Origin of the sequence: Chelatococcus reniformis, from assembly GCF_014640075.1 — a bacterium.
Classification (GTDB): domain Bacteria; phylum Pseudomonadota; class Alphaproteobacteria; order Rhizobiales; family Beijerinckiaceae; genus Camelimonas; species Camelimonas reniformis.
Genome location: NZ_BMGG01000001.1, coordinates 227,941 through 341,592, shown reverse-complemented (window position 1 = coordinate 341,592; position 113,652 = coordinate 227,941). Strand labels below are relative to the sequence as shown.

The following is a 113,652-nucleotide window of genomic DNA, read 5'->3' as shown; positions in this document are numbered from 1 at the left end:
GATGACGAGCCGCACCATCGGATACTGGAGGTAGACGGCCTCGCCGGACGATTTGACTGCGGTGACGAAGGGCAGCTCGATCGGGCCGACGAGCGCGGCCGGCGTCTGAATCTGGTAGAAATTGCCGCCGAACGCCCAGAGCATCAGGTCGGCGAATACGATCGACAGCCCGATCGTCACCATGGTCTGGCGCAACTCCTGCCCCTCGATCCGGCGGAAGACGAGGATCTGCATGGCGGCGCCGATCAGCGCGACGACGATGAATGCGCAAAGAAAGCTCAGCAGCCAGGATCCGGTCGCGACGCTCACCGCGTAGCCGATGTATCCGCCGAACAGATAGAGCGAGCCGTGTGTCAGGTTGACGTTGCGCATCAGCCCGAAGATCAGCGTGAAGCCGCTCGCCACCAGAAAATACAGGCCGCCGAGGGTGACGCCGTTGAACACGGCGCTGAGGAACACCTTCTTGCGGCCGAAGGCTTCCTCCAGGCCCGGCGGCCAGGTCGCGAAGATCAACCAGAGCGCTGCCGCAACCGCAATCAGAATGGCGAGAGCCCGGCCCGGATAGCGCTCGACAAATCTGCTCATGTGCGCGCTCCGCATCCCGGACCGGCAGCTGCGCGGGCACGCGCTTGGGCGGCGTCGCCCGCCGGTGGCATCCTACCGGCCGGCGCGGATCGCCCTTGATCGTCGGTCCGCTTTTGCGTGCCCGGTTCGCCGGTCAGGGCCGCAGGACCTTGGCAGCGCGCCGGTAGTCGCCGGGCGCCATGCCCACATTGCCGGCAAAGAAGTGCGTGAACGCGCTCTGCGAGGAAAAGCCGAGGTCGCAGCCGATGTCGACGATCGGAGCTTCGCTCGACACCAGCGCGTCCAGCGCTTTCTCCATCACCAGCGTGTTGCGATAAAGCTGTGGCGTCACGCCGGTCTGACTGCGGAACAGCTTGTAGAAGTGCGGGCGCGAGAGGCCGGCCTCGCGGGCGACCGCATCGAGCTGCATCTCGGCGCCCTTCGATCGGGCCAGGAGCCGGATCGACTTGCGCACCCGAAAATCGGTCACGGAAGCAACGGCGCAGCTCTTGGCTCGCGCGTCCGCCTGGCGCCAGCTTTCCTCGTGGCAGGAGGCGATCAGCCCCCTCAATTCGCCATCGAGGCTCCTGAGCGACGGCGCGCCGCAGATCATCGCCGCCGCCTCCCGGACATCGCGGTCCAGCATCGCGGTGCGCTCGAACGTCGTGCACCCGAAGCGCAGCCCGCGCACGCCGGCGAACCACTCGGCGTTGACGTAGAGCACCAGGAAGATCGCTCCGTCCGCCAGATCCTTCGGCACAAAATTGTGCGGTTCCCAGGGATTGACCGCCAGGACCGTATCCCCGCGCGCCGGCCTCGGCTCGTCGAGCACCTCCACGTATGCCGGCGTGCCGCCGATGTGAAAGATCAGATGTCCTTCGCGGTGCGCATGCAAGTTGAAGGGACGATTGAGCTGATAGACCGTGGCGCGGCCGAAATGGCCGTGAAAGACGGCAAGAGCCCGGCTCATGCACTCCTCCCGCGGATCGTGTTTTCTTGTTTTCCATGAGCTTGATCATCCGCGACGAGAATGCAAGGGCGCGTTCGGGCGGGCGGTGCACGCTGAGATCCGGGCGATGGACGGGCAGCACCGACGGCGCCGCCCGTCCGGCCGTTCTCAATACTTCTTGCACTCGGGGACCGTGCGGCTCGGCAAGCCTATCTTGGCGAACACGGCCGGGTCGTAGCCGAGCGTCTGGTTGACGTTCGGGATGACCTTGGCAACCTTGCTGAACAGGGCGCCCTTGCCGTCGTCGACGACCTCGGTGACGAAGTTTGTACCGATGGCTTGGCGGTTGGCATCGAGCTTGATCTTGCCGTTCGGCGCATCGAGCTCGATCGCGGCCAGTGCGGCCTTCAGCTTGGACTGGTTGTCGCCGAGGTCGCCGTTCACCTTGCGGAGCCCGAGGATCAGGGCGGTGGTCGCATTGTAGTAGTTGGTGGCCAGCAGCGACGGGCTGGGAAAGCGCTTCTCCGGCGGAAATGCGGCCTGATAGTCCTTCACGAAGGCCTGCCAGCCCGGATCGTCCCAGGTGTCGGCCTGGCCGCTGGCGGCGATCGTGCCGATCAGGGCGTTCTTGGCGTTGCCCTTGGCCGAGAGAATGGTCTGATCGACCATGATCGAGCCGCCGAGCAGATGCGCCTTGCCGCCCGCTTGCTGATACTGATTGAGGAAGTTGACGGCGTCGGCACCGCCAAGTCCCAGATAGATCGCGTCGACGTCGTCCGGCAGCGCGGCGATGACCGAGGCGAAGTCTTTCGTTCCGAGCGGGACCCATTGGCGGCTGGTGATCTTGCCACCGGCGCCGCAGAATTCGAGGACGAGCCCGAAGACCTGCGTGTAGATGAACGAATAGTCCTCGCCCACCGTGGCGATGTTACGATAGCCCTTGGTATCGTAGGCATATTTGCCCAGGCCGACCTGCCACTGGGCGCCGTCCATGTTGTAGCGGAAGAAGTTGGGGGCCGGATCCACGAAGGTGGTCTCCTGCGCGCCCGAAGCCGCGTTGACGAACGTCAGCTCCGGGCGCGTCTTGGCGAAATTCTTGACCGCGATGCCCTCGTCGCCCGACAGGGGCGAGAGCAGGATCTGGACCTTGTCCTGCTCGATCAGCTTGCGGACGGCGCGCACGGCCGAGTCGGGCGTCGCATCGGTGGAGGCGACGACGAATTCGAGCTCCTTGTCGCCGACCTTCTTGCCGAGCTTGTTCAACGCGGTTTGAAAGCCGCGCATGCCGTCCTCGCCGAGCACCGTGTAGGTGCCCTCCAGAGTCGCGGTCACGCCGACCTTGATCTTCTCCTGAGCGAATGCAACGCCGGACATCAACAGACTCGCCAGCGCGGCAAGACACAGACGGCCCTTCACCATCATACTCCTCCCCGTTTGCTTTTTTGTCGACGCTCAACGCCCCGGCTCGTGCCGGAATTGAGCAGCAAATAGAGCCCATCGCCTGGTCGGGCGGCTGCCGGGTTACTTGAGCGCCAGTCTCATTTTCCGTGCTGCGACGCAGCGAAGACGACGGTGCCGACGGCCTGATCGATGCGAGATCACGGTAACCGGCAGTGCCTGTACATTTCGATGATACGTTAAGCTCGCAGACGGATCGGGAAAAGCAGGACCTTCGAAGCAGACGCCGCCACTATCCTCGACGCCGGGAACGCGTCGCGCTCGGCGGGTCTGCCGAGGAACTCCGGCTAATCCTCGCGCTGGAAGTCCAGTATGTCGCGGACGCGGGTGGCGAGCTCGGTGAAGCTGAACGGCTTGGTGATCAGCTCGACGCCGGGGTCGAGGCGGCCGTGGTGGACGATGGCGTTGCGCGCGTAGCCCGTCGTGAACAGCACCTTGAGCCGCGGCCTGACGGCCCGCGCTTGCACCGCGAGAGCCGCGCCGCTCATGCCGCCCGGCAGGACCACATCGGTAAACAGCAGATCGACCCGGCGGTCGTCGCCTTCGAGCAGCTTGAGGGCGGCGGGACCATCCGCCGCCTCGATCACGGTGTAGCCGAGCTCGCGCAGCACCTCGACGGAATAGGCGCGCACGTCGTCGTCATCCTCGCAGACCAGGACCACCTCACTCAGCGATCCGTCCGGCACGCCATGGTCCGTCGCCGGCTCGGTGTCGTCGGCGGCTGCAAGCAGCCGCGGCAAGTAGATCTTGACCGACGTGCCTTCCCTCGGCTCGGAATAGATCTTCACGTGGCCACCGGATTGCTTGACGAAACCGTAGACCATCGACAAGCCGAGGCCCGTGCCCTTGCCCACCTCCTTGGTGGTGAAGAAGGGTTCGAAGGCGTGCTGCAAGGTCTCGGAGTCCATGCCGGTGCCGGTGTCGGACACCGAGATGACGACATATTGGCCCGCCGTCAGCTCGGCATGACGGGTGACGTAATCCCGGTCGATCAGCGTGTTGGAGGTTTCGATCGTCAGCTTGCCGCCGGTTGCCATGGCATCGCGGGCATTGACCGCAAGGTTGAGAATGGCATTCTCCAGCTGATTGGGGTCGACCTCGACGCGCCACAATCCCGAGCCGTGCACCGTCTCGATCTCGATCGTCTCGCCCAGAGAGCGGCGCAGCAGCTCCGACATGCCCGAGACGAGCTTGCTCGGGTCGATCTGGCGTGGCGTCAGCGGCTGCCGGCGCGAGAAGGCCAGCAACCGCTGAGTCAGCGTGGCGGCGCGCCGGGCGCCGTTCATGGCGTTGTCCGCCGCCCGTCTGAGGCGCGCCGCATCCGCGGGCAGGTTGCGCTGGAGGAGTTCCAGATTGCCGGAGACGACCTGCAGCAGATTGTTGAAATCATGCGCCACGCCGCCGGTGAGCTGCCCCAAGGTCTCCATCTTCTGGGCTTGCCGCAGCGCCTCCTCCGCCTGCTGGAGCGCGTCCGCCGCCTCCTTCTCGCGCGTCACGTCGCGTGCCACGCAATAGAGCTGATCGCCATCGCGCACCGCCGTCCAGGAGAACCAGCGATAGTCGCCTGCCTTGCTCCGAAAGCGATTTTCGAACCGCGCCGGCACGTCGCCCTTCGCCAGCTGGCCGATCTGGGCTCGCGTCCGGCGGCGATCGTCGGGATGCTCCATCCACTCCGAGGTGCGGCCGAGGAGCTCCCGCTCCGACCAGCCGAGCAACTCGCTCCACATGGGGCTGACGGCGAGCCAGTGCCCCTCGGCGTCGGCGACGAGAAACGGGTCGCGCGAGAGGTGCCAGATGCGGTCGCGCTCGCGGGTGCGCTCCGCGACCCGGCTTTCCAGCACCTGGTTCAGGCGCTGCAAGGTTTCGAACAGCGTGGCATTGTCGATGCCGATGGCCGCCTGCGCCGCGAGCCCGGTGACCAGCCGTTCGGAACGCTCGCTGAACATGCCGGGCGCCGCATGGCCGAAGAACAGGCCGCCGATCACCGTGCCGGAGCGGGAGGCGACGGGCACGGCGAGATAGCTGCGCACCGGCAGGTGGCCGGGGGGCATGCCCGCGCGGGGCGGGTTGCGGCCGTAGCGCTGATCGCGCGTGATATCGTCCGACCGGACAACGCCTTCGCCGGTGAAGGTCGGGGCGAACACCGGCGTGTTGCGCGGCATCGGAAACCCTGCAAAGGCGTCCAGCGGCGCTCCAGACAGGCTGTAGAGCGTGTAGCTTTCGCCCTTCTCGTCCACGCGGTTGTAGAAGAAGGCGCCGAATTGCGCGCCGCTGAGCTCGACCCCGGCGTCGACGACGGCCTGGACGAGCGTTTCCAGCTCGAGCTCGGCGGCGATATTGGCCGCGGTCGTGTTGAGGATCTCGAGCGCGTGGCTTTCCTCGCGCAGGGCCCGTCCCGACCGGGCCAGCTCCGCTTCGGCCCGTTTGCGGCCGGTGATGTCGATGACGACGCCGACGAAGCGGACGGTGCCGTCCGTGCCGATGAAGCGCTGCCCGGTGGCGGCGAGCCAGCGCTCGACACCGTCCCGCAGACCGATGGTGCGGTGCTCGACATCGAAATGCCCGGGGCTGTCCGCGGCGAGGGCCCGGGCGACTGCCGCGTCGACGCGGGCGCGATCTTCCGGGTGCAGTCCGGCCAGAAACGCGCCGTCGTAGTCCACGGGATCGTCCGCGCCGAGGCCGAACAGCTGTCGGCAGCGGCTGTCCCAGCGCAGTTCGCCGGTTGCCGGATTGAACTCCCAGGTGCCGATCGCGGCGGCCTCGGCCGCGAGCGCGAGGCGATTCTCGCTGTCCCGCCGCGCCTCGATGGCGCGCCACTGCTCGGTCACGTCGGTGCCCTGGACGAAGATTCCCGTCGTGGCGCCGTCCGGCCCGCTGATCGGCTGATAGACGAAATCCGCGTAGCGCTCCTCGAGCGGCGCGCCGGGGCTGCGCCGAACCATGGCCTTCATGGCGCTGGCCGTGAATGCTTTGCCGCTGCGGTAAACGTTGTCGAGCAGCTCGAAGAACCCCTGTCCTTCGATCTCGGGCAGCGCCGCCCGGATCGGCTTGCCGATGACGTCGCGTCCGCCGATGATCTCCTGGTGGGCTGCGTTGGTCAGCCGAATGATATGCTCCGGGCCCTCGAGCAGGGCGACGAAGCCGGGCGCCTGATCGAACATGTGGGCGAGCCGCTCGTTCTCCGCGGTTGCCCGTTGCTCGGCCCTGACACGGTGGGTGGTCTCGCTGACGATGCACAGCACGCCACCGACGCCGCCGTCGTCCTCGAAGACCGGCGAATAGGAGATGTCGAAATAGACGTTCTCGCCGGCGCCGGAGCGCTCGATGTAGAACGGCCTGTCCGTGGCGAAGACGGTTTCGCCTGTCTCGCGCACCCGGCGCAGCAGCGGCTCCAGATCGTCCCAGAGCTCGCCCCAGTTCTCCACCGCCGGTCGGCCCAGCGCCCGCGGGTGCTTGACCCCGATGGTCGGCGCATAGGCGTCGTTGTAGAGGGCGGCATAGTCGGGTCCCCAGAACAGCACGATTTGAGCGCGCGCCGGAAGCATCAGTCGCACGGCGTGCTCCAGCGCCGCCGGCCACGCCTGGCGGGAGCCGAGCGAGGAGGCCGACCAGTCGTAGTCGGCGATGAGCCGACCCATGCCGCTGCTGGACCAGCGCGCCTCGGTCGTTGTCCCCGCCGAAACGCGGGATGCGTCCGCCATCGTGTCCTTCCTGGTCCACTCCGTCCGGACCGGGGCGACATCCAGCAGCGTCGGTCTGGGCCGCACCGTCCTCCGCACACCAATCCACTCGCTTTTCCGGCATTTGGTCAAGCCGGGCAGCAGGCGCCATCGCGGTCGGCGGCGGCGCCGCCTTTAATTGGCCGCAAGCGTGATTATATTGGCGCTAACCGGCACGATTGTTCGGTTCACTGTTTGGGCGGGCTCGACAGCCCGCAGGCCCGATGGGCCTGGATTTCATGGTCGTTTGTCCGACCACCCAAATCATACTCGACAGACCCTAGTCGGCGAAGCGCTGCGGTCATCCACTGGCTGAGCGCGATATATTATCGACCGCCTGTCCAATCGTCAGGCGGTGCTATAGGAATGGAATGCAGAACTTACACCGTGACATCAACCAAGAAGCTGCTCGGCGGGTCCATCCCGCGAGGGCGGTCGACACGACCAGGCGAACCGAGTTTCGTGAGCCCAAGAGGCCCGAGCCGACCGGCTTGAGCCGGGCCGAGCTGCGCAAGATCGTCATCGATCTGATCGGCTGAGGTCGGAGCATGGCCCGGCCGGATGTCGGCGTCCGGGCAGTCGATGCCGTCCGAGAGAGGCCCTTCAAATCCAGTCCGCAAACCGCGGTCGGCTTTTCCTAAGTCAGCATGATCAAACAAAAGACTTAAGGCGGATGGTAATTCAAAGAAGAATTATCCCGCTCGATGACAATTCCAGCAGAAGTTCCAGCACTCCTGCGTCCGGAATTGCGTCAGAACAACGAGATAGAGCCCGTCCGGCGAACTTGCTTTGGCCGGACAGGCTCTAGAACGTTTTCGAGCGAAGTGGACGCCGGTTCGCGTGAAGAAAATGCGATAAAACAAACAGATAAGAGCACTTCGGCGATTCGAAGAAGCGCGGAAATGCTCTAAGCCCGATCGGACCCTGGCCGATCCGGGTCCTTACGCCTCGTTGGTGAAGACCACCGTGCCGGAGGCGGCGAACATGCCGCCCACGCCGTGCGCCACCGAGATCTTGGCGCCCTTCACCTGCGCCGGTGCGGTGCCGCGCATCTGGCGCACGCTCTCCTGCAAGGCGTACATGCCGTACATGCCCGAGTGCATGTAGCTCAGGCCGCCGCCGTTGGTGTTGAGAGGCAGCTTGCCGCCGATGGCCGTCTGGCGTGCGGCGATGAAGGGGCCGGTATCGGCGTGCGGCATGAAGCCGAGGTCGCCGAGGCCGTAGAGCGGCAGGTGGGCGAAGGCGTCGTAGATCATCAGATGATCGACGTCGGCATGGCTGATGCCCGCCTCGCGGAACGCCGTGGGGCCGGCGACGCGGAAGGCCCGGGATGAGGTGAAGCTCTCCATCTGGCTCACCATCGGAGTCTCGACGCTTTCGCCGGTGCCGAGGACGTAGACCGGCTTTTGCGGGAGGTCCCTGGCCCGGTCGGCGCTGGTCAGGATCAGCGCGCCGCCGCCGTCGGTCACGAGGCAGCATTGCAGCAGCCGGAACGGGTAGGCGATCATGCGCGAGTTCAGTACGTCGTCGACGGTGATCGGCTCCCTGAAGGTGGCGCGTGGGTTGAGCGCCGCCCATTCACGCTGCACCACCGCCACCATGGCCAGCTGCTCGTGGGTGGTGCCGTATGTCTTCATGTAGCGCAGCACCGGGATGGGGAAGAGGCTCGGCGGCCCCATCGGCCCGTAGGGCTGCTCGAACTGCCCGGCGAGGCTGTCCGGCGCCACCTGCCGTGGCGGCCTGCCGATGCCCGAGCGGCCGCTCTCAGCGTGGGTGATCAGCACCGTCGTGCAATAGCCGGCCGCGATCGCCGCCGCGGCGTGGCGGACGTGCAGCATGAACGAGCAGCCGCCGACGGAGGTGCCGTCGACCCAGGTGGGCGTGATGCCGAGGTAGTGCGCGATCTGCTGAGGCGTCTCGACGGCCGTGGCGATGCCATCGATGTCGCCCGGCTTGAGGCCGGCATCGGCCAGCGCGTTCAGCGCCGCGTCGGCATGCAGCTCGATCTGCGACATGTCGGGGATGACGCCGAGCCGCGTGGTTTCGGCGGCGCCGACGACGGCGATCTCTCTGGGGCGCATGGTCGTCAGCCTTTCGCCGGGCGGAACAGGGGCAGGGTGATCGTCTCGTCGAGCGCCTCGAAGACGACATCGAGCGGCATGTCGAGTTCCAGCGCCTCCGGTGTCTGTGGACAATCGACGATGTTGCTCATCATGCGCGGCCCCTCGGCCAGCTCGACCACGGCGATCGCATAAGGCGGCGTGAAGCCGGGCGCCGGACGGTGATGAATCACATAGCTGTAGAGCGTGGCCTTGCCGCTCGCCGCATAGACCTCGACCTTGCGCGAGCCGCACGCCGGGCAGAACGGCCGCGGCGGGAAGTAGGATCTGGCGCAAGCGGTGCAGCGTTGCAGGCGCAGTTCGCCCCGCCGCGTCCCGTCCCAGAAGTGCTGTGTCTCCGGCGTCGGCACCGGACGCGCGCGGGTGGGTTGAGCCATCGCGATCTCCCTTCCGATAAACATGTATATACACGGAGATCCGCGGCAACCAATGCGCCCGGTGCAACTCCGGGCTCAGCCGTTGCCGGCCGCTCGATGCGTCAGCTCTTGAGCACGATGCAGGCGCCCTGGATGGCGCGAATGCGCCCGCAAAGCGCGTCGGCGGCCGTGCGCGTCGGCGCCGGCACGCGAATGCGATAGAACACGCGGGTGCCGCGGCTGCGCAGGCGCGTGCCGATGATCATCGGCCGGCTGTCGCCGATCACCGTCCGGTACTGGTTTCGGGCCCGTGCGAAAGTCGCCAGCGCCTGCGCGCGCGAGAAGTTGCCGGCGAGTTGGACCCCCCACGGCGCAAAGATGGTGTCCTCGCCGGTACCGCGCGGCAGTCCCGGCAGCGGCGGTGCGCCGGGCCGGCGCAGCACCGCCACCGTCTCGCGGCACGACAGAGACTTGGCCTCGGGGAGCTCGGGATCCGGCGCCGTCTTGCCGGCGCGGTAGTCGTCGGCCCATTCGTCGACGCTGCGGCCGGTGACGGCGATCACGTAGTTGCGCGTCTCCGTCGGCATGCCGCCCTTGCCCTCGAGCCAGTTCGCCAGGCGCGTCGGCCCGCCGTTGTAGGCTGCTGCCGCCAGGCCCCAGCTGCCGAAGCGGCGCTTCAGGTCGACCAGGAACCTGGCCGCCTTGGGGATCGCCTGCTCGGGATCGAATGGGTCCGCCAGCCCCACGTCCGCCGCGGTTCCCGGCATGAACTGGGCGATGCCCTGGGCGCCGACCGGGCTGACCGCCGTCGCCCGGAAGGCGCTCTCGCGGTAGATGAGGCGTGTCAGATAGCTCGGCGGCAGGCCGTGCGACTTGGCGGCCCCGTCGATGATGCGGCAGACCGCCTGCTCGGGCGTCTCGGTGGCAGCGGCCCCCGGGGCGGCTGCGGCGGCGGCCGGCGCCTCGGCCCGCAGGCTGCCGAGCCAGGCCATGCCGAGCAGGAACAGCCACGCGCATGCACTGGTGCCGACAAGGGCCCTGGACATCGTCGCTCCCCACTTCGTGCCACCAGGTTAGAGCGCAAGCTCTAGCAATGACGGGCCGCGATGCAAGAGCCGCGTTCGCCGCCGTGGATCTCGGCTGAGGTTCAGGCGGCCCTTGGCTGGCGGTGAGGGTGGAGGGGGGCGTTGATGCGCCGCTTGTCCTGGGCGCCCTGGAGGACGAAGGAGACGAGGGCCTCGTCGACCTGCTCGGCCTCGCGGACGATTTCGAGGGCGGCGGCGACGCCGGCCTCGGTGGGGCCGTTGCCTGCGGCGAGGGAGGTTGTGAGCCAGGCGGCGATGTCGGCATTGACGCGTCCTGTTGGGCGCATGGACCAGACGACGAAGTCGACGATGAGGCGGACGAAGAGGTCGTCCCAAGCGGTGGGCTTGTCGTCGATCATGCGGTCGAGTGCGATGAGGAGGTCGGCCTCGTCGCGGTGCATGATGTCGTGGGGGAGGATGCGTGTTGCGAGCTCGCGCACGTCGTTGCTTGAGATTTTGGCGGCATCGAGGGTGCGTTCGGCGAAGGCGTGCAAGGATGTCTTGATCATGACTTGAGGCCTCTCCGGCGAATTGTTTTGGTTGCCGGTGTTGTTCCTGTTGTGGCTCAAGCATTGCGCGTTGGATCTGGCCAATGAGTTAACGGGGAAGTGTGAACGTCTGTTCAGGTTAAACGAAGCTGACGCGGCTTAGTTCATGAAGTCTTGCATTTGCATTCCGTTAAGCTTCCCAAATCCTTGACGCAGGGACGCCCAGCGAGGCGCCGCACCCGGCAAGCGCCATGCCCTGCGCGCCACCGCCGGCGGCCGCCGCGGCAGCTTTTCGACCTGGAGGATGGCTGCCCGGGTCAAGCCCGTGACTCAACCGATCGGCTTTCCGCAGGTGGTTGCTGCTGCACCCGAGTTGCCGTCGCCGGTGCGCATCGGCTCCCTGCGTCAGTGCGATGAGCTTGCGGCTGATCTGCCGTCGCTTTGCACTCGGCGCGACGGAGTCGCTGAAGCGCTACGCGCGCACCAGGTCCGCTGGGACAGCGCGGATCGCGCCATCGGCTGCTCCGTGACCCGGCAGGAGGAGGCCGCCGTCTCCGACGATGAAGAGCGACTCATGCTCGAGCTTCTTGCAACGGACGCCGCCTCTCCGCGCGGTCCTCAGCGAAGCTCCAGGCGCCGCTCCGCCGGCCGGCCCCCTGTCAGGCCATCATGCGAATGTGCTGGTCGTAGAGGATCCAGATGGTGCCCGACACCATGATGAGCAGGATCAGCACGGTGAACAGGATCAGCAACAGGTCGTCGCGATGCGATCGGGCGAGGTCGATATGCAGGAAGTAGCGCAGGTGCACGACCGCCTGAACCAAGGCGAGCAGCCCAAGCGCGGCGAGCGCGGCGCCGCCGCTCAGAAGATCCAGCCAGACCACCGCGAAGGCGCCCGTGGTCAGCAGCAGCGCCAAGACGAGGCCAACCACGTAGCTCAGCCGCTCGCGCCCCTCGTCCTCATACTCGCTCGGCGGCGTGTCGGCGGGCCCCCGGTTGCTCATGACACGACCCCGAACAGGTAGACGAAGGTGAAGATGCCGATCCAGACCACGTCGAGCATGTGCCAGAACAGCGCCAAGCGCATCAGCCGCAGCTTCACCGGCGTGCTGAAGCCGATCACCATGACCTGAACCGCCATGATCGCCATCCACACCAGCCCGGACGACACGTGCAGGGCGTGGGTGCCCGTCAGCAGGTAATAGGCGGAGAGGAACCCGCTCGCCTGCGGCGGCGCCGCATGCGCGGTAATCATCACGTAATAGTCGTGCAACTCCATGCCGACGAAGGCGGCGCCGAGCACGCCGGTGACGAGCAGCCAGCTCAGAACGCGGCGCCGGTTTTCGCGATACTTCATTTCCAGCATTGCAAAGCCGAAGGCGAAGCTGGAGAGCAGCAGCAGCATTGTTTCCAGGAAGGCGGCGGTGAGGTCGAACACCTCGGCAGGCCGCGGGCCTCCGGCGATGCCTTGCACGCTCATGGCCGCATAGGTCGCGAACAGCACTGCGAACAGCACCAGATCGCTCATCAGGAAGATCCAGAAGCCGAACAGGACCTCCTCGGCGGCTTCATGGCCTTCGGGATCGGTGCCGGCGAGGTTCAGCCCGGGATGAAGGCGTTCGGACAGGCTCATGGCAGAACCTCCACGGGGGCGCGGGAGGAGACGGGACCGGAGCGGCCCTCCAGCCCTTCCGGAAGGGCCCGGCCCCGGTTCTCGGATGTCATCTCCCGGTCGCGTGCGACGCCCGGCGCGGCGCGCGCGGCGGCGAGGAACGCCTCATTGGCCGCCTTCACCGTCGCGGCGGGCACGGTCTCTTCCGTGTCGGTCTGGAAGGAGCGGACAATGACCACGACCCACATCAGCACGAAGGACACCACGACCAGCCACCAGATGTGCCAGACGAGGGCGAACGCCCATGCGCAGGCGAAGAGGCCGATCAGCGGCGCCGTCGCGGTATTGCGGGGAACCTCGATGTCCTCATAGGCGGCCGGCGAGCGATAGGCGATTCCGGCCTTCTTGGCCTCATAGAAGGGGTCTCGCGCGGTGACCTGGGGGAGCACTGCGAAATTCCACTCCGGTGGCGGGGAGGGAATCGACCATTCGAGCGCGCGCCCGTCCCAGGGATCGCCCAGCGGCGCGGCGAGCTGTTCGCGACGGCGCACCGACACCACGATCTGAGCCACCATCAGCGCGAAGCCGGCGAGGATGAGCGCGGCGCCGGCCATGGCCAGGGCGAGCCAGGGCAGATAGCTGGGATCCGACCACATGTAGGTTCGCCGCGTCGCGCCCATCATTCCCAACCAGTAGAGCGGGAAGAAGGCCAGCAGGAAGCCTGGCGCGAAGCACCAGAACGAGGCTCGGCCCAGTCCCTCATGCAGCCGGAACCCGAAGACCTTCGGGAACCAGAACTGCACCGCCGCGAACATACCGAACAGCACGCCGGGAATGATCATGTTGTGGAAATGGGCCACCAGGAACAGCGTGTTGTGGACCTGAAAGTCGACGCCGGGATTGGCGAGCAGCACGCCCGTCATGCCGCCGAGGATGAAGGTGAGCAGGAAATTGATGTGGAACAGCATCGGCGTAGTGAAGCGGATGCGCCCGCCGACCATAGTCAGCAGCCAGTCATAGACCTTCACCCCGGTCGGCACGCCGATCACCATGGTGGCGATGCCGAACACGGCGTTCACATTCGCGCTCTGGCCCATGGTGAAGAAGTGGTGCAGCCACACCGCGAAGGAGAGCACGGCGATGCACATGGTGGCGTAGACCAGCGACGTGTAGCCATAGATGCGCTTGCTGGCGAAGGTGGCCACCACCTCCGACCAGACGCCGAAGGCCGGCAGGATGAGGATATAGACCTCGGGATGCCCGAACAGCCAGAATAGGTTGGCATAGTTCATCATGTTGCCGCCGTCGCCATTCGTGAAGAAATGGAAGCCGGCATAGCGGTCGAGGGCGAGCATGATCGTCGCGGCGGTGAGCGGAGCCATCGCGAAGATCATCAGGATCGAGGTGCACAGCGTTGTCCAGCAGAAGAGCGGCATGCGGAACAGCGTCATGCCGGGGCAGCGCTTCTTGTAGATCGTCACGGCGAAGTTGAGGCCCGTCAGCGTCGAGCCGATGGAGCCCAGCGACACGGCCCAGATCCAGTAATCGACCCCCTCACCGGGGCTGAACTCGATGCCGGTGAAGGGCGGATAGGCGCTCCAGCCGCCGGTGGAGAACTGGCCCACCACCAGTGAGACCATGATGAGTATGGCCCCCGCCATGGTCAGCATGAGCGAGATGGCGTTGAGCAGGGGGAACGAGACGTCGCGCGCGCCGATCTGCAACGGCATGACGTAGTTCATCAACCCGGTGATGAACGGCATCGCCACGAAGAAGATCATGATCGTGCCGTGGGTGCTGAAGAGCTGCCCGAAATGGTCTGCTGACAGGAAGCCGCCACCGTCATAGGCGGACAATTGCTGGGCACGAATCAGTGCCGCCTCGATGACCGCGCGGGCGAACATCACCAACGCGATCGCGATGTACATGATGCCGACCTTCTTGTGGTCGACGCTGGTCAGCCAGTCCCGCCACAGCGGTACCCACCATCCCTTGACCGTGAGCAGGATGACGGCAGCAAGCGCGCCCAGCACCGCGATGAACCCGGCGCCCGAGGCGATGAACTCGCTGAGCGAGGGATTTTCGATCGCCCCGGAAAAGACGAAGGAGTTCCATTTGATCTGGCCGAATATCAGCTCCCAGTTCATCGTCCGGCCTCCGGCATATGGTGGTGGCCCTGATGAGGTGCTGGCGGGGCGGCCATGCCCGCCTGGCCGTGGCCCTGGACCATGGCGGGCGCGAAGCGAGCCATCACCTGGCCGAACAGGCCCGGGGTGAACCGGCCGTAGAGCACCGGCTCGCTCACCACGGAAGGTGAAAGCAGTTTCGCGAAGCCGGCGGCATCGAGGGCGGCTGGCTGCGCCTTCGTCGCCTCGGCCCAGCCCGCGAAGGCGTCCGGGCTCATGACCCGCGTGGTGAAGGACTGGGTAGCGAAGCCGAGGCCGTTATACTGGGTGTTGCGTCCGATGAAGTCGCCGGTCTCGCTGGCCAGCAGGTTGAGCTGCGTCTGCATTCCCGCCATCGCATAGATCTGTCCGGCGAGGCGGGGAATGATGAAGGACTGCATCACCGTGCCGCTCGTCAACCTCAAGGTGACCGGGCGGTCCTCGGGCAGGGCGAGCAGATTGATCGTCGCCACCCCCTGTTCGGGGTAGAGAAACAGGAACTTCCAGTCCAGAGCGACCACCTCGACCACCAGCGGTTCGGGGCCGAGCGCACGATAGGGGTCGTATTCCAGCGTGTGCTTCCACAGCGCCATGCCGAGGGCGAGAGCAAGCGCGACCGGGATGCCCCAGATGACCACCTCGAGGCCCCAGTTGAACTCCCAGTCCGGCCGATAGGTGCCCTTGCCGCCTCGGCGGTAGCGATACAGCACGATCGGCAGCGCCACGAACATCGGCACGATCACGATGAGCATCAGCGCGCTGATGACGCCGAAGTGCGAGAACTGCGCCGAGGCGATCGGCCCGGCGGGCTCCAGGAAGCTTCCGGCCGAAGCAGTCCCCGGGACGGCTGCGGCGAGCAACCCGACTATTCCCCTCAACGTCACGCTGCCCCCTTGCGACAGTTGCGCGCCATTCCGCCTGGGGCCTCTCCGGAAGACATCGGCCCCAAGCTCTACCGCAGGAATACACGAATGGAGACGGATATCATCCCGCTGCGCGCCAAAGATTGCGGAAATTCCATGGCTCTGCGACGGCAACCGCAGGGCAGGGCGCCTGGCGCCAATGCCGTCAGGGCCGGGCTCGACCCGGCCATCCATCCCTGGAAAAAGGGCCGTAGGCCAGGCTAGACCCGCGCCATCTCGGTGAAGAAGCCCCCGACCCGCTCGACGATGAGATCCTTGTCGTTGTCGAGGGTGGCCACGTGGTAGGAGTTGTTGAGCCAGAGCAGGCGGATATCGTCGGCCCGGATGGCGTTGACGATCGCCGTGGGGTTGGTGGGCGGCACCAGGTGATCCTCGCGCGCGTGGACCACGAGCGTCGGGCAGGCGATCCGGGGCAGGAGGTCCGCGGTCAGGGAGATCAGCACCGAGACCTCCCGCAGGCACGCCATCGGCGTCTCGTCGTAGGCAAGCTCCTTGACGCCAGGCGCCTTGATATCCGAACCAATGCCGGGAATGCGCTTGGGTGGGGGATTGAGCGCGAGCGCCTCCGCGAAGGCCTCGGTGAGGTGGCCCGCCGGCGCGGCGATCGGCGCGATGGCGTCGACAAGACCGGGGTGGCGGGCAGCCAGGTTGAGCGAGAGGGTGCCGCCCATCGACAACCCGGTGACAAAGACCTTCCGCTTGCCCTGGGCGAGCTCGTTGAGCGCCCGCTCGGCCTCGCCCATCCAATCGAGATAGCCCGTCGTTTCCATGTCGTCGGGCGAGGTGCCGTGCCCTGGCAGGCGGGGCGCCGAGACGGTGAAGCCGAAGCGGCTGTGAAGCTCCTCGCCGAGATAGCGAATGCTCTGCGTGGAGCCGGTGAAACCGTGCAGGACGAGCACGCCGACGTCACTCCCCTGGAGCGAAAACGGCTCCGCGCCCTTCAACACTGCAACCATGGGCAATCCTCCTCTTTGCCGCGATGATGACCTCGATCGTCATGCGCGGATAGACTGTCGCCGCGCGACGACAACAAGGGGAGGAGGGGGCGTGACGAGGTACGTGGGTGCCATCGACCAGGGGACGACGAGCTCCAGGTTCATCGTCTTCGACCGCCAGGGAGAGATCATCGCGCTGGCCCAGCGTGAGCATACGCAGATCTATCCGCAGCCCGGCTGGGTTGAGCACGATCCGCTGGAGATCTGGCGCAACACGGAGGCGGTGATCGGCGCGGCGCTGGACAAGGCCGGGCTCACGGCGGCGGACCTCGCCTGCGTCGGCATCACCAATCAGCGCGAGACGACGCTGATCTGGGACCGCAGCACCGGCCAGCCGCTCGCCAACGCTCTGGTCTGGCAGGATACGCGCGTCAACGACCTGGTCGCCGAGCTGGCGCGAGAGGGCGGACAGGACCGGTTGCGCGCCGTCACCGGGCTGCCCCTGGCGAGCTACTTTTCCGGCCTCAAGCTCAGGTGGCTGCTCGACCACGTCGAGGGCGCCCGGGCCCGGGCCGCGGCGGGCGATCTGCTGTTCGGCAACGTGGATGCGTGGCTGCTGTGGCAATTGACCGGCGGGCCCGCCGGCGGGCTGCACCTGACCGACGCGACCAACGCCAGCCGCACCCAGCTGATGCGGCTCGATACGCTCGCCTGGGATGACGACATCCTGGCGCTGTTCGACGTGCCGCGGGCCGTGCTGCCCGCCATCCGCTCGTCGAGCGAGGTCTACGGCGAGGCCCGTACTCCCGTGCTCGCGGGCGTGCCCGTCGCCGGCATCCTCGGCGACCAGCAGGCGGCGCTCTTCGGCCAGGCCTGCTTCAAGCCGGGCGAAGCCAAGAACACCTACGGCACCGGCTGCTTCATGCTGATGAACACCGGCGCCGAGCCCGTGCCGTCGCGCCACGGGCTGGTCACCACCGTCGCCAGCCAGCTGGGGAACGGCGAGGTCGCCTATGCGCTCGAAGGCTCCATCGCCATCACCGGCGCGCTGGTGCAGTGGCTGCGCGACAACCTCGGCATCATCGACAGCAGCGCCGACGTCGAGCGGCTCGCGGCCGGCGTTGCGGACAATGGCGACGTCTATTTCGTGCCGGCGCTGTCGGGCCTCTATGCGCCCTACTGGCAGGAGAACGCTCGCGGCGTCATCGCCGGCCTCACCCGCTTCGCGCACAAGGGGCATATCGCCCGCGCCGCGCTGGAGGCGACGGCTTACCAGACCCGCGACGTGATCGAGGCGATGGAAAAGGATGCGGGCATCACCGTCGCCGAATTGCGCGTCGACGGCGGCATGGTCGCCAACGAGCTCCTGATGCAGTTCCAGGCGGACATGCTCGGGGCCCCGGTGGTCCGCCCCCGCGTCTCGGAAACGACGGCGCTCGGCGCGGCCTATGCCGCAGGGCTGGCGACAGGCTATTGGACGAGCCGGGACGACCTCGTCGCCAACTGGCACATCGATCGGCGCTGGCAGCCGCGCATGGGCCCGTCACCGCGCGATGCGCTGTTCGCCCGCTGGCGCAAGGCCGTCGCGCGCTCCCTCGACTGGGTCTGAGGGGGCTGTCGCGGCGCTTATAGCATTTCCGCGTTTCTTCGAATCGCGAAATGCTATATCTATTTGATTTATCTCATTTTCTTCACGCGAACCGGCGTCCACTTCGCTCGAAAACGCTCAGCCGATGCGATCGATCTGCTCGTCGATGACGCGCCTGACGCTGGCGAAGCGCGTGTCGCTGGCGTCGGGCCAGCCGAGGTATTTGAGCGCGACCGGTCGCGCGGTGCTGAACGCGGTCAGGCTCGAGATCAGCAGCAGCGCGTGGATGCGCGCTGCCGGCGAGGCGGCGCGTTCACCCATGGCGCGGCTGATCAGGTTCGCGGTGAGAGCGACGCCGGGTGCCCAGAGCTGCTCGTAGAGAATGGCGAAGGCGGGGCCCTGGTCGGCCATCTCGCGCAGCACGAAGGACGTCCAGATGTCCGCCTCGGTGCTGCTGACCAACAGCTCCGCCAGCGTACCGATGACCGCTTTGAGCCGCGCCCGCGCGTCGGTCGGGCTGATGTCGGCGTGCAGCGCGGCCCCGGCGTCGGTTACCAGGGCCAGCATGCGTGTCTCATAGCGGCCGACGATCTCGCGCGCGCAGGCGAGGTAAAGCCCTTCCTTGCTGCCGAAGTAGTATTTGAGCGCCGGCAGGTTGACGTTGGCGTCCTCGGCGATCTGCCGTGTCGTGGCGGCCTTGAAGCCGCTGGCACCAAACGATCTCATCGCGGCTTCGAGGATTCTCGCCCGCGCTTCCTCACCCTTCCGGTAGCCTCCCGGCGCGGCCGCGATGTCTCCGGCGCCTTTCGGGGATCGTGGCGCCTCGGCGCTTGGCACGTCTTGGGTCTCCTGATGCGGTTGCTGGGGCGCGCTCCGATGGGGTCGCCGTCCCGATCGACGAGATGCGCCCCAGCTTCAGTAAGTTGGAGCATGTCGTCCGATCGGATGTTTCATCTGATCGGGAGCTCTGGCGCCCGGTGGGGCACTGCGAGCCTCGATGCGGCCCAGATAGCACGGTGCGCCGCCTTGCGAAGATATGTATCGAATGATAGGGATTATCAAAAGATATCATTTGATATATATTCAGGGGAGGCGAGGGCGGCCATGGGCGACATGACGAACTACCTGGGCTGGAAGATCGACTTCAGCCAGCCCGCCGGCGAGGCCGCCCTTCTGCATCCGGGCTCGGTGCAGTGGCGCGTCTACAAGAATCCGATCGTCCTGGGGATCGGCGGGGTCGCGGCCGTCCTGCTGGAATTCGCCGACGCCCGCATCCGCTCAGGCGTGTGGGATCATTCGACCTACCCCGTCGATCCCATCGGCCGCTCGAAGCGCACCGGCATGGCCGCCATGGTCGGGGTCTACGGCCCGCAGAGCGCCGCGCGACGGGTCATCAAGGGCGTCTCCCATATGCACGCCAAGGTCAATGGCCAGACGCCCGGCGGCGAGGCCTATCGGGCGCTCGATCCCGAGCTCCTCGACTGGGTGAGCGCTACCGCGGCCTACGGCTTTCTGAACGCCTACGACCGCTTCGTCGCGCCGATCCCGGATGCCGACAAGGCGCGCTTCTATCGCGACGGAGCGGTCGTGGCCCAGCTTTACGGTGTGCAGCGCTCGCCAGCCTCGACCGCGGATTTTCTGAACATGATGGCGCAGCGCGCTGACCGCTTCGAGCCCCATCCGATCGTCGGGGAGTTCCTGGCCATCATCCAATCCGGAACGGCGGCGCCCAGCGTCCCGAAATTCCTGCATCGATCCCTGGCGCGCGCGGCCGTATCGCTGTTGCCGCCGCTCGTCAGAGGAAAGCTGGCGCTCGGCGCGTCCTACGACCTGACCATGGCCGATCGGTTGGCGCTGCGGGCGGTCGCGAGCTTGGCGGACAGACGCGCCAGGCCTCGATCCCCGGCGTTCCAGGCCTGCCTTCGCCTAGGGTTGCCCGGCAACTTCCTCTACCGCAGCCCGTCCGAGCAGGCGCGCTTGCTGGCCCAGGCGGGCCTGGCCCAAGCCCAGGTCGCACACGCGGCTTAAGGGACTTGCTGCGCGACGACGAGGATGGCGCGGAAATCGTTGACGTTGGTCAGCGTGGGTCCGGTGATCACCTGATCGCCCAGGGTCTCGAAGAAGCTGTGGCCGTCGTTGTCGGCGAGGCAGGCCTTGCCGTCGATGCCGAGCCGGGCGGCCCGGGCCAGCGTGTCGGGCGTGACGAGCGCGCCCGCCACGTCTTCGGCGCCGTCGACCCCGTCGGTATCGGCTGCCAGGGCGTAGACGTCGGCCCGGCCGTCGAGCGCCACGGCGAGCGCCAGCAGGAACTCGACGTTGCGGCCGCCGCGGCCGTCGCCGCGCACCGTCACCGTCGTCTCGCCGCCTGACAACAGCACGCAAGGCGGGGCCGCCGGCTGGCCACGCAGCGCCGCCTGACGGGCCACGGCGGCGAACACCTTGGCGACCTCACGCGCCTCGCCCTCGACCGCATCGCTCAGGATCAGCGGCGTGACACCGGCGGCGCGCGCGACCGCAGCCGCTGCTTCCAGTGACGCTTGCGGCGTCGCGATGGTGATGGTGCGAGCCCGCGCCAGACGCGGATCGTCCGGCTTCGGCGTCTCGTCGTCGGCGGCGCGGAGCCGGCTCAGCACCGGCGCGGGCGCTGTGATGCGATACTTCTTGAGGACGGCGAGCGCGTCGGCCGCCGTGGTCGGATCGCCGACCGTCGGCCCGGAGCCGATGACCGCGGGATCGTCGCCCGGCACATCGGAAATCAGCAGCGTCAGCATCCGTGCCGGGTAGGCCGCGGCGGCGAGCCGGCCGCCCTTGACGGCCGACAGGTGCTTGCGCACGCAGTTCATCTCGTCGATCGAGGCACCGGATTTGAGCAGCGCGCGGGCGACGGCCTGCTTGTCGTCGAGGCCGATGCCGGGCGCCGGGAGCGCCATCAGTGCCGAGCCGCCGCCGGAGATCAGCGCAATGACCTGATCGTCCGCGGTCAGCCCCGAGACCATCGCCAGGATACGGGAAGCGGCATCGAGGCCGGCCGCGTCGGGCACCGGGTGGGCGGCCTCCACCACCTCGATGGCACGGCAGGGGACGCTGTGGCCATAGCGAGTGACCACGAGGCCACCGAGCGGGCCCGCCCAGGCGTCCTCCAGGGCGCGCGCCATGGCGGCCGAGGCCTTGCCGGCACCGACGACGATCGTCCGTCCCTTGACCGGCCCCGGCAGGTGGCGTGCCAGCGTGGTGGCCGGCTGCGCCGCCGCGACCGCGGCGTCGAACAGCGCCCTGAGCAGCATGCGGGCCGCCGGCTCGGTCCATTCCTGCGGCATGGCGCCGGAGACGGTCTTCATCGGGCTCCTGGCCTCGTCATGAGCCGGCCGCGCGGGCTCGGCCCGACACGATCCGGCGATTCCCACCGAGGAAGATGGTCGGATCGTGTCTAGTGCATTTCTCGACCCGATGGAATCATCTGATCGCCCTGGAAGCTGCAAGCTGTTGATTTTATGAGGTTTCATTCCGATCCATTCGGCTCGCGAGCCGGATGAACCTTTGCCGCCACCCGCCGTTGTGACGATACCGGCGTGACGGTGCGTGCGGCCGGGCGGAGGAGGAGCGGGACCATGCCTGCCAAATCGAAAGCTCAGCAGAAGGCCGCCGGTGCGGCACTCGCCGCCAAGCGCGGCGACATCGGCAAGGGCGAACTCAAGGGCGCCTCCAAATCGATGGAGACGTCGATGAGCGAGGCCGAGCTGCGGAAGATGGCGTCGACCCACCGCAAGGGCAAACCGGAGCACGCGGCCAAGTCTTGAACGGGCTGTCCTGAACGGGCTGTCCCGAGCGGCGCCGCTCGGTGGCACCGGCCCGCCCCAAGCGCCCTTCCTAAGTAACATAAATTACGTTATGGGCATGCCGAGCGGCGCCCGGTGGTCATTCCGGTGTGCCCAACAAGCAGGCGCATTTCGGGAGACACGGCTGTGCAAATCGGTATCCGGTCCACAATCAGGATGGTGGCTGGCGCGGCGGTGGCAGCAGCCCTGGCCACGCAGGCGCACGCGCAAACCAAGCAATACGGTCCGGGCGTCACCGACACGGAGATCAAGATCGGCCAAACCATGCCGTTCAGCGGGCCGGCCTCGGCCTACAGCCAGCTGAGCCGGGCCGAGCAGGCCTATTTCAAGTCGCTCAACGACAAGGGTGGCATCAACGGTCGCAAGGTGGTGCTCATCGCGCTCGACGACGGCTACAGCCCGCCGAAGTCGCTGGAGGCGACGCGCCGCCTGGTGGAGAGCGAGGAGGTCGCCGCCATCTTCGGCACCCTGGGCACCGCCAACAATCTCGCCTCCCGCGCCTACCTCAACAAGGCCAAAGTGCCGCAGCTGTTCGTCGCCGGCGGCTCGCAGGCCTTCAACGACCCGGCCCGCTTCCCCTGGACCATGGGCTGGCAACCGACATTGCACCGGGAAGGGGTGTTCTACGGCCGCGAGGTGGCGCGGCGCTCGCCTGCGGCGAAAGTCGGCGTGCTTTACCAGAACGACGATTTCGGCAAAGAGCTGCTGGCCGGCCTCAAGGAGGGCCTCGGTCCCGACGCCGACCAGCGCATCGTCAGCGCCCAGAGCTTCCAGGCCACGGATCCGACCGTCGATTCGCAGATCGTGCTGCTGAAGGATGCGGGCGCGGATACCCTGTTCCTGTTCACCTATGCCAAGCAGGCGGCGCAGGCGATCCGCAAGACGCACGAGATGGGCTGGCGGCCCACCACCTATCTCACGCTCGGCTCGGCCTACATCGGCTCCACCTTCAAGCCGGCGGGCCTGGAGGCCTCCAAGGGCATCCTGACCGGCGGCTTCATCAAGGAGGCGACCGACCCGCGCTGGGCCGACGATCCGGACGTCAAGGCCTGGTTCCAGTGGATGAAGGAGTACATGCCCGGCGCGGATCTGACCGACACGCTCAACATCGTCGGCTATGCCTACGCCAAGACCATGGAGCAGGTGCTGCGCCAGTGCGGCGACGACCTGACCCGCGAGAACATCCTGAAGCAGGCCGCCAACCTGAAGGACGTCCGCATCGGCGTGCTGATCCCCGGCAGCATCATCAACACCAGCCCCACCGACTACAACGTCGTCGAGTACATCAAGCTGCAGCGCTTCAACGGCACCAGCTGGGACGAGGTGGAGTGACGGTGGGCCGCCTCTGCTCCCGCCGTCAAGGCCGGGCTTGACCCGGCCTTGACGTTGGGATGGCAGCGAGAGCCGCGATGACGTGGCGGGCACTGACCCGGGCGCGCGAAGCCTGGCCGCGACGTGGCGGGACCTCTCAGCCCTCCTTGCGCGGTCTCTGAGCGAACGCGCGCAACCCGGCGCGGGCCTCCTCGGTGGCGCTGACCGTGGCGAAATCCTCCACCGCCGCCGCGACGCTGCGCCGATAGTCCAGATCGTTCTGGCGCAGAAAGGCGGCTCGTCCCAGGCGCACGGCGATCTCCGGCTTGGAGGCGAAGGTGCGTGCGAGCTCGACCGCCGCCGCCTCCGCTTCGCCGTCGGGCACCACGCGGCTGACCAGGCCGAGGTCGAACGCCTCCCGGGCGGCGAAGGGCCGGCCGCTGAACAGCAGTTCGAAGGCGCGGTGGCGGCCGATGATGCGCGGCAGATGGGCGAAATGGATCGCCGGCAGGAGGCCGTTGTCGATCTCCGGGTAGCCGAAGGTGGCGCTCTCGGAGGCGATGATGACGTCGCACGAGATCGCCATGGTCATGCCCCCGCCGCGTGTCGTGCCGGCGACGACGGCGATCGAGGGCTTTCCCAGCTCGAATTGGGCGTCGTAGAGCTCGACGTAGAGCTTGCGCACCAAGGCGCGGATCCTGGCCGCGGGCTGGTCCGCCAGCGCCTTGAGATCGAGGCCGGCCGAGAAGCGCCCGGGGACCGCGCTGGTGAGCAGCACGGCGCGCGCGCCGTCGTCGGCCGCCGCCCGCCGCAGGCCATCGATCAGTGCCGAGAGCCCCGCGTCGTTCAGGGCGTTGACCGGTGGATTCCTCAGCACGATGCGGGCGATGCCGTCCGCAACCTCATAACCCACAGCAGACTCTTGCATATTGGCTCCCGGCGCGGGCGGCCTTCGCGCATTCTGTTTGTGTGCCGCGCGGGGCATGATTAGATCGCCTTCGCCTTCTCGTCAGCAAGCCGATCATGCACGCATCATTCGACCACCGCTCGAACCTCCTCGCCCCCGACACATCGGGGCTGAACTTCTACCAGGCCGATCCGGCTCTGGCCGACCTGCTGCGCCTCCACCTGCCGGACGACCTGGTCCGGCACATCGAGCCGCACCTCGACCGGCTGGGCGCCTTGGCCGGCGGCCCGCTCGACGAATGCGCGCGGCTCGCCGACCGGCACGGGCCGGTGCTGCACCACCGCGACCGCTTCGGCCGCGACGCACAATGGATCGAATATCATCCGGCCTATCGCGAGCTGGAGCGCGCCGCCTACGGCGAGTTCGGCATCCATGCCATGTCGCACCGCAAGGGCATCCTCGGCTGGCCGGACACCTATCCGGCCGTCGCCAAGCACGCCTTCACCTTCCTGTTCAACCAGGCGGAGTTCGGGATGGGCTGCCCGATCAACGTCACCGACGGTGCCGCTCGGCTGTTGTCGCGCTTCGGCGACGAGGCGCTCAAGGCCAAGTACCTGGACGGACTGACCCAGACCGACATGGCCCGCCTCACCCAGGGCGGCCAGTTCATGACGGAGAAGGAGGGCGGCTCCGACGTCGGCACCCTCACCACGCGGGCGGTGGCGGACGGCGATACCTGGCGGCTCCACGGCGAGAAGTGGTTCTGCTCCAACGCCGACGCGCGCACCATCATGCTGCTGGCGCGCCCCGAGGGGGCGCCCCCCGGCACGCGCGGCGTCGGGCTGTTCCTGATGCCGCGGCTGCTCGACGACGGCTCACCCAACCACTACCGGATCGTGCGGCTGAAGGACAAGCTCGGCACCCGTTCCATGGCCTCGGGCGAGATCAAGCTGGAGGGCGCCGTCGCCTATGCGGTCGGCCGGCTCGACCGCGGCTTCGTGCAGATGGCCGAGATGGTCAACTGGTCGCGGCTGTCGAACGGCGTCAAGTCGGCGGCGCTGATGCGCCGGGCTCACCACGACGCCGCCACGGTGGCGCGCGGCCGCGTGGTGTTCGGCCGGCGCATCGTCGACCTGCCACTGGCGCGGCGGCAACTGATGAAGATCATGCTGGCGACCGAGCAGGCGGTGTCGCTGAGCTTTCTCACCGCGGCGGCCCTCGACCGGGCCGAGGCCGGCAGCCAGGAGGCCGCGGCACTGCTGCGCGTGCTGACGCCGACGCTGAAGTACCGCGCGACGCGCGACGCCCGCAAGGTCTGCGGCGACGCCATGGAGATGCGCGGCGGCACCGGCTACATCGAAGAGTTCGCCACTCCGCGGCTGCTGCGCGACGCCCACCTCGGCTCGATCTGGGAGGGTACCGGCAACATCGTGGCGCTCGACGCACTGACCCGGGCGGTGCGTCGCCACGGCGCCGAGGCGGCGCTGGCGGCCGACCTGCATGCTCGCATCGACGACAGCGAGGGCGTGCCGGCGGCCTGGCGCGACCGTCTCCGCGGCCTCGCCGACCGCGCCATCGCCTTCGCGCGCCAGGTGGCGGCGGACGAAGCCAGCGAGGCCGACGCGCGGAGAGCCACCAGCGCGCTCTATCATGTGGCGAGCGCGGTTGCCTTCGCCTGGGAGGGCGGGCGCATCCACGCGCGGCGCGGCGATGCCCGGCGCCTGCTGCTGTCGCGGCTCGTCGTCGATCATCGCCTGGCGCCGCAGGACCCGCTGGCCCCCTCGGCCGGGCCGGCGGAAGACGCGCTGACCGAGCGCCTGCTCGGCGATGCCCCGGTCAGCCTGGCCGACGCGCAGGCGCTGCTGACGACCTGACGCCCGGTGGGTGGCCGTGTAGCCTCCGAGCCTTGGCGCTACGCGCCCGCCGCCGCGAAGGCGGCGGAGACGATGTCCTGCGCCTCCTGCTGGACCTGCCGCAGGTGGTCGATACTCACGAAGCTCTCGGCGTAGATCTTGTAGACGTCCTCGGTGCCGGACGGGCGGGCGGCGAACCAGCCGTCCTTGCTCGACACCTTGATGCCGCCGATGGCCTCGCCGTTGCCGGGCGCCTTCGACAGGCGCTGGGTGATCGGCTCGCCGGCGAGCGTCTGCTGGCTGATCGCGTCGGGCGAAAGCTTCTTCAATACGTCCTTCTGCCGGGCGCTCGCCGGGGCGTCGATGCGCTCGTAGAAGGGGCGGCCGAGCTCGGCGGTCAGTTCGTCGTAGATGTGGCCCGGGTCGCGCTTGGTCGTCGCCGTGATCTCGGCGGCGAGCAGGCCCAGGATCAGGCCGTCCTTGTCGGTGGTCCAGGCCGTGCCGTTCTGGCGCAGGAAGGAGCCGCCGGCGCTCTCCTCGCCGACGAAGCCGAGCGAGCCGTCCAAGAGGCCGTCGACGAACCATTTGAAGCCCACCGGCACCTCGGTGAGTTTGCGGCCGAGCTGGGCCGTGACGCGGTCGATGCTGCTGCTCGACACCACCGTCTTGCCGATGCCGACGGAGGCGGCCCAGCCGGGGCGGTGGGCGAACAGGTAGGAGATCGCCACCGTCAGATAATGATTGGGGTTCATCAGCCCGGCGGAGGGCGCCACGATGCCGTGGCGGTCGGCGTCGGTGTCGTTGGCGAAGGCGACGTCGAATTTGGACCGCAGATCGATCAGCCGCGCCATGGCGTAGGGCGAGGAGCAGTCCATGCGGATCTTGCCGTCCCAATCCGCCGTCATGAAGCGGAAGGTCGGGTCGACGGCGTCGTTGATGACGGTGGCGTCGATCCCATAACGCTCGATCACCGGCTGCCAATAGTGTACGGCGGCGCCGCCCAGCGGATCGATGCCGATGCGCACGCCGCTGGCCCGGATCGCCTCCATGTCGACGACGTTGCCGAGGTCGGCCACATAAGGGGTGATGAAGTCGTACTTGTGCACCTCCGGCGCCTTCAGCGCCTTCGCATAGGGCAGGCGCCGCACGTCCTTGAGGCCGGCCGCGATGATCGCATTAGCCTCGCGCTGGATCTCGTCGGTGGCATCGGCGCCGGCCGGCCCGCCGTGGGGCGGATTGTACTTGAAGCCGCCGTCCTCGGGCGGGTTGTGCGAGGGCGTGATGACGATACCGTCGGCGAGGCCCGCGCTGCGGCCGCTGTTATAGGTGAGGATGGCGTGCGAGATCACCGGCGTCGGCGTGTAGCCGCCGGCGGCATCGATCATGGTGGTGACGCCGTTGGCGGCGAGCACCTCGATGGCACTCGCCAGCGCCGGCTCGGACAGCGCGTGCGTGTCCTTGCCGATGAACAGCGGCCCGTCGGTGCCCTGCTTCCTGCGATAGTTGCAGATGGCCTGGCTGATGGCCAGGATGTGCGCCTCGTTGAAGGCCGCGTCGAAGGCCGAGCCGCGGTGGCCCGAGGTGCCGAAGGCGACGCGCTGCGAGGGCTCGGCCACGTCCGGCTGGAGGGAGAAATAGGCCGTCACCAGCTTGGGGACGTTGACGAGCCTGGCGGGATCGACGGGCTTGCCCGCGAGCGGGCTGACCTTGCTGGACATGGGCGTGGTTCCTCCCGGCGCACCTGCGATCGTCCCATGACTTAGCCGCTGATGCTGACCTTTGCACGACGAAAGCGCCGCCGTCCGCTGCCCGACCTGCCGCCTGTCCCGCCGGGCCGGGCGCCTCGGCAGGAGGTTCGGCCGCAACCCTCCCACCGTCATGGCCGGGCTTGACCCCGGCCATCCATCCACTCGGCAACACCCACCGGCGGCCAGCCCTAGCCGTGACCGATGGATGGTCGGGTCAAGCCCGACCATGACGAGAGGTCTGGACTGGTGGGCGATTGCCCTAATCCCCGCGCGCCGCTCTGAAAGCGCTCGGGGGCTGGCCGACATGGCGCGTGAAGAAGCGCGAGAAATAGGCCGGGTCGGGAAAGCCGAGGCCGTAGCCGATCTCGGCCACCGCGGCATTGGAGTAGAGCAGGGCGCGCTTGGCCTCGAGCAAGGCGCGCTGGTCCAGCATGTCCGAGGGCGCCTGGCGGGCGACGCGGGCACACGCGGCGCGCAGCCGGCCCGGTGTCACCCCGAGGGCCCGGGCATGGGCCTCGACCGATTCACGCAGGCGGAACCGCTCCTGGACGCGCTGGCGCAGCCGCGCCACCAACTCGGCCTGGGCGCCGCGCATCACCAGGCCGTCGCCGTCGTCCGGTGCCTGCGCATGGCGGGCGCGCAGCGCCGTGACCATGAGGTCGAGCAGGCCGGCGTCGGCGGCGGCGCGGTGACCACGCGCCGCCCAGCCCAGCTCCTGCATGAGCCGCGCCGCGGCGGCGGCGATTGCGGCTTGCTGGCCCTGATCCAGCGGCACCACGGCCGCGGTGCCGAACAGGCCGCGCAGGTCCTCGTCGTGGCGCACGAGGTCCTGCAGGTGGGCCGTGGCCACCGTGACGACGGAGCCGCTGGACTCTGCCTGCCAGCGGAAGCCGTGCACCGTCCCCGCCGCAATCAGCAGCAGGCAGGGCGCCACGAAGGCGAGGCGGCGTGTCTCGGCCCGCATGGTGCCGCCGCCGGTGGCGATGTGGAACAGGTGGTTCAGTTCGGCATGAGCGTGCGGGCGAATCGTCCATCCGCTGGGGCGCGAGCGATCGTCCAACGACTCCACATGGATGAAACCGTCGTCGACCGCCCGATGGGCCTCGCCATAGAGATAGAAGGTCGGAACGGCCGTTTCGGCGCTCGCTGCCATCGCTGCCTCGCTCTCCCACAGTCGATGATTGGTCCAAGGTTTTGCATCGACTGTCCATGGCTTGGCACGACAGCCGATCTATTCTCATTGGCATAAACCGTTACGTTCCTGGGAGGAGCGGGCCCTGCGCACGCAAGTCGCCATCATCGGCGCCGGCCCGGCCGGCATGTTCCTCGCCCACCTGCTGCACGCCGCCGGCGTCGCGGTCGTCGTCATCGAGCAGCGCACGCGCTCCTATGTCGAAAACCGCGTCCGGGCCGGCGTCCTCGAGCAGATCACCGCCGACCTGATGGGCCGGCTCGGCCTCGACCGGCGTCTGCGCGCCGAGGGGCTGGTGCACGAAGGCATCAACCTCGCCCTGGACGGAGACATCTTCCGCATCGACCTGGCGGCGGCGACGGGGGGCTCCACGGTGACCGTCTACGGCCAGCAGGAGGTGATGAAGGACCTCTTCGACGCGGCCGACGCGCGCGGCATTTCCATCGTCTGGAATGCCGAGGGGGTGGCGCTGCACGACCTCGAGAGCGAGCGGCGGCCCGTCGTCACCTGGACCCTGGGCGGGGTCGCGCAACGGCTCGAATGCTCGTTCGTCGCCGGCTGTGACGGCTATCACGGCGTCAGCCGCTCCGCCATTCCGGCCGACGTGCTACGCACCTACGAGCGCGTCTATCCCTTCGGCTGGCTCGGCATCCTCGCCGACGTGCCGCCGGCCGGCCACGAGCTGATCTACGCCAACCACGCCCATGGCTTCGCGCTCGCCTCCATGCGCTCACCGACGCGCAGCCGCTACTACATCCAATGCACGCTCGACGAGAAGCCGGAGGACTGGCCCGACGAGCGCTTCTGGGACGAGCTCTGCCTGCGCCTCGGCCCGCAGGGTGGCGCGGCTGTGACGCGCGGACCCTCGTTCGAGAAGTCGATCGCGCCGCTGCGCTCCTTTGTGGCCGAGCCGATGCGCTGGGGCCGGCTGTTCCTGGCCGGCGACGCCGCCCACATCGTGCCGCCGACCGGCGCCAAGGGCCTCAACCTCGCCGTGGCCGACGTCATCGTCCTGGCCGACGCCCTGACCGTCTTCTTCACCTCGGGTTCCACGGCTGGCATCGACGCCTATTCGGCCCGCGCGCTCGCCCGCGTGTGGAAGGCGGAGCGCTTCAGCTGGTGGTACACCTCGGTCACGCACCGCTTCCCTGATATGGACGGCTTCTCCCGCCGCCTGCAGATGGCGGAGCTCGACTATATTCGGACCTCGCCGGCGGCCCAGCGTTCGCTGGCGGAGAATTATGTGGGGTTGCCGCTCGTCCGCTAGTCCCGGGAAGCCGCGCGCACACTGGAGCCACCATGATCAGCAAGATCTACGACAGCCCGGCCGCCGCCCTCGACGGCGTCCTGTTCGACGGCATGACCATCATGTCCGGCGGCTTCGGCCTCTCCGGCAATCCGGAAAACCTGATCCCGGCGCTGCGCGATGCCGGGACCAAGGATCTGACCGTCATCTCCAACAATTGCGGCGCCGACGGCTTCGGCCTGTGGATGCTGCTCAACAACGGCCAGATCAAGAAGATGATCTCGTCCTACGTGGGCGAGAACAAGCTGTTCGAGAGCCTCTACCTCTCCGGCAAGCTCGAGCTGGAGCTCAACCCGCAGGGCACCTTGGCGGAGCGTATCCGCGCCGGGGGCGCCGGCATCCCCGCCTTCTATACCAAGACCGGTGTCGGCACGGTCGTCGCCGAGGGCAAGCCCGTGGAGGAGTTCGACGGCGAGCTCTACGTGCGCGAGCGGTGGCTGAGGGCCGACCTCGCCATCGTCAAGGCGTGGAAGGCGGATCCGGAAGGTAATCTGATCTATCGCAAGACGGCGCGGAACTTCAATCCGATGATGGCGACCGCCGCCAAGGTGACGATCGTCGAAGTCGAGGAGATCGTCGAAGCCGGCAGCCTCGAGCCGGATTGCATCCACACGCCCGGCATCTACGTCAACCGCATCATCAAGGGCGGGCACTACGCCAAGCTGATCGAGAAGCGCACCGTGCGCCAGCGCGAGCCGGCCTGATCAGCAGCGCGATGCGACCGCGGCTACGCCCGGCCGCACGAATGCGGGTCCGCTGCGAGGGCACTGCCGGCCGCGTCCGGCGGGACGCTGCACCGGGCTCGCGGCCGGCCCGTCGGCCAGGAGGCAAGACATGTCGCTCGTGATCCCCTATGCGCGCGAAGACGCGGGGCAGCCGCCGTCGCTCTACCCGGACTATCGCTCGACGGTGCTGCGCAGCCCCCGGCAGCCACTGGTACACATCCCCCCGACCTTGACCGAGGTGACCGGGCCGGCCGGATGTTGGGACCGGCTGATGGGGGATGCGCTCGCCGATCTCACGGCTCAGCACAGGGCGCCGCCCCAGGGGCAGCGCATCGTCGTCTCGGGCCGCGTGCTCGACGAGACCGCGCGGCCCGTGCCGGACACCGTGATCGAGATCTGGCAGGCCAATGCCGCCGGCCGCTACATCCACAGCAAGGACGATTGGGACGCGCCGCTCGATCCCAACTTCACCGGGGCCGGCCGGGTCGTCACCGATGGCGAGGGGCGCTACCGTTTCGTCACCGTCCGGCCCGGTGCCTATCCCTGGGGCAACCACCACAATGCCTGGCGGCCGGCGCACATCCACCTGTCGCTGCTCGGGCCGGGCTTCGCCACCCGCCTGGTGACACAGCTCTATTTCCCCGATGATCCGCTGATCGAGATCGACCCGATCGCCAACGCGGTGCCGATGCCCTACCGGCAGCGGCTGGTGGTACGTTTCGATATCGACACGACGGTGCCGAACTGGGCGCTGGGCTATCTCTTCGACATCGTGCTGCGCGGCCGTCAGGCAACTCCCATGGAGGACGACCATGGCCACTGACAATCGGGGGCTGGACAACCAGAGCCAGGAGTTGTTCGGCCAAACCCCGTCGCAGACGGTGGGGCCGTTCTTCCACTACGGCCTGCCGTGGAAGGGGGGCGCCGATCTCGTCGGCCAATCCGGCATGGGCGCCCGGCCCGACCTTTTCCCGCCCGAGCATTGCGTGCTCAACGTGGCGCCGCCGCATGCCCGCCCCGAGGGCGAGGTGATCGAGATCACCGGCCGCGTCATCGACGGCGAGGGCCAGCCGGTGCCGGACGCCATGGTCGAGATCTGGCAGGCCAACGCTGCCGGCCGCTACGCCAGCCCTGACGATGTGCGCAGCGACGTGCCCCTCGATCCGGGCTTCATAGGCTTCGGCCGCGCGGCCACCGGCGCCGATGGCGTCTACCGCTTCCGCACCATTCGCCCGGGGCGCGTGCCGGGCGCCGGCAACGTCTTGCAGGCGCCCCACATCGCCGTCTCGGTGTTCGGCCGCGGCCTGCTGAAGCGGCTGGCGACGCGGCTCTACTTTGCCGGCGGGGAGGGCAACGAGGAGGATCCGGTGCTGGCGCTGGTGCCGGCCGAACGCCGGGCCACCCTGCTGGCGGAACCGCAGGCGCTCGGCGCGTGGCGCTTCGACATCGTATTGCAGGGGGACGGCGAGACCGTCTTCTTCGACCTGTGACGACGGCCCTGCTACGCCTGCGACCGGCGACAACGCCGGCCATGCTGGTCGCCTTCGACGACAAGGCGACGCTGGAGGCGGCGCTCGCGTTCGAGGCCGCCCTGGCCCGGGCGGAGGCGGCCGAAAAGCTGATCCCGGCGGCGGCCGCGGCGGCCATCGTTCGTGCCTGCGCCACCATCGCCATCGATGCGGCCGAACTCGCCGACGAGACCGCGCTCGCCGGCACGTTGGCCATTCCGCTGGTGGCCCGGCTCCGACAGGTTCTCGCCGATGACCCGGCGGTCGCCAAGGCCGTGCATCACGGCGCCACCAGCCAGGACCTCGCCGATACGGTGCTGATGAGCCAGGCCCGGGTCGCCGTCGGTCTGCTCGACGCCGATCTAGCGCGCCTCGCGGCGGCGCTGTCGCCGCTCGCCGAGCGCTACGGCGCCGTCCCGGCCATCGGCCGCACGCTGCTGCAAGATGCGCTGCCGATCGGCTTCGGCCTGCGCATCGCCCAGTGGCTGGCGGGCATCGCCAGCGCCCGGGCGCGGCTGGCGCGGGAGGCGGCAACGGCCGTCGCCCTCCAGCTCGGCGGCGCCGCCGGCACGCGCGCCGGGCTGGCCGGCAAGGGCCAGCAGGTCGCCGCCCGGATGGCCGCCGAGCTTGGCCTGGTGTCGCCGCCGGGGCCGTGGCACAGCCGCCGCGACGGGGTGGCAGGCCTCGCCACGGCGCTCGGCATTGCCATCGGCGCCATGGCCAAGATGGCGCGCGACGTCGCCCTCTTGGCGCAGAACGCCATCGGCGAGGCGCGCGAGCCGGCGGTGCCCGGCCGCGGCGGCTCGTCCGCCATGGCTCACAAGCGCAATCCCACCGGCTGCGGGGTCGCGCTCGCCGCCGCCGTGCGGGCGCCCGGGCTCGTCGCCGGAGTGCTCGCCGGCATGGCGCAGGAGGAGGAGCGCGGGCTCGGCGGCTGGCAGGCGGAAGGCCCGGCGCTGGCGGAGCTGTTCATGCTGGCCGCCGGCGCCGCGGAGGCCATGGCCTGCGTTGCCGAAGGCCTCGACATCGACGACGCCGCTATCGCCCGCAACCTCGCCCAAGCCGGCCTCGGCCACGACATCGGCGAATCCCAGGCCATCGTCGCCGCCCTCATCGCCGCCTACCGGAGCTCGTCCTGATGCCCTTCACCACCCGCGACGGCATTCGCCTCTATTGGAAGCTCGACGGCGCTCCCGAGCGGCCGCCGCTGGTGCTGCTCAACTCCATCGGCACCGACATGGGCCTGTGGGACCGGGCCATCCCGCACCTGTTGCCGGCCTTCCGGCTGCTGCGCATCGACACGCGCGGCCACGGGGCCTCCGATGCGCCGGAGGGCGACTACACCCTGGCCGGGCTCGCCGCCGACGTGCTCGCCGTCATGGATGCGGCCGGCATCGAGCGGGCGGCCGTTGCGGGGGTGTCGCTCGGCGGCATGATCGCCATGGAGATCGCGCTCGCCGCGCCGGGACGCGTCACTGGGCTCGGCCTCGTCTGCACCTCCGCCGCCCTCGATCCGGCAGCCTGGGCCGACCGCATCGCGCTGATCCGCTCCGGCGGCATGGCGGCCATCGCCGATCTCGCCATGGGGCGCTTCCTGGCGCCCGGCTTCGTGCGCGCCCATCCCGACATCGCGGCGGGCTTCCGCGCCGGGCTGCTCGCCATGGCTCCAGCCGGCTACATCGGCGCCGGCGCCGCTATCCGCGACATGCAGCTCATCGACCGTATAAGCGCCATCGCCGCGCCCTGCGTCGTCGTCGCCGGCGACCGGGACATCTCGACGCCCTTCGCCGGCCACGGCGACAGGATCGCCGCCGTCATCCCCGGTGCCGAGGTGGCGCATCTGGATGCCGCGCACCTCGCCCCGGTCGAGGCGCCGGCCGAGCTCGCCGCGGCGTTGCGGCGGACGCTGCTGCCCCTTGAGCCGGCGGAGGCAGCCGCCGACACCCTGTTTGCGGCGGGCCTTGCCAACCGCCGGCGCGTGCTGGGCGATGCCTGGGTCGACCAGTCGCTGGCCCGCCGCACGCCGTTCAACGCCGACTTTCAGGCCATGATCACCCGCATCGCCTGGCACGAGGTGTGGGGTCGGCCAGGGCTCGACGAGCGCACCCGTCGCCTGCTGGTCGTCGTCATCACGGCCGCGCTCGGCCGCTGGGAGGAGTTCCGCCTGCACACCCGCGCCGGCCTGGCGCGCGGTGGCTTCACCCGCGACGAGCTGAAGGAGGCGCTGATGCAGACGGCGATCTACGCCGGCGTGCCGGCCGCCAACACGGCCTTCGCGGAGGCCGGCGAGATCCTGAAAACCCTGGCCGACGAGGCCTGAAGCGCGCCGCGCGGGCTTGATTAATGGTTGCCAAAGCAACGGATTTGTGGGAGATAGAATCGATCTGAACAAGGCGGCACAAGCCGCACTCACGGGAGGGACGAGATGGAGGCGGCTCCGCGAATCCGCGTGGCGACGCCGCGGCGGCCGAGCACTCCCCGGGGCCAGAAGCGGCGCTGCCCGATATCGTTCCGTGTGCCGTTCGCCGATTCAAGCGCCTCGCGCGTCGCTCTCAGCGTCATGGCCGGGCTTGAGCCGGAGCTGCGGGGAGCGCACCTCGTTCGGGACGAGGGGGTCGCAGGTTCGGATCCCGCTCTACCGTCCACTATCGGGAGTGGCGTCGCCCGGCCGGGTGACCGCCGGCAAATTGTCGTGCAGGGCGCCGAGGAGGTGGATCAGCGTGTTCCGCTGCTCGGCCGTGAGGCACGACAGCAAGCGCCGCTCGCGCTCCAGCGCCACCAGGATGATGCGATCGTGCAGGGCGGTTCCCGCGTCCGTGAGGCTGATCAGCCGGCGGCGCGCGTCGCCCGGGTCGACCGTGACATCGACCAGCCCCTTGCCCTGCAGCGCTGCCAGCGTGCGGCTCACCGGCCCCTTGTCGAAACCGATGACGTGGCAGATGCGGGCGGCCGGAATTGCCGGCTCGATGGCCAGCAGCGACAGGATCCGCCATTCCGTGACGTTGACCTTGAAGCGGCGCTGGTAGGTGGTGGTCGCCGTCTTGGCCAGCTTGTTGGCGAGGAACGCGAGCAGCGCCGGCACGTAGCGGTCGAGGTCGAGCCGCGGCGCTGCCGTCTCGCGGCCTCGCACGTCCTCGTCGCTCGCCGTCCTGCCCCTGGCCATCGCGCCTTCCGATCCTTGCCGCCGATATGGCGCATCGGCTGCCCTTCGTCATGCGTTTTTCGGCGGGCCCCGGCCGCATGGCTCCGCACTCCAGGGAGGTGAGCATGATCACGCCGCAGGTCGAGCCGCGGGACATCCGGCAGGCGCCGTCGTCCGCGCCGGTGTCCGACGTCGATCCCTTCTCCGACGCCTTCTTCGAGGATCCTCATCCCATCCATGAGGCGCTGCGGGAGGCCGGCCCCGTCGTCTATCTCGCCAAGTGGAACGTCTTCGCCGTCGCCCGCTACGCCGAGGTGCATGCGGTGCTGAACGACCCGGCGACCTTCTGCTCCAGCCGTGGCGTCGGCCTCAGCGATTTCGCCAAGGAGACGCCGTGGCGGCCGCCGAGCCTGATTCTCGAGGCGGACCCGCCTGCCCACACCCGCACCCGCGCCGTGCTGAGCCGGGTGCTGTCGCCGGCCGTGATGAAGCAGATCCGCGACGGCTTCGCTGCTGCGGCCGACGCGACGGTCGACGAGATCGTGGCGCGCGGCCGCATCGACGGCATCGCCGACGTGGCCGAAGCCTACCCGCTGTCGGTGTTTCCCGATGCGGTCGGCCTGAAGGCGGAGGGCCGCGAGAACCTGCTGCCCTATGCCGGCCTGGTCTTCAACGCCTTCGGGCCGCCGAACGCCCTGCGGCAGTCGGCGATCGAGCGCTCGGCGCCGCACCAGGCCTATGTGCAGGCTCAGTGCCAGCGGGAGAGCTTGCGCCCCGGCGGCTTCGGCGCCTGCGTCCATGCCCACGTGGACAGCGGCGAGATCACGGACGCCGAGGCGCCGCTGCTGGTGCGCTCGCTGCTCAGCGCCGGCCTCGACACCACGGTCAACGGCATCGGTGCCGCGCTCTACTGCCTGGCGCGCTTCCCGCACGAGTGGGAGCGCCTGCGCGACGACCCCGGCCTTGCCCGCAACGCTTTCGAGGAGGCGGTGCGCTTCGAGAGCCCGGTGCAGACCTTCTTTCGCACCACGACACGGCCGGTCGAACTCGGCGGCGTCGCTATCGGCGAGGGCGAGAAGGTGCTGATGTTCCTGGGCGCCGCCAACCGGGATCCGCGCCGCTGGGAGAATCCGGAGCGTTACGACATCACCCGCCGCACCAGCGGTCACGTCGGCTTCGGCTCCGGTATCCACATGTGCGTCGGCCAGTTGGTAGCCCGGCTGGAGGGTGAGGTGCTGCTGTCAGCGCTCGCGCGCAAAGCCCGCTCGATCACCGTCAGCGGCCCGGTCAAGCGCCGCTACAACAACACGCTGCGGGGGCTCGAGAGCTTGCCGCTCGCCATCGAGGGAGCCTGATCGGTGCCGCAGGTCATCTTCGTCCACCCCGACGGTCGGCAGGACGCGATCGAGATCGCCGTGGGCGCGAGCGTCATGCAGGGCGCCACCCAGCACGGCATCGAGGAGATCCTGGCCGAATGCGGCGGCAACGCCATGTGTGCCACCTGCCATGTCTATGTGGACGACGAGCAGATCGGGCGACTGGTGCCGATGTCGGAGAACGAGGACGCGCTGCTCGACGGCACCGCGGCCGAGCGGCAGCCGACCAGCCGTCTCGCCTGCCAGATCGAGGTCACGCCGGCGCTGGACGGCCTCCTCGTGCGCCTGCCGGACCGACAGACCTGAGCTGGACCCTGATCCGAGAAAGTGGAGCCCCTTTTGGGCAGGATCATCTTCCCAACGAGGGCCCGGAGCGGGATGATGATTCAAGAAAAACCACTCGACTCCAGCTCGTCCGAACGTCCGATTGCGCGGGGCGCGGGCAAGTGGTCTGAGCATAGGCGGCGACAAAAAGACGGGGAGGAGCAGATGAGGGTGGCCTGTTGGGCGTTCGCGGTGTCGCTGGCCTGGACCGGGGCGGCGATGGCGCAGGTCTCGGACGATGTCGTCCGGGTCGGCGTACTGACCGACATGTCGGGTCCATTCCAGGACACCAACGGCATGGGCTCGGTCGAGGCCGCACGCATGGCGGCGGAGGACTTCGCCGGCGGCGGCAAGGGCATCAAGGTCGAGGTCGTCTTCGCCGATCACCAGAACAAGCCGGACATCGGCTCCGCCATCGTGCGGCGCTGGCTCGATGTCGACAAGGTCGACGCCGTCGTCGACGTGCCGAACTCATCGGTCGGCCTTGCGGTCAACTCGCTGCTGCGCGACACGGCGATGACCTTCCTCGCCTCGGCCACCGCAACGTCCGACCTGACGGGCAAGGCCTGTTCACCCAATACGGTGCAGTGGGTCAACGACGCCTGGGCCACCGGCAACACCACCGCCGCAGCCATGATGCAGCGGGGCGGCGACACCTGGTTCTTCATCACCGTCAACTACGCGCTCGGCCAGGGCATCGAGGCGGAGGCCACCAACTACATCCTCAAGCATGGCGGCAAGGTGCTGGGCTCGGCCAAGCATCCGCTCGACACCGCCGATCATTCCTCGTTCCTTTTGCAGGCCCAGAGCTCGCAGGCCAAGGTCATCGGCCTCGCCAACGCCGGCGCCGACACCATCAACCTGGTCAAGCAGGCGGCCGAGTTCGGCCTGCAGAGGGGTGGCCAGAAGCTCGTCGCCTTTCTCGCCTTCATCAACGACGTGCACGCCATGGGGCTCAAGAACGCGCAAGGCCTGCTGCTGACCGAGGGCTTCTACTGGGACCTGAACGACGACACCCGCGCCTTCGGCAAGCGCTTCGGCGCCCGGCCGGGCATGGACGGCAAGATGCCCAGCAGCAACCAGGCCGGCGTCTACTCGGCCACGATGGCCTATCTCAGGGCCGTGGCCGCCGCCGGCACAGATACCGGCAAGACCGTCGTCGCAGAGATGAAGAAGGCGCCGTTCCAGGACAAGCTGTTCGGCGATTTCGCCGTGCGGCCGGACGGCCGCGGCATCCATCCGATCCACCTCTTCGAGGTCAAGAGCCCCGCGGAGTCGAAGTATCCTTTCGACTATTACAAGCTCGTGGCGACCGTGCCGGCGGACAAGGCCTTCCGGCCGATCTCGGAAGGCGGCTGCCCGATGCTGAAGTAGTCCACACCCAAGGGCGCTCCGGCCCGGTCGGATAAGGCCGTCCGATCGGGACATGCACACGGCATCGGCCACGCCTGAATGCGCGCTCACCCGGATCGCACGCGGTGCGGTCCGGCCCGTCTCGCCGCCCCCCAGGATATCCCGATTTCCCAACAGGTCCCGATCCGCTGTACAGGGCAGACGGCAGGGCATGCTGGGCGAGCTTGAAGCTGGGGCGACTCGCGACACCTGATCGCGATACGGCTGGACGGGGAGGGCAAGCGGTGGACTGGGTTACGACAACGAAGCTGTTCGCCGCGCTGTTCGCCATCATGAACCCGCTCAGCACCATCCCGGTGTTCCTGGCGCTGACGGCGGACCAGCCGCCGGCGGAGCGTCGCCGTGCCATGGTGGGGATGATCGTGACCATCGCGGTCGGCTCGCTGGTCTGCGCGCTGGCGGGCCAGCAGCTGCTGGCGATGTTCGGCATCGACGTCTCGCACTTCCGCTTGGCCGGCGGCCTCATCGTGCTGCTGATCGCGCTGTCGATGCTGCACGGCGAGGACAGCAGCGCCCATCACGGCACGGAGGCCGAACGGCAGACCTTCGAGACCGCGACGAACGTCGGCATCTATCCCCTCGGCATTCCGATCGCCTTCGGCCCCGGCACCATGGCCACCATCATCGTGTTCGCGCAGACGGCGACCGGCCCGGCCGGCCTGATCGGCTATTATGCCGGGCTCATCGGCTATCTCGTCTTTTTCGCCATCCTGCTGGCCTGCGCCCCGCTGCTCGCCAGCCGCCTGTCGCCGACCGCGCTCTCCATCTCCAAGCGAGTGATGGGCATCATTCTGGCGGCGATCGCCGCCGAGATGATCGTCGGCGCCCTTGGCGACCTCTTTCCCGGCTGGCGCGCATAAGGGGCACGGCTGGCTCTGCTTTGAAGGGTGGAGGGGCGGGTCAAGCCCGACCATGACGGCATGGGTGCACGGCGCCGACCTCCCGGGCCATGCCCGGGCTTGACCCGGGCAGCCATCCTCCAGGTCGAAAGCTGCCGCGCCCGCCGCCGCCGTCGCCGCCGCCGGCCCACAGGGCATGGCCTCGCCGGGCGCGGCGCCTCGCTGCGGCGTCCCTGCGTCAAGGATTTGGGAAGCTTAACGGAATGCCAACGCAAGACTTCATGAACTAAGCCGCGTCAGCTTCGTTTAACCTGAACAGACGTTCACACTTCCCCGTTAACTCATTGGCCAGATCCAACGCGCAATGCTTGAGCCACAACAGGAACAACACCGGCAACCAAAACAATTCGCCGGAGAGGCCTCAAGTCATGATCAAGACATCCTTGCACGCCTTCGCCGAACGCACCCTCGATGCCGCCAAAATCTCAAGCAACGACGTGCGCGAGCTCGCAACACGCATCCTCCCCCACGACATCATGCACCGCGACGAGGCCGACCTCCTCATCGCCCTCGACCGCATGATCGACGACAAGCCCACCGCCTGGGACGACCTCTTCGTCCGCCTCATCGTCGACTTCGTCGTCTGGTCCATGCGCCCAACAGGACGCGTCGACGCCGACATCGCCGCCTGGCTCACAACCTCCCTCGCCGCAGGCAACGGCCCCACCGAGGCCGGCGTCGCCGCCGCCCTCGAAATCGTCCGCGAGGCCGAGCAGGTCGACGAGGCCCTCGTCTCCTTCGTCCTCCAGGGCGCACAGGACAAGCGGCGCATCAGCGCCCCCCTCCACCCTCACCGCCAGCCAAGGGCCGCCTGAACCTCAGCCGAGATCCACGGCGGCGCCCTCCATAGGTCGAGCCGCTGTTACGACGCCAACGGGCGGGTCATGTCCTCCGGCTTGACCCAGGCGTCGAACTCCTCGCCGGTGACGTAGCCGAGCTGGAGCGCCGCCTCGCGCAGCGACAGGTTCTCGCGGTAGGCCTTGAGCGAGATCTGCGCCGCCTTCTCGTAGCCGATGTGCGGATTGAGCGCCGTCACCAGCATCAACGAGTTGTCGAGGTTGGCACGGATGCGCCGCTCGTCCGGCTCGATGCCCACGGCGCAATGGTCGTTGAACGAATGGCAGGCGTCGGTCAGCAGTTCGCCCGAGACCAGGAGGTTGTGCAGCATCACCGGCTTATAGACGTTGAGCTGGAAGTTGCCCTGGGAGCCGGCGAAGGCGACCGCGTGGTCGTTGCCGAACACCTGCACGCACACCATGGTCAGGGCCTCGCACTGCGTGGGGTTGATCTTGCCCGGCATGATCGAGGAGCCCGGCTCGTTCTCCGGAATCTTGATCTCAGCGAAGCCCGCCCGGGGCCCGCAGGCGTAGAAGCGCACATCGTTGGCGATCTTCATCAGCGCGCCGGCGAGCGCCCGCACGGCCCCGCTCGCCACCACCATCTCGTCGTGGGCGGAGAGGGCGGCGAATTTGTTGGTGGCCGAGACGAAGGGAAGGCCGGTCTCCTCGGCAATGTGCCGTGCGACGACGTCGCCGAAGGCCGCGGGGGCGTTGAGCCCGGTGCCGACGGCCGTGCCGCCGATGGCCAGGTCGAAGAGGCCTTTCATGCCCTGTTCCACCGCGGCGATGCCGTGGTCGAGCTGTGCCACCCATCCCGAGATGAGCTGGCCGACGGTCAGCGGCGTCGCGTCCTGGAGATGCGTGCGGCCGATCATGACGATGTCGCGATAGGCGTCGGCCTTGGCATCGAGAGTGTCGCGCAGCTTGCCGACCGCCGGCAGCAGGGCGCCGGTGAGCTGCTCGGCGGCGGCGACATACATCATCGTCGGGAAGGTGTCGTTGGACGACTGGCTGCGGTTGACGTCGTCGTTGGGGTGGATCGGCTTCTTGGAGCCGATCTCGCCGCCCGCAAGCTCGATCGCCCGGTTGGCGATGACCTCGTTGGCATTCATGTTGGTCTGGGTGCCCGAGCCGGTCTGGAAGACGACCAGGGGGAACTCGCCGTCGAGGCGGCCGTCGATGACGTCCTGGGCGGCGCGCACGATCAGTGCCACCTTGTCCGGCGGCAACTGGCCGAGGTCGCCGTTGGCGAGCGCCGCCGCCTTCTTCAGGATCCCGAGCGCCCGGATGACCGGGCGTCCCCAGCGGAAGCGATCGACGCCGATGCGGAAATTCTCGAGCGAGCGCTCGGTCTGCGCGCCCCAGAGGCGGTCTGCCGGCACCTCGACGTCGCCGAGGGCATCCTCTTCGGTGCGAAACTTGGCCTTGCTGGTCATCGTCGAGCTCCGTGATTGAGCGGGTGGCAGCCCCTGCCGAGCGGGCCGCGTCCATGACAGTCGCCCTGCTCATAGCTCATCGCGGGCAGCGATGGACAGGGGGCAGCGGCCGATTATCGGACTAAGCCATTGAAGTTGAAATTATTATCGTTCCAGTTCCGGTGCCTCGGCGTCCCTCCGCGCGAACGCTGACCGCGGCCGCCTGATGCACACCGATGCGCGACGTGATCTAGTGCCGCCACCACGAATTCAAGCTTGGGGGAAGCGCATGAGCGAGCAACGTTCCCGTGAAATCCGCCTGGCGTCGCGGCCGGTCGGTCTGCCGAACGCGAGCCATTTCGAGCTGGCGACCGTGCCGGTGCGGGCGCCCGGCGACGGCGAGATCGTCGTGCGCAACGAATGGATGTCGGTCGATCCCTACATGCGCGGCATGATGATCGACCAGAAGAGCTACGCCCGGCCGTTCCAGGTCGGCGAGGTGATGGACGGCCGCGCCGTTGGCCGCGTCGTCGCCTCCCGCTCACCGCAATTCGCCGAAGGCGACTATGTCTTCCACATGCACGGCTGGCGCGACTATGCGGTGGCGCCGGCCGAGGGCTTCGAGAAGGTTGATCCGGCCCTGGCCCCCGTCGAGGCTTTCCTCGGCGCCCTCGGCGCGCCGGGGCTCACCGCCTATGTCGGCCTGATGCGCATCGCCGAGCTCAAGGACGGCGACGCCGTGTTCGTCTCCGCCGCGGCGGGTGCCGTGGGCTCCGTCGCCTGCCAACTCGCCAAGGCCCGCGGCTGCTACGTGGTCGGTTCAGCCGGCTCCGACGACAAGTGCAGCTGGCTGCTGGACGAGGCCGGCATCGACGCCGCCCTCAACTACCGCACCTGCGGCGACCTGACCGAAGCCGTCGGTCATGCCTTTCCCAAGGGCATCGACGTCAATTTCGAGAATGTCGGCGGCCCTCATCTGGTGGCCGCGCTCAACCATATGAACACCTTCGGCCGCATCGCGCTGTGCGGGATGATCGCCCAGTACAACGATGTGACGCCGTCGCCCGGGCCCTCCAACCTCAGCCTCGCCATCATGCGCAGCCTCAAGCTGCAAGGCTTCGTCGTGCGCAATCACCTGGATCTCAAGCCGCAGTTCATGGCCGAGGCCGGGGCGCTGATCAAAGCCGGCAAGCTGAAGCGGCGGGAGACGGTGGAAGAGGGGCTGGAGAACGCCCCGCGCGCCTTCCTCAAGCTCTTCTCCGGCGAGAACTTCGGCAAGATGCTGGTGCACATCGCCTGATCCTCCCCCGCGCCGCGGGGGAGGGGGACCGCCGCAGGCGGTGGAGGGGGCGGGGCTGTCCCGCGCTGCCGCCATGATCGTGTCCAGCACGTCGAGCCGTGTCTCTTCCCTCAGTACGTCGGACGCGTTGAACCGCACCACGGTGATCCCCTTTGCCGCAAGCCAGGTGCCGCGTCGCTCGTCATGGGCGGCCTGCTCGGCGCCCGCATGAGCCATGCCGTCGACCTCGACGCCGAGCTTGCGATCGGCACAGTAAAAGTCGAGCACGTAGGGCCCGATCGGGTGCTGACGCCGAAACCGGAGCCCGCCGCATCGGCCGCCGCGCAGCTCGCGCCAGAGCAGCACCTCCGGCAGAGTCATCTCGCGCCGCAGTGCGCGAGCGCGCTGGACTGTCTTGCTCGGTGCGCGCAATTGCCCCCTCCACCATGCTGCGCATGGTCCCCCTCCCCCGCTGCGCGGAGGAGGATGCCCGAATCGTCTGCGCTCCGCCCGATCCTCACCCGCGCAGCGGGGGAGGGGGACCGCCGGAGGCGGTGGAGGGGGCGGGGGCAGCGCCCGGCCGCTTCACCCCGAGCGCCTTCATCCGCGAGATCAGCGTCGTCGGCGCGATCTCCAGCAGGCTTGCCGCGCCGTCCTCGCCGAACACCTTGCCACCGGCCGCCTCCAGCGCGCGCAGGATGTTGTCGCGGTCGCGGCGGCGGCGGGCGCTCTCGGTCAGGATACCGGCGTGAGGGCCCGGCTGGGCCGGGGCCTGGCGCGCGTCGTCGGCACCGCTCGCCGGCAGCTCGATGCGCAGGCGGCCGTTGGCGGCCAGGATCGCCGCGCGTTCCATGACATTCTCGATCTCGCGCACGTTGCCGGGCCAGCCGTAGCCGGCGAGCTTGTCGAGGTCGGCCGCGGTGAGGCCCAACTGCGGCAGGTTGAGCCGCCGCGTCACCTCGTCGAGCGCGTGCTGGGCCAGCACGGCAATGTCGCCCGGGCGCTCGCGCAGCGGCGGCGTCTCGATCGGGAACACGTCGAGCCGCCAGTAGAGGTCCTCGCGGAAGCGGCCGGCCCTCACGTCGTCTTTCAGCGACCGGTTGGTGGCAGCGATGATGCGCACGTCGACCTCGCGCGTGCGCTCCTCGCCGACGCGCTCGAACTGCTTCTCCTGAATCACCCGCAGCAGCTTGCCCTGGAGCTCGAGCGGGATCTCGCCCACCTCGTCGAGGAACAGGGTGCCGCCGTCGGCGAGCTCGAAGCGGCCGATCCGGTCTCGCACCGCGCCGGTGAAGGCGCCCTTGGCGTGGCCGAAGAACTCGCTCTCGAACAACTCGCGCGGCACGGCGGCGCAATTGACGCGGATCAGCGGCCGCGCCGCCCGGGGGCTCGCCTCGTGGATGGCCCGCGCCACGAGTCCCTTGCCGGTGCCGGATTCGCCGGTGATCAGCACCGTGGCGCCGGTGGGGGCCACGAGCTCGATCTGGCTTGCGATGGTCTGGATGGCGGCGCTGCGCCCGATGAGGCCGCGGTGCCGGGTTTCGCTGCGGATCTCCTCCTTGAGGTATTCGTTCTCCCGCTCCAGCCGCTCGCGCAGGCTGTCGACTTCGGCCAGCGCCGTGCGCAGCTTCTCCTCCGCCTCGCGCCGCAGGGTGATGTCGCGGAAGACGATGACGGCGCCGATCGGCTGGCCGCCGTCGCGGATCGGCGTCGAGGTGTATTCGACGAAGAGCGGCGCGCCGTCCTTCCGCCAGAACACCTCGCTGTCGACCTTGTGCACCGAGCCGTCGCGGAAGGCGGCGTAGATCGGACAGTGCTCGTGCGGATAATGGCGGCCGTCCGCATGGCTGTGGTGCACGGTGGCATGCATGTCGCGGCCAACGATCTCGGCCGCGCTCCAGCCCAGCATGCGCTCCGCCGCCGGGTTGACGAAGGTGGTGATCCCCTCCGCGTTGACGCCGTAGATGCCTTCGCCGGCGGCCCTCAGGATCAGCCGGTTCTCGCGCTCGATGTCCTGGAAGAAGCGTTCGGCGCGCTGCCACTCGGCGATGCCGCTGCGCATGAACAGGTCCGCCTCCCGGTCGATGAGGCGGCGCTGGCGCGCTTCGATGTCCTGCATGGTGACGAGCAGCCAGGTCGAGGCGCCGTTCGGCAGCGCGGAGGCCGAATACTCGAGCTTGAGCAGATGGCCCTCGGCGTGCCGAGGCATGAGGGCATGGGTCCAGTAGCTCCGCTTCAGCAGCGCCGCCTGGCTGAAGACGATGAGCGCCGGCAACTGGCCCGGATGCAGCGCGCTGGCGCGGGTGCCACGCAGCGCCTGCCGCTCGTAGCCGAGCAGGGCGGCGCCCCGCGGATTGACGTCGACGACGAGATCGGCGGCCGGGTCGATGACCAGGGCCGGCTCCGTCCCATGCTCGAAGGCGAGGCCCAGCCCCCCATCCGCTCCCTGTCCATCGGCCGCAGGCACTCGCGTCAGTTCCTCTGCGAGATATCGTAGCGCGCCCTACGAAAATTCGTTGGCGACGAAATATCGTAGCGATCTGGCGATAGGGCAAGGGCCTGTCAAGGCCTTGGCGGACAAGGGACGTCGGTCTTGCGAGCATTCTGGCACGGCGGTTGCACCTACCAGAGCCATCTATCCAGCGAGGGACCGATGGCGCTCTTCGACAACCCGTTCAGTGCAGCGACCCGCTTCTTCAAGACCGGGTGTTCCTGCGGCCGCCACGCCAGCCAGGCCGAGCACGACAGCCTCTCGGCCGAGGCGCAGGCCGGCCGCGTGGTCGAAGGCGCGGTGATGCGAGCGCTGTTCCCCGACGACATGAAGCGGCGGGCCTTCCTGAAGGCGGTCGGCGCCTCCACCGCGGCGGCGGCCGTGGCACAGTTCTTCCCGCTCGGCACGGCGAGCGAGGCCTTCGCCCAGGCGGGCAAGCCCGAGAAGAGCGACCTCAAGGTCGGCTTCATCCCGATCACCTGCGCCACGCCGATCATCATGGCCGCGCCCATGGGCTTCTATGCCAAGCAGGGGCTCAACGTCGAGGTGGTGAAGACGGCGGGCTGGGCCGTCATCCGCGACAAGACCATCAACAAGGAATACGACGCCGCGCACATGCTGTCGCCCATGCCGCTGGCGATCTCCATGGGCGTCGGCTCCGCCCCGATCCCCTATACCATGCCGGCGGTGGAGAACATCAACGGCCAGGCCATCACCCTGGCTATGAAGCACAAGGACAAGCGCGACCCCAAGTCCTGGAAGGGCTTCAAGTTCGCCGTGCCCTTCGACTATTCCATGCACAACTACCTGCTGCGCTACTACTTGGCCGAGGCGGGGATCGACCCCGACACCGATGTGCAGATCCGCGCCGTGCCGCCGCCGGAGATGGTCGCCAATTTGCGGGCCGACAACATCGACGGCTTCCTGGCGCCCGATCCGGTCAACCAGCGCGCCGTCTATGACGGGGTCGGCTTCATCCATCTACTGTCGAAGGAGCTGTGGGACGGCCACCCCTGCTGCGCCTTTGCCGCTTCCAAGGATTTTGTCACCGGCCAGCCCAACACCTACGCGGCCCTGCTCAAGGCTATCATCGAGGCGACCGCCTTCGCCGCCAAGACCGAGAATCGCAAGCAGATCGCCGAGGCCATCGCGCCCGCCAACTACCTCAACCAGCCGGTCACGGTGGTCGAGCAGGTGCTCACGGGGACCTATGCCGACGGCCTGGGCAACGTGAAGCGTGATCCCAAGCGCATCGACTTCGATCCCTTCCCTTGGGAGAGCTTCGCCATCTGGATCATGACGCAGATGAAGCGCTGGGGGCAGATCAAGGGCGACGTCGACTACCAGAAGATCGCGACGGAGGTTTACCTGGCAACCGATGCGGCCCGGCTGATGCGCGAGGCAGGGCTCACGCCGCCCACAGCAACCAGCAAGACCTTCGCGGTGATGGGCAAGACGTTCGATCCGTCCAAGCCGGACGATTATATCGCTAGCTTCGCCATCAAGCGGGTCTGATCATGCACGCCTCTCTCGGCGCGCGGGCCCTCGCGGTGTCGCTGCTGGTCCTCGCCCTCTTCCTCGCGGCCTGGCATGTCGCCACCCAAGGTACCGGCCCGACCCAGGTCATGGATCCGGAGTATGCCAAGCTGATGGGGGCGACGGCCACCACCGGCAAGTCGGCGATGCCCGGTCCGCTCGATGTCGGCGCCACCATCTGGCAGCACCTGAAGCGGCCCTTCTACGACAATGGTCCCAATGACAAGGGCCTCGGTATCCAGCTCGCCTATTCCATTGGCCGGGTGGCGCTCGGCTATCTCCTGGCGGTGGTGGTGGCGATCCCGCTCGGCTTCCTCATCGGCATGTCGCCGCTGATGAGCCGGGCGCTCGATCCGTTCATCCAGATCCTGAAGCCGGTGTCGCCGCTCGCCTGGATGCCGCTCGCCCTCTACACCATCAAGGATTCCGGGCTTTCGGCCATCTTCGTCATCTTCATCTGCTCGCTGTGGCCGATGCTGGTCAACACCGCCTTCGGCGTCGCCAGCGTGCGGAGCGAATGGCTCAACGTCGCCCGCACGCTCGAGGTCGGACCGCTCCGGCGCGCTTTCACGGTCATCCTGCCGGCGGCTGCACCCACCATCGTCACCGGCATGCGCATCTCCGTCGGCATCGCCTGGCTGGTCATCGTCGCGGCCGAGATGCTCGTGGGCGGCACCGGCATCGGTTACTTCGTCTGGAACGAGTGGAACAATCTGTCGATCACCAACGTGATCGTCGCCATCCTGGTCATCGGCGTCGTCGGCATGATCCTGGATCAGGCCCTGGCCCGGCTCGGGCGACTCGTGACGTTTCCCGAATGAGGCCGCTCATGACCGATCCGGTGATTTCGATCGAGGGCATAGCCAAGCGCTATGGGGCCAAGGGCCATCCGGCTTCCGGCGGGGCGAGCACCACCATCTTCGAGAACCTGTGGCTCAAGGTGAACCGGGGCGAGTTCGTCTGTGTCATCGGCCATTCCGGCTGCGGCAAGACGACGATCCTCAACATCCTGGCCGGCCTCGATCGGCCGAGCGAAGGGGTCGTGCTGGTGGAGGGGCGCGAACTTGCCGGGCCCGGCCTCGATCGCGCCGTCATCTTCCAGGGCCATGCCCTGCTGCCCTGGCGCACCGTGCTCGGCAACGTCGCCTATGCCGTCTCTTCGCGCTGGCGGCGCGCGCCCAAGGCGGAGGTGGAGGAACGGGCGCGCCGCGCCATCGCCGCCGTCGGCCTCGCGGGCGCCGAGCACAAGCGTCCGGCCGAGCTGTCCGGCGGCATGAAGCAGCGCGTCGGCATCGCCCGGGCGCTCGCCATCGAGCCCAAGATGCTGCTCATGGACGAGCCCTTCTCGGCCCTCGACGCGCTGACCCGCGGCACCTTGCAGGAGGAGGCCCGCCGCATCTGCCGCGACACCGGCCAGACCGTCTACATGATCACCCACGACGTGGACGAGGCGATCTACCTGGCCGACCGCATCGTCCTGATGACCAACGGGCCGGGTGCGCGCATCGCCGAGATCGTCATCAATCCGTTGGCCGCCGACCGCAGCCGCTCCGGCCTGCACCACGACCCGGCCTATTACAGCCTGCGCAACCATCTGATGGACTTCCTGGTGGCGCGCAGCAGTGCCTTCCGCGAGGCGCCGCCCGACGGCTACGATCCGCGCCACCCGCCGATCGTGACGCTCCATCATTCGCAGTCCGGCGCGCTGCGCGCGATGACCTGACCTCTACATTTCAAAACACTTCGACACGGAGACAAAAGCCATGAAGCGAGCCGACCTGACCGAGAAGATCCTCGACATCAAGCGTGAGAGGGGCTGGAGCTGGAAGTATATCACCGACGAGATCGGCGGCATGTCACCGGTCCTGGTCGTCGGCGCGCTGCTCGGCCAGATGAAGCTGGTGAAGCCGCTGGCCCGCGCCGCGGCCGAGCTGTTCGGGCTCTCCGAGGCGGAGGAGCGCATGCTGAACGAGGTGCCGCTGCGCGGCAGCCCGATGCCGCCGACCGATCCGCTGATCTACCGCTTCTACGAATTGGTGATGGTCAACGGCCCCGCCTGGAAGGCACTGATCGAGGAGGAGTTCGGCGACGGCATCATGTCGGCCATCGATTTCAACATGGAGTTCGAGCGCGAGCCCAATCCGCGCGGCGACCGGGTGAAGATCTCCATGTCCGGCAAGTTCCTGCCGTACAAATACTATGGCAACGAGCAGGGCATTCCTGAATACGGCTTCAAGGAAGCTTGAGTATTCGCCGGATGGTCCGGTTCGACCCGGCCATCCGGCGATTTAAGAAATCTCACGGGCGGACCAACCCGTCCCATCCCGCCATGGCGGCCTGCGCCACGCCCTCCAGATCCTCGCGGCTGGCACCCTCGCGGGCCTGGATCGACATGCCTTGCTGGACACAGAGCGCGAAGCGCGCCAGTTGTGCGATGTTGACCGACATCGGCAATTCGCCGCTTTCGACGGCGGCCGCGAGCAGCGCCCTCAACCCCTCGTAGGCCGCCGCCCGAAGCTCGGCAACGACGGCGCCGATGGCGGGGCACCCTTCCTCGCGCGCCGTCGACAGTACGACCATGCAGCCTGGGGGATGGTCCGACGAGGTCAGCACCTCGGCCGACGTCATCAGGTACCGTTCGATGGCCTCCCGCGCCGAACGAGCCTCGGCCATAGGCCCCCAGATGGACGGGCCGCCGCGCGCCTCGTAGTGCCGGATCGCCTCGACGTAGAGCTGCTCCTTGCTGCCGAATGCGGCGTACAGGCTGGGCGGGGTAACGCCCATGGCAGCGCACAGGTCCGACACCGACGTGGCGGAGAATCCCTTCAGCCAGAACAGTCTCATGGCCGCCTCCAGCGCGGCATCTCGATCGAATGCGCGCGGCCGGCCTCGCACCTTGGATATTTTTTCCATAGTGATTGTTACATAAGTCGATTGACATGAGGCGGCAACCGGCCCATCTGATTTATGTATCAAACACTACGGAAAGGTTCCGCACATGTCTGACCTCAAGGGAAAGCGGGCGCTGGTCACGGGCGCGAGCCGCGGCATCGGGGCGGCCATCGCCAGGCGACTTGCGGCGGATGGGGCCGACGTGGCGATCACCTATGAGCGCTCGGCGGACAAGGCGGCGGAGGTCGTGCGCGCGGTCGAGGCGCTCGGCGGGCGTGGTGTGGCGATCCAGGCCGACAGTGCCGACGCGGCCGCCGTGCGCCGCTCCGTCGACGAGGCGGCGCAGGGCCTTGGCGGCCTCGATATCCTCGTCAACAACGCCGGCATTGCTCGCGGCGGCCCGCTCGAGAGCATGAGCCTGGAGGACATCGACGCGCTCATCGCCGTCAACATTCGCGCGGTGGTGCTGGCGAGCCAGGCGGCGATCGCCCATCTGCCAACGGGCGGTCGCATCGTCAACATCGGCAGCAACCTGGGTGAAAGGGTCCCGTTCCCCGGATTGACGGTCTATTCCATGACCAAATCGGCCCTGGTCTCGTTCAATCGCGGCCTCGCCCGTGATCTGGGGCCGCGCGGCATCACCGTCAATCTGGTGCAGCCGGGCTCCACCAATACCGACATGAACCCGGCCGACGGGCCTCAGGCGGCAGCCCAACTCGCCGTCAACGCCCTGGGCCGCTACGGCGCGCCCGACGACATCGCCGCCGCCGTGGCGTTCCTCGCCGGTCCCGGCGGCCGCCAGATCACCGGTAGCGCCATCACCGTCGACGGCGGCGCCAACGCTTGATGTAGATCATTGAATCGCGGAGCCGGACACGATCGTGGCGGTGGCCAAGGAGGGGGCGGACTGCGCCCCGGCCATCCCGCTACGGCGCGATGCCGCGCCCTGCCGCGATCCGCGCCGCCTGCTCCAGGGCGCGCTGCCACAGCACCAGGTGAGCCTCGTCGGTCATGAACGCGGCGTGGGCGGTGAGCGTCACGTCGGAGCGGCTGGTCAGGGGGTCGTCCGCCGGCAGCGGCTCGCGGGAGAACACGTCGAGGCCGGCGTGGCCGATCTGGCCGTCGTCCAGTGCGGCGCGCATGGCCTCCTGGTCGACGATGGCGGCGCGCGCCGTGTTGATCAACAGAAAGCCGCGCTTGGGCAACGCCAGACGGCGCGCGTCGATGAGGTGGCGGGTGCCGTCGTTGAGCGCCAGGTGCACGGCCACCACGTCCGCGCCCGTGAGCGCTGTATCGAGGTCGGCCTCGAAGAACGGGCTTTTCGGCTGCGGCGTGCGGTTCCAGCCGGCGATGGTCATGCCGAGACCATGGGCCATCCGGGCGAAGGCGGTGCCGATGCCGCCCAGGCCCACCACGGTGACCTTGCGTCCAGCGAGCTGGATGCCGCCCGTGGGATGCCAGATGCCGCCGCGGATGCCCCGGTCCATCGCGGCGATACGGCGCGCGGCGGCGAACATCAGGGCGATGGCGTGCTCGGCCACCGCCTGGTCCCCGTAGCCGCGGATGGTAGCAACGGGGATGCCTCGTCGTTCGGCCGCGGCCAGATCGATATAGGTCGACGCCCCGGTGCCGAGGAAGACGATGCCTTTCAGCCTCGGCGCGGTTTCGATCAACGCGGCCGGGATGATGGTGTGGTCGACGATCAGGCACTCGGCTTCAGTGGCGATGGCGGCGAGGGTGGCCGTGTCGGGGTCGCCCTCGTGGATGCGCATGCCGGTTACCGGCGGCAGCCCGGCCCGCTCCATGATTTCGCGCATCTCCGGGGTGCGGTCGACGAAGACGGTCAGCATGGGCGTTTCACCTTGGCGCGGGCGGGCTTGGCCGAGCTTAGCGTTCCGCCCGGGTTCCGCCAGCCCCGGGGCGATTTGCAGGGATCATGTGCGATCGATGCCGCGCGATTCAGCGGCGGTCCCTGGTCCGGCGGCACGGACGACTTATGTCTAGTTGACGGAACGGGAGGATCGATCATGCACGCCATCCTGGTGTTGTCCGCCGTGTCCCTGGCGCTGGCCGCTGCGCCCGCCGCCGTTGCGGCGCCCCAGCAGGTTATGCGCTATCAGCCGGCACGGTCCGGCTACGCCTATGCGCCGCCGCCGCGGGCCGTCTGCCAGCGGATCTGCCCCAAGGACATGGCGCCGTGCGACCCGATCAACTTCAAGATCGCGGACGGGCGCTGCAATCCGGGCATGCGCGAAGGTCTGTAGCCGCGCGGGCCCAGCGCCACAAAAGGGGCCTTGCCAAGGCGGCTTGTGCGCCCCTAGTTTGACAGCAGCGGGCATAAGGCCCGCGAGCCTTCCGGCACAGCGCCGTGCGGAGGGCGGGCCGCGCGAGCCCCATGCCGGACCCCTGGTCCGGATGGGGCTTTTTTGTGCCCGCCGCGCCGCCCGAAAGGCGCATCCGGCCGGCTCCGTTCGCATCGGGAGGAGAGCCTTCGAGTCCGACGAGCGCGGCGCAGGTTCGCGCTCGGGCAGCCTGGAGCTTGCACATGAGCCTCGACCAGTTCCGTCTTAGCGCCGAGCCGTTCTACGCTCCGCTCTCCAACGAGATCGTGCGCTTCGAGGCGGCCTATCACGAGCGGGTGCCGCTGATGCTCAAGGGGCCCACCGGCTGCGGCAAGACGCGCTTCGTCGAGCACATGGCCTACCGGCTCGGCCAGCCGCTGATCACCATCGCCTGCCACGAGGACATGACGGCGGCCGACCTCGTCGGCCGCTACCTGCTCGATAGCGACGGCACGCACTGGAAGGATGGCCCATTGACCGAAGCGGTGCGCGGCGGCGCCATCTGCTATCTCGATGAGATCGTCGAAGCGCGCCAGGACACCACCGTGGTCATCCATCCGCTCACCGACGAACGGCGCGTGCTGCCACTGGAGAAGAAGAACGAGCTGGTCGAGGCGCACGAGGCCTTCTTCCTCGTCATCTCCTACAACCCCGGCTACCAGAGCGCGGTGAAGGACCTCAAGGAATCGACCAAGCAACGGTTTGCGGCGATCGACTTCACCTACGCCGAGCCGGAGCGGGAGGCGGATATCGTCGCCGAGGAGGCGGGCATCGACCGGAGCCTGGCCGGCAAGCTGGTCAAGATCGCCGCCACCTCGCGCAACCTCAGCGGCCGCGGCCTCGACGAAGGCGCTTCCACCCGCACGCTGATCCGGGCCGGACGCCTGATCGTGCGTGGCATCCCCGTGGCGGAAGCGTGCGACATGGCCATTGTCGTGCCCCTGACCGACGACCACGACCTGCGCGGCGCGCTGCGCTCCGCCGTCTCCGCTTGCCTGTGACGGACGCCGCCGTGGCCGTCGTCCGGCTGCCCGAGCGATCGCCTGCCGTGCCGGCCGCCGCCCGTTTCGAGCAGGCCGTGATGGGCCGGCCGGGGCTGGCCGCGAGCTTTGCCGCCGCGCGCCGCCGCATCGGCCTGCTCGTGGGTCACGCCGCCCTCGACGCCTGGATCGCCCAGGGGGCTGCGCTCTACGCCGCCAACGCAGGCCCGCGCGTGCTGACGGCGCTGTGGGAGCTGGAGGGGCGCCTGTCGCCCGGCCCGGAGGGCGGCGCGCTGCTCGCCATCGGCCGCGCCGTGCACGAGGTCTGCCGCCATGCCTCGTCGGCCGCTGCGGTTGCCGCGATCACGGCTGCCGCGGCCCGCACGCGCCATGGCAGCGACGGCGGCGAGGCGGCCGCCCTCCTGGCCGTGCTCGCCGACGCCGCCCGGCGCGCGCCTGACGTGGTGCCGCTGGTCGCCGCGCTCGCGCCTGGCCGGCTGGCGGCGCTCGAGGCTGATGCCATCGCCGGTTGGATCGGCGACGGCATCGGCCTCTATCCCCAGGATCGGCGGCGCCGGGCCGCCTATTTCGAATTGCGCGATCCGCTGGCGCTGAGCCGGCTCGCCATCCACGCGGGCGCCTCGCGCTTTGCCGCCCATGAGCCGCGCCTGATGCACCTGACGCGCGCCGTGTGGGGCTTCGACCTCAGGGCGCGGCCGATCGGCGACGGCGGCTTGCGCCGCACGCGGCTGGCCGGCAGCCTGCTCCTGGTGCCGGAGCCGATGCCGCAGGTGCCGGGCGAGCGCGCCGATGCCTTCTTCGAGGCCATGGCGATGCATGGTGCCGCGCACCGGCGCTTCACCACCGAGCGCTTTGCGGTGGGCAAGCTGAAGCCGATGCAGCTGGCGCTCACCGCCCTGATCGAGGATGCGCGCGTCGAGCTGCTGGCGGGCGCCGCCTATCCGGGGCTGCTCGCCGTGTGGCGGTCGTTTCACGCCATCCCGGCGTCGCGGGCGCAAACCGTGGAATCGCTGTTCGCCCGGTTGTCGCGCGCCCTCGTCGACCCGGGTTTCGCCGACGGCGACGGCTGGATCGGGAAGGGGCGGGCGCTGTTCGCCGCCGCCTTCGCCGCCACGCCCGAGCGCCAGGACATCGCGCGCGAGATCGCCAATGTGCTCGGTCACGATCTCGGGCAATTGCGCATCCCCTTCATCGCCAAGAGCTATGTGGTCGAGCCCGCCTATCGGGACGACGGGCTCGGGCTGTTCGATGCGGCCGACACGGACCCGGACAACAGCGAGGCGCTGGAGCTCTTGATCGAGGCGGCCCGCGTCGAGCAGCGGGAGCAGGAGGTGGCGGGCGACGAGGCGCCGCCAGCGGAGGAGCAAGAGCGGGCCCGTCCCAGCGCCGTCGCCGCGCCGGAGGAGGAGGAGGGCCGCGTGCTCGCCATCTATCCCGAATGGCACCACCGGCTGCGCGCCGAGCAGCCCGACCATGCCACCGTGCGCGACTATGCGCCGCCGGCGGCGCGCCGCGACTGGCTGGAGGCGGCGCTCACTCCGCATGCGGGTCTGCGCGCCCGCATCGGCGCGCTGGTCGCCGGCGCCAAGCTCGACCGGCCGGTCCGCCTCAAGCGCCGCCTGGAGGGCGAGGAGATCGACATCGAGGCGGCGCAGGAGGTGATGATCTCGCGGCGCATCGGCGAGACGCCGGATCCACGCATCCACATGCTGAAGCGCCGCCAGCGGCGGTCGGTCGCCGTGACCTTGCTCATCGACGCCTCCGCCTCGACCGGCGATGCGGCGGGCGGCGACGGCGGCACCGTGCTTCAGACCGCCTGCGTTGCCGCCGCCTTGCTGGGCGAGGCTCTGGCCGGGCTCGGCGATCCGCTGGAGGTCCTGGCCTTCTCGTCCAACGGTCGCGGCGACGTCAGGGCGATGACCCTCAAGGCCTTCGCCGAGGGCGCCGAGGCTCTGGCCGCGCGCCTCGCGGCGCTCACCCCCGGCTATTCGACCCGGCTCGGGCCTATGGTCCGCCACGCCGCGCAGGGGCTGGCGCGCCAGTCCACCTTTCGCAAGGTGCTGATCGTGATCAGCGACGGCGAGCCGTCCGACGTGGATGTCGACGACCCCGGCTATCTGCGTGAGGATGCCAAGCATGCGGTGGCGGCGGCCCGCGCCGCCGGCCTCGACGTCTTCTGCGTGGGATTGGGACCGGGCGCAGAGGTGGGTGCCCGAGCCATCTTCGGCCGCCGCAACACGCTCGCCGTGCACCGCATCGCCGACCTGCCGCAGCGCCTCGCCGCGCTCTACTTCCGGCTGACGGTGAGCTGAGGAGCCATCAACGGGCCTGAGATTCCAATGAGATGGATGCTCGGGTCAAGCCCGACCCTAACGTTGAGAATACAGCCCTTCCGGTCCAGCCCCGTCATGGTCGGCTTGACCCGACCATCCGTCCGCTCGGTAGGCTTGACCTCTGCATACCCCTTTGGGGCCCGGAGCCCCTCCTACTTGCGCCGCGGTGTCGGCTCGACGCCGAAGCGGGCGGTGAAGGCGGCCGCGAACACCGCCGTCATCGCCGTCTGGAAGGAGGCGCCATCGTGGGCAAGGACGCGCACGCCCAGGCCGCAGCCGGCCGGCAGCGCGGTCACGCCGGCGAGGACGCCGCTCGCGCCCAGGCGCTCGCCCAGCGCCTCGGGCGACAACGCTGCGCCCAGCCCCAGCAACAGCGCGCTGCCGGCCACGCGGTAGCCGTTGAGCGGCCCGCCGGGCGCCGCCAGATCGGCACCCGCCACCCGTTGCCGGTCGACGAGGATGGGGCGTCCGCCGATCCGGACTTCGGTGACCGAGCGAAACGATTGCGGAGCGGCGCCCAGCCCCTGGGGATCGTGCAGCAGGAAGCCGTCGTTCAGCACGGCGCCAGCGCCGGGGGCCAGGTCGACGGCGAGCTCGGTGTCGGGCGCCGAGCCCGGAAAGAGGATCAGGGGGTCGGGCCCGTAGGCGAGAAAGCCGCCGGCGCCCACCGCCAGCCGCACGCGCATGCGCGCCGTCTTGCCGGCGGGGCCGAGCACCATGGTCGAGGCCTGCGTGGTCAGGTGCAGCGCCGCGCCCGGCCCCACGGCGACGGCGGCGTTGAGGTCCTCGTCGGCATAGAGACCGCCGGAGGCCGATTGCATGTAGAGCGTCGCCACCTCGGGCCGCAGCGGATCGAGCCGGAACGGCCGGGTGAGGTGGAAGGGGTAGGTGACGAACTGCGCGGTGAGCACCGTGTGGGCGCCGCGCCGTTCGGCGCGGAGGTCGAGCTCCGGCCGGCGGCGGCCGGCCTGCGCGAGCCCCCGCCGCCAGGCCGCGGAATCCACCGGCCCGTTCACCGCTCCACCAGCACGGCACGGGCGATCGCCTCCGCCACCGCGTCGATGTGGAAGCCGCTGCGGCAGTTGGTGCCGATGATCGGCCGGCCGTCACGCACCGCCTCGGCCTCCGCCAGCATCTGCGCCAGGTCGACCCCGACGTGCGGCGCCAGGTCGATCTTGTTGACCACCAGCAGGTCGCACTGGAGCACGCCCGGGCCGCGCTTGCGCGGGATGTCGCCGCCGCCGGCCACGTCGATGACGAAGATCCACCAGTCGACGAGATCGAGCGAGAAGGTGGAGGCGAGATTGTCGCCGCCCGATTCGATGATGACCAGCTCGACGTCGGGGAAGCGCTCGTCGAGCTCGTCGGCGGCGAGGAGGTTGAGCGTCGGGTCCTCACGGATCACCGTGTGCGGGCAGGCGCCGGCCTCCACCGCGAGCACGCGCGCCGGGTCGATGATGCCGCTGCGGCGCAGGCGCTCGGCATCCTCGGCGGTGACGAGGTCGTTGGTAATGACGGCAACCGAAATGCCGCGGGCCTGAAGCATCGGCAGCAGCTGCTCGATCAGGGCGGTCTTGCCGGAGCCGACCGGGCCGCCGATGCCGATGCGGGCGGCGCCGTGCAGCGCCGGGCGCGACTGGCCGTCCGGTGTGGGGGCGAACAGGCGGTCGAGCATCATCGCAACATGTAGCGCTGGGCGAGCGGCAGCCGGGTCGCCGGCTCGCAGGTGGCGAGGACGCCGTCGACGAAGACGTCGAAGGTGGCGGGATTGACCTCGATGTGGGGTACGGCGTCGTTGTGCAGCATGTCGGCCTTGGTGAGCCGCCGGGTGCCCACGGCCGGCAGCAGAGCCTTGCCGAGGCCGAGGCGCGGCGCCAGCCCCGCCTCGATGGCGAGGGGGTGCACGAAGCAGGCGGAGAGCGCCTTGGCGGCGCCGGCGAAAGCGCCCCACTGCGGGCGCAGCGCCAGCGGCTCGCAGGTCATCAACGAGGCGGCGCTGTCGCCCATGGCGCCCCAGGCGATGAAGCCGCCCTTGATCACCAGCTCCGGCTTGGAGCCGAAATAGGCCGGCCGCCAGATCACGATGTCGGCGAGCTTGCCGTCCTCGAGCGAGCCGATCTGGGCGTCGATGCCGAAGGTCCTGGCGGCGTTGATGGTGTATTTGGCGACGTAGCGCTTGATGCGCTCGTTGTCGCCGAAGGTCGCCTCCTCGGGCAGGCGGCCGCGCTGGTCCTTCATCTTGGAGGCGAGCTGCCAGGTGCGGGTGATGACCTCGTTGATGCGGCCCATGCCCTGGCTGTCGGACCCCAGCATCGAGATGGCACCGATGTCGTGCAGGATGTCTTCCGCCGCGATGGTCTGCGGCCGGATGCGGCTCTCGGCGAAGGCGACGTCCTCGGGAATCGCCGGGTTGAGGTGGTGGCACACCATCGTCATGTCGAGGTGCTCGTCGAAGGTGTTGACCGTGTAGGGATTGGTCGGATTGGTCGACGAGGGCAGGCAGTGGGGGATGCCGGCGACGCGGATGATGTCGGGGGCGTGGCCGCCGCCGGCGCCTTCCGTGTGGTACATGTGGATGGTGCGCCCGCCGATGGCCGCGAGCGTGTCCTCCAGGAAGCCCGATTCGTTCAGCGTGTCGGTGTGGATCTGGACCTGGAAATCGAGCTCGTCGGCCACCTTGAGGCAGGCGTCGATGGCCGCCGGCATGGAGCCCCAGTCCTCGTGCAGCTTGAGGCCCAGGCAGCCGGTGCGCATCTGCTCGACCAGCGAGGCGGGCTTGTGCGAATTGCCGCGGCCCAGGAAGCCGAAATTGATCGGCCACGCCTCCGAGGCCTGCAGCATCTTGCCGACGTTGAACGGGCCGCCGCTGTCGATGCCCACGGTGATGGGGCCGAGGGAGCCGCCGATCATGGTGGTGATGCCGGCGGCGATGGCGTGCTCGCAGAGCTGGGCGCTGTCGAAGTGCACGTGCACGTCGATGGCGCCGGCGGTGGCGATGAGGCCTTCGCAGTCGCGCACCGTGGTGGCGGCGGAGACCAGCAGGCGCGGATCGACGCCGTCCATGATGGCCGGGTTGCCGGCCTTGCCGAAGCCGACGATGCGGCCGTCGCGGATGCCGAGGTCGCCCTTGGCGATGCCGAGCACCGGGTCGATCACCAGCACGTTGCACAGCAGAAGGTCGAGCGCACCCTCGGCACTGGTGAGGCCGGCGACCATGCCGATGCCGTCGCGCAGCGTCTTGCCGCCGCCGTGCAGGCATTCGTCGCCGTAGACCGCGTGGTCCTTCTCCACCACGGCGATGAGCGAGGTGTCGCCCAGCCGCACCCCGTCGCCGGTGGTGGGCCCGTACATGGCGGCGTAGTCGCGGCGGCTGATGCGCGTCATGGGGTCTCCGTCTGGGAACGCGGCGCCATCGTCACGCGCCCTTGAAGCCGGCGGCGCGCGCCCGGGCGAGCGCCCCCTGGGCCGCCGCATCGCCGGCCGTCGTGCCCTCGGTCAGGGCGTTGAGGCCGCTCACCTCCCGGCGGCCGCCGAAGGCCACCAGCTTGACCTCCTTCGACTGCCCGGGCTCGAAGCGCACCGCGGTGCCCGCCGGGATGTCGAGGCGCATGCCGAAGGCGGTGGCGCGGTCGAAATCCAGCGCTTTGTTGGCCTCGAAAAAATGGAAGTGGCTGCCGACCTGCACCGGCCGGTCTCCCGTGTTGATCACGATCGCCGCGGCCGGCCGGCGACCGGCGTTGAGCTCGATGTCGCCGTCGGCCGGGATGATCTCGCCGGGCGTCGGCCCGGCATCGGCGGCCTCGTGGCCGGGCCGGATCGGCTCGTGCACGGTGACCAGCTTGGTGCCGTCGGGAAAGGTCGCCTCCACCTGCAGCATGGGCGTCATCGCGGCGACACCCGGCATGACGTCGTCGGTCGTGAGGATGGAGGCGCCGTACGACATCATCTCCGCCACCGAGCGGCCGTCGCGCGCGCCCTCCAGGATCTCGTCGCAGATGAGGGCGATGGCCTCGGGCGCGTTGAGCTTGAGGCCGCGGGCGCGCCGTTTGCGGGCGAGCTCGGCGGCGGTGAAGATCGTCAGCCGTTCGTATTCGGTGGGCGTCAGCAGCATGGCCGTCCCGTCAGTTGGAGAAGAGGCGCAGCGGCAGGGTCGCCTGCCGCATGGCGGCGATGTCGGCGAAGGGGGTGAACCCCGCGATCTCGGCGCCGGCGGCGACCGGCGCGGCGCACACACTCGCCACCTCGGCCAGGAGCGGGCCGGTGAGAACCTGGGCGCGCAAGGCGCCGACGAAGCCCAGGCGCACGCTTGCCGCCAGGCCGGCGGCGGTGAGCCCGTAGCCGGAGAGAGCGACCGCCGTCGCCTCCTCGAGCCCGATGGCGCGCCAGCAGAAGCCTTGCACGCACGCGAGCGTGCCCGGCGTCTCGCCGGCGGCCACCGCCGCCGCGTAGACGTCGGCGCCGGGCGTGCCCAGCCGCCGGTGGGTGGCGAGCAGCGCCCGGCCGTTGCGCGTCGCCCCTTCGCGCAGCGTGGCGCAGACGGTCGAGCGATCGAGGTCGCGGTCGGCGTCCGCCACGGCGCCGATGTCTGCGCCGCCCCGGTGGGCGAGGGCCAGGGCGACCCGATCGGCGCTCGCCCAGCGATGGCGGATCTGCTCGCGGATGAAGGCGGCGACCGCGGCTTCGTCCGGCTTGCCGCCGGCCAGCGCCGCCAGCCCTTCAAGTCCTTGCGAGAAGGCGAAGCTGCCGCTGGGAAAGGCGGAATCGCCATGGCGCAGAGCGGTGAGCAGGGTGAGGACGGGATCGATGGATCGGTCTCCTCTCAGGCCGCCCGGGCTTTGGGGGTGACCACGACGACGCGGCCGCGCTCGATCAGGTCGGCGATGCGGGCGAGGTAGGTGTCGGCCGGTTCCTCCAGCGCGATCTCCAGATCGCCGCCCGTGAAGCGCACCCGCCAGTGCAGGTTGCCGGCGGCGTAGCCGAGCGACAGCGCATCGGCCGCCGTGACCGGCCGCAGCCGCAGCCAGTTCTCCTGCGACACGCGCACGACGATGGCGCGCCGGTCCTCCATCAGCAGCACGGCGCCATCATAGAGGCACTCCGTCCGCGGCAGCGCGATCATGCACTCGGTGCCGTGGTCGGTGATGGCGCGCAGGCGCCGCCGGGCCATGTCGCGCGTCTCCAGGCTGATGGTCTCCACCTGGCCGTGATGTTGGATGTCGTGCAGCCAGCGCGACAGCATCGGATCGATGCGCGAGCCGATGATGGTCGTCACCGTGATCGCATGCCCGGCGCCCCCATCATGGGAATGGGCATGCTCGGCGTGGTGATGGTGGTGATGCAGGTGCCCCGTCATGACGCCAGGAGCTCCCTGAGCTTGCGGTCGAGGAAGCGCACGTCCTCGGGATTGGTGCCGGGGCCGCCGGCGAAGTGGCCCCAGATCGACGGCACGGGGATCAGCTCCGCGTTCGGCATCCCGGCCACCTCGCTGGCGCTGTCCTCTGGCGGGAAGTAGAGGTCGGTCTGGCCCGGCATCACGAAGGTCCTGGCCTTGATCGCCGCCAGCGCCGCCTGGAAGTCGCCCTTGTAGAGGTCGTTGTCGCTGATATCGCCGTTCTGCCAGGTCCACAGCATGGTGAGCAGGTTGTTGGCGTCCTTGGGCAGGAAGAAACCTTCCCAAAAGCCCACCAGAAAGTCCTCCAGCGAGGAATAGCCCATGGCCGTAAGGTCGAGCTCTGCGCGGTAGAACGCCTGGGAGAAGCCCCAGCCGGCGTAGACGCGGGCGGCGGCGCGCAGGCCCTTTGCCGGCTTGTCCGTGTACCAGCCGTCCAGGAACGCAGCGTCCGCCGTCAGCGCCGCCTTCACCCCTTCCAGGAAGACGAAGTTGTGGCGCGAGCACTTGGCCGAGCCGCAGAACGGCGCCAGCAGGTCCATCATATCCGGGTACATGGCGCCCCAGTGGAACGTCTGCAGCGCGCCCATGGACCAACCGACGACGAGGCGGATATGGGAGATGCCGAACAGCTCCGTCACCAGCTTGTGCTGGGCGCGGACGTTGTCGTACGCCGTCACCTTGGGAAAGCGGCTGGCGTTGTAGGGCTCCGGCGTGTTGCTGGGCGATGACGACAGGCCGTTGCCGAGCATGTTCGGAATGATGATGAAGTATTTGGCCGGATCGAGGGCCATGCCTTCGCCGATCAGCCACTCGTTGTCGTAATGCTGACCGGAATACCAGGTCGGATAGACGATGACGTTGTCCTTGGCGGCGTTGAGCTCGCCGAAGGTCTTGTAGGCGAGCTTGGCGCCCCTCAGCGTGGCGCCGCGTTGGAGCGTGAAGTCGCCCAGCTCGAAGGTCGCGTAGTCAACCGCCATGATCCCCTCCGTGAACGCCGGCTCGGCCAGCTGCGTTGTGCGGCGCCCCCGCCCGTCGGGGCTCCGCGCCGCCGTCGGTCCCGGGCCCGTCAGGCGGCCTGCGGCTTCGGGGCTATCGCGTAGGAGAGGCCCCAATAGGCGGCGCCCGCGACGATCCCGGACGAGAGGGCCGTCGACAGCTGTGGCGCGTAGAATTCGACGACGAAGGCCGCCAGCGAGCCGATGGCCCAGGCGCCAAAAGCGGTCGGGCGCCAGTCGCTGGTCGCCTCGGCCTGCGGCCGGATCACGTAGCGGTCGAGCAGCATGATGACGCCGATGGGCGGCACGAGAATGCCGAGGAGCGACAGCCACTGGATGAAGAAGGCCCAGATGTTGCCGGCGGCGACGGCGATGCCGATGGCGCCCAGCACCACCGCCATGACGCGCATGTGGGTGCCGAGGATGCGCGACCAGCCGGTGGCCGCGTTGTACAGGCAGTGCGAGCAGACCGAGCCGAGGTTGATGTAGAGGAACAGGAAGGCGAGCACGCTGAGCCAGCCGACGTGCAGCGAGTTCATGTAGCCGAACATGTTGTCGGCGCCGAACGGATTGGCGTTCGGCACGGCGAGGGCCGCTGTCATGATGCCGCCGACCAGCATGGCGACCAGGTTGGCCACGGGGAAGGCGGAGAATGTGGCGATCAACGAGTGGGTGCCGTTCTTGGCCCACCGGTTGAAGTCGGCGGTGACGGTGCCGGCATCGATGAACAGGGCGATCACCACGGTGAGGCCGACCCCCATGGACATGGTGGCGACGCCGTTGTTGCCGGCATAGCTCATGATCGCACTCCAACCCGCGGTCGCGGCGGCGTGCCCGGCGACGAAGACGCCGAGGATGACGAACAGCGGCACCGAGACCAGGCCGATGTAGTGCAGCCCCTTCACGCCGACGAAGGTAATGGCGATGTAGAGGAGGCCCGCCACGACGGTCATGGCGACGTAGTTGAGGCCGTAGGTGCCGCTGATCAGCGCGCCGGTGATGCCGGTCTGCACCGCGTACCAGCCGAGCAGCAGGGTCGACAGCAGCCCCGAGGCCAACATGTAGCCCTTCTGGCCGAACACCTTGTTGGCGATGAGCGCGAAGTTGGAGCCGGAGCGCATGCCGAGATGACCGAGCGCTGCCACATAGGCCAGCATGATCAGATTGCCGACCACCATCGCCACCAGGGCACGCGAGAAGCCCATGCCGAGCACGAGCAGCGATCCGGTCATGGCGCCGGTGATGATCATGGGAAAGCCGGCCCAGACCAGGATCATCGAGAACAGGCCGTGGCGCGCCGCGGCCGGCACCGGATTATGTTCGTATTCATCACCCAGGACGTGATCGATTTCGTCCGTCGCGGTCTGTGCCGTTGCTTGGCTCATCTGCTGCCCCTCGCGTCTGCCGTGTTGTCGCCGAGATCCCTGCACGCTCCATCACGATGAGCTGGCACCGGGCGGCCCTTCGGGCGACCGATACTCGCCAGCGGCCGCCTTGCCTTGCTCACGGCCCGTTTCGTCATGGCCGGGGCCGATCCCGGCCATGATCGGGGCGACCGGCTAGCGGTGTCCGCCGGCGACCTTGAGTGGGATGCCTTCGATCGGGTTGTCCTCGACGCCGGGAGCCTGGCGCGTCAGCGCCTCCACCATGTCGCGGGTGCCTTCCGGGTCGTTCGCCCATTTCTTGTAAAATTCGAAGGGCAGCGCGCAGGTGCCGCGCGGATCCTCACCCGAGTTGATCATGCCTGTGTAGCCGCGGTGCAGCAGCTTGTAGAGGTGGTTCTGCGCCTGGCCCTTGACCCGCGCCTCGCGGATCAGCGGCACCGACAGTTGGGCGTACTGGATGCCCATCTCCTCGGTGCCGCATTCGCCGAGCGTGCGGCCGTCGAAGCCGACGATGGCGGAATGGCCGAAGTAGGTGTAGACGCCGTCGAAGCCGGCGGCGTTGGCCACCGCGACGTAGACATTGTTGGCCCAGGCCATCGCCTTGGCCATGACGATCTGCTGTTCCTTAGCCGGGTACATGTAGCCCTGGCAGCGCACCACCAGCTCGGCGCCCCGCATGGCGCAGTCGCGCCAGATCTCGGGATAGTTGCCATCGTCGCAGATGATCAGGCTGATCTTGAGCCCCTTGGGGCCTTCCGAGACATAGGTGCAGTCGCCGGGATACCAGCCCTCGATCGGCACCCACGGCATGATCTTGCGATACTTCTGAACGATCTCCCCCTTGTCGTTCATCAGGATCAGCGTGTTGTAGGGCGCCTTGTTGGGATGTTCCTCATGGCGCTCGCCGGTGAGGGAAAAGACACCCCAGCACTTGGCGGTGCGGCAGGCCTCGGCAAAGATCTCGGACTCGTCACCGGGGATTTGCGATGCGGTCTCGTACATCTCGCCCGGATCGTACATGATCCCGTGTGTCGAGTATTCCGGGAAGATGACGAGGTCCATGCCCGGCAAGCCGCGCTTCATGCCGATCATCATCTCGGCGATCTTCTTGGCGTTGGCCAGAACTTCCGCGCGTGTATGGAGCCGCGGCATCTTGTAGTTGACGACGGCAACGCCGACGGAGTCTTTGCTGGAAGAGATGTCGCCGTGTTGCATGACATTTTCCTTCTCGGGGCATCCGCGCGGACGTCTGCTGGCATCGGTCCGGCCGTGGCGGCCACACGTTTTCGTTGCGCCGGCTGGAGGCCAGCGGCTGAATCGGGCGGAGGTCGCGCCGGCACGCCGGCGGCGTGGCAACTGCGCGGATCGGTCGGATGTCGCCGGCTCGGACATGGCCGCGCCGGCTGGAACGATTTGCTCCAGCACTTCAGACATCGGGCGCGTTACTTGCCGCCAAAGCAGTCAATGCGGCCGCAACGCGCGCCAAGATCGGTACGTCATGGAGCGCTGCACCGACGTCCCTGTCGGCAGCTGAAAACAAAAAAGCCCAAGCGCTCCCGCAGGAGGACTTGGGCTTCCTAGCCACTTCGGACGGACAGCACTGTCTCGTCCGATCTGCCGCTAAGCGGCGGGTTCATCGCGAACCTTCAAAATTCAATCATCGTTTCTGATCGAATGCAAGAGCTCATTGGCGTTGATGATCGAAGTCGCGATCTCGTCCATGGAGACCCGCTTGGCCATCGCCTGCTTGCGGATCGTCTGGTAGGCGGCCTCCTCGCCGACGCCCTGGAGCGCCATCAGGATCGACTTGGCCTTCTGGATCCGCTGCATGCTGGACAGCTTGCGTTCCAGCTTCGTCACACGTTTCTGCTGCTCGATGCGGTCGAGCCACAGGCCGCGCGCCAGCAGCAGGTTGGTGAGCACGCCGAACGGGCGGATCGGCCGCTCCATGGCGGCGAGCGCGCCGATCTCGAACAGCAGCTCGAGGGTGCTCGGATTCTCGTAGTCGACGATGGCGACGGTCGTCGGCGGGATGCCGTCGATGTTCCTGACCAGCCGCGACAGCTCCGTGCGATACTCATGGTCGACCGACAGGAACAATACATCCGTCGTCGCGGGGATCGCCTTGGGAATCGGCCATTGCGCCTCCGCCCGGCAGCCGATGCGCTTGATGTGGTCGACCAGGATCTGTCCGTCCGTGTTGGCGGGGTGGATGATCAGGACCGAGAGCCCCTTGAGGCTCTTGAGCGGCGGCATGGCCATCGGGTCAGGTGGCCCGGGCCGGGGCCCGGCCTCCCGGTGACCAGTCGTTCATGGCGCCGGAGACGAAATAGGGGTCCGGCTTCATGCGCACGTTGGGGTTCCAGATGATGCGGAACTGTTTGTCGGCGTCGAGCCTGGCGACGCGCGGCCACAGGTACGTATGGTGATTCTCTGGGTCGAGCGCCACGGCCCCCTGCGGTGCCTCGAATCCGACGCCGCGCATGGCCGCGACGATGTCGCGGCGGTCGAGGCTGCCGGCCTGCGCCAGGGCCGAGGCGACGAGGTGCACCTGGAAATAGGCGGCCTCGGCTGCCGCGGTGACCGGGATGTCGGGCCCGAAGCGCTCGCGGTAGGCACTGACGAAGGCAAGGTTCGCCGGTGTCTGCAACGACGCGAAATAGGGCGCTGCGGTGAGGTGGCCTTCGGCGGCCTCCGCCGACATCTCGGCAACCTCGGCCTCGCTCGTCGTCAGGCTGGCGATCGGATTGACCAGGGCGTTGAAGCCCGCGCGGCGGTAGGCCTCGTAGAACATCGCCGTGCCCGCCCCGACGATGGTCGAGAAGACCGTGTCCGGCTTGAGCTTTTCGATCTGGCGCAGGGTGCGCGCGAAATCCTCCGGGGCAGGCGACAGCGGCACGTACAGCTCGTCCAGCACCTTGCCGCGCGCTTCGATGATCAGATCGGAGAAGATGCGGTTGGATTCGTACGGAAAGATGTAGTTCGATCCCACCAGCAGTACGCGGTTGCCATGATTCTCCAGGATGTATTTCGCCAGCGGCAGCGAGTTCTGGTTGGGAACGGCGCCTGTATAGATGCAATTGGGGGAATACTCGAAGCCTTCGTAGAGCGTCGGGTAGACCAGCAGCGCGTCGCGTGCCTCGACGAGCGGGAGCACCGCCTTGCGGGCGCTCGACATGTAGCAGCCGAAGATAATGCGCGCGCCATCGTCCTTGAGCAGTTGCTCGGCGAACTGGCGGTACAGTTTTGGATTGGATTGCGGATCCTGCACCAGCGGTTCGATGGGGCGGCCGCCGATGCCGCCGCGGCGGTTGATCTCGTCGATGGCGAGCAGTGTCGCCAGAAGCTGTGTGCGCTCGACCGCGCTGGTCACCCCCGACGACGAGAACAGAACGCCGACCTTCAGGGGCTCGTTCGGCCAACCGGGCGCTGCTGCCATCGCGGATCCCATTCGAAAAAAGAAAAGCTCTCGCCGCGCCTGCGGTCGAGAGCTTCCTGCTCGTGCGCCGGGCAGCGTCCTTGCTGCTCTGGCAACGGCCAGAATAAGCCAAATTCCATGCGGGGCAAGGCGGTGTTTTTGGTGAGGGGACGGGGCGCGGCGGCGCCTGCTTGCCATCCGCCGCCCGTTCATATATGTGTAGGTACACTATTGATGAGGCCAAGCTTGAACGATGCCACGCCCGCCCTGGGGGCTGATCGCTCCCGTGTCGTCACCTGGGTCGATCCAGCTGCCGGTCGTTCCGCCACCGCAGGCCTATCGGGCCTCGAGATCATGCAGGGCATCCGCGATCGCCGGTTTCCGCCGCCGCCCATGGCCGCGCTCATCGGCTTCGACTGCACGGTCGCCGAAGAAGGGCGGATCGCCATGGAACTGGATTCGCGAGAGGATCTGGAGAATCTCGCCGGCATGCTGCACGGGGGCGCCGCCGCGACGGTGCTCGACACGGCCATGGGCGCCGCGGCGCACACGCTGCTGCCCGCCGGCTGGATCTCGGTGACGCTCGACATCAAGCTCACCTACATGAGGCCGATCACCCTGCGCTCCGGCCGCGTGCGCGGCACGGGCCGGGTGCTCAACCGTGGACGGCAGACTGCCTATGTCGAGGGAGAGCTGCGCGACGGCCGCGACGCGCTGTGTGTGCACGCCGTCGGCAATTTTTCGCTCATCGCGCCGGAGCGGGGGTGATGGCCGACCCGTGGTGGCGCGCCGCACCCTGCACGGCGTCTTGATCGCGTGCGATGGATGATCGGCTTGAGGCCGGCCACGACATTGCAGGAAAGGGCTGTTCGCCCTCGCCCGCGCCATGGCCGGGGGCTTGATGTTGGCCCGGCCCATCGACTTCAGAATGCGGCGCGCCGCGGCACAAGCGCGGCAAGATCGCTGCGCAGCGCCGTCAGCTTGGGAACACCTCGCGCAGCTTGAGCTTCCAGAACTTGCCGGTCGACGTGCGCGGGATGGCGTCGAGCACCTCGTAGCGGTCGGGCAGCTGCCACTTGGCGAAGACGCCGAGCAGATGCTCGTTCAAGGCTTCCGGCGTTGCGGTTTGGCCGGGCTTGAAGACGATGCAGGCGAGGGGCCGCTCGTTCCACTTGGGGTGGGGGACGGCAATGACGGCGGCTTCCGCCACCGCCGGGTGGGCCATCAGGCTGTTCTCCATGTCCACCGAGCTGATCCATTCGCCGCCGCTCTTGATCAGGTCCTTGGTGCGGTCGGTGATGCGCATGTAGCCATGCGGGTCGATGGTGGCGACGTCGCCGGTGCGCAGCCAGCCGTCGGCGGTGTGCTTGTCGAGGTCGGCCGGCAGGTCATGGTAGCCGCCGGTGATGTAGGGGCCGCGCACCTGCAGCTCGCCCGGCGTCTTGCCGTCCCACGGGATCTCCTCCCCGTCCTCGCCGACGAGGCGCACGCCGACCATCGGCACGGGCACGCCGGCGGTGGCGCGGCGGCGGAACTTGTCGTCCTCGCCGGCGTCGGCGAGCTCGGGCTTGATGTAGCTCATGGTGCACAGGGGCGATGTCTCCGTCATGCCCCAGCCCTGGCACAGGGTGACGCCATGGTCGGCAAACGCCCGGATCAGGCTCTCGGGCGCCGCCGAGCCGCCGACGATGCTTCGCATGCCCCGCGGCAGCGCCCAGCGCCCGGGGTTGGCCTCGATCGCCTGGATGAGCGACAGCCAGATCGTCGGCACGCCGAGCGACAGGGTCGGTGGAACCTCCTTGATCAGATCGAGCAGATCGTCGGCGTGAAGATGCGGGCCCGGCATCACCAGGCTGGCGCCGGTCATGACAGCGCCGTAGGGCATGCCCCAGCAATTGGCGTGGAACATCGGGGTCACGGCCAGCACCACGTCGCTGCCGCTCAGCGCCCAGTAGTCGGGCAGCGAGGCGGTGAGCGAGTGCAGCACGGTCGAGCGGTGCGAGTAGGCGACGCCCTTGGGACGACCGGTGGTGCCCGAGGTGTAGCAGAGGCCGATCGGGTCGGTCTCGTCGTGGGGCGCCGGGGTAAAGGGCTGGCCGACGTGCGGCCCGATCAGCGTCTCGTAGTCGGCGAGATCGGCCGGGACCGATTCGCCGCCGAAGGGAAAGACGATGACCTTCTCGAAGGTGTAGTGCTCGGCCACCTGCCGGTAGAGCGGCAGCAGGATGTCGTCGACGATGAGCACGCGATCCTTGGCGTGATCGGCGATCCAGGCGATCTCCTCGCCGGACAGCCGCAGGTTCAGCGTGTGCATCACCGCACCGGAGAGCGGAATGCCGAAGTAGCATTCCAGGTGCACGTGGTGGTTCCAGCACAGCGTCGCGACGCGATCGCCCTTGGCGATGCCGAGCCCCTTGAGCGCATGGGCAAGCCCTCGCGTGCGGGCCGCCACCTCCGCGTAGGAGTGGCGCTTCAGGCTCTTGTCCGGCAGCCGGGAGACCACCTCCGACTGACCGAACAGCTTGTCCATGCGCGCGAAAATCGAGTTCAGCGACAGCTGATCCGACATCATCGTCGACTTCATGTTCCCCTCAACCGCTCTTCCCGCTGGTGCCGCGGCAGCCGCCGTGCACGCCGCTGATCGCCCGCATATTCCGCATTCGGCCGGGCAGGTCAAAGAATTGTCACGAGGCTGGGATTGTGCGCCTCGCGTCGCGCGGCATCGGCCTCGACAACGAGAGCTGGCTCGGGTGGACCTGCCTACCTCGCCGGACGACCGAACAACCGCCGCAACCCGGCCTTGGCGGCGTTGAGCGTGCGCAGCCGGCGCCGGCTCAGGTTGTTGCCGGCGCGATTGATGTAGAAGGTCAGCATCGACATGGCCGCGCGGAGCCCGCCTTGCGGCGCGGGATCGCTTCGGCCGAATGCTTCAACGACCGGGCGATGTGCTTGGGATCATCCGAAGCGAAGACGCCGCCCTCCAGATCGAGGGCGTCGCTATGCCGGGTCACCTCGGCCGACCATCTGGACTTGTCCGTCATGGCGAATGCTCCGCGGCGGGCGGCCGCGGAGCGCCGGGTTTCGCTCAGGCGGCGGCGACACCTTTTCTGACGCCGTTCATGCCCTCCGCCTGCGTCTCCAGGGGCAACGTCCGCTCGGCCTCGTAGATGTAGTCGCGCGTCAGAGGCACGGTCTCGAGCGAGCGTGCGACTTGGATCTGGAAGATCATCATCCCGCCGTGGCGGAAGGCCGCTTCCGACGCCGCGAGATAGAACTCCCACATACGGCAGAAGCGTTCATCGTAAAGCGCTTTCACCGCCTCACGGTTCCGCGTGAAGCGCTCGCGCCAGGCCTTCAGCGTCTCGGCGTAGTGCAGCCGCAGAATCTCGATGTCGGTGACGATGAGGCCGGAGCGCTCGATGGCCGGCAGCACCTCCGACAGGGCCGGGCAATAGCCGCCCGGGAAGATATATCTCTGGATCCACTTGTTGGTCGAGCCGGGGCCGTCCGAGCGGCCGATGGCGTGGATGAGCGCCACGCCGTCATCGGTGAGCGACGTGGCGACCTTGCGGAAGAAGCCGTCCAGGTGGTTGACGCCCACATGCTCGAGCATGCCGACCGAGACGATGCGATCGTAGCGGCCGGTCTCGTTGCGGTAGTCGCAGAGCTTGAAGTGCACCCGCTCGTCCAGGCGCGCCGTCGCCGCCCGCTGCTGGGCCACCGCGAGTTGCTCCTCGGACAGCGTGATGCCGGTGACATCGACGCCCGCGGCGCGGGCCAGATAGAGCCCGAGGCCGCCCCATCCGGAACCGATGTCCAGCAGCTTCTGGCCGGGTCGCAGCAGCAGCTTGGCTGCCAGGTGACGCTTCTTCTGCGCCTGCGCCAGCTCCAGCGAGTCGCTCGGATGCATGAAGTAGGCGCACGAATACTGGCGGTCGATGTCCAGAAAGTTGTCGAACAGCGCGTCGGACAGGTCGTAATGGTGCGCCACGTTGCGCTGCGCCGTGCCAACCGGATTGTATTGGTCGAGCCGTCTGGCCACCATGCGCCGCCAGGTGTTGAGACGATCGAAGGGCCCCGAATGCTTGAGCGTCCAAGCATTGCGTGCGACCAGCTCGACGAGCCCGTAGATGTCGCTTTCGACCATGTCGAGGCCGCCGGACATGTAGATTTCGCCCGCGGCCACCTCGGGGTCGAGCAGCAGTTTGAACGGCGCGCGGCGGTCGTTGATGCGAATGGTGACCGCCGCGCCGGTCCCGTCACCGTAGGTCGATGTCCCGCCCGACGCGTCCAGCACCTTGAGAGTGCCTTGCTGGATCAGGGGCTTGAGCAGGAGGTCGAGAGCTTTCATCGGCAGGCTCTTCTTGTTCTTGCCCGCCGGCCGACGCACCAGTGGTAACCCGATGCGCGGTGCCGGGCAGCGTATCAACAATGCTGTCGCCGGCCTGTCGGGCAACGCCCTTTCATCGAGCCGGTCAGCGCCCACGACGCCGAGCCAATATCGGCGCTGCGCAAGACTATGACGACACGGTGTCGGTGAGCAACCACAGTTGATTGCTTTCATTCCGCAGTTGCGTTGGCCGCAGACGTTGCGTCATGCCCAGCTGCCGCGCGCGACCGGCCTCGTCGGAGGAGCGCCGCCGGTTCACGCGTTGGTCCTTCCCGGCAAGGCCGTCGCGCGGCCTCCAGGATTGCAGTGAAGACATGGCAGGCCCACCGCGCCACGGGCGCGTGCGGGGATCCTCGCGGCGACGGTTGACCGATCCTGTATCTACACGCATATGCCTATGCGTGCAGTGCAGCATCGTTTTCGCGCGCTGTCGGAAGGATGAGCCATGACGCCGATTTCGACCCTCCTGGCCAGTTTGACCCCTGCGGGCTCGGGCTTCGCCGGCTCCGTCAGCGAGGATTGGCAGCAGGGGCGCACCACCTACGGCGGCCTTTCGGCCGCGCTGTGCGTGGAGGCTGCGCTGCGTGCCAACCCCGGGCTGCCGCCCCTGCGCTCGGCTCAGTTCAGCTTCGTCGGCCCGGCGGGCGGGTCGGTGAGCATGGTGCCGACCGTCCTGCGCCAGGGCAAATCGGCCGCCTTCATCGGCGTGGACCTTGCCGGGGAGCAGGGGCTGGCGACCCGCGCCATGCTGACGTTCGGAGCCAGCCGGACCTCCAGGCTCGCCTACGCCCGCCTGCAGATGCCGGAGGTGCCGGGCCCCGACCGTTCGCCGTCATTCTTCGGCGACGCTCCGGGGCCGACTTTCGCCCGCCATTTCGAGTTTCGGTCGGCCGGTGCGGCGCGTCCGCTCAGTGGCGCGGCGACGCCCGAATACTTGATCTGGCTGCGCCATCGGGACACCGAGGCGGGCAATGGGCTCGCCGCCCTCATTGCCCTTGCCGACGCGCCGCCGCCGGCGGCCATTGCGATGCTCACGGAGTTCGCGCCGATCAGCACCATGACCTGGCTGGTCGACATGCTCTCCGATACCATCGCCGACCACCAGGAATGGCGGCTGATCCGGTGTCGCTGCGAAGCCGTCGCCGACGGCTACGCCACTCAGGAGATCGCCGTCTGGTCGCAGGCGGGCCAGCCCCTGATGCTGGCGCGGCAGACTATTGCAGTATTCGCCTGAGCGGCGAATGCGGGTGTCGCCGGCGCAAAGCCGCTGCCCGCGCGCGCAAATCATGGTCTAGAAGACCGTGAGGCGTCTGCCGGCCGGGTCGCGTACCACGGACCGGCCAGCGCCGTCCCGGCCGATGTCGGCGCGGGTGCCGAGGCCGAATCGCGGGTTTGCTTGCATGGCGGGACGATTGCGGGGCCACCTGGACGAGATCAGCGAGGACGGCTGGGCCTCGGGGTGGGCCCAGGACGACGACGATCGGGGGCAGCCCATCCTGTTGGAGTTCGCGGTCAACGAGCGCATCGTCGGCGTGATCGCCGCCGACCAGTTCCGCCAGGACCTGCGCGACGCCGGCTTTGCCAATCCGAACTGTGCGTTCTGGTTCAAGCTGCCCGACGACGCCTTCGAGGAAGGGACCTACCTGGTCTCGGTGCGTGCCGCCGGGAACGGCGCGGAGCTGCGCAATTCGCCCCAGCAGGTTCAAGTCGGCAGCCTTGAACCGAGCGCGCGCGCCCAGGCCGCCAACCTGCTGCCCAATGCCGATTTTCAGCGCTGGCCGCGCAGCGTCTCGGTCACGGTCGCGGAGGGGCTGACCGAGGTCGCGGAAGGCTGGTTCGTCGAGGCCGACGCACGCATGCCCGCGCGGGTCGTCGCTTCGCTGGCCAAGCCGGTAGGCATGGGCCTGGCCGATGACGAATGCGCTCTGAAGATCGCCACCGGCCAGCTTGGCGGCCGCGTATGGCTGATCGTTCCCCTCGACGCGAGGCCCCAGGCATCGACCGCCTGCTCGTTCTCCTGCTCGTTCCGGCGGCCTCTCGGCGGCGCGGAGCCGGGGCTGCGCTGCGCGGCGATCCGCCTGTCCGTGCTGGACGGCGCGGCTCGCCACGAGGTGGAGGTCATCGGCCAGGATGTGGCCGCAAGCCGAAGCGTGCGCGTCGCCGACGTGCCGGTCGTGCTCGATCCGGAGGTGCTGGCGCGCCATTCGCCCGGCGCCCGCTTCGCCCTGACCTTCGAGTTCGTCGGTGCCGGCGAACTGGTGATCGCCCTGCCGTGGCTCGGCTTGCCGCTGCGGCCCCGCGTCGTCGCCGACAGTCCCGAACGCTTCGAGGACGCCAATGTCTTCGAGCAGGCGCAGATGCTGAAGCTCTCGCCGATCTGGTCGGCCGGCGTGCGGGCGGTGCCGTCGCCGGCGGCACCCCAACCGCCACGCCCGGCGGCGCCTGTCTCGCCCACCGGCGTGCAGCAGCGACTTCCGTTCGTGCAGATCGTCGTGCCGGTGTTCAATGCCGTCGCCGACACCCTGGAGCTGATCGATTCGATCCTGCGCGAGGCGCGCTCGCCGATCGAGATCATCGTGGCGGACGACCATTCGAGCCCGTTCCTGCTCCACCACGCCGACACCTGGCATGTCCAGGATCCGCGCATCCGCGTCCTGCGCAACGCCGAGAACGTCGGTTACACCCGCAACGTCAACCTGGCGCTGCAAACGGCCGTCGCCGACTTCGTCGTGCTGATCAACAGCGACACCGTCGTGTCCCCCGGCTGGCTCGAGCGGATGATGGCCGTCCTGCTGGCCGACGAAACCGTGGCCGCCGTCGGGCCGGTCTCCAACGCTGCTTCGTGGCAATCGGTGCCATTGACCAAGGGGCGGGACGGGCAATGGGTGGTCAACGTGCTGCCCGGCGCGCTCACCGTGGCGGACATGGCGCGCACCGTCTCCCGGGCCAGTCTGGCGGCCCATCCGGAGTTTCCGCTGCTCAACGGCTTTTGCACCCTCTTTCGCCGGGCCGCCTTGGACGGGGTGGGTCACTTCGACGACGAGAGTTTCCCCTCCGGCTACGGCGAGGAAAATGATCTCTGCATCAGGCTGGGACGCGCCGGGTGGAAGCTCAGGGTGGCCGACGATGCCTACGTCTTTCACAAGAAGTCGCGCTCGTTCGGCGCCGACGTACGCGCCGAGCTCTCGGGCCGGACGAGCCAGGTCTTGGCCGCCAAATATCCCGAGATCGTCATCGCCGATCTGGAGGAGACGATGCGCGCGTGCGAGCCGTTGAACGCTCTGCGGCGCCGGCTCGGTGAGCTGCTGGCGAGCGAAGGCGCCGCCGGCATGAACGACAGGTAGCGATGGACGCCGCTCCTGCGGTGAGCCAGCGATTGACGCTACAACGGAGCGGCGCCGCATTGATTCGTGACCGCGAGCGAGGAGGAGCCGTACATTGTTGTCGGTGATGTTCATCCTTCCCGTGGCCGGCGAGAGCGGCGGCGCCCACTCGGTCATGCAGGAGGCGGACGCCATGGCGCGCCTCGGCGTGCCGGTGGCGATCGCCGTCGACCAGGTCAACGCGGAGCGGTTGCGCGCTGCCTACGACGACCTGCCCCTGATCGCCGGCCAGATCGTCGGGTTCGGAGGCGCCCACGACCTGGCGAGCCTGATCGCGCAGCGGGCGCCCAGCGTCGTGGTGGCCACCACCAACGAGTCGGTGCACACCATCGCGGCGGCCGTGACGGGCGCCGGCGGGCCGGGCCGCACGAAATTCGCCTACTACATCCAGGATTACGAGCCGTTCTTCCACGACCAGGGCAGCGACGACTGGCTGGCGGCCCACGCCTCCTATGGCCTGATCCCGGGCATGACCCATTTTGCCAAGACCCGCTGGCTGCAGGAGGTGGTGGAGGCCAACCACAAGGTCCCGGTCCGCAAGGTCGAAGCGAGCATCGACCACACGGTCTACTTCCCGGATCTCGCGGCGCGCGCTCGTGCACGCGACCGCTTCATCGTCGCCGGCATGATCCGGCCCTGGACCCCGCGCCGGGCGCCGCGCCGCACGGCGCGGCTGCTCAATCAGGTGGCCGAGACCTTGGGCGAGAACGTCTCGTGTCTGTCGTTCGGCTGCGAGGCCCAAAGCCTCAGGGCGAGCTCCCTGGCGCTCAACGGCGTCCAGCACGTCGGCGTGCTGCGTCGCCATGAGGTCGGCGAATTGTTCCGCGGCGTCGACCTGTTCCTCGACCTGTCCGACTACCAGGCCTTCGGCCGCACGGCGCTGGAGGCCATGTCCTGCGGCTGTCTCGCGGTGGTGCCCGCGCATGGGGGCGCCTACGAGTTCGCGTCCCACGGGCGCAACGGCTTCATCGTCGACACGCGCCGCGACGCCGACATCCTCCAGGCGGTCGAGGCCTTCCTGGGCCTTTCGGGCCCGGATCGCGGCAGCATGATCATGAACGCCGTCGCCACCGGATACCGCTATAGTGCCGAACGCGCGGCGCTCTCGGAGATCGAGCTGTTCCTCTCGCTCTGACCGCTGCCCCTGAGGGTTCCTCGAAGAGATGAGCCAACCCGCTCGGAATGCGCCTTGGCGCCGCAGAGGAGCCGATATGCCGCAAGCCCCCGCCCGGCCGCGCATCGCCATCACCTATTGCACCCAATGCCAATGGCTGCTTCGGGCGGGCTGGATGGCGCAGGAACTACTCTCCACCTTCGGTCCGGACCTGGCCGAAGTGGCGCTCGTGCCGGGGACCGGCGGCGTCTTCCACATCGCCTGTGACGGCGAGACGATTTGGGAGCGCAAGGCCGACGGCGGCTTTCCCGACGCCAAGGAGTTGAAACGGCGCGTCCGGGACCGCCTCGATCCGGGGCGCGACCTGGGCCACATCGACCGCCACCGCTAAGCTGGCGGCTCTAGTTGCGCGAAGGTGCACTGGCGCGGCGCCTTGTCCGGCCGCCAGCGGACGAGTTTGGTCCCATGCCTGAAGCGGCCGCCGGTGACGTGGCCGAAGCGCACCTCCACCACAAGCTCCGGCGCGAGCGGCTCCCAGGCGCTGCTGCGCTCGGTGCTCCAGCGGCTTGGGCCGCCCGGTGCCCTCCCGGTGAAGCCCGGCGGCGCACGCAGCGCTTCGAGTTCGCGCGTGATCCTGGGGCGCTCAAGGTCGCCGATCGTCGCGGTGAACCCGACGTGGTCGAGGAGGCCGGCGCGATCATAGAGCCCGAGCAGCAGGGAGCCGACCTCTCGGCTGGCGGATTGGTAGCGAAAGCCGCCGACGACGCAGTCGGCGGTGCGCCGCCGCTTCACTTTCACCATCGCGCGCTCGCCCGGTCGATAGGCATCGTCCAGGCGCTTGCAGACGATGCCGTCCGTCGCTTCGCCGGATTCGCGGAGCCATTGCCGGGCTTCGCCTGCGTCGATGGTTCGCGGCGAGAGGCGGACGACCTGGCCGGCGCCAGCGGCCGCGACGAAAGCCTCCAGCAGCCGACGGCGTCGGCGCAGCGGCTGCGCCGTCACGTCGTGGCCGTCTGGGGTGACCAGCACGTCGAACAGGATCAACTCCGCCGGCGTCGTTGCCGCGAGCTTGCCGATGCGGCTCGCCGCCGGATGCAGCCGCATCTGCAAGGCCTCGAAGGAGGGCTTGCCGTCGAGCCGAATGACCAATTCGCCGTCGACGACGAAGCGCTCGGCCGGGAGATGCTGCAGGGCGGTCACGATCTCCGGAAAGTACCGGCCGAGGGGCTTGCCGGACTTGGCGCGCAGCTCGACGGCGCGCCCCGCCTTGAAGGCAACGCAGCGGAAGCCGTCCCACTTGGGCTCGAATTGCCATGGCCCATCGTCTTCAGGAAGCGCTTCGGCGGACCGGGCCTCCATCGGCGCGGTCTCGAGCGGCAGGGTGAACACCTGGGGCGCGGCAGCGCGCGTTCGCGTGGGCGGGCGAGTGGCGGGACGGGTGACGCTCAAGCGGGCTGCTCCGGTCGGATCGAGGTGATTTCACCAACGTTGCGCTCGGCCGGCGGTTCCCCCACGCTGACGGAACGATCGCCGGGCGGCGCGGTTGGCGCTATAGTTTGAAACGACCGCGCCTTTGCGATCGGGTGAGCCCGCCCGATCCGGCGGTGCCCCAGGCCCGAGCCGCCATGACAGCGTGCGACCCGTCATTTCGAGACCGGCGCGACGCGGGGCGCCAACTCGCCGCAGCCTTGCGGCACCTTGGTGGCCGAGAGGCGCTCGTGCTGGCGCTGCCGCGAGGCGGCGTTCCCGTTGCCTTCGAGGCGGCCCGGGCACTCGATGCCGAACTCGACGTCCTGCTCGTCCGCAAGATCGGCGCGCCCGGCCAGCCGGAGCTGGCGCTCGGCGCCATCGTCGGCGGGGCGGAGCCGGTGCTGGTGCTGAACGACGACCTCGTGCGCGCCATCGCCCCGCCGCCCGGCTACATCGCGGCGGCGGAGGCGCGGGCGCTGGCAGAGATAGAGCGGCGCCGGACCCGCTATGGCGGTTGGCCCGGCACGCAGGTGCGCGGGCGGACCGTCATCGTCATCGACGACGGCATCGCCACCGGTGCGACGGTCAGGGCCGCCTTGCAGGCGATCTGCCGCGGCGGGCCGGCGCGGCTGGTGCTGGCCGTGCCGGTGGCGCCGGCCGATGCGCTGCCTGACCTCGCGCCGCTGTGCGACGAACTGGTCTGCCTGGCGACGCTGGACCCCTTTCGTGCTGTCGGCCTGGCCTACGAGGACTTCTCTCAGACCTCGGATGAGGAGGTCGTCGCCCTGCTGGAGCAGGCGAGAGGGACGGGCGATCGGGGGGATTCGCTCGAGCGCTGAGAGGTCCTTCTCGTCAATGCTCCAACCGCCCGAAAGGGGCGCGCTTGCTGGCGATCGGACGGGTCCACCTCGTCGGATGTGCTCTATCTGTTTGAATTGTCGCGTTTTCTTTACGCGAACCGGCGTCCACTTCGCTCAAAAACGCTCTAGGCGAGCGCCATCAGGCTGGCATTGCCGCCGGCGGCCGCCGTGTTGGTGCTGAGCGAGCGCTCGGCCATCAGCAGGGCGAGCGGTACGGCGCCGGAGCTGAGGTCGTCGGGAAGTGCCCGCCAGACCGGCACGATGGGGCCGGGGCGGCGCGCGAGCGCCTGGCTGAACGACGTCAGCTCGTCCGCCACGGCCTCGACGAGCGCGACCTCGACGGACGCATCGGGGAGCTCCCGCGCCAGCCGTACCTGCGCCCGCAGAGCGTCGGGCAGTCCGGCGAGTTCAGCTTCGAGGCCCGGCGGGATGTCCAGCACGGCGCGTTCGCCGGTCGCCAGCGCCGCGGTGACCTGGAGGTGCAGGCCGGCGGCGGAGGCGGCCCGGCACAGCACGCCGGCGCGTCGAGTGGGCCCATAGATGTTGCGCTCCCCCGCCGGCCCGGCGAGCGTCGCGGGCGCGAGCGGCGGAACGGCTGCGAGCAGGCCGGCGCACGCTGCCGCCGCCGGGGCTCCGGTTCTCCGCAGCCAGGCCACCCAGTGCAGGGCCGCGTTCGCGGCGACGTTTCCGAGCGGGGCCGGCGAAGGCAATGGCGCGGCTGGGCGCAGCAGTCGCCACAGGTAGAGCGGACCGCCGGCCTTCGGCCCCGTCCCGGACAACACGTGGCCGCCGAAGGGCTGCATGCCGACAACGGCGCCGATGATGTTGCGGTTGATGTAGATGTTGCCGGCGGCGATGCGGCCGGTCACGTGGGCGATGGTCTCGTCGATGCGCGTGTGCAAGCCGAACGTGAGTGCATAGCCGGTGGCGTTGATGGCGGCGATGAGGGCGTCCAGACCATCGCGCCGGTAACGCAGCACGTGCAGCACCGGGCCGAAGACTTCGCGTTTCAGCTCCGCCATGCCCGCGATCTCGATGATCGTCGGCGGCACGAACGTGCCTTGCCTGCAGGCCCGGGGCAGCGGCGGCTGATGCACCGGCCGGCCCGCGGCCCGCATCGCGGCGACATGCTCGAGGATGGAGGCTTGCGCGTCCGCCGTGATGATCGGTCCGACGTCCGTCGACAGGTGCTGCGGATCGCCGACGGCCAACTCCGCCAGCGCGCCCTTCAGCATGGTCAGGACCGGACCGGCCACGTCCTCCTGCAGACACAGCACGCGCAGGGACGAGCAGCGCTGCCCGGCCGAAGCGAAGGCGGACAGCAGCACATCGGCGACGACTTGCTCCGGCAGCGCCGAGGAATCGACGATCATCGCGTTTTGGCCTCCGGTCTCGGCGATGAGCGGCACCGGTCGCCCGTCCCGGCCGAGACGCTCGGCGAGGGCGGCGTTGATGCGGCGCGCCACGTCCGTCGAGCCGGTGAACATGACGCCCTGCGTGCCGGGGGCGGCGACCAGGGCGGCGCCGACGCTGCCGTCCCCGGGCAGGAGCTGCAGCGCCCCGGCGGGCACGCCGGCCTCGCGCAGGACGGCGACGGCCAGGCGCGCAACGAGCGGCGTCTCCTCGGCCGGCTTGGCGATGACCGGGTTGCCGGCGGCCAGGGCTGCGGCGAGCTGGCCGGTGAAAATGGCGAGCGGGAAATTCCACGGGCTGATGCAGACGACCGGGCCGAGCGGCCGATGTTCCGGGCCGGCCAGCCCATCGCGCGCTTGGCCCGCGTAGTAGCGCAGGAAATCGACGGCCTCGCGCACCTCGCTCACGCTGTCCGGCAGCGTCCGCCCGGCCTCGCGCACGATGACGCCCATCAGCTCCGGCATGCGCGCCTGCATGAGCTCGGCGGCCCGCAGCAGGCAGCCGGCGCGGTCGGCCGCGGACGTGGCGGCCCAGCCGGCCGCAGCGGCCTCGGCGGCGACCAGGGCGCGCGCGACGGTCGCGGCCGTCGCATCGCTCACCTCGCCCACCACGTCGCGGTGATCGGCCGGGTTGCACACCGGCCGCCCTGCGCCGGCCTCTTCGTCGCCGTCGCCGAGCAGGGGCGCCGCGCGCAAGGGCAGGCGCGCGGTGGCGGCCAGGCGACCGGCGAGGGCGGCGAGCTCGCTGTCGCTGGCGAGGTCGAGGCCACGGGAGTTGCGGCGGCCGTCCGGAAACAGCTGGCGCGGCAGGGCGATGCCCGGATGGGGGGCGCCGGGTGGGTCGATGCCCCGGGCCTGGGCCACAGGGTCGGCGATGAGGTCGTCGATCGGCACGTCCGGATCGGCCACGCGATGGACGAACGAGCTGTTGGCACCATTCTCCAGCAGCCGCCGCACGAGATAGGCGAGCAGCGTCTCATGGGTGCCGACGGGGGCGTAGATGCGGCAGGGGCGGCCCAGCTTGGCCGGCCCGACGATCTCGTCGTAGAGCGGCTCGCCCATGCCATGCAGGCATTGGAATTCGTAGTCGGCGCCCGCTCCCCCGGCCATCGCCAGCACCGCCGCGACGGTCTGGGCGTTGTGGGTGGCGAACTGCGGGAAGACCGCGTCCGGCGCCGCCAGCAGCCGCCTGGCGCAGGCCAGGTAACAGACGTCGGTGTAGATCTTGCGCGTAAAGACGGGGAAGCCGTCCAGGCCATCGACCTGGGCCCGCTTGATCTCGCTGTCCCAATAGGCGCCCTTGACAAGGCGCACCATCAGCCGATGGCCGCTGCGGCGGCCGAGATCGACGAGATAGTCGACGACGGCCGGGCAGCGCTTCTGATAAGCCTGGATGACGAAGCCAATGCCGTCCCAGCCGGCCAGCGCCGGATCGAAGCAGAGCGCCTCGAGCACGTCGAGCGACAGCTCCAGACGATCGGCTTCCTCCGCGTCGATGTTGAGGCCGATCCGATGGCGCCGGGCGACGGCGGCGAGGCGCGCGACGCGCGGCACCAGCTCGGTCATGACCCGCCGCCGCTGCGCGCGGGCGTAGCGAGGGTGCAGGGCCGACAGTTTGATCGAGATGCCCGGCCCTTCGCGGATGCCGCGGCCATGTGCGTCGTCGCCGATGGCGTGAATGGCCTCCTCGTAGGCGTCGAAATAGCGTGCGGCGTCGGCCGCGGTCATCGCCGCTTCACCCAGCATGTCGTAGGAGAGGCGATAGCCCTTGGCCTCCATGCGCCGGCCGTGGCCGAGCGCCTCAGCGATAGTCTCGCCGGCCACGAACTGCTCGCCCAGAAGACGCATGGCGATGTCGAGGCCGGCCCGGATCAGCGGTTCGCCGCCGCGCGCCACGAGCCGGGTCAGCGCGCTCCACAGGCTTGCGTCGCTGCGGGTCGCGACCAGCCGGCCGGTGATCACGAGCCCCCAGGTCGCGGCGTTGACGAAGAGCGACGGGCTGTGGTGCACGTGCGCCAGCCAGTCGCCGAAGCCGAGCTTGTCGCGGATCAGCGCATCGCGTGTCTCTCGGTCGGGGATGCGCAGCAGCGCCTCCGCCACGCACATGAGGGCGACGCCCTCCTGGGTGGACAGCGCGTACTCCCGAATCAGCGCCTCGACCAGGCTGCGCTGCCCTTTGGCCCGCAAGGCCTCGATCAGGCGACGGGCCTGGGCCGCGACATCCGCCGCACGATCCGACGGCAGCGTCGCCTCGGCGATCAGCGGCGGCACGCAGTCTACTTCCGCAGGCCGCGTGGCGGCGCTGATGGCCGCACGCAACGGCGACGGCGGCACCGGGGCGCCCATCAGCTCCCGATACGGGGCCGGAGGATCGTCTGCGCTGCTGTCCATGGCCGATCCTCGAGCCTCCACCGACCGGTCCGGTTAAGATGGCTGAGCGCGGGCGTGATCGCCAGTTGCTCCGTGCTTGTTCCGTTGGGGAACATTGTGCTCGTGTCGGGAGATGGAATGCTTATGCTGCGAAGGTCGTGGGACGGGCGGATGATATGAGCCACGTCGAGCGTCAGTCTGTCGATCCGTGGGAGGAGCCGGCCGAGCTCAGGGCAAGGCTGGCCGCCCTCGAAAGCAATCTCGCCAGCAGCTTCGTCTTTCAGATCCATGCGGCCGCCGACCGTCGCAGCCGCCGCTTCGTCTACGTGTCGCCTGCCTGCACGACCATCACCGGCGTCTCCCCCGAGGCCGTCCTCGCCAACCCGGACCTGCTCCATTCGCTCATCGACGACGACGACCGCGAGCGGCTGCTGGCGGCCGAGCGGGCGGCGCACGAGGCGGCCATGCCGTTCCTGTTCGAGGGGCGGGCCCGTCGAGCCGACACCGGCGAGGTGCGGCGCTGCCGGATCAGGTCAACGCCGCGGATCCAGCCGGATGGCAGCTACGTCTGGGACGGTATCCATACCGACACGACCGAACAGATCGTCGCCCAGGAACAGCTGAACCAGCGTGAATCGGAGCTGGCGCTGGTGCAGCGCATCGGCGGCGTTGCCGGCGTTGACGTCGATCTGGCTAACGGCTTCCGCAACCGTCGCTCGCCCGAATACCTCCAGCTCCACGGGCTGCCGCCGAGCGCCTCGAGCGAGACCCACGAGGCCTGGGTCGCCAGGGTGCATCCGGATGACCGTGCTGCCACCGATCGTGCTTTTCGAGAGGCCGTGGCCGGCTCGGCGCCCGACTATTCGGTCGAGTACCGCATCATTCGTCCCAGCGACGGCCACGTGCGCTGGCTCGCCGTGCGGGCGCAGATCGAACGGGACGAGGCGGGGCGGCCGCTGCGGCTGTTCGGCGCCCATATCGACATTACCGAGCGCAAGCAGGCGGAGGAGGAGCTGCGTCTGCTGAACGAGCGCCTCGAAGCCGTTGTGGAGGAGCGCACCCGCCAGCTCGTCCATTCGCAGAAGATGGAGAGCCTGGGGCAGCTCACCGGGGGCGTGGCGCACGACTTCAACAACCTGTTGATGGCGATTCTCGGCAGCCTCGAGCTGCTGCGCAAGCGCCTTCCGGACGAGCCAAGGACCCTGCGGCTGCTGGACAATGCCGTCAGCGCGGCGGAGCGCGGGAGCGGCCTCACCCAGCGGCTGCTCGCCTTTGCACGCCAACAGCAGCTCCGGCCCACCGCGGTCGATGTCGAAGAGCTGGTGGGCGGCATGCACGATCTGCTCGAGCAGTCGTTGGGCAGCAACGTCACGCTCAGGCGCGGCTTCGCGCCGGGGCTGGCGCCGGCCCACGTCGATCCGGCCCAGCTCGAGCTTGCGATTCTGAACCTGGCGGTCAACGCACGCGACGCGATGCCGGCGGGCGGCCGCCTGTCGATCCACGGCCGGGCGGCGGACCAGGGCCCCGATCGCGCACACCCCGGCCGTTTCATCGTCATCGAGGTGACCGACACCGGGCAAGGCATGGATGCCCGGACGCTAGCCCGGGCCGCGGAGCCCTTCTTCACGACGAAGGGCGTTGGCAAGGGCACCGGACTCGGTCTGTCGATGATCCAGGGCCTGGCCGAGCAATCCGGCGGCCACTTCCGCCTGGCGAGCACGCCGGGCGTCGGCACGACAGCCGAGCTCTGGCTTCCTCTCGCCCGGCCCGGTGCCCACGAGCCGCGCGCTGCGGCGGCGCCTCGCGGATCGGGCGGACACGTCCGCACCGTGCTGCTGGTGGACGACGATCCGCTGGTGCTCACCGGCACGGCCGCCATGCTGGAGGATCTGGGCTACCGCGTCATCGAGGCCCAATCGGCGCGCTCGGCGCTCGACATCCTCGCGCGCGGCGAGGCTGCGGATGTGCTGATGACCGATCATGCCATGCCCGGCATGACCGGCGCCGCGCTCGCCGATCGCGCCAAGGCGCTGCGGCCCGGCCTGCCCGTCCTGCTCGCTACCGGCTATGCCGATCCCGGCGATACGGGGGCGGTCGCAGTGCGCCTGGCGAAGCCGTTCCGCCGCGAAGCGCTGGCAACGGCCCTGGCCGACTTGCTCGGCTCGTAGAGTATTCCCCGATCAGGTGGAATCATCTCCCGACCTACCGTCCACGCGGCTTGGTCGGGTCCGGCCGCAGGCCCGCCCGGCGCAGCGCGTCAGCCAGCGCGCCGCCCGACTCATTGCCACGGCGCGCCCCTTCGTTGCCGCGCGGCCCGGCGGCAGGCTGAGCGCGCCGGTCCTGTCCGCGGCTGGCGGACCTGGGCGTCACCTCATCGTCGAGGCGCATACTGAGGCCGATGCGCTTGCGCCCGACGTCGACGTCGACGACCTTGACGCGCACCACGTCTCCGGGTTTGACGATGGCACGCGGATCCTTGACGAAGCTGTTGGCCAGCGCGGAAATGTGCACCAGCCCATCCTGGTGCACGCCCACGTCGACGAACGCGCCGAACGCCGCGACGTTGGTGACCACCCCCTCCAGCACCATGCCGGGGGTCAGATCGCCGATCTTCTCGATGCCATCCTTGAAGCTCGCCGTCTTGAACTCGGGGCGTGGATCGCGGCCGGGCTTCTCCAGCTCCGCCAGGATATCCTTCACCGTGGGCAGCCCGAACGTGGCGTCCACGAACTGCTCGGGCCGGAGCGTGCGGAGCACTGTCCGGTTGCCGATCAACTGGCCGAGACCATGCCGGCTCGCCTCCACGATGCGGCGCGCGACCGGATAGGCCTCAGGGTGGACGCCCGAGGCGTCGAGCGGATCGGCCGCGTCCTGGATACGCAGGAAGCCGGCGCTGAGCTGGAACGTCTTGGGGCCGAGGCCGGTGACCTTGGTCAGCGCCTTGCGGCTGGCGAACGGCCCGTTGGCATCGCGGTGGGTGACGATGCTGCGCGCCATCCACTCGCCCAGGCCCGAGACGCGCGCCAGCAGCGGCACCGAGGCGGTGTTGACGTCGACACCGACCGCGTTGACGCAGTCCTCCACCACCGCGTCGAGCGAGCGCGACAGCTTATGCTCGGCGAGATCGTGCTGGTACTGGCCGACGCCGATCGACTTGGGTTCGATCTTGACCAGCTCCGCCAGCGGGTCCTGCAGGCGGCGGGCGATCGATACGGCGCCGCGGAGCGAGACGTCGAGGTCGGGCAACTCGGCACTGGCATAGGCCGAAGCCGAATAGACCGAGGCGCCGGCCTCGGACACCATGATGCGGGTGAGCTTGAGCTCGGCATGGCGGGCGACGAGCTCGCCGGCGAGCTTGTCGGTCTCGCGCGAGGCTGTGCCGTTGCCGATGGCGATGAGCTCGACCTCATGCGCCCGGCAGAGCTGCGACAGGCGCGTCAGCGCCTCGTCCCACTGCCGCCTGGGCTCGTGCGGGTAGACGGTGTCGGTGGCGACGACCTTGCCCGTGGCATCCACCACCGCCACCTTGACGCCGGTGCGGAAGCCCGGATCGAGCCCGAGCGTGGCGCGCGCGCCGGCGGGCGCTGCGAGCAGCAGGTCGCGCAGATTGCCGGCAAAGATGCGCACCGCCTCGTCCTCGGCGGCCGTCCACAGCCGCATGCGCAGGTCGACCTCGATCGACCCCCGGAGCTTGGTGCGCCACGCCCAGCGGGCAGCCTCGAGCAGCCAGCGGTCGCCGGGCCGGCTCCGGTCGGCGATGCCCGCGTGCACGGCGACCCGGCCCTCGTACAGGCTGACGTAACCCGGCTCGGCGACCTTCCCGTCCTCCTCCAGGCGCAGGTTCAGCACCTCCTCCTTCTCGCCGCGGAACAGCGCCAGGATGCGGTGCGACGGCAGCTTGGTGAGCGGCTCGGCGAAATCGAAATAGTCGGCAAACTTGGCGCCGTCGGTCTCCTTGCCGGCGCGCACCTGCGCCGTGATGCGGCCCCGCTGCCAATAGGCCTCGCGCAATGCGCCCAGCAGCGTGGCGTCTTCGGCCCACCGCTCGACCAGGATCGCGCGCGCGCCTTCCAGGGCGGCCTCGGTGGTCGCAACGCCGCGTCCCTCGTCGACGAAGCCCGCCGCCGCGCGAGCCGGCTCTGCCTCCGGCCGGGCGAGCAGAGCGTCGGCCAGCGGCTCCAGCCCCGCCTCGCGGGCAATCTGCGCCTTGGTACGCCGCTTGGGCTTGAACGGCAGGTACAGATCCTCGAGCCGCGCCTTGGTCTCGGCCGCCTCGATCTCCTTCTTCAGCGCGGCGTCGAGCTTGCCCTGCGCGATGATGCTGTCGAGGATCGCCTTGCGGCGCTCGTCCATCTCGCGCAGGTAGCGCAGGCGCTCCTCGAGCGTGCGCAACTGCGTATCGTCGAGGGTGCCGGTCGCCTCCTTGCGGTAGCGGGCGATGAACGGCACCGTGGCGCCGCCGTCGAGCAATTCGATCGCCGCCGCGACCTGCCGCTCGGCGACGCCGAGCTCGTGGGCGATGCGCTGGCCGATGGTCGTCAATCGGATCTCCGCTCTCGGTGGGGGCGCTTGTTAGCGCCGTCGCCGCGCCGGGGTCAAACCTGGGCGCGCGTTTTCCTGTGGTTAGACCCGAACGCTTCGCGATGGGTGAGGCATCTCATCAGGAAATGCTCCGGCGCGGCAAATTGCATCTTTCTGTCTCTCAAAATTGTAATACAAGATCGGCTTATCAAAGAGGACGACATTAAGGAGAGGCCGATGGCCGCGACACCGACCCAGCTCGCCGAGCTGCGCGAGCAGCTCAAGGGATTCATGGCGCGCGAGATCTATCCGAACGAGCGACGCTTCTATCTGGAAGGCGAGCGCCTCGGTCCGTGGGCGGCCATTCCGGTGATCGAGGAGCTGAAGGCCAAGGCCAAGGCGGAAGGGCTGTGGAACCTGTTCCTGCCGGACGACGAGCGCGGCGCCGGCCTCTCCAACCTCCAGTATGCCGGGCTGTGCGAGATCATGGGCCGCTCGCTCATGGCGCCGGAGGTGTTCAACTGCGCGGCGCCCGACACCGGCAATATGGAGGTGCTGGTCCGCTACGGCACGCCCGAGCACCAGCGGCGCTGGCTCGAGCCCCTGCTGGCGGGTGAGATCCGCTCGTCCTTCGCGATGACCGAGCCGGACGTCGCTTCCTCGGACGCGACCAATATCGGCTGCGAGATGCGCCGTGACGGCGACGACTACGTCATCAACGGCCGCAAATGGTACACCACGGGCGCCACCGATCCGCGCTGCAAGATCCTGATCGTCATGGGCCGCAGCAACTTCGAGGACGGGACGAGCCCCTATCGCCAGCAGTCGATGATCCTGGTTCCAAAGGATACGCCCGGCGTCAAGGTGATCCGTCCGCTGCCGGTGTTCGGCTTCTACGGCGTGCCCGACCGTGCCTCCGAGGTGTGGCTCGACAACGTGCGCGTGCCGGCCGCCAACATGCTGCTCGGCGAAGGCCGCGGCTTCGAGATCGCCCAGGGGCGCCTCGGCCCGGGGCGCATCCACCACTGCATGCGGCTGATCGGCATGGCCGAGCGCGTACTGGAACGCATGTGTCGCCGCGCCGACGCGCGCGTCGCCTTCGGTAAGCCCGTGTCGGAGCAGACCGTCACGCTCGAGCGCATCGCCGATGCGCGGATCATGATCGAGCAGTGCCGGCTGCTGACCCTCAACGCGGCGCGCATGATGGACGAGGTCGGCAACAAGGAGGCCAAGCAGGAAATCGCCATGATCAAGGTGGCGGCGCCGATCATGGCCTGCCAGGTGGTCGACTGGGCGATCCAGATGTTTGGCGGCGGGGGCACCAACAACGACCACTTCCTGTCGTCGGCCTATGCCATGGCCCGTGCGCTGAGGCTCGCCGACGGGCCCGACGAGGTGCACCGCAACCAGATCGGCCGCCTTGAGCTCAAGCGCCACCGCAACATCGACCCGGCGACCACGGGCGGTTACGCCAACGGCCTCACCCGCGAGGAGGCCGAACTCGTCGGCCGCGAGGGGCTGTGGCCGAAGCCGGCCGGGTGGGTGGCCTGAACGAACGCCTGATGCCGATGCCGCAGCGCTCGCGTGACAGCATCGTCGGGGCCATCGTGCGCGGCCTCTACGAGGGCCGCTACGCTCCCGGCCAGCGGCTGATCGAGGCCGATCTGACGGCCGAGTACGGGGTCAGTCGCGGCCCCGTGCGCGAGGCGCTGAGCCGGCTCGCGGCCGAGGGCATCGTCACCCTCGCCATGGGCCGCAGCGCCTCGATCCGCAGGCTGACCGCGCGCGAGGCCGTCGATCTGCTGAACCTCCTCGAGGTCCTCGTCGGGCTGGCGGCCCGGCAGGCGGCGGCCCACGTCGATGCGGGGGCGCGCCAGCGCCTGGCCCAGGCGCTAGCCGCCCTGGAGGCCTTCGACGCCCGCGACGGCTCGGCCGACTACGCCCGCGCGCGCGACAGCTTCTACGGCACGCTGATCGCCATCGGGGCCAATGCCGAACTGGCGCGGGTGATGCCCGCCGTGCAGGTGCACCTGCTGCGGGTGCAGTTCCGGCGGGATCTCGCCGCGGTCGACGCCCGCCGCCACGAGGACTACCGCGCCATCGCGGCCGCCGTGCTGGCCGGCGACCCGGAGGAGGCGGAGCGGCGCGGGCGCGCCCATATCGCCCGCCTCACCCGGTATATGGCGGAGCGCGAAGCCGCCTCGGCGGCGGCCGCCCCGATCAGCTCTTCAGCCGGTAGCCCGTCCTGAAAATCCAGTAGACCAGGGTGAGGCAGCAGGCCAGGAACACCAGCGTCATGGCCAGGCTGATCTCGATGCCCACGTCCGAGACGCCGTAAAAGCTCCAGCGAAAGCCGCTGACGAGATAGACGACGGGGTTGAACAGCGTCACCGTGCGCCAGAACGGCGGCAGCATGTCGATAGAATAGAAGCTGCCGCCGAGGAAGGTCAGCGGCGTCACCACCAGCAGCGGGATCACCTGCAGCTTCTCGAAGTTGTCGGCCCAGATGCCGATGAGGAAGCCGAACAGGCTGAAGGTCACCGCCGTCAGGACGAGGAAGGTCAGCATCCACACCGGATGGTCGATCCGCAGCGGCACGAAGAAGGCGGCCGTCGCCAGGATGATCAGGCCGAGGATCACCGATTTCGTGGCGGCCGCTCCCACGTAGCCCATGACGATCTCCCAGACCGAGACCGGCGCCGACAGCACCTCGTAGATGGTGCCGACGAAGCGCGGGAAGTAGATGGCGAACGAGGCGTTGGCGATGCTCTGGGTGAGCAGCGACAGCATGGTGAGGCCCGGGACGATGAAGGCGCCATAGCTGATGCCGTCGATGGCGGCCATGTGCGAGCCGATGGCCGCGCCGAACACGACGAAATAGAGCGCCGTCGAGATCACCGGCGACACCACGCTCTGCAGCAGCGTGCGCCAGGTCCGAGCCATCTCGAAGATGTAGATGGAGCGGATGGCATGGAAGTTCATCGTCCGTTCCTCACCAGGTCGACGAAGATGTCCTCCAGTGAGCTCTGCGCCGTCCTGAGATCATTGAAGGCGAGACCCGAGCGGTTCACGTCCGCCAGCAGCGCCGGGATGCCCGTGTCGCTCCGGTTGCCGTCGTAGGTGTAGACGAGCTCCTGGCCGTCGGCCGAGAGCGCCAGGCCGTGGCCCGCCAGCAAGGCCGGGACCTCGCGGAGCGGGTTTTGCAGGTGCAGGGTCAGCTGCTTCTTGCCGAGCTTGCGCATCAGTTCGCGCTTCTCCTCGACCACGATCAGTTCGCCGTTGTTGATGACGCCGATGCGGTCGGCCATCTCCTCGGCTTCCTCGATGTAGTGGGTGGTGAGGATGATGGTGACGCCCTGGGCCCGCAGGTCGCGCACCAGGCCCCACATGTCCCGCCGCAGCTCGACGTCCACACCGGCGGTCGGTTCGTCCAGGAACAGGATCTGCGGCTCGTGCGAGAGCGCCTTGGCGATCATCACCCGCCGCTTCATGCCACCGGACAGCGTGACGATCTGGCTGTCCTTCTTGTCCCACAGCGACAGCGCCCGCAGCAGCTTCTCGATGTGGGCCGCGTCGGGCGGCCTGCCGAACAGGCCGCGGCTGAAGCTCGTCGTCGACCACACGGTCTCGAAGGCGTCGGTGGTGAGTTCCTGCGGCACCAGGCCGATCTTGGCGCGGGCGGCCCGGTAGTCGCGGACGATGTCGTGGCCGTCGGCGCGCACGGTGCCGCTCGAGGGGTTGACCAGGCCGCAGATGATCGAGATCAGCGTCGTCTTGCCGGCGCCGTTGGGCCCGAGGAGGGCGAAAATCTCGCTCTTGCGAATATCGAGATCAATCGCCTTGAGGGCCGTCTTGCCGGACTTGTAGGTCTTCGAGATGCCGGCAATGGAGATGATTGGTTGCATGGCGCGCATATAGGCCCCTGGTCCGCGGATTGCCCGGCCGGCCAGGCTGCGGCCGCGCCACTGTGGCCGAATGGCTTCAGGCAGCGGGGGCGCGGGCCGGGGCTGGCCGCAAAGCCACCGTGGAGCTGGCGCGGGCGATGAGCTGGCCCGCCTCGTCGGTGAGCTCGCCCTCCAGGAATGCGACGGTGCGGCCCCAGCGCGTGACCCAGCCCTTGGCATGGTAGCGGCCCGGGTGAGCGGCCAGCAGGAAGCTCACTTTGATCTCGAGGCTCGGCACGGCCATGGTGAAGCGGGACTTGGCCATGCAGGCATGGGCCATGGCGGCGTCGATCCAGCCGGTGACGAAGCCGCCCTGCACGATGCCGCCCTTGGGATGCCCGTGCGTCGAGTGGCAGTGCGCCTGCGTCGCTTGCCACTGCATGACGCAGACGTCGGTCTCGGGATCGAAGCTGACCACCTTGCCGCCCAGGGTGACGAGGCACGGATTGGGGTGCGCGCGGAACGCGTCCAGGATCTGCTGCTCTGTCACCCATCCCCCCGTCGCGGCCAGTCGTCGGCATCCTCGATCAAGGCGCTGACATAGGCCGCGTCGGCGGCCTTTCGCAATGCCTCGTTGCGCCGCGGGCGCCGCGCGTCCGGGCGGAGCCACTCCATCCCGGAGCGGTGCCACCGGATTCAAGGGAGTTGCGCGCGGCGACATGCACCAGCGCAGATCAGTGTTGCGCGGCGGGCGGGTTGTGCGGCCGGAACAACCGCCCGCGCTCCGCGAAGAGCACGCAGGCGAGCGCCATCAGGCCGCACATGGTGAAGCCGATCGTCATCGGCACCGTGGTGCCGTTGAAGTGCTGGCCGATGTAGAGGCCGACGAGGGCGCCGCCCACGGTGGTGAAGAAGCCCTGTACCGACGCGGCGGTGCCGGCCACGTGGCCCAGCGGCTGCATCGCCATGGCGCCGAAGTTGCCGGCAAGCAGGCCGAAGCAGAACATGACGCCGCCCTGCAGCGCCGCGAACACCCAGAGCGATTCGAAGCCGGCGAGCACGACGATGAGGTGCAGGGCCGACAACGCGATATAGCCGATGAGCGCGGAATGCGACATCACGCGCATGCCGACCCGCTCCACGAGGCGCGAGTTGAGCAGCGACGATAGTGCCATGAAGCCGGCCGTCAGGGCGAATACGATGGTGAACAGATTGGGGGCGTGCAGCACATCCACGAAGATCTGCTGGGCCGAGTTGATGTAGCCGAAGAGCCCGCCGATCACGAACGCCGTGGCGAACATATATCCCACCGCCAGCCGGTCGCTCAGCGTGGCCCGGAAGGCGCGCAGCACCCGCGAGGCCGAAATGGGCATGACGTCCTCGCCGTGCAGCGTCTCGGGCAGGCGCAGCGCCACCCAGGCGAACACGGCGGCGCCGAAGGCGGCAAGCACGCCGAAGATCAGGTGCCAGGGCGCGAACAGGATGATGAGCTGGCCGACCGAGGGCGCCAGGATGGGAACGGCGAGGAAGACGATGAAGGCGAGCGACATCACACGGGCCATCTGCCGCCCGGAGTAGCAGTCGCGCACGATCGAGACCGATATCACGCGCGTGGCGGCGGCGCCGACACCCTGTAGGACGCGCGCGGCGAGCATGGTCTCGAAGGAGCTGGCGAACCCGGCGAGGACGCTGAAGACGATGTACATGGCCGTGCCGGCCAGCAGCACTGGCTTGCGGCCGAAGCGGTCCGACAGCGTCCCATAGAAGATCTGCGCACCGCCGAAGCCGAGCAGGTACGACGTCACCACCCACTGCTGCTGATTGGCGGCGGTGAGGCCCAGATCCCGGCCGATCACCGGAAGCGCCGGTAACATCGAATCGATGGCGAGGGCGTTGAGCGCCATCAGCGCGGCCGTCAGCGCGACGAACTCGCGGAAGCTCATGCCGGGGTGGGGTATGCCCCGGACGATCATCTTCATGCCTGTGCTCCTGGCCGGGCGAGGGCCGGCCTGCGGGGAGGACGTGCGCGCGCCGTGCGAGCGGCGGACACGCCGCGGTGGCCGCCCCGCCACGCGCCCGGCCGAAACCGTGACAGCGCGTGCCGCGGCGCGTTTGCCGGCCGAATGTGTCTTTGAAAGGTCGGATTGGTCCGATGCGGACGCCATGGGCAGATGGCGGCCCTGGCGCCGTGATGCAATGGCAGGACGCCTGCGCCAGGCGCTGGACGGCATTGCCGTGGCTCAGCGTGGCGCTATTGCATCAGTCAGGCGGCCGGCAAAGCTGTGCCTGGCCGTCCGGATCGCGATCCATCATCCGTGCAGTGCCGCGAGATCCTGCCGGCGCCGCGGCGTGGCGTCCCGGCCGCCGAACCCGCTCGTCGCGGGCTTGGCCAGGGGCGATGGGATGAGCCCGTCGCCCCTTGGCGTCACTGCGTGCGGCCGCGGGCCTGCACGGCGGCGCGGCGAGCCTCCACAGCGGCGGGGGTGACAGCCCGGTTGTGCTGGATCGAGCGCTCCTGCTCGAGGGCGAGGGCGGCGTCCAGCGGCAGGCCGAAGCCGTCGTCGATCAGCCGCTTCAACCCGACGAGCATGACCGGCTCGAGCTGCGCCATCTCGGCGGCGAGCTGGCGCGCCTGCGGCATCAGTTCATCGCGCGCCACCACCCGGTTGACGAGACCCCAGGCCTGCGCCGTCTGCGCATCGATGAAATTGCCGGTGAGCGACAGCTCCTTGGCACGGTAGAGCCCGACCAGGCGCGACAGCTTCTGCGACAGGCCCCAGCCGGGCATGATGCCGACGCGGCCGTGGGTGTCGGCGAAACGCGCGTCGACCGAGGCGATGAGGACGTCGCAGGCCAGGGCCAGCTCGAAACCGCCGGTGATGGCGACGCCGTTGATGGCGCCGATCACCGGCTTGGTGCACATCTCGATCGCCTTCACCGGATTGCGATCGGCGGTCTCGGCGTTGGCCGCGCCGAGCGCATCCTGGTCGTGACCGAGCTCCTTGAGGTCGAGGCCGGCGGTGAAGGCGCGATGGCCGGCGCCGGTGAGGATGACGACGCGGATCGCGTCATCCGCATTAATGCCATTGATCGCGTCGGCCAGATCGCGGCGGAGCGCCTTCGACAGCGCGTTCATCGCGTCGGGTCGATTGAGCGTGATGGTGGCGATGGCATCCGAGCGTTCGATCACGAGATCCGGCATGGCGGCGTCCTCCTGGGCTGGTCTTGCTGGGGCTGGTCCTGGCGCGCACCGCCCCGAGCGGGGCGGCGTTTCCGACGCGTCTTAAGCCAGCCATCCGCGCGAAGCGAGCGTGAAGTCCCGCTGGCCCGTTGGAGCTCGGTCATCAGCTTCTGCATGGAAAATCGGTGGATGATGGACGTGGCGACGATCCTGGCCGTCACTTGCATGCGGGGCGGCTCAGCTCGCAGGGGTCCGACGCTCCTGCCGCGCACCGCACAGGCGGAGGCGCATCGCGTCGCCGAGCAGATTCGCCGATCGTTCGTCGCAATTCAGGCGATGCCGAAGGCACGCACGTAAGCATCACCCCCACGTCAGACGCCGACCACGATCCCATAAATGGGACGAGGCCGCGGGCGCGAGCATATGCGCGCCGGCCCCGAGCCCGCGCCTTCCGGAAGAGCTCCCCACCGCGGCGGAGCGCCGACGGTGCTGCCGCAGCTCAGCTCGGCGAGCGCGGCGGCTCGACCTTGCCGCCGTGCGACGATTGACCTCCCTTACGACCCGCCTGGGCTGCAAGCTCGCGGTTCTGCGAGAAGCTGCGGGATTCCGGGCTGACGCTCTGGCCGCCCTTGCGCCCGGCGGCCGCGGCGAGCGTGCGGTCACGGGAGAAGCTGCGCTTCTCGTTGGGGACGCTCTGGCCACCCTTGCTGGCGATTTCGCGTTGCTTGGCCTGATCCATGGATGCGAAGCCACGGTTCGATGTCGAAGACCGCTGGGGCATGTTCACTCCTGCCGCTCGCCGCTATGGTCGGCTCACGTTTCGTTGACACTGGAGCGATAACCGTTGACCGCGGCTGAGGTTCCGTTACGGCGTGCGCGGCGAGACGCTGGCTTGCACTGTCGGGGCAGGGGGCCCGCTGCGCGATGAGGAGCGCCGTGCCGCCGCTGCCGATCGACGAAGCGCTGCCGCAGCTCGAGCGCACGCTGGCCGCAGGGCCGGCGGCGGTCGTTGTCGCCCCGCCCGGCGCCGGCAAGACCACGCGCCTGCCGCTCGTTCTGATCGGTGAGCCGTGGATGGAAGGCCGCCGGCTGATCCTGCTGGAGCCCCGGCGGCTCGCGGCCCGCGCCGCGGCGGAGCGCATGGCCGCGACGCTCGGCGAGAGGGTGGGCGACACCGTCGGTCTGCGCGTGCGCCTGGGCTCGAAGGTGAGCGCGCGCACGCGCGTCGAGGTGGTGACCGAGGGTGTGTTCGCACGCATGATCCTGGCGGATCCGGAGCTTGCGGGCGTCGGCTGCGTCATCTTCGACGAGTTTCACGAGCGCTCGCTCGATGCCGACCTTGGCCTCGCCCTGGCCCTCGACGTGCAGCGCGGCCTGCGCGACGACCTGCGCATCCTGGTGATGTCGGCCACGCTGGACGGCGCGCGAGTCGCGGCGCTGCTCGGCGCTCCCGATGCGCCGGCGCCCGTGGTGGTCAGCGAGGGGCGGGCGTTCCCGGTCGAGACGCGCTATCTCGGGCGCGACCCGCAACGCCCGGTCGACGAGCAGGTGAGCGGTGCGGTGCTGCGGGCGCTGCGGGCGGAGGCTGGATCGCTGCTGGTCTTCCTGCCGGGGCAGGGAGAGATCGGGCGAGTGGAGCGGCGGCTGCGGGAGCGCATCGGCGATCCCGCCATCCATATCGCGCCGCTCTACGGCGCGCTGGACCCCCGGGCGCAGGACGCGGTGGTGGCCCCGGCGCCGGCGGGCGTACGCAAGATCGTCCTCGCCACCGCCGTCGCCGAGACCTCGCTGACCATCGAGGGAGTGCGCGTGGTGATCGATAGCGGCCTGGCGCGCGTGCCGCGCTACGAGCCTGCCGTCGGCCTGACCCGGCTGGAGACGGTCCGCGTCTCAAAGGCGGCCGCCGACCAGCGCCGCGGCCGCGCCGGCCGCACCGAGCCCGGCGTCTGCTACCGGCTGTGGGAGGAGCCGGCGACCGCGGCGCTGGAGCCCTATGCCCGGCCCGAGATCCTGGCCGCCGACCTGGCGCCGCTCGTACTGGACTGCGCCGCCTGGGGCGTGACCGACCCCCGCACCCTCGCCTTTCTCGATCCGCCGCCGCAAGCGGCGCTGCGCGAGGCGACGGCGCTGCTCGGCCGGATCGGGGCGCTCGACGGCGACGGGCGCCTCACCGCGGTCGGCCGGCGGCTTCATGAGTTGCCCCTGCCGCCGCGGCTGGCGCGCATGCTGATTGCCGCCGCGGACGTGGGTGCGGCTGAGTTCGCGGCGCGCATCGCCGCGGTGATCGTCGAGCGCGGGCTCGGCGGCACCGCCGTCGACCTCGACGAGCGGCTGGAGCGTTTCGCGCGCGACCGCTCCCGGCGCGCCGACGACATGCGGCGGCTGGCGTCGGGCTGGGCGCGTCAGGCCGCAGCGGGCGCCGCGCCGCCGGCGGCGCGCGAGCCGCCGTCGTCCGGGCTGGCGCTTGCCTGGGCCTTCCCCGACCGTATCGCCAAGGCGCGCGGCAAGACGGGCGAGTTCCTGCTGGCGAATGGCCGCGGCGCCGTGCTCGAGGCGGCCGAGGGGCTCGCCCGTGAGCCGCTGATCGTGGTGGCGGACGTGGTGGGCGCCGCACAGGCGGCGCGCATCCTCCTCGCCGCGCCAATCAGCCTGGCCGATGTGGAGACATCTGCCGGCGCGGTGCTGGAGGAGCGGCGAACGGTGGAGTTCGATGCGGCGACCGCCAGCTTGCGGGCGCGGGCCGTGCGTCGGCTCGGTGCCCTCGCCCTTGCCGAGCGGCCGCTCGCCGTCCCCGCCGACGGGGACAGCGCGGCGCATCTCGCCCGCGGCGTCGCCAGCCTCGGCACCGGCGCGCTGCCCTGGACCAAGGCGTTGGCGCAGTGGCGCGACCGCATCCTGTTCCTGCGCCGCGCGGAAGGGGCCGGCGAGGGCTGGCCCGATCTCGGCGATGCCGCGCTCGCGGCCTCGGCGGAGACATGGCTCGCCCCGCTCCTCGTCGGCAAGACGGCGCTCGCGGACGTCACCGCCGGCGATCTCGAGCAGGCTCTGGCCGCGTTGGTGCCCTGGTCGTTGCGTCACCGGCTGGAGGCGGAGGCGCCGACCCACGTGGAAGTGCCCACGGGCTCCCGCATTCCGGTCGACTACAGCGGCGAGGATGGCCCGGTGCTCGCGGTGCGTGTGCAGGAGCTGTTCGGGCTCGACCGCCATCCGGCGATCGCCGGCGGGCGCACGCCGCTTGTCCTGCACCTGCTGTCACCGGCGCAACGACCGATCCAGATCACGCGGGATCTGCCGGGCTTCTGGCGCGGCTCGTGGACCCAGGTCAAGGCGGACATGCGCGGCCGCTACCCCAAGCACCACTGGCCCGACGATCCGCTGTCGGCACCGCCGACGCGGCGGGCCGGGCGGCCGGGGTGAGCGCGTTTCTCCGATCCGGCTAGAGCGCTTTTTTTGAGCGAAGTGGACGCCGGTTCGCGTAAAGAAAACGCGACAGTTCAAACAGATAGAGCATTTCCGCGATTCGGAGAAAATGCGGAAATGCTCTCTAGATCTTGATCTTGTCGGCCTTGGGTAGCCGGTCGACGATGCGCTTGATGAGCTGTGGCGGCAGGTCGACTGCGTAGAGCTTCCATTTCAGGCCGTCGAGCCGCAGACGCCAGCCAAGCCGCCGCTCGGGGCTGCCGTCGATGTCGACGACGAGGCGAAACTCCGTCAGCCCGATGAAACCCGCCCGATCCAGGCGCCTGAGCAGGTCGCGCAAGCCGCCGATGCCGATGCCCGCATCGTTCGGCACGCTTTCGCCCTTGGCGAGCGGCCATCCCTTGCGCAGCAACTCGCTGATCTGCGCCGGCGTCGTCATCTGCTCGATGATGGGGTCGAACAGGCTGACGGCCATGGCCATCACCATCTGCTGACCGAGCACGCCGAGCTCACCCTCCTTCTTGTTGAGGACGATGTAGCCCCGCACCAGCTGACGGGTCAGCGATCGGCGCAGTGGGCCGGCCTCCACCCGCGCCATCACCGCCGGCACGTCCCGCGCCTTGACCGCCTTGGCCAGCTTGGCGGCAGCAACGAACGGCGAGATGAGATAGGCGACCAGCAGGACGGCTGCGACGCCGCACCACAGCCAGGGGGAGCGGAGCGTCCGTCGGAGCCGGCCGGCGCGCGTCACGCAAGGCTCCAGATCGGGCAGCTCGGCCTGTCCGATCCTGCCTGGTGCTGGTCTGAATGTTCCGTCCGACCGCGTCACCTGAGCCGATCACCACTGTCGGCGCCCCCCGGCGCAGGAAATGCTCTAGGTCGCCTGCCACCCGGGCGCAACCCCGTAGTCGTCCCTGCGCAACTCCCGAACCATCGCGTTTGAACCTGCCCGTGCCGTCCGAGCATGGCATTCAACTGCGAAATGCTCGCACAGATCTGTACTTCTGGGCTTCACGCGCGGAGCGGGTCCCGCATTTCGCCTCGCCAGTCGCCTCAGTTTCCCATCCGCTCGTCCCATTGCCGCTCGCCGACCAGGCACGATACGGCGGGGCCGCCATCGGCCGCGGGCACGATCAGCGCGCCGTGGTTCGACACCTCCTGCAGCAACTTGTTGCGCGTCGCCTCCACGAACTGGCCGCGCTCGCGCACCGGAATCATGAACGCGCCGGGCCCGCCGATGACGCAGCGCTCGTAGTAGCGGTCGAGATCGACGATATCCAGGTAGCCCGGCTCCTTCAGCATGAGCGGCAAGCCGTTGATGATGATGCCGCGCGCCACCGCCTCGTCGCGCGCCAGGGTGACTGATCGTCCCTGGTTGTTGGGACCGTCGCCCGAGACGTCGATGACGCGCCTCAGCGCTTTTGCTGACAGACTGTCGAATTGGCGAGCGGCGAAGTCGATGCCGCCGGAGATCGAGGTGCGGTAGGCGCGCTTGGGTGGGGTCTCGATCAGCTTGGAGACGAAGCGGTCGGCGCTCTCGGGACCGTCGATGATCTGCCAGGGCACCACCACGTGCTGGGACGAGGTTCCCGCCCATTCCACGAAGGTCACGGCGATGCGTCCGATGAGTCCCTTGCGCACCGCGTCGAGGAACGCCGGTGATTGGAGGGCCTGGACATAGCCGGCGCGCTGGAGGCGCTGTTCGTCCTCGTCCATGGAGAAGGAGATGTCGACAGCGAGCACCAGGGCCACGTCGACCTCGCTGTCCGTCGCCCGGCTCGTCCTCGGCACGGCGGTGAGGGCAAGGCCGATGGCGAGGGTGGCGAGGCCGAGGACGAGCCGCAGCCCGCTGCGTCGCCCCAGGCGAACGCTGCCGCCGAGCCGACCATCCGAACGTCGAGATGATGAGGCCATGGACGCAGCCTTCCTCTCTTCGGACGTGCCGCTTTCGGTGTCCCGCCTCCCGCGGCCGTGCCATCGGCGCAACTCGGCTCAGCTCTGCCGCGCGGCGGCGCCATCCGCGCCATGCCTTCAGCATCGCACCCGGGCGCGTCGCGGGGAAGGGCCTCTCACGAAAGCGTCAATGCCAGCCGCGGCCGGGCAGCGAGGCGCCCGGCCGGCTCAGGCGCGGGCCATAGCCGGCCCGAAGGTGTCCACGATCGTCACGGCGACGCGAAAGACCTCGTCAATGCCCATCTGCGACGTGTCGATGACGCGGGCATCGGCGGCGGCCAGCAGCGGGGCGACGGCGCGGCCCGCGTCGCGCGAGTCGCGCGCGCGGATCTCGTCGAGCAGCCTCTCGTAGGTCACACTCTCGCCCCGGCCGCGCGCCTCGCGGTAGCGGCGGTCGGCACGCGCCTCTGCGCTGGCGGTGACGAACAGCTTCACGTCGGCACGGGGGCAGATCACCGTGCCGATGTCGCGGCCGTCGAGCACGGCGCCGCTGGGCCGGCCGGCAAATTCCCTCTGCAGCTGGAGCAGGGCCGCCCTGACCTCGGGAACGGCGGCGACGACCGAGGCCGCCTCGCCCATGGCGGCGCTGCGCAATGCCTCGTCCCGGTCATCGATGGGGCCGAGGCGGCCGGCCGCAGCGATGGCTGCGGCGCGGTCGTTGACGGCATGGCCATCCGCCAGCACAGCACGGGCTACGGCCCGGTAAAGCAGACCGGTATCCAGATGCGGCAGTCCGTAGTGCGCCGCGAGCCGCTTGGCCAAGGTGCCCTTGCCGGAGGCGGCCGGGCCGTCGATGGCGATGACGAGCGCCATCAGCCGACCTCGGCCCCGAGCGAGGACATCAACGGCATGAAGGCGGGAAAGCTGGTCGCGATCATGGCCGAATCGTCCACCCCCATGCCGGCCTCGGCCGCCAGTCCGAGCACCAGGAACGCCATTGCGATGCGGTGATCGAGATGGGTCGCGGCGATGCCGCCCCCGCGCGCGGCGCCCCGGCCGTCGACGATGAGGTCATCGCCTTCGATGCGCGCCACGACACCCGCGGCGGCGAGACCGTCGGCCACGGCGGCGAGGCGATCGGATTCCTTCACCCGCAGTTCGCTCAGCCCGCGCATGCGCGTCTCGCCGTGGGCGAAGGCAGCCGCGACCGCCAGGATCGGATATTCGTCAATCATCGAAGGCGCCCGCGCCGCCGGTACGTCGACGCCGGTGAGCCGGCTCGCCCGCACGCGCAGCGTGGCGATGTCCTCGCCGCCTGCCTGGCCCCTGTCGAGGAACTCGATGTCGGCGCCCATCTCCAGCAGCGTATCGATAAGCCCGATGCGCAGCGGGTTCATCATCATGCCTTCCACGACCACGTCGGAGCCCGGCACGAGGAGCGCGGCGACGAGCGGGAACGCAGCGGAGGACGGGTCGGCCGGCACGACCACCCGGGAGCCCTCGAGTTCCGGGTGGCCGATCAGCGTCACCCGCCGGCCATGCGCGCCAAACGGCTCGACATCGATCGTCGCACCGAAATGGCGCAGCATCCGCTCGGTATGATCGCGGGAGGCCTCGCGCTCGATGACGGTGGTCGCGCCGGGTGCGTTGAGGCCGGCCAGCAATACCGCCGATTTGATCTGGGCCGAGGCGACCGGTGTCTCGTAGACGATGGGGATGGTCTCGCGGGCGCCCGCGAGGGTCAGTGGACAGCGGCCGCCCGCGGCCTCCTCCACCACGCTGGCGCCCATCTCGATCAGCGGGTCGAGGATGCGCCGCATCGGCCGCTTGCGCAGCGAGGCGTCGCCGTCGAAGCGCGCGGTGATCGGATGGCCCCCGACGACGCCCATCATCAGCCGTGCGCCGGTGCCGGCGTTGCCGAAATCGAGAATCTCGTCCGGCTCCGCGAGGCCGCCGACGCCGACGCCGCGGATCCGCCACTCGCCCTCGCCGACGCGCTCCACGTGAGCGCCAAGGGCACGAGCTGCCTTGGCGGTGGCCAGCACGTCCTCACCTTCCAACAGGCCGGTGACGTGCGTCTCGCCGACGGCGAGCAGGCCGATCATCATGGCCCGATGCGACATCGACTTGTCGCCGGGGGCCCGTACCCGGCCACGCAGGGGGCCGCTGCGGCGGGCCGCGGCCGGACGGGGTATCGAGGCGTGAGCGCTCACGGCTGAGGTCCAATCCCTTGCACGTGGCGACCGCCGGCGGCTTCCCATCCGTCGCGGCACACGGTGCCGGCGGCAGGGCCGTCCGGTGAGGCCGACCAAAACATCATCGTCGTCAATGTGTTATTGACCGCGGCGGGGCGTGTCGCCGGCGCCGTTGTCGCCGGTCAGTCTGTAGCATGCGGCCGCCGCGGACTGGAAGCGGCCAGAGTGTCCCGACGGCGTCGAGGCACACGATGGCAGCGGACGCGCGGCAGATCCGACCATGACGGGGCCCGGCGCCCATCCGTGCTCAGCGGCCTGTGCACTGTCCGTTGTAGGCGTCCTGGAACTGGCGGACGCCGGCGTTGGCGTTGGCGATGCTGCGGTCGCGTTCCGCTCCGGTCTGGCAGCGGGCATAGAAGGCGCTGGCGCGCTTGAGCGCGGCGACTTGTCCCTGCCAGGCCTTGCAGCGTTCCTTGACGGAGCCCTCCGCCGCCTGCTCCAGCTGGTAGCGGGCCTCTCGCACGGCCGAGAGAATGACGAGGGCATCGCGGGGGCAGCTTTGGTCCGCCGCCGCCGGTGCAGGCAGTGCGGGCACGGCAGCCACGGCGAGGAGGGTGAAGAGGGCGGCTCGGCGGCGCGTCATCCGAGGTTCAGCTCGCGGAAGAAGTCGTTGCCCTTGTCGTCGACGACGATGAAGGCCGGGAAGTCCTCCACCTCGATGCGCCAGATCGCCTCCATGCCGAGCTCGGGATATTCGAGGACGTCGACTTTCCTGATGCAATCCTGGGCGAGGCGGGCGGCGGGGCCGCCGATGGAGCCCAGATAGAAGCCGCCATGCTTCTGGCAGGCTTCGCGCACCTGGGATGAGCGGTTACCCTTGGCCAGCATCACCATCGAGCCGCCGGCGGCCTGGAACTGGTCGACGTAGGCGTCCATGCGGCCGGCGGTCGTCGGGCCGAACGAGCCCGAGGCGTAGCCGACCGGGGTCTTGGCCGGGCCGGCGTAGTAGACGGGATGGTCTTTGAAGTAGCCGGGCATGGCTTCGCCGCGCTCCAGCCGCTCGCGGATCTTGGCGTGGGCCAGGTCGCGCGCCACGATCATCGGGCCGCTGAGCGATAGACGGGTTCGGATGGGGTAGCGGCTCAGTGTGCCGAGAATGCTACCCATCGGCTGGTTCAGGTCGATGCGCACGACCTCGCCGCCGAGCGCCGCCGCGTCCACATCGGGCAGGTAGGTGGCGGGGTTGGTCTCGAGCTGCTCCAGATAGACGCCGTCGGCGGTGATCTTGCCGAGCGCCTGCCGGTCGGCCGAACATGACACGCCGAGCCCGATGGGCAGGGAGGCGCCGTGGCGCGGCAGCCGGATGACGCGCACGTCGTGGCAGAAATACTTCCCGCCGAACTGCGCGCCGACGCCGAGCTGCTGGGTGAGCTTGTGGATCTCGGCCTCCATCTCCAGGTCGCGGAAGGCGTGGCCGGCTTCCGAGCCCTGTGTCGGCAAGCCGTCCAGGTAGCGCGTGGAGGCGAGCTTGACGGTCTTCAGGTTCAGCTCGGCGCTGGTGCCGCCGATGACGATGGCGAGGTGGTAGGGCGGGCAGGCGGCCGTGCCGAGGGTGAGGATCTTCTCCTTGAGGAAGGCCACCAGTCGGTCATGGGTGAGCAGCGATGGCGTGCCCTGGAACAGGAAGGTCTTGTTGGCCGATCCGCCGCCCTTCGCCACGAACAGGAACTTGTAGGCGTCCTCGCCCTCCGCGTAGATGTCAATCTGCGCCGGCAGGTTGGAGCCGGTGTTGACCTCCTGGAACATCGACAGCGGGGCGAGCTGCGAATAGCGCAGGTTGCGCTTCAGATAGGCGTCGCGGATGCCGGCGGCGATGGCATCCTCGTCCCCGCCATCCGTCCACACCCGGCGGCCCTTCTTGCCCATGACGATGGCCGTGCCGGTGTCCTGGCACATGGGCAGGATGCCGCCCGCGGCGATATTGGCGTTCTTCAGCAGATCGTAGGCGACGAACTTGTCGTTGGAGGTCGCTTCCGGGTCGTCGAGAATCGACGCCAGCTGCTTGAGGTGGCTCGGCCGCAGCAGATGATTGATGTCGATGAAGGCCTGCTCGGCGAGCCCCCGGATCGCCTCGGGCTCGACGGTCAGCATCTCGTGGGAGCCGAAGCGCGTGGGCTTGACGCCGTCGCCCGAGAGTTTGCGGTAGGACGTGGTGTCGGGACCGAGGGGAAACAGCGAAGACGCAGCGTCAGACATAGGCGATCCGCGGGCTGAGCATGCGCGGCAGGCGTGGACGCGTGCCTGACGGACATGCGGTCGGGGGTGCACCCTGGGACACCGCTGCCGGCGCCCGAGGTTGCAGCTTCTCTTTAGTCCTTTTCGAAGAAATGGGAGCGGATTTCCAGCCCTCGCCGGTCGGGACGGCCATGTGCCGAACTCGGCCGTCGCCGCGACGCGGCCGCCGGGCCCTCGCGGAGGCCCGCTGCTCGGAAAACGACGCCGGCCGCTCGGACGCGGCGCCCGCCGCGCTTCAGGCGGCGTGGGATGCGGCAGCCGGCCCGGTCAGCAGCGCATAGAGCGCCGCGGGATCTCGCGTCGCGCGGATCTTCTCCAGCATCGACGTCTCCCTGAGCACTCGCGCCACCCGTGCGAGGGCCTTCAGATGGTCGGCGCCGGCCGTCTCGGGTGCCAGCAGCAGGAAAATGATGTCCACCGGCTGCCCGTCGAGCGCTTCGAAATCGATCGGCCGCTCCAGCCGTGCGAACAGGCCGACCAGACGGTCGAGCTTCTCGGGCTTGCCGTGCGGGATGGCGATGCCATCCCCGATGCCGGTGGACCCGAGCCGTTCGCGCTGCAGCAACGTCTCGAAGATCTCCCGCTCGTCAAGCCCGGTCAGCTTCGCCGCTTGCGCCGCCAGTTCCTGGAGCGCCTGCTTCTTGCCATTGACACGGAGAGCCGGGATGACCGCCTCGGGCGTCAGAAGATCCGTAAGGGACATGTTGTCTCGCGCGCAGCAACGGTCGGGCAGTTGCAGCTGCCCGACCGTCGGCATTCCGTCAGACCCCGGAACGCCGCGCTCTCGGCTGCCGGCGTTCCATTTTTACCATTAGGCGAAGCATGTCCGCGACGATGTCTCGACGCGCCGGCCATGTTCAACTATCGCGGTCGACCGTCGGTGGATCGATCCATCCGATGGTCCCGTCATTGCGCCGATATACGACGTTCACGCGCGAAGTGCCAGCGTGGCGAAACACGAGGATCGGCGCGCCCGTCATATCGAGCCGCATCACCGCTTCGCTCACCGACAGCGGATAGAGCGGCTTGGACATTTCGGCGACGACGACCGGATGGTACTCCGCATCATCGTCGATATCCTCCCCGGGCGCCTCGAAGACCGTGGCCGAGACGCTGGCGAGCGCGTCGGCGCCATTGTTCCCATGGGTAGCCGGGCTGCGCCCCTTCAGCCGCCCGTTGTAGCGGCGCAGGCGCTTCTCGATGCGCTCGGCCATCTGGTCGAAGCTCACCGTGGGGTCATGCGCGGTGCCGGAGGCCTCCAGCGTCATGCCGGAGGACAGATGCAGACCGCAGTCCGAGCGGTAGCCGCTGCCATCGCGCGTGATGGTGACATGGCCGGTCACGCTGCCGTCGAAGTATTTGTCGACGGCAGCGTTGACGCGGCTCTCGATCTGACCGCGCAGGGCTTCGCCGATGTCCATGTTCTTTCCAGACACCCGTAGCGTCATGCTCTCCTCCCCTGCGCGAAAATGCGTGCAGATGCACACATTTGCGTGGATAGCCACCGTAGGAATCGTAGGAACGGGGGTGGGCTAAGTCAACGCGACGCGGCCGCCGTCCCCATGGCTTCCAGCTTCTCCCGGCGCCGCTCGACGGAGGAGGGGATGCGGAGCGATTCGCGGTACTTGGCGACGGTGCGCCGGGCGATGTCGATGCCGTCGTCACGCAGCTTGCGGACAATGGCGTCGTCGGAGAGCACGTCTGAAGCTCGTTCTGTCTCGATCATCCGCCGGATGCGGTGGCGTACCGCCTCCGCCGAATGGGCCTCGCCGCCCGGCGTCGAGGCGATCGAGGCCGAGAAGAAATATTTCATCTCGAACGTGCCGCGGCTGGTGCCGATGGACTTGTTCGATGTCACCCGCGACACCGTCGATTCGTGCATGCCGATGGCGTCGGCGATGGTCTTGAGGTTGAGCGGCCGCAGGTAGGCCACCCCACGGGCGAAAAAGCCATCCTGCTGCCGGACGATCTCGCTCGCCACCTTCAGGATTGTCTTGGCCCGTTGCTCCAGGCTGCGTGTGAGCCAATTGGCGCTCTGGAGCGAGTCCGACAGGAAGCTCTTGTCCGTGTCGCTCTTTGCCGCACGCGCCACCTTGGCGTAATAGACCTGATTGACGAGCACGCGCGGCAGCGTGTCGGTATTGAGCTCGATGAGCCAGCTGCCGTCGAGTGCGGCACGCACGAAGACGTCCGGCACCAGGGTCTCGACCGGTGCGGCGCCGAAGGCGCGGCCGGGCTTGGGATCGAGCCGCTTGATCTCAACCAGCATGTCGGCGAGATCCTCGTCGTCGACGCCGCACAGCCGCTTCAACGCCGCCAGGTCGCGCCTGGCGACCAGGTCGAGCCGCTCGAGCAGGGCCTGCATGGCCGGGTCCAGCCGGTTCTGCTCCTTGAGCTGCAAGGCGAGGCATTCGGCGAGCGTGCGGGCGCCGACGCCGGCGGGTTCGAGCCCCTGCACCAGGTTCAGCACCTCCTCCGCTGCGGCGAGCGGGATCGCCAGGCGCTCGGCGAGCCCGACCAGGTCCTCCTCCAGGTAGCCGGCCTCGTCGATGGCATCGATCAGGAAGCTGCCGATCAGGCGCTGGCGCTGATCGGTGGTGATCAGTTCGAGCTGGCGCATCAGGTGGCTGTGCAAGTCCACCTCGGCCGACAGGGTGGCCATGGTATCGCTCTCGCCGCCCTCGAAGCTGCCGCCGCCCTGGGCGCCGCTCCACAGTGGAGTAGAGACGGACAGGCCGTCCTCCGCCGCGGCGCCCGCGCTCGCGCGCACCGGTCCGTCGTCTTCGAAGACGTTCTCCAGCCCCGTACCGAGCTTGGCCTCCATGCTGTCGCGACTGACCTCGAGGTCCTGCGAGTACCAGCTCTCCGCCGTCTCGGGCACAGCTTCGGCGGCTTGCGGCTCTGCTCCCGGCGGCGTCTCGGCGGGCGTGTCACCGTCGTTGCGCTCGAGGAACGGGTTGCGCTCCAGCTCCGCATCGACGTAGGAGGCGAGTTCCAGGTGCGACAGCTGCAGAAGCTTGATCGCCTGCAGCAGCTGTGGCGTCATGACCAGGCTTTGGGCCTGGCGAACCTCCATGCGGTGCGAAAGCGCCATACTCTTGAACCCACGCCCCAAGGGGTCTGTGCTGCTCGGCACAGGATTTGCTTATACCCTTGTTTGGTGTTGTAGCCGCCTTTGTGCGTTGCGTCAAAAGCCCGGGCGCCGGCCTGCGCGGGCGGCCTAAAGGCGGAAGTCCTCGCCCAGGTAGAGCCGCCGCACGTCCGGATTGGCGATCACGTCCTCGGCGCGGCCTTCCATCAGCACCTGTCCGGAGTGAATGATGTAGGCGCGGTCCACGAGTCCGAGCGTCTCGCGGACGTTGTGGTCGGTGATGAGCACGCCGATGCCGCGCCGGGTCAGCTGGCGGACGAGATCCTGGATGTCGCCGACGGCGATCGGGTCGATGCCGGCGAACGGCTCGTCGAGCAGCATGAACGACGGCCTGCCGGCGAGCGCCCGCGCGATTTCGCAGCGCCGGCGCTCGCCGCCCGACAGAGCGATCGATGGCGCCTTGCGCAGCCGCGCGATGTGGAATTCCTCCAGCAACTGGTCGAGCTCGCGCTCGCGCTCCTTGCGGTCGGGCTGCGTCACCTCCAGCACCGCGCGGATGTTGTCCTCGACGTTGAGGCCGCGGAAGATCGACGCCTCCTGCGGCAGATAGCCGATGCCCAGGCGCGCGCGTCGGTACATGGGCAGACGGGTGATATCGTGGCCATCCAGGCTGATGATGCCGCGATCGGCGGCCACCAGTCCGGTGATCATGTAGAAGATCGTCGTCTTGCCGGCGCCGTTGGGGCCGAGCAGGCCGACCGCTTCGCCGTTGCGCACGTTGAGCGCGGCCTCCTTCACCACCATGCGGCCGCCGTAGCTCTTCTGCAGGCCGTGCACCGCGAGGAGGCCGGCGGCGCCGAAGTGACCTGCCTCGGCTGGCCCATCCTCCTCCGGCGCGGACCCATCAGGTGCAGCGCGGCGCGCGGGCCGTCTCCGCTGTACCCCTTGCGCGAGCCGGCGAAGCAGGGGCGGGCGTGGGCGCGCCTGCGGCTCCGGGTCGACCGGCTCGAACGCGTACGTCGCCGCGTCGACCCCCGGGGTGTCGTCCACCTCGGGGATATAGTCGACATCCGGGCCGTTGCGGCCGCCGGCGGTCATGTCGTGCTGTGATAGGCGGCCCTGCCGCCTGGACAAGAGTGGGCTTTTCACCTGGGCCGTGCTCGCGTTATGCCTTCGCCCCCACCCCCGTGTTCCGGTCGGTGCTTAAACGACTGCCATCGGGCCTGCAAGGCAGCCGGCTCCGGTCGCCGGCCGGGCGCCGTGACGCCGGACTCGGGGCAGCGGAGCGCGTGCGGCCGAGCGGTCGAGCCGCTTCGATCGGGACATGCTCCTGCTGCTCCGCAGGGAGGTTGCAACCCCCGGGTCGGCGGGGGCGAAGCCGGGAGCAGCCCCGCCGCTCCACTTTCGCCCCGCTTCACTGCCACTGCGCCGCCCCCTTAGTTGGTCGCAGCGCTCTTGCCGCTCTTGGCCTTGGGCTGGCCGGGCTGTTGCTGGTCGCTGCCCGGCACCAACAGCGCCCTCACGCGCTCGCCCGGCTTGTTGACGACCGTCGCCTGGCTGGTGTTCAGGTCGTAGACGACGCTGTCGCCGGTGGTGACGTTGGGCCCCTGGCTCAGCTTGGCGTTGCCGTGAAGAACGACCTTGTTGGCCGTCTTGTCGTAGCTGGCGCTGTCGGCGGTGGCGATCTGGTCCTTGGAGATGACCGTCACCGGGCCGGCGCAGTCCAGCCGGCGCACGCCGTTGTCGGCGCCGGCGGCAGCCGGCTTGGGCGCCGCGGGCGCGGCAGGCTTGCCGCCCTGCTGGGACGCGGCGCTCTGCTCGTAGAATACGGTCAAGCTCGAGCAGCGCATGGTGGTCTCGCCCTGCACCGCCACGACATTGCCGGAGAAGACCGCCTTCTTGTCCTTATCGAAGACGTCGAGCCGATCGGAGTCGATCTTGATCGGCTCCTTGCTGCTGTTGCCCAGGCCGCCCAGGCCGCCCAGCGGCGGGCCGGACGCCGCGCCGGCCTTGGCCGGCTTACCCCCCTGGGCCATCGCCGCCGCGCCGGCCAGGGCCAGGGTGACGGCGATCGCAAGGGTCGCGAGGGAACGCGCGATCATTTGGCCTCTCCCGCACCCGCAGCGGCCGCCGGCGCGTGGCCGCCAGGCTCGGCGTGGTCCTTCGGCTTGTCCGCATCATTCATGAACAGCACCGTGCGCACCTGGCCCTCGAAGGCGATGCGCTTGCCGTTGTCGCGCAGGTCCATGGAGTTGGCGTCGACGGTGCTGCCGTCGTTGAGTGTGATCTTGACCGGCTCGTGGGTGACCACGCCGCCGCCCTTGAAGTCGACCTGGGCCGAACTGAGCACGGCGCGATAGCCGGAATCGGTCTTCACCTTGATGGCCCCGGCGAGCTGAAGCTGTTCGGCCTTCATGTCGTAGACGCCGGTGTCGGCCTCCAGGTGGGCGGAATTGTCGGTGTCCATGCCGAGCCGCGCCTTGATCTGCTGCAACTCGACCACATTGGGCTTGCGAACGTCCTGGGCGGCGGCGACGGCGGTGACCTCGTAGGGCTTGTTGTCCTTACGAAAGCCGGTGAGCTTGGGCTGCTCCATGGTCACTTTGGTCCCGGTCATCGAGATCGGGCCCATGGTGATGCCTTTCAGCCCGCCGAAGGGGTTGAACGCGCTGGCGATGATCAGCAGTACCACCGCAACGGCTGCGCCGATCGGAATAACGCGCCGCAGCAGGCGGACGTAGCCCGAATGATGTGCTGCCGCCCTATAGGCATCGGGCCTCGCCCGGCGGCCGCCGGTGCCGCGCGGCGGCTCCCAGGCGGGATCGCTATCGGGGGCCCACGTGCTCTCGCTCATCTGTCGTTCCGCGTCTCCATCTGCGTCGCCGCCAGCTCACGCTCCGGCATTCTTACATGCTGCGGCGCATTTTTGAACGCCCCCAACCTGCAGGGGTAATCGGGGCACTTTAGCGGCATGCTGGTGAATCAATGGTAGCACGACACGCAGCATGGTGCGTCGCCGGCCCGCTTGCAGATGGGGACGGACGGCCTGAATGCAACGGCGGCCCGTCGGCAGCTCAGCTGTGTGCGAAGATATCCTGCTCCTGCCAGCCGTGCAGGTCGAGCTCGGCGCGGGCAGGCAGAAATCCGAAGCAGGCCTCGGCGAGTGCCGTCCGGCCTTCGCGCGCGAGCATCTCGTCCAGCCTGGCCTTCAGCGCATGCAGGTGCAGCACGTCGGATGCGGCGTACGCCACCTGCGCCTCGCTCAGTTGGTCGGCCCCCCAGTCGGAGGACTGTTGCTGCTTGGACAGGTCGATCCCCAGGATCTCCCGGGTGAGATCCTTCAGGCCGTGCCGGTCGGTGTAGGTGCGCGTCAGGCGCGAGGCGATCTTGGTGCAGTAGACCGGCGTCGGCACGATGCCGAAGGCATGGCGCAGGACGCCGAGGTCGAAGCGGGCGTAGTGGAAGATCTTGAGCACGCCGGGGTCGGCCAGCACGCGCAGCAGGTTGATGGGCGGCGGGGCGCCGCGCAGGATCTGCACCACCTCGGCATTGCCGTCGCCGGCGGACAACTGCACCACGCACAGCCGGTCACGCAGGGGATTGAGGCCGAGGGTCTCGGTGTCGATGGCGACCGCCGCTCCGAACGCGATGTCGGCCGGCAGGTCGCCCCGATGAAGACGGATCGTCATGGGCTGCTGCTTCGCTCAGGCTGAGCGGGCGCGCCATGCGCCCGCCTCCCCGTCGCTTGCACGATTCTGGCCCCGGTGCAAACCGCGCCGTCGTAGGTGCTCGGCGTCGTCCTGGAAGCCGAGCTGCGCCAGCTCGATGCTTAGCGGACGTCGAGATTTCGCCGGCCATGGTTGACCAAACGATAACAACAGGGACACATTGCGGCCGATTAGCCGCCGTATAGGTCAGGTGCTGGAAGCTTCACCTTGGCCATACAGCGTGATGCGAAGACCGCCACAGGGCTCGTGTGGGCGTGAATAGGGGCGCGATGACATGACGATGCTGACTCGCGACGCACGTCCATCGACAGAGGCGCGCCACAAGCCATAGCGAGCAGAAGACGGGGGCGCCTGATTGGCTCGCGACAACAATTTCGAGCTGCTGCGGCTGTTTGGCGCGGCGCTCGTGGTCTATGGGCACGGTTTCATCCTGGCAGGGGCCATGGCGCCCGGCTTCGCGGCCAACGCCGTGTCGACGATCGGCGTCAAGATCTTCTTCTCGATCAGCGGTTACCTGATCGCGCTGAGCTGGCTGCGGGACCCCAATCCGGCGCGCTATCTGGAGCGGCGGGCGCTGCGCATTTTCCCGGCCCTGATCGCCGTCGTCGCCCTCTCCGCCTTCGTGCTCGGCCCGGCGTTGACCGCGCTGTCCGCCGCCGACTACGTCCGCCATCCGCTGACTTGGCACTATCTCTATAACATACTGCTCTATATCAATTTTTCCCTACCTGAGGTGTTCACGGGCAACACCTACCCCAGCGCCGTCAACGGCAACCTGTGGAGCCTGCCGGTCGAATTCGCCATGTATCTGGTGGCGCCGCCGCTGCTGCTTGCCCTGAGCCGGCGGCCGCGCGTGTTCGTCGCCGCGGCGCTGCTGTTCGCGCTCTTCGTCGTCTGGCGCGTTCGCGTGTCGCCGCCCGCTACGGTGTGGGTGGTGTATGCCACCGATGCGAACAATGCCCTCGGCCTGATGCCCTATTTCATCGTCGGCATGGTCATCGCCGTGCTCGGCGCGCGGATCCTCAACATCTATGCGGGCTTTGCCATGCTGATGGCGGTCGCGATGGTGGAGACCAGCGCGCCGGTCAAGGAACTGCTGCTGATTGGAGTGTTGCCCTACGCGATACTGGCGTTCGGGGTCGGACCGCGCCTGCCGGTCTTGCCGAAGGGATTGGACATCTCCTACGGCCTCTTCCTCTACAGCTTCCCCATCCAACAGACGATCAACCAGCTCTCCGGAAACCAGGTCGGGCCGTGGGCCATGGTTCTGCTGTCAATGACGCTGGCAGCGGTGCCGGCCACGCTGTCGTGGTATCTGATCGAACAGCCCTGCCTGCGGTTCAAGCCGGGCCGGGCACGCCGCCCGTCGCCGGGGTTGGCGTCCTCACCGCTCGGCTCGCCGGCGGCGGAGTAGCCGGCGCATCGCCCTTTCGCGCGGACTCGCCGCAGCTCGAAGGCAGTGCTCGAGGCGGGGATCATCGTTGCCCGCTGGCGTTGGCCGGCGTGCTGCTGAGCTTGCGGAAGAGTGGATCGAGGAGAGGAAGCGATGGCCCGGTGGACCGTTCAGCGGATAAGGCACTGGTAGGGTGCCATGGTGCCCAGGAAAGGACTCGAACCTTCACCTCTGTTACAAGACTGGTACCTGAAACCAGCGCGTCTACCAATTCCGCCACCTGGGCCTGCTTAGGAGCAGGGGGCCCGTTTAAGGGCGCCTCCCCCTCCTGTCAACGGCAATTCTCGGCTGGGCGCGCGAACGGTCACGCGCCTGTGGAAACCCGTGGCGGCTGCCCCACGTTCCGGAGCCGCCGCCCAGGGAGCCGACCGCCGCTCAGTAGCAGACGCGCACGTTCTGCACGTACACCCGGCCCCACTGATCGACGACCTGGCGGGGCTGCAAGGTGCAGCCGTAGCCGTAATAGGCCGGCGATGCGCTCGCCGCGACCGCGCCGGCCGCCAGAGCGCCGAGCGCGAGCCCGCCGGCCGCGTAGCCCCAGCCGGGCCGGCGATAGCCGTAGCCGTAGCCGTAGCGCCCGTAGCCGCCGCGCCAGGCCCCATAGCGCGGCCCGCCACGCCACCCCCCGTAGCGGGGGCCACCGCGCCAGCCGCCGCCATGCCAACCGCCGCCGCCGTGCCAACCCGGGCGGGCCTCGGCCGGCGTCGGCGCTGCCACGGTGCCGAATGTCAGGGCGCCGGCCGCCAACGCCGTGCCCAAAGCCAACTTCAAGGTCGAGAATGTCATCTGTTCCACTCCGTGCATCGCTTTATCGACCAACGCGAATGTGGATCGATGGTTCGCTCCGAATCGGGCCGAAACACGACCGGCTAGGGAAAGCTGGCATGGCGCGAGCAGGACTTCGGTGCTGTCGCGCACCCTGCGGCGGCGCGCCGTGCCTCCGTCGCCGGGCGGTGGTCAGACCGCCGGATCGGTGGCCGCCGGCCGGCTCAACCGGGCGATGAGGCGCGCCAGGGGCGGCCCGGTGACGATCACGGCCAGCAGCCGCAGGGTCTGTGCCGCGAGGACCAGAGGCACGTCCGCGTGGGTGCCGACGGCGATGATGGCGACGGCGTCGAGCCCGCCCGGCGTGGTCGCCAGGAAAGCGGTGAGCGGGTCCGTTCCGAGCATGAGATGGAGCACGACGGCGGAGCCGCCGCAAAGGGCGATGAGCGCGAAGGTGGCGAGCAGGAGCTGCGGCATGGCGCGGATCGCATGGAGCAGAACCTTCGGCGTGAAGCGCAGGCCGATATACCAGCCGATGGCGGCATAGGCGCAGGCCAGCAGGGGTTGCGGCAGCGTCAGCGGCACCAGCTCGGCGATGTGCAGGGCGCCGCCAACGACCATCGGCACCAGCATGCCGCCGGCGGGGATGCGCGCCTTTGCCCCGATGAAGGCGCCGATCCAGGCGATGAGCAGGGTGACCGCGACGGGCCCGATCTGGCTGGTCCAGGGGGCCACGTCATGGGGATGCGACGGCGCCAGCGCCACCGGCTCGGCGCCGAGCAGCAGCCGCGACACGAGCGAGGCGGTGAACACGACGCAGACGACGCGCAGGTACTGCATGAAGGCGACAAGCCGCGGATCGGCGCCGAACGCCTCGCCCATGGCGACCATGGCGGATGCGGCGCCGGGGGCCGAGCCCCAGGCCGCGGTCGCCCCCGGCAGCGTGCCGAGCCTGGTCAGGGCGGCGCCGACCAGGCCGCTGGCGATGACCGTCGTCAGCACGATCAGCAACATGGCCGGCCAGTCCTTGGCGATCGACCACAGGATCGAGGCGGTGATCGCCCGGGCCACCAGGCAGCCGACGATGCCCTGGGCCGCGATGAAGGCCGGCCGCGGCAGCGCCAGCTGGGCGCCGCAGACCGCGACGCAGATGGCGCCCAGCAACGGGCCCAGCAGCAGGGCCGCGGGCAGCTGCGCGGCGTGCAGTGCAACGCCGAAGACGCCGGACGCAAGGAAGAGCGCGACCCACTGCAGGGTCCTGGGCCAGGCGCGCACGGTTGCCGGTCAGCCCGACAAGAGGCCGGCGGACGGCGCCGGATGTGACGCGATGGGGAACAGAATCCGCAGCCCTTGGCCCATTGTCGAAACCGGTGAAATCGCGCATGTAGCCCAGCCGATATCACGACC

At 69.0% G+C, this 113,652-nt stretch carries 96 protein-coding genes, 1 tRNA gene and 2 pseudogenes (1 of these 99 only partly in view); 36 read left to right on the top strand and 63 right to left on the bottom strand.

Annotated elements, in window-relative coordinates:
• The 13 genes from IEW34_RS01535 to IEW34_RS01460 all read right to left on the bottom strand — a co-directional run.
• Positions 1–585 carry the 5' portion of a branched-chain amino acid ABC transporter permease gene (locus IEW34_RS01535; RefSeq protein WP_188607356.1) on the bottom strand. The gene continues 426 nt to the left of window position 1, outside the view, so the window shows 585 of its 1,011 coding nt (coding positions 1–585); the start codon lies at positions 583–585; the stop codon falls past the left edge of the window.
• A gap of 133 nt (positions 586–718) precedes the next feature.
• Positions 719–1,534, bottom strand: a complete 816-nt coding sequence (locus IEW34_RS01530) for a helix-turn-helix transcriptional regulator (protein ID WP_188607355.1) — start codon at positions 1,532–1,534, stop codon at positions 719–721.
• Between the two features lie 147 nt (positions 1,535–1,681).
• Positions 1,682–2,932, bottom strand: a complete 1,251-nt coding sequence (locus IEW34_RS01525) for an ABC transporter substrate-binding protein (protein ID WP_188607354.1) — start codon at positions 2,930–2,932, stop codon at positions 1,682–1,684.
• A gap of 326 nt (positions 2,933–3,258) precedes the next feature.
• Positions 3,259–6,672, bottom strand: a complete 3,414-nt coding sequence (locus IEW34_RS30255; RefSeq protein WP_210324423.1) for a PAS domain S-box protein — start codon at positions 6,670–6,672, stop codon at positions 3,259–3,261.
• 959 nt (positions 6,673–7,631) lie between these two features.
• A complete protein-coding gene (locus tag IEW34_RS01500; protein ID WP_188607353.1) occupies positions 7,632–8,771 on the bottom strand; it encodes a thiolase C-terminal domain-containing protein in 1,140 nt (379 codons plus the stop codon).
• 5 nt (positions 8,772–8,776) lie between these two features.
• Positions 8,777–9,187, bottom strand: a complete 411-nt coding sequence (locus IEW34_RS01495) for a Zn-ribbon domain-containing OB-fold protein (RefSeq protein ID WP_188607352.1) — start codon at positions 9,185–9,187, stop codon at positions 8,777–8,779.
• 101 nt (positions 9,188–9,288) lie between these two features.
• Positions 9,289–10,212, bottom strand: a complete 924-nt coding sequence (locus IEW34_RS01490; protein WP_373288173.1) for a lytic transglycosylase domain-containing protein — start codon at positions 10,210–10,212, stop codon at positions 9,289–9,291.
• Positions 10,213–10,313: 101 nt separating this feature from the next.
• Positions 10,314–10,760, bottom strand: coding sequence for a hypothetical protein (locus IEW34_RS01485; protein WP_188607351.1), 447 nt, complete (start codon positions 10,758–10,760; stop codon positions 10,314–10,316).
• 638 nt (positions 10,761–11,398) lie between these two features.
• Positions 11,399–11,743 carry a cytochrome o ubiquinol oxidase subunit IV gene (gene cyoD / locus IEW34_RS01480; RefSeq protein WP_188607350.1) on the bottom strand — a complete coding sequence of 115 codons (345 nt, stop codon included), beginning with the start codon at positions 11,741–11,743 and terminating at the stop codon, positions 11,399–11,401.
• Positions 11,740–12,372 carry a cytochrome c oxidase subunit 3 gene (locus IEW34_RS01475; protein ID WP_188607349.1) on the bottom strand — a complete coding sequence of 211 codons (633 nt, stop codon included), beginning with the start codon at positions 12,370–12,372 and terminating at the stop codon, positions 11,740–11,742. Before IEW34_RS01475 ends, cyoD begins: the two co-directional genes overlap by 4 nt.
• Complete coding sequence (locus tag IEW34_RS01470; protein WP_188607348.1) at positions 12,369–14,498, bottom strand: cbb3-type cytochrome c oxidase subunit I; 2,130 nt, start codon at positions 14,496–14,498, stop codon at positions 12,369–12,371. Before IEW34_RS01470 ends, IEW34_RS01475 begins: the two co-directional genes overlap by 4 nt.
• The gene (locus IEW34_RS01465; RefSeq protein ID WP_244641682.1) at positions 14,495–15,376 is read right to left on the bottom strand and encodes a COX aromatic rich motif-containing protein; all 882 of its coding nucleotides are present in this window, start codon (positions 15,374–15,376) and stop codon (positions 14,495–14,497) included. Before IEW34_RS01465 ends, IEW34_RS01470 begins: the two co-directional genes overlap by 4 nt.
• 263 nt (positions 15,377–15,639) lie before the next feature.
• On the bottom strand, positions 15,640–16,395 hold the full coding sequence (locus tag IEW34_RS01460) for an alpha/beta hydrolase (RefSeq protein ID WP_188607347.1): 756 nt from the start codon (positions 16,393–16,395) through the stop codon (positions 15,640–15,642).
• Between the two features lie 91 nt (positions 16,396–16,486).
• On the opposite strand from IEW34_RS01460, the gene glpK reads away from it, so the two are divergent.
• The gene (gene glpK / locus IEW34_RS01455; protein ID WP_188607346.1) at positions 16,487–17,983 is read left to right on the top strand and encodes a glycerol kinase GlpK; all 1,497 of its coding nucleotides are present in this window, start codon (positions 16,487–16,489) and stop codon (positions 17,981–17,983) included.
• A gap of 117 nt (positions 17,984–18,100) precedes the next feature.
• On the opposite strand, the gene IEW34_RS01450 is transcribed toward glpK, so the two are convergent.
• Complete coding sequence (locus IEW34_RS01450) at positions 18,101–18,799, bottom strand: CerR family C-terminal domain-containing protein (protein WP_280516247.1); 699 nt, start codon at positions 18,797–18,799, stop codon at positions 18,101–18,103.
• Between the two features lie 267 nt (positions 18,800–19,066).
• Here IEW34_RS01450 and IEW34_RS01445 point away from each other — a divergent pair, with 267 nt between their 5' ends.
• On the top strand, positions 19,067–19,990 hold the full coding sequence (locus IEW34_RS01445) for an oxygenase MpaB family protein (RefSeq protein ID WP_188607344.1): 924 nt from the start codon (positions 19,067–19,069) through the stop codon (positions 19,988–19,990).
• Here the strand turns inward: IEW34_RS01445 and IEW34_RS01440 are convergent.
• Positions 19,987–21,300, bottom strand: coding sequence for a glycerate kinase type-2 family protein (locus IEW34_RS01440; protein ID WP_244641680.1), 1,314 nt, complete (start codon positions 21,298–21,300; stop codon positions 19,987–19,989). The two genes, IEW34_RS01445 and IEW34_RS01440, sit on opposite strands and share 4 nt — an antisense overlap.
• 270 nt (positions 21,301–21,570) lie before the next feature.
• Between IEW34_RS01440 and IEW34_RS01435 the strand changes: the two genes are divergently transcribed.
• Positions 21,571–21,759 (top strand): DUF3008 family protein, encoded by a 189-nt coding sequence (locus IEW34_RS01435; RefSeq protein WP_188607343.1) that lies wholly within the window; start codon positions 21,571–21,573, stop codon positions 21,757–21,759.
• A gap of 213 nt (positions 21,760–21,972) precedes the next feature.
• Positions 21,973–23,130: an ABC transporter substrate-binding protein gene (locus tag IEW34_RS01430; RefSeq protein WP_308424354.1), complete on the top strand. Its 1,158-nt coding sequence runs from the start codon at positions 21,973–21,975 to the stop codon at positions 23,128–23,130.
• A gap of 136 nt (positions 23,131–23,266) precedes the next feature.
• On the opposite strand, the gene IEW34_RS01425 is transcribed toward IEW34_RS01430, so the two are convergent.
• A complete protein-coding gene (locus IEW34_RS01425; protein WP_188607342.1) occupies positions 23,267–24,037 on the bottom strand; it encodes an enoyl-CoA hydratase/isomerase family protein in 771 nt (256 codons plus the stop codon).
• A 95-nt stretch (positions 24,038–24,132) separates the two neighbouring features.
• Here IEW34_RS01425 and IEW34_RS01420 point away from each other — a divergent pair, with 95 nt between their 5' ends.
• Entirely contained in the window at positions 24,133–25,890 is a 1,758-nt protein-coding gene (locus IEW34_RS01420; RefSeq protein WP_188607341.1) for an acyl-CoA dehydrogenase family protein, read from the top strand.
• 38 nt (positions 25,891–25,928) lie between these two features.
• On the opposite strand, the gene pgm is transcribed toward IEW34_RS01420, so the two are convergent.
• Both pgm and IEW34_RS01410 read right to left on the bottom strand, forming a co-directional pair.
• Complete coding sequence (pgm, locus tag IEW34_RS01415; protein WP_188607340.1) at positions 25,929–27,587, bottom strand: phosphoglucomutase (alpha-D-glucose-1,6-bisphosphate-dependent); 1,659 nt, start codon at positions 27,585–27,587, stop codon at positions 25,929–25,931.
• A 289-nt stretch (positions 27,588–27,876) separates the two neighbouring features.
• Complete coding sequence (locus IEW34_RS01410) at positions 27,877–28,770, bottom strand: helix-turn-helix domain-containing protein (protein WP_188607339.1); 894 nt, start codon at positions 28,768–28,770, stop codon at positions 27,877–27,879.
• Between the two features lie 124 nt (positions 28,771–28,894).
• On the opposite strand from IEW34_RS01410, the gene pobA reads away from it, so the two are divergent.
• From pobA to pcaDC, 6 genes are all read left to right on the top strand, one after another.
• A complete protein-coding gene (pobA, locus tag IEW34_RS01405; RefSeq protein ID WP_188607928.1) occupies positions 28,895–30,076 on the top strand; it encodes a 4-hydroxybenzoate 3-monooxygenase in 1,182 nt (393 codons plus the stop codon).
• A 32-nt stretch (positions 30,077–30,108) separates the two neighbouring features.
• On the top strand, positions 30,109–30,819 hold the full coding sequence (locus tag IEW34_RS01400; protein ID WP_188607338.1) for a CoA transferase subunit A: 711 nt from the start codon (positions 30,109–30,111) through the stop codon (positions 30,817–30,819).
• Positions 30,820–30,949: 130 nt separating this feature from the next.
• A complete protein-coding gene (gene pcaH / locus IEW34_RS01395; RefSeq protein ID WP_188607337.1) occupies positions 30,950–31,663 on the top strand; it encodes a protocatechuate 3,4-dioxygenase subunit beta in 714 nt (237 codons plus the stop codon).
• The gene (pcaG, locus tag IEW34_RS01390) at positions 31,653–32,330 is read left to right on the top strand and encodes a protocatechuate 3,4-dioxygenase subunit alpha (RefSeq protein WP_188607336.1); all 678 of its coding nucleotides are present in this window, start codon (positions 31,653–31,655) and stop codon (positions 32,328–32,330) included. The genes pcaH and pcaG overlap by 11 nt, the downstream gene beginning before the upstream one ends.
• Positions 32,331–32,371: 41 nt before the next feature.
• Entirely contained in the window at positions 32,372–33,487 is a 1,116-nt protein-coding gene (locus IEW34_RS01385; RefSeq protein ID WP_188607335.1) for a lyase family protein, read from the top strand.
• Positions 33,487–34,668 (top strand): bifunctional 3-oxoadipate enol-lactonase/4-carboxymuconolactone decarboxylase PcaDC, encoded by a 1,182-nt coding sequence (gene pcaDC / locus IEW34_RS31030; protein ID WP_188607334.1) that lies wholly within the window; start codon positions 33,487–33,489, stop codon positions 34,666–34,668. Before IEW34_RS01385 ends, pcaDC begins: the two co-directional genes overlap by 1 nt.
• Positions 34,669–34,983: 315 nt before the next feature.
• Here the strand turns inward: pcaDC and IEW34_RS01375 are convergent, their stop codons facing one another.
• A complete protein-coding gene (locus tag IEW34_RS01375) occupies positions 34,984–35,511 on the bottom strand; it encodes a MarR family winged helix-turn-helix transcriptional regulator (protein ID WP_188607333.1) in 528 nt (175 codons plus the stop codon).
• Between the two features lie 104 nt (positions 35,512–35,615).
• Here IEW34_RS01375 and IEW34_RS01370 point away from each other — a divergent pair, with 104 nt between their 5' ends.
• The 5 genes from IEW34_RS01370 to IEW34_RS01350 all read left to right on the top strand — a co-directional run bounded on the left by IEW34_RS01370 (position 35,616) and on the right by IEW34_RS01350 (position 40,317).
• The gene (locus IEW34_RS01370) at positions 35,616–36,845 is read left to right on the top strand and encodes a cytochrome P450 (RefSeq protein WP_188607332.1); all 1,230 of its coding nucleotides are present in this window, start codon (positions 35,616–35,618) and stop codon (positions 36,843–36,845) included.
• 3 nt (positions 36,846–36,848) lie between these two features.
• The gene (locus IEW34_RS01365; RefSeq protein ID WP_188607331.1) at positions 36,849–37,172 is read left to right on the top strand and encodes a 2Fe-2S iron-sulfur cluster-binding protein; all 324 of its coding nucleotides are present in this window, start codon (positions 36,849–36,851) and stop codon (positions 37,170–37,172) included.
• A 183-nt stretch (positions 37,173–37,355) separates the two neighbouring features.
• A complete protein-coding gene (locus IEW34_RS01360; protein WP_188607330.1) occupies positions 37,356–38,564 on the top strand; it encodes an ABC transporter substrate-binding protein in 1,209 nt (402 codons plus the stop codon).
• 263 nt (positions 38,565–38,827) lie between these two features.
• Positions 38,828–39,463 (top strand): MarC family protein, encoded by a 636-nt coding sequence (locus IEW34_RS01355; RefSeq protein ID WP_244641679.1) that lies wholly within the window; start codon positions 38,828–38,830, stop codon positions 39,461–39,463.
• A 407-nt stretch (positions 39,464–39,870) separates the two neighbouring features.
• Complete coding sequence (locus tag IEW34_RS01350) at positions 39,871–40,317, top strand: hypothetical protein (protein WP_188607329.1); 447 nt, start codon at positions 39,871–39,873, stop codon at positions 40,315–40,317.
• Positions 40,318–40,364: 47 nt separating this feature from the next.
• Here the strand turns inward: IEW34_RS01350 and fumC are convergent, their stop codons facing one another.
• Positions 40,365–41,777 carry a class II fumarate hydratase gene (gene fumC / locus IEW34_RS01345; RefSeq protein ID WP_188607328.1) on the bottom strand — a complete coding sequence of 471 codons (1,413 nt, stop codon included), beginning with the start codon at positions 41,775–41,777 and terminating at the stop codon, positions 40,365–40,367.
• Positions 41,778–42,045: 268 nt separating this feature from the next.
• Here fumC and IEW34_RS01340 point away from each other — a divergent pair, with 268 nt between their 5' ends.
• Positions 42,046–43,056, top strand: a complete 1,011-nt coding sequence (locus IEW34_RS01340; RefSeq protein WP_188607327.1) for an NADP-dependent oxidoreductase — start codon at positions 42,046–42,048, stop codon at positions 43,054–43,056.
• 81 nt (positions 43,057–43,137) lie between these two features.
• Here IEW34_RS01340 and IEW34_RS01335 read toward each other — a convergent pair.
• Positions 43,138–43,467 (bottom strand): annotated as a pseudogene (locus tag IEW34_RS01335) (endonuclease domain-containing protein); the annotation flags it as partial.
• An 85-nt stretch (positions 43,468–43,552) separates the two neighbouring features.
• The gene (locus IEW34_RS01330; RefSeq protein ID WP_244641677.1) at positions 43,553–45,502 is read right to left on the bottom strand and encodes a sigma 54-interacting transcriptional regulator; all 1,950 of its coding nucleotides are present in this window, start codon (positions 45,500–45,502) and stop codon (positions 43,553–43,555) included.
• Positions 45,503–45,688: 186 nt separating this feature from the next.
• On the opposite strand from IEW34_RS01330, the gene IEW34_RS01325 reads away from it, so the two are divergent.
• The 4 genes from IEW34_RS01325 to cynS are packed head-to-tail and all read left to right on the top strand — an operon-like array spanning position 45,689 to position 49,308.
• On the top strand, positions 45,689–47,041 hold the full coding sequence (locus IEW34_RS01325; protein WP_188607326.1) for a CmpA/NrtA family ABC transporter substrate-binding protein: 1,353 nt from the start codon (positions 45,689–45,691) through the stop codon (positions 47,039–47,041).
• 2 nt (positions 47,042–47,043) lie between these two features.
• Positions 47,044–47,883 carry a nitrate ABC transporter permease gene (gene ntrB / locus IEW34_RS01320; protein ID WP_188607325.1) on the top strand — a complete coding sequence of 280 codons (840 nt, stop codon included), beginning with the start codon at positions 47,044–47,046 and terminating at the stop codon, positions 47,881–47,883.
• An 8-nt stretch (positions 47,884–47,891) separates the two neighbouring features.
• The gene (locus IEW34_RS01315) at positions 47,892–48,785 is read left to right on the top strand and encodes an ABC transporter ATP-binding protein (protein ID WP_188607324.1); all 894 of its coding nucleotides are present in this window, start codon (positions 47,892–47,894) and stop codon (positions 48,783–48,785) included.
• Positions 48,786–48,825: 40 nt separating this feature from the next.
• Complete coding sequence (gene cynS / locus IEW34_RS01310; protein ID WP_188607323.1) at positions 48,826–49,308, top strand: cyanase; 483 nt, start codon at positions 48,826–48,828, stop codon at positions 49,306–49,308.
• 52 nt (positions 49,309–49,360) lie between these two features.
• Here the strand turns inward: cynS and IEW34_RS01305 are convergent, their stop codons facing one another.
• Positions 49,361–49,906 carry a TetR/AcrR family transcriptional regulator gene (locus IEW34_RS01305; RefSeq protein ID WP_308424353.1) on the bottom strand — a complete coding sequence of 182 codons (546 nt, stop codon included), beginning with the start codon at positions 49,904–49,906 and terminating at the stop codon, positions 49,361–49,363.
• Between the two features lie 154 nt (positions 49,907–50,060).
• On the opposite strand from IEW34_RS01305, the gene IEW34_RS01300 reads away from it, so the two are divergent.
• On the top strand, positions 50,061–50,801 hold the full coding sequence (locus tag IEW34_RS01300; protein WP_188607321.1) for a 3-oxoacyl-ACP reductase family protein: 741 nt from the start codon (positions 50,061–50,063) through the stop codon (positions 50,799–50,801).
• 79 nt (positions 50,802–50,880) lie between these two features.
• On the opposite strand, the gene IEW34_RS01295 is transcribed toward IEW34_RS01300, so the two are convergent.
• Positions 50,881–51,804, bottom strand: coding sequence for a 2-hydroxyacid dehydrogenase (locus tag IEW34_RS01295; protein WP_188607320.1), 924 nt, complete (start codon positions 51,802–51,804; stop codon positions 50,881–50,883).
• Between the two features lie 177 nt (positions 51,805–51,981).
• On the opposite strand from IEW34_RS01295, the gene IEW34_RS01290 reads away from it, so the two are divergent.
• The 3 genes from IEW34_RS01290 (at position 51,982) to IEW34_RS01280 (ending at position 55,609) form a co-directional block, all read left to right on the top strand.
• Positions 51,982–52,218 (top strand): hypothetical protein, encoded by a 237-nt coding sequence (locus tag IEW34_RS01290; protein ID WP_188607319.1) that lies wholly within the window; start codon positions 51,982–51,984, stop codon positions 52,216–52,218.
• Positions 52,219–52,499: 281 nt separating this feature from the next.
• Positions 52,500–53,297 (top strand): CbbQ/NirQ/NorQ/GpvN family protein, encoded by a 798-nt coding sequence (locus IEW34_RS01285; RefSeq protein WP_188607318.1) that lies wholly within the window; start codon positions 52,500–52,502, stop codon positions 53,295–53,297.
• An 11-nt stretch (positions 53,298–53,308) separates the two neighbouring features.
• On the top strand, positions 53,309–55,609 hold the full coding sequence (locus IEW34_RS01280) for a nitric oxide reductase activation protein NorD (protein ID WP_188607317.1): 2,301 nt from the start codon (positions 53,309–53,311) through the stop codon (positions 55,607–55,609).
• Positions 55,610–55,782: 173 nt separating this feature from the next.
• Here IEW34_RS01280 and IEW34_RS01275 read toward each other — a convergent pair whose 3' ends face one another.
• The 11 genes from IEW34_RS01275 to IEW34_RS01225 all read right to left on the bottom strand — a co-directional run bounded on the left by IEW34_RS01275 (position 55,783) and on the right by IEW34_RS01225 (position 66,841).
• The gene (locus IEW34_RS01275) at positions 55,783–56,634 is read right to left on the bottom strand and encodes an urease accessory protein UreD (protein WP_188607316.1); all 852 of its coding nucleotides are present in this window, start codon (positions 56,632–56,634) and stop codon (positions 55,783–55,785) included.
• Positions 56,635–56,642: 8 nt separating this feature from the next.
• Positions 56,643–57,305, bottom strand: a complete 663-nt coding sequence (gene ureG, locus IEW34_RS01270) for an urease accessory protein UreG (RefSeq protein WP_188607925.1) — start codon at positions 57,303–57,305, stop codon at positions 56,643–56,645.
• Complete coding sequence (ureC, locus tag IEW34_RS01265) at positions 57,305–59,014, bottom strand: urease subunit alpha (RefSeq protein WP_188607315.1); 1,710 nt, start codon at positions 59,012–59,014, stop codon at positions 57,305–57,307. The genes ureG and ureC overlap by 1 nt, the downstream gene beginning before the upstream one ends.
• Positions 59,015–59,045: 31 nt before the next feature.
• Positions 59,046–59,741 carry an urease subunit gamma gene (locus tag IEW34_RS01260; protein WP_188607314.1) on the bottom strand — a complete coding sequence of 232 codons (696 nt, stop codon included), beginning with the start codon at positions 59,739–59,741 and terminating at the stop codon, positions 59,046–59,048.
• Between the two features lie 10 nt (positions 59,742–59,751).
• Positions 59,752–60,333: an urease accessory protein UreF gene (locus IEW34_RS01255; protein ID WP_280516259.1), complete on the bottom strand. Its 582-nt coding sequence runs from the start codon at positions 60,331–60,333 to the stop codon at positions 59,752–59,754.
• A 116-nt stretch (positions 60,334–60,449) separates the two neighbouring features.
• Entirely contained in the window at positions 60,450–60,983 is a 534-nt protein-coding gene (ureE, locus tag IEW34_RS01250) for an urease accessory protein UreE (protein ID WP_188607313.1), read from the bottom strand.
• Positions 60,980–61,999 carry an alpha/beta fold hydrolase gene (locus IEW34_RS01245; protein WP_188607312.1) on the bottom strand — a complete coding sequence of 340 codons (1,020 nt, stop codon included), beginning with the start codon at positions 61,997–61,999 and terminating at the stop codon, positions 60,980–60,982. The genes ureE and IEW34_RS01245 overlap by 4 nt, the downstream gene beginning before the upstream one ends.
• Positions 62,000–62,088: 89 nt before the next feature.
• Positions 62,089–63,402, bottom strand: a complete 1,314-nt coding sequence (locus IEW34_RS01240; protein WP_188607311.1) for a purine-cytosine permease family protein — start codon at positions 63,400–63,402, stop codon at positions 62,089–62,091.
• Positions 63,403–63,576: 174 nt separating this feature from the next.
• Complete coding sequence (locus IEW34_RS01235) at positions 63,577–64,617, bottom strand: aliphatic amidase (protein ID WP_188607310.1); 1,041 nt, start codon at positions 64,615–64,617, stop codon at positions 63,577–63,579.
• 438 nt (positions 64,618–65,055) lie between these two features.
• Positions 65,056–65,658 (bottom strand): ANTAR domain-containing response regulator, encoded by a 603-nt coding sequence (locus tag IEW34_RS01230; protein ID WP_308424352.1) that lies wholly within the window; start codon positions 65,656–65,658, stop codon positions 65,056–65,058.
• Between the two features lie 10 nt (positions 65,659–65,668).
• A complete protein-coding gene (locus IEW34_RS01225; RefSeq protein WP_188607308.1) occupies positions 65,669–66,841 on the bottom strand; it encodes a transporter substrate-binding domain-containing protein in 1,173 nt (390 codons plus the stop codon).
• 225 nt (positions 66,842–67,066) lie between these two features.
• Between IEW34_RS01225 and IEW34_RS01220 the strand changes: the two genes are divergently transcribed.
• Positions 67,067–67,588: a PaaI family thioesterase gene (locus IEW34_RS01220; protein ID WP_244641675.1), complete on the top strand. Its 522-nt coding sequence runs from the start codon at positions 67,067–67,069 to the stop codon at positions 67,586–67,588.
• A gap of 208 nt (positions 67,589–67,796) precedes the next feature.
• Here the strand turns inward: IEW34_RS01220 and IEW34_RS01215 are convergent, their stop codons facing one another.
• The 3 genes and pseudogenes from IEW34_RS01215 to IEW34_RS01205 all read right to left on the bottom strand — a co-directional run bounded on the left by IEW34_RS01215 (position 67,797) and on the right by IEW34_RS01205 (position 71,171).
• Positions 67,797–69,404, bottom strand: a complete 1,608-nt coding sequence (locus IEW34_RS01215; RefSeq protein ID WP_188607307.1) for a long-chain fatty acid--CoA ligase — start codon at positions 69,402–69,404, stop codon at positions 67,797–67,799.
• A gap of 176 nt (positions 69,405–69,580) precedes the next feature.
• A pseudogene (locus IEW34_RS01210) lies at positions 69,581–69,861 on the bottom strand (DUF3175 domain-containing protein).
• Between the two features lie 44 nt (positions 69,862–69,905).
• Entirely contained in the window at positions 69,906–71,171 is a 1,266-nt protein-coding gene (locus tag IEW34_RS01205) for a cyclopropane fatty acid synthase (RefSeq protein ID WP_188607306.1), read from the bottom strand.
• A 484-nt stretch (positions 71,172–71,655) separates the two neighbouring features.
• On the opposite strand from IEW34_RS01205, the gene IEW34_RS01200 reads away from it, so the two are divergent.
• From IEW34_RS01200 to IEW34_RS01185, 4 genes are all read left to right on the top strand, one after another.
• Positions 71,656–72,444, top strand: a complete 789-nt coding sequence (locus IEW34_RS01200; RefSeq protein ID WP_188607305.1) for a thioesterase family protein — start codon at positions 71,656–71,658, stop codon at positions 72,442–72,444.
• Between the two features lie 166 nt (positions 72,445–72,610).
• Positions 72,611–74,554: a glycosyltransferase family 2 protein gene (locus IEW34_RS01195; protein ID WP_188607304.1), complete on the top strand. Its 1,944-nt coding sequence runs from the start codon at positions 72,611–72,613 to the stop codon at positions 74,552–74,554.
• 103 nt (positions 74,555–74,657) lie between these two features.
• Positions 74,658–75,728, top strand: a complete 1,071-nt coding sequence (locus tag IEW34_RS01190; protein WP_244641771.1) for a glycosyltransferase — start codon at positions 74,658–74,660, stop codon at positions 75,726–75,728.
• A gap of 76 nt (positions 75,729–75,804) precedes the next feature.
• Positions 75,805–76,098: an Rdx family protein gene (locus tag IEW34_RS01185; RefSeq protein WP_188607302.1), complete on the top strand. Its 294-nt coding sequence runs from the start codon at positions 75,805–75,807 to the stop codon at positions 76,096–76,098.
• On the opposite strand, the gene IEW34_RS01180 is transcribed toward IEW34_RS01185, so the two are convergent.
• The gene (locus IEW34_RS01180; RefSeq protein ID WP_373288172.1) at positions 76,095–77,156 is read right to left on the bottom strand and encodes an ATP-dependent DNA ligase; all 1,062 of its coding nucleotides are present in this window, start codon (positions 77,154–77,156) and stop codon (positions 76,095–76,097) included. The two genes, IEW34_RS01185 and IEW34_RS01180, sit on opposite strands and share 4 nt — an antisense overlap.
• A 176-nt stretch (positions 77,157–77,332) precedes the next feature.
• On the opposite strand from IEW34_RS01180, the gene IEW34_RS01175 reads away from it, so the two are divergent.
• The gene (locus IEW34_RS01175) at positions 77,333–78,016 is read left to right on the top strand and encodes a phosphoribosyltransferase (RefSeq protein WP_188607301.1); all 684 of its coding nucleotides are present in this window, start codon (positions 77,333–77,335) and stop codon (positions 78,014–78,016) included.
• A gap of 146 nt (positions 78,017–78,162) precedes the next feature.
• Here IEW34_RS01175 and putA read toward each other — a convergent pair whose 3' ends face one another.
• Positions 78,163–81,840 carry a trifunctional transcriptional regulator/proline dehydrogenase/L-glutamate gamma-semialdehyde dehydrogenase gene (putA, locus tag IEW34_RS01170; protein ID WP_188607300.1) on the bottom strand — a complete coding sequence of 1,226 codons (3,678 nt, stop codon included), beginning with the start codon at positions 81,838–81,840 and terminating at the stop codon, positions 78,163–78,165.
• 155 nt (positions 81,841–81,995) lie between these two features.
• On the opposite strand from putA, the gene IEW34_RS01165 reads away from it, so the two are divergent.
• On the top strand, positions 81,996–83,987 hold the full coding sequence (locus IEW34_RS01165; RefSeq protein ID WP_188607299.1) for a hybrid sensor histidine kinase/response regulator: 1,992 nt from the start codon (positions 81,996–81,998) through the stop codon (positions 83,985–83,987).
• 34 nt (positions 83,988–84,021) lie between these two features.
• Here IEW34_RS01165 and IEW34_RS01160 read toward each other — a convergent pair whose 3' ends face one another.
• Positions 84,022–86,361 (bottom strand): Tex family protein, encoded by a 2,340-nt coding sequence (locus IEW34_RS01160; protein WP_188607298.1) that lies wholly within the window; start codon positions 86,359–86,361, stop codon positions 84,022–84,024.
• A 216-nt stretch (positions 86,362–86,577) separates the two neighbouring features.
• Between IEW34_RS01160 and IEW34_RS01155 the strand changes: the two genes are divergently transcribed.
• Positions 86,578–87,891, top strand: coding sequence for an acyl-CoA dehydrogenase family protein (locus tag IEW34_RS01155; RefSeq protein ID WP_188607297.1), 1,314 nt, complete (start codon positions 86,578–86,580; stop codon positions 87,889–87,891).
• An 11-nt stretch (positions 87,892–87,902) separates the two neighbouring features.
• Positions 87,903–88,589 (top strand): GntR family transcriptional regulator, encoded by a 687-nt coding sequence (locus tag IEW34_RS01150; RefSeq protein WP_210324421.1) that lies wholly within the window; start codon positions 87,903–87,905, stop codon positions 88,587–88,589.
• Here the strand turns inward: IEW34_RS01150 and IEW34_RS01145 are convergent.
• From IEW34_RS01145 to IEW34_RS01120, 6 genes are all read right to left on the bottom strand, one after another.
• Positions 88,561–89,322, bottom strand: a complete 762-nt coding sequence (locus IEW34_RS01145) for an ABC transporter permease (protein ID WP_188607296.1) — start codon at positions 89,320–89,322, stop codon at positions 88,561–88,563. The two genes, IEW34_RS01150 and IEW34_RS01145, sit on opposite strands and share 29 nt — an antisense overlap.
• Positions 89,319–90,245 carry an ABC transporter ATP-binding protein gene (locus IEW34_RS01140; protein ID WP_188607295.1) on the bottom strand — a complete coding sequence of 309 codons (927 nt, stop codon included), beginning with the start codon at positions 90,243–90,245 and terminating at the stop codon, positions 89,319–89,321. Before IEW34_RS01140 ends, IEW34_RS01145 begins: the two co-directional genes overlap by 4 nt.
• Before the next feature lie 76 nt (positions 90,246–90,321).
• On the bottom strand, positions 90,322–90,774 hold the full coding sequence (locus IEW34_RS01135; RefSeq protein WP_210324420.1) for a PaaI family thioesterase: 453 nt from the start codon (positions 90,772–90,774) through the stop codon (positions 90,322–90,324).
• Between the two features lie 184 nt (positions 90,775–90,958).
• Positions 90,959–92,203 carry a multidrug effflux MFS transporter gene (locus IEW34_RS01130; RefSeq protein WP_244641672.1) on the bottom strand — a complete coding sequence of 415 codons (1,245 nt, stop codon included), beginning with the start codon at positions 92,201–92,203 and terminating at the stop codon, positions 90,959–90,961.
• A 446-nt stretch (positions 92,204–92,649) separates the two neighbouring features.
• On the bottom strand, positions 92,650–93,426 hold the full coding sequence (locus IEW34_RS01125) for an enoyl-CoA hydratase (RefSeq protein ID WP_188607293.1): 777 nt from the start codon (positions 93,424–93,426) through the stop codon (positions 92,650–92,652).
• Positions 93,427–93,904: 478 nt separating this feature from the next.
• The gene (locus IEW34_RS01120) at positions 93,905–94,186 is read right to left on the bottom strand and encodes a con-10 family general stress protein (RefSeq protein WP_188607292.1); all 282 of its coding nucleotides are present in this window, start codon (positions 94,184–94,186) and stop codon (positions 93,905–93,907) included.
• A 143-nt stretch (positions 94,187–94,329) separates the two neighbouring features.
• Here IEW34_RS01120 and hrpB point away from each other — a divergent pair, with 143 nt between their 5' ends.
• Positions 94,330–96,822 (top strand): ATP-dependent helicase HrpB, encoded by a 2,493-nt coding sequence (gene hrpB / locus IEW34_RS01115; protein ID WP_188607291.1) that lies wholly within the window; start codon positions 94,330–94,332, stop codon positions 96,820–96,822.
• Between the two features lie 127 nt (positions 96,823–96,949).
• Here hrpB and IEW34_RS01110 read toward each other — a convergent pair whose 3' ends face one another.
• From IEW34_RS01110 to IEW34_RS01050, 13 genes are all read right to left on the bottom strand, one after another.
• Positions 96,950–97,576, bottom strand: coding sequence for a DUF2939 domain-containing protein (locus IEW34_RS01110; RefSeq protein ID WP_188607290.1), 627 nt, complete (start codon positions 97,574–97,576; stop codon positions 96,950–96,952).
• Between the two features lie 302 nt (positions 97,577–97,878).
• The gene (locus IEW34_RS01105; protein ID WP_188607289.1) at positions 97,879–98,739 is read right to left on the bottom strand and encodes a DUF1194 domain-containing protein; all 861 of its coding nucleotides are present in this window, start codon (positions 98,737–98,739) and stop codon (positions 97,879–97,881) included.
• A gap of 207 nt (positions 98,740–98,946) precedes the next feature.
• Positions 98,947–99,591, bottom strand: a complete 645-nt coding sequence (locus tag IEW34_RS01100; RefSeq protein ID WP_188607288.1) for a (d)CMP kinase — start codon at positions 99,589–99,591, stop codon at positions 98,947–98,949.
• On the bottom strand, positions 99,591–100,979 hold the full coding sequence (aroA, locus tag IEW34_RS01095; RefSeq protein ID WP_188607287.1) for a 3-phosphoshikimate 1-carboxyvinyltransferase: 1,389 nt from the start codon (positions 100,977–100,979) through the stop codon (positions 99,591–99,593). The genes IEW34_RS01100 and aroA overlap by 1 nt, the downstream gene beginning before the upstream one ends.
• 241 nt (positions 100,980–101,220) lie before the next feature.
• Complete coding sequence (locus IEW34_RS01090; protein ID WP_188607286.1) at positions 101,221–101,556, bottom strand: hypothetical protein; 336 nt, start codon at positions 101,554–101,556, stop codon at positions 101,221–101,223.
• Complete coding sequence (locus tag IEW34_RS01085) at positions 101,553–103,169, bottom strand: fumarate hydratase (RefSeq protein WP_188607285.1); 1,617 nt, start codon at positions 103,167–103,169, stop codon at positions 101,553–101,555. Before IEW34_RS01085 ends, IEW34_RS01090 begins: the two co-directional genes overlap by 4 nt.
• Before the next feature lie 274 nt (positions 103,170–103,443).
• Complete coding sequence (ptsN, locus tag IEW34_RS01080; protein ID WP_188607284.1) at positions 103,444–103,911, bottom strand: PTS IIA-like nitrogen regulatory protein PtsN; 468 nt, start codon at positions 103,909–103,911, stop codon at positions 103,444–103,446.
• A gap of 154 nt (positions 103,912–104,065) precedes the next feature.
• Positions 104,066–104,656, bottom strand: coding sequence for a ribosome hibernation-promoting factor, HPF/YfiA family (hpf, locus tag IEW34_RS01075; RefSeq protein WP_188607283.1), 591 nt, complete (start codon positions 104,654–104,656; stop codon positions 104,066–104,068).
• 89 nt (positions 104,657–104,745) lie between these two features.
• Positions 104,746–106,302: an RNA polymerase factor sigma-54 gene (gene rpoN / locus IEW34_RS01070; RefSeq protein WP_188607282.1), complete on the bottom strand. Its 1,557-nt coding sequence runs from the start codon at positions 106,300–106,302 to the stop codon at positions 104,746–104,748.
• 126 nt (positions 106,303–106,428) lie between these two features.
• The gene (lptB, locus tag IEW34_RS01065) at positions 106,429–107,397 is read right to left on the bottom strand and encodes an LPS export ABC transporter ATP-binding protein (RefSeq protein WP_244641668.1); all 969 of its coding nucleotides are present in this window, start codon (positions 107,395–107,397) and stop codon (positions 106,429–106,431) included.
• A 338-nt stretch (positions 107,398–107,735) separates the two neighbouring features.
• Positions 107,736–108,401, bottom strand: coding sequence for an LptA/OstA family protein (locus IEW34_RS01060; protein WP_188607281.1), 666 nt, complete (start codon positions 108,399–108,401; stop codon positions 107,736–107,738).
• On the bottom strand, positions 108,398–109,153 hold the full coding sequence (gene lptC, locus IEW34_RS01055) for an LPS export ABC transporter periplasmic protein LptC (protein WP_188607280.1): 756 nt from the start codon (positions 109,151–109,153) through the stop codon (positions 108,398–108,400). Before lptC ends, IEW34_RS01060 begins: the two co-directional genes overlap by 4 nt.
• A 220-nt stretch (positions 109,154–109,373) precedes the next feature.
• A complete protein-coding gene (locus IEW34_RS01050) occupies positions 109,374–109,988 on the bottom strand; it encodes a ribonuclease D (RefSeq protein ID WP_188607279.1) in 615 nt (204 codons plus the stop codon).
• Positions 109,989–110,382: 394 nt separating this feature from the next.
• On the opposite strand from IEW34_RS01050, the gene IEW34_RS01045 reads away from it, so the two are divergent.
• Positions 110,383–111,441 (top strand): acyltransferase family protein, encoded by a 1,059-nt coding sequence (locus tag IEW34_RS01045; RefSeq protein WP_188607278.1) that lies wholly within the window; start codon positions 110,383–110,385, stop codon positions 111,439–111,441.
• Positions 111,442–111,619: 178 nt separating this feature from the next.
• On the opposite strand, the gene IEW34_RS01040 is transcribed toward IEW34_RS01045, so the two are convergent.
• The 3 genes from IEW34_RS01040 to IEW34_RS01030 form a co-directional block, all read right to left on the bottom strand.
• A tRNA-Leu gene (locus IEW34_RS01040) sits at positions 111,620–111,706 on the bottom strand.
• A gap of 149 nt (positions 111,707–111,855) precedes the next feature.
• On the bottom strand, positions 111,856–112,266 hold the full coding sequence (locus IEW34_RS01035) for a hypothetical protein (RefSeq protein WP_188607277.1): 411 nt from the start codon (positions 112,264–112,266) through the stop codon (positions 111,856–111,858).
• A gap of 171 nt (positions 112,267–112,437) precedes the next feature.
• Positions 112,438–113,520 (bottom strand): AbrB family transcriptional regulator, encoded by a 1,083-nt coding sequence (locus tag IEW34_RS01030; protein WP_188607276.1) that lies wholly within the window; start codon positions 113,518–113,520, stop codon positions 112,438–112,440.
• Positions 113,521–113,652: the final 132 nt, after the last annotated feature.

What these genes read in the sequence shown, in the direction of transcription:
- rpoN (WP_188607282.1), bottom strand. Translation starts at nt 106,302, where the DNA reads ATGGCGCTTTCGCACCGCATGGAGGTTCGCCAGGCCCAAAGCCTGGTC.
- fumC (WP_188607328.1), bottom strand. Translation starts at nt 41,777, where the DNA reads ATGACCAGCAAGGCCAAGTTTCGCACCGAAGAGGATGCCCTCGGCGAC.
- IEW34_RS01300 (WP_188607321.1), top strand. Translation starts at nt 50,061, where the DNA reads ATGTCTGACCTCAAGGGAAAGCGGGCGCTGGTCACGGGCGCGAGCCGC.
- IEW34_RS01230 (WP_308424352.1), bottom strand. Translation starts at nt 65,658, where the DNA reads ATGCCGCCGCTCAAGAGCCTCAAGGGGCTCTCGGTCCTGATCATCCAC.
- IEW34_RS01145 (WP_188607296.1), bottom strand. Translation starts at nt 89,322, where the DNA reads ATGAACTTCCATGCCATCCGCTCCATCTACATCTTCGAGATGGCTCGG.
- IEW34_RS01290 (WP_188607319.1), top strand. Translation starts at nt 51,982, where the DNA reads ATGCACGCCATCCTGGTGTTGTCCGCCGTGTCCCTGGCGCTGGCCGCT.
- cynS (WP_188607323.1), top strand. Translation starts at nt 48,826, where the DNA reads ATGAAGCGAGCCGACCTGACCGAGAAGATCCTCGACATCAAGCGTGAG.
- ptsN (WP_188607284.1), bottom strand. Translation starts at nt 103,911, where the DNA reads ATGTCCCTTACGGATCTTCTGACGCCCGAGGCGGTCATCCCGGCTCTC.
- ureE (WP_188607313.1), bottom strand. Translation starts at nt 60,983, where the DNA reads ATGACGGGGCACCTGCATCACCACCATCACCACGCCGAGCATGCCCAT.
- pcaG (WP_188607336.1), top strand. Translation starts at nt 31,653, where the DNA reads ATGGCCACTGACAATCGGGGGCTGGACAACCAGAGCCAGGAGTTGTTC.
- IEW34_RS01105 (WP_188607289.1), bottom strand. Translation starts at nt 98,739, where the DNA reads ATGGCCTCATCATCTCGACGTTCGGATGGTCGGCTCGGCGGCAGCGTT.
- IEW34_RS01400 (WP_188607338.1), top strand. Translation starts at nt 30,109, where the DNA reads ATGATCAGCAAGATCTACGACAGCCCGGCCGCCGCCCTCGACGGCGTC.
- IEW34_RS01215 (WP_188607307.1), bottom strand. Translation starts at nt 69,404, where the DNA reads ATGAAGTCGACGATGATGTCGGATCAGCTGTCGCTGAACTCGATTTTC.
- IEW34_RS01360 (WP_188607330.1), top strand. Translation starts at nt 37,356, where the DNA reads ATGAGGGTGGCCTGTTGGGCGTTCGCGGTGTCGCTGGCCTGGACCGGG.
- IEW34_RS01090 (WP_188607286.1), bottom strand. Translation starts at nt 101,556, where the DNA reads ATGACGCGCCGCCGAGCCGCCCTCTTCACCCTCCTCGCCGTGGCTGCC.
- IEW34_RS01295 (WP_188607320.1), bottom strand. Translation starts at nt 51,804, where the DNA reads ATGCTGACCGTCTTCGTCGACCGCACCCCGGAGATGCGCGAAATCATG.
- cyoD (WP_188607350.1), bottom strand. Translation starts at nt 11,743, where the DNA reads ATGAGCAACCGGGGGCCCGCCGACACGCCGCCGAGCGAGTATGAGGAC.
- ureC (WP_188607315.1), bottom strand. Translation starts at nt 59,014, where the DNA reads ATGACGCGCATCAGCCGCCGCGACTACGCCGCCATGTACGGGCCCACC.
- pgm (WP_188607340.1), bottom strand. Translation starts at nt 27,587, where the DNA reads ATGTCCAGCAAGGTCAGCCCGCTCGCGGGCAAGCCCGTCGATCCCGCC.
- IEW34_RS01420 (WP_188607341.1), top strand. Translation starts at nt 24,133, where the DNA reads ATGCACGCATCATTCGACCACCGCTCGAACCTCCTCGCCCCCGACACA.
- pcaH (WP_188607337.1), top strand. Translation starts at nt 30,950, where the DNA reads ATGTCGCTCGTGATCCCCTATGCGCGCGAAGACGCGGGGCAGCCGCCG.
- putA (WP_188607300.1), bottom strand. Translation starts at nt 81,840, where the DNA reads ATGGACAGCAGCGCAGACGATCCTCCGGCCCCGTATCGGGAGCTGATG.
- IEW34_RS01470 (WP_188607348.1), bottom strand. Translation starts at nt 14,498, where the DNA reads ATGAACTGGGAGCTGATATTCGGCCAGATCAAATGGAACTCCTTCGTC.
- IEW34_RS01315 (WP_188607324.1), top strand. Translation starts at nt 47,892, where the DNA reads ATGACCGATCCGGTGATTTCGATCGAGGGCATAGCCAAGCGCTATGGG.
- IEW34_RS30255 (WP_210324423.1), bottom strand. Translation starts at nt 6,672, where the DNA reads ATGGCGGACGCATCCCGCGTTTCGGCGGGGACAACGACCGAGGCGCGC.
- IEW34_RS01235 (WP_188607310.1), bottom strand. Translation starts at nt 64,617, where the DNA reads ATGCAACACGGCGACATCTCTTCCAGCAAAGACTCCGTCGGCGTTGCC.
- IEW34_RS01140 (WP_188607295.1), bottom strand. Translation starts at nt 90,245, where the DNA reads ATGCAACCAATCATCTCCATTGCCGGCATCTCGAAGACCTACAAGTCC.
- IEW34_RS01050 (WP_188607279.1), bottom strand. Translation starts at nt 109,988, where the DNA reads ATGACGATCCGTCTTCATCGGGGCGACCTGCCGGCCGACATCGCGTTC.
- IEW34_RS01130 (WP_244641672.1), bottom strand. Translation starts at nt 92,203, where the DNA reads ATGAAGATGATCGTCCGGGGCATACCCCACCCCGGCATGAGCTTCCGC.
- IEW34_RS01385 (WP_188607335.1), top strand. Translation starts at nt 32,372, where the DNA reads ATGCTGGTCGCCTTCGACGACAAGGCGACGCTGGAGGCGGCGCTCGCG.
- IEW34_RS01205 (WP_188607306.1), bottom strand. Translation starts at nt 71,171, where the DNA reads ATGAAAGCTCTCGACCTCCTGCTCAAGCCCCTGATCCAGCAAGGCACT.
- IEW34_RS01155 (WP_188607297.1), top strand. Translation starts at nt 86,578, where the DNA reads ATGGCCGCGACACCGACCCAGCTCGCCGAGCTGCGCGAGCAGCTCAAG.
- IEW34_RS01100 (WP_188607288.1), bottom strand. Translation starts at nt 99,591, where the DNA reads ATGGCGCTCGTCATCGCCATCGACGGCCCGGCCGCCTCCGGCAAGGGC.
- IEW34_RS01460 (WP_188607347.1), bottom strand. Translation starts at nt 16,395, where the DNA reads ATGGTTGCAGTGTTGAAGGGCGCGGAGCCGTTTTCGCTCCAGGGGAGT.
- IEW34_RS01370 (WP_188607332.1), top strand. Translation starts at nt 35,616, where the DNA reads ATGATCACGCCGCAGGTCGAGCCGCGGGACATCCGGCAGGCGCCGTCG.
- IEW34_RS01035 (WP_188607277.1), bottom strand. Translation starts at nt 112,266, where the DNA reads ATGACATTCTCGACCTTGAAGTTGGCTTTGGGCACGGCGTTGGCGGCC.
- IEW34_RS01475 (WP_188607349.1), bottom strand. Translation starts at nt 12,372, where the DNA reads ATGAGCCTGTCCGAACGCCTTCATCCCGGGCTGAACCTCGCCGGCACC.
- IEW34_RS01245 (WP_188607312.1), bottom strand. Translation starts at nt 61,999, where the DNA reads ATGGCGGTTGACTACGCGACCTTCGAGCTGGGCGACTTCACGCTCCAA.
- IEW34_RS01530 (WP_188607355.1), bottom strand. Translation starts at nt 1,534, where the DNA reads ATGAGCCGGGCTCTTGCCGTCTTTCACGGCCATTTCGGCCGCGCCACG.
- IEW34_RS01165 (WP_188607299.1), top strand. Translation starts at nt 81,996, where the DNA reads ATGAGCCACGTCGAGCGTCAGTCTGTCGATCCGTGGGAGGAGCCGGCC.
- pcaDC (WP_188607334.1), top strand. Translation starts at nt 33,487, where the DNA reads ATGCCCTTCACCACCCGCGACGGCATTCGCCTCTATTGGAAGCTCGAC.
- hpf (WP_188607283.1), bottom strand. Translation starts at nt 104,656, where the DNA reads ATGACGCTACGGGTGTCTGGAAAGAACATGGACATCGGCGAAGCCCTG.
- IEW34_RS01305 (WP_308424353.1), bottom strand. Translation starts at nt 49,906, where the DNA reads ATGAGACTGTTCTGGCTGAAGGGATTCTCCGCCACGTCGGTGTCGGAC.
- aroA (WP_188607287.1), bottom strand. Translation starts at nt 100,979, where the DNA reads ATGGGAAGCCGCCGGCGGTCGCCACGTGCAAGGGATTGGACCTCAGCC.
- ureG (WP_188607925.1), bottom strand. Translation starts at nt 57,305, where the DNA reads ATGCTCGACCGCCTGTTCGCCCCCACACCGGACGGCCAGTCGCGCCCG.
- IEW34_RS01060 (WP_188607281.1), bottom strand. Translation starts at nt 108,401, where the DNA reads ATGATCGCGCGTTCCCTCGCGACCCTTGCGATCGCCGTCACCCTGGCC.
- IEW34_RS01225 (WP_188607308.1), bottom strand. Translation starts at nt 66,841, where the DNA reads ATGGCAGCAGCGCCCGGTTGGCCGAACGAGCCCCTGAAGGTCGGCGTT.
- hrpB (WP_188607291.1), top strand. Translation starts at nt 94,330, where the DNA reads ATGAGGAGCGCCGTGCCGCCGCTGCCGATCGACGAAGCGCTGCCGCAG.
- lptC (WP_188607280.1), bottom strand. Translation starts at nt 109,153, where the DNA reads ATGAGCGAGAGCACGTGGGCCCCCGATAGCGATCCCGCCTGGGAGCCG.
- IEW34_RS01175 (WP_188607301.1), top strand. Translation starts at nt 77,333, where the DNA reads ATGACAGCGTGCGACCCGTCATTTCGAGACCGGCGCGACGCGGGGCGC.
- IEW34_RS01525 (WP_188607354.1), bottom strand. Translation starts at nt 2,932, where the DNA reads ATGGTGAAGGGCCGTCTGTGTCTTGCCGCGCTGGCGAGTCTGTTGATG.
- IEW34_RS01150 (WP_210324421.1), top strand. Translation starts at nt 87,903, where the DNA reads ATGCCGATGCCGCAGCGCTCGCGTGACAGCATCGTCGGGGCCATCGTG.
- IEW34_RS01500 (WP_188607353.1), bottom strand. Translation starts at nt 8,771, where the DNA reads ATGCGCCCCAGAGAGATCGCCGTCGTCGGCGCCGCCGAAACCACGCGG.
- IEW34_RS01240 (WP_188607311.1), bottom strand. Translation starts at nt 63,402, where the DNA reads ATGAGCCAAGCAACGGCACAGACCGCGACGGACGAAATCGATCACGTC.
- IEW34_RS01425 (WP_188607342.1), bottom strand. Translation starts at nt 24,037, where the DNA reads ATGCAAGAGTCTGCTGTGGGTTATGAGGTTGCGGACGGCATCGCCCGC.
- IEW34_RS01285 (WP_188607318.1), top strand. Translation starts at nt 52,500, where the DNA reads ATGAGCCTCGACCAGTTCCGTCTTAGCGCCGAGCCGTTCTACGCTCCG.
- IEW34_RS01200 (WP_188607305.1), top strand. Translation starts at nt 71,656, where the DNA reads ATGACGCCGATTTCGACCCTCCTGGCCAGTTTGACCCCTGCGGGCTCG.
- ntrB (WP_188607325.1), top strand. Translation starts at nt 47,044, where the DNA reads ATGCACGCCTCTCTCGGCGCGCGGGCCCTCGCGGTGTCGCTGCTGGTC.
- IEW34_RS01120 (WP_188607292.1), bottom strand. Translation starts at nt 94,186, where the DNA reads ATGCCCCAGCGGTCTTCGACATCGAACCGTGGCTTCGCATCCATGGAT.
- IEW34_RS01260 (WP_188607314.1), bottom strand. Translation starts at nt 59,741, where the DNA reads ATGCTGCTGACGCCCACCGAATACGAACGGCTGACGATCTTCACCGCC.
- IEW34_RS01185 (WP_188607302.1), top strand. Translation starts at nt 75,805, where the DNA reads ATGCCGCAAGCCCCCGCCCGGCCGCGCATCGCCATCACCTATTGCACC.
- IEW34_RS01435 (WP_188607343.1), top strand. Translation starts at nt 21,571, where the DNA reads ATGCCTGCCAAATCGAAAGCTCAGCAGAAGGCCGCCGGTGCGGCACTC.
- IEW34_RS01495 (WP_188607352.1), bottom strand. Translation starts at nt 9,187, where the DNA reads ATGGCTCAACCCACCCGCGCGCGTCCGGTGCCGACGCCGGAGACACAG.
- IEW34_RS01375 (WP_188607333.1), bottom strand. Translation starts at nt 35,511, where the DNA reads ATGGCCAGGGGCAGGACGGCGAGCGACGAGGACGTGCGAGGCCGCGAG.
- IEW34_RS01125 (WP_188607293.1), bottom strand. Translation starts at nt 93,426, where the DNA reads ATGCCGGATCTCGTGATCGAACGCTCGGATGCCATCGCCACCATCACG.
- IEW34_RS01350 (WP_188607329.1), top strand. Translation starts at nt 39,871, where the DNA reads ATGATCAAGACATCCTTGCACGCCTTCGCCGAACGCACCCTCGATGCC.
- IEW34_RS01410 (WP_188607339.1), bottom strand. Translation starts at nt 28,770, where the DNA reads ATGGCAGCGAGCGCCGAAACGGCCGTTCCGACCTTCTATCTCTATGGC.
- IEW34_RS01085 (WP_188607285.1), bottom strand. Translation starts at nt 103,169, where the DNA reads ATGTCTGACGCTGCGTCTTCGCTGTTTCCCCTCGGTCCCGACACCACG.
- IEW34_RS01340 (WP_188607327.1), top strand. Translation starts at nt 42,046, where the DNA reads ATGAGCGAGCAACGTTCCCGTGAAATCCGCCTGGCGTCGCGGCCGGTC.
- IEW34_RS01195 (WP_188607304.1), top strand. Translation starts at nt 72,611, where the DNA reads ATGGCGGGACGATTGCGGGGCCACCTGGACGAGATCAGCGAGGACGGC.
- IEW34_RS01445 (WP_188607344.1), top strand. Translation starts at nt 19,067, where the DNA reads ATGGGCGACATGACGAACTACCTGGGCTGGAAGATCGACTTCAGCCAG.
- IEW34_RS01325 (WP_188607326.1), top strand. Translation starts at nt 45,689, where the DNA reads ATGGCGCTCTTCGACAACCCGTTCAGTGCAGCGACCCGCTTCTTCAAG.
- IEW34_RS01440 (WP_244641680.1), bottom strand. Translation starts at nt 21,300, where the DNA reads ATGAAGACCGTCTCCGGCGCCATGCCGCAGGAATGGACCGAGCCGGCG.
- IEW34_RS01490 (WP_373288173.1), bottom strand. Translation starts at nt 10,212, where the DNA reads ATGTCCAGGGCCCTTGTCGGCACCAGTGCATGCGCGTGGCTGTTCCTG.
- IEW34_RS01485 (WP_188607351.1), bottom strand. Translation starts at nt 10,760, where the DNA reads ATGATCAAGACATCCTTGCACGCCTTCGCCGAACGCACCCTCGATGCC.
- lptB (WP_244641668.1), bottom strand. Translation starts at nt 107,397, where the DNA reads ATGACCGCCGGCGGCCGCAACGGCCCGGATGTCGACTATATCCCCGAG.